Here is a 115,343-nt window from a genome sequence, read left to right on the forward strand (position 1 = left end):
CGACTTGCATGTATTAGGCCTGCCGCTAGCGTTCATCCTGAGCCAGGATCAAACTCTCCATTGTAAAGAAGTTGATACCTGACTAATTTCTCTCGAAATCAATCGGATATTTAATTATGTTTAGCTTAAACATTACCTGTGTTTATTTGAATCAAACTATCACTAATTTGATTCGTGCTGTTGTTTCCAATCTTTCAAAGAACTTCGGTTATTTCTAACCTTTCGTAAATGTAAGAGATCCGATCTCAGTGCCCTACTGGCGTACATTTGAAGTATTATGTTGCAAGAACTTTTGTTTTCCGTTTCGCGTCGTTTGCGTTGGGAGTGCAAAGGTAAGCAACTTTTTATTTCCACCAAATTTTTCTTGAAAAAATTTTCAAATTTTATTTTTTGTTTCTCTCCTCTCAAACCCAACGCTATCAAGTGATAGCAAAGATACCTATCGAGAAGAAAAAGGTGAAAATGTGATGTCGTAAAGAACTTTGTTGTTGTGCTTTCTATCAAAGCGGGACGCAAAGGTAAGCGGATTTTTGATTCCACCAACTTTTTATTGAAACTATTTTTGACAGAAATACTGAAACGCCCATCAGTAAAGCGTTTCAGCATAGAAAAAATGTTATCTCCCGAAAGCAAAAGGTGTCAATAATCCCTCCGGATAACGCACTTTCATCAAAAACAACCCATGTCCAGGCACTGCAAAATCTGCATTTGTGCAATCCTTACTCTCTATCGCCGCTCTGAATTCATCCATCGTCAGCTTTCCTCTACCCACCCGTAACATAGTACCAACAAGGCCTCGCACCATTCCACGCAGAAAACGGTTGGCAGTAACGTTATAGACTACACGCTCTCCATCTACTTTCCAATACGACTCCTCTATTCTACATATAAATGTCCTCACCTGCGTATTACGCTTCGAGAAGGTGGTGAAATCCTCATACTCCTTTATAATGGTAGCAGCTTCCTGCAAGGCATCTATATTCAACTTATATGGGAAAAAATACCCCCGATCCTGCATAAACGGATCTTTGTGGGTATATAAAGTATACTCATAGGATCTACCCAATGCATCAAACCTACTATGCGCATCCATCGGCACTTCATAAATCTGTCTTAATACTACGTCTTCCGGCAGAATAGCATTGATCTTATATAAGAACTGCGGATGCAGCGGCAAAGCGGTATCAAAATGTAGAAAGTTCTGCATAGCATTTACACCCGCATCTGTTCTGCTACTTCCGGTACTGGTAATCGTATCCCGGAATAATATACTCAAAGCCCTGTCTACTTCTGCTTGTACGGTATGCGCATTTTCCTGAACCTGGAACCCGCTGAAGCGTGCCCCCTTATATGCTACTTCTATAAAGTATCTCTTCATATGGCGCGAAGGTAATACGAAAAAAATAAGGGGAGACAATCTCCCCTTATTCTACATATGTTCCACCTAGTTGGTATTGTATTATTTATGCAACATGGCCTTGAAACGGCCTTTGTAATAATTATCTGTCAGCACTGATTCCAGCGTACCGTACTTCTCTGTATCGTACGTTTTGCTGTAAGCCATGTCTAGCAAGCGATAGCGCGCGTCTTCCCCTACTACCAACTGTGCCAACGTTTTGATCTGGGATGTTTCCATACAGTAATTCCGGCTTTGCTTACGGAAGATATCCAACATTCCTTCGTCGCTACTGGAGGCTACAAACTTGCGTAACATCTTACGGAAAGTGCCATCATCCATTATATTACCACAATCACTGTTTACCAGGCGTTTGCTGGTGGCTGTATTAGAATTAGTTGGTTCAGTGGCATTATCAGCGGCCACCACTTCTTCATCGTTCTTATGCTTTTTCTTCCGCGGAGTAGCCTCTACTGGTACACTCGCTTCAGGAACAGCCGCAGGAACGGATGCTGCAGCAACATCTACATCAGCGTCTGCTGCTCTTTTCTTTTTCTTTCTGGAAGATGCCGGCTCATCGTAAATGGCCACACCATAACCACTAGTATCAGTAACGATCTCGCCTGTACGAACTTCATTATGCTCTTTCCGTTTCTTTTTTGAAGGAGCTGGCTGTTCATCTGTATTCACAGGAGTTTCTACCGGCGCCACTGCTACAGGTGCAGTAGTAGCGTTTGATTTATCATCCTGAAATTCTATGAAATCGGGATTGTTCTCTCTTTTCTTTGCGTGCTTAGACTTCTTAGGAGCTTCTTCTCCATCCGCCTGATTCGCAGCTTTGGCTACATCTGCTGCCGCGGCTTCACTGGCTGCTGTCTTACTTTCATCAGCCATCACAGATGCTAGCAATGTTTTTTCATCATCGGTTAGCGTACCTCTGTCTTTTCCAGCTTTCCCTTGAGCAACTTCAGATGACGCTGCTGCTGCCGCGGTTTTCTTCCCGGACGTAGGTTTCGTAGTCGGAGCTGGTTTTACCTCTTCCACGTCATCTTCCCGGTCGTCTCCACTGACTACTACCTTATCCAATGCAGAAGCAAAAGTATTACCTTGGTTCTTTGGCGCAGGCGATTTTTTAATCTGTCCGCCTGTAATGGTGGCTGAATTCCCCAAAGCATTATTTAAGTCTTCTTTCATTTTACCCAACATTTCCTTTGCACTATCCGGCGCTGCTGCTGGTTGCTCCTCTTCTTTTACTTCTTTTACGGCTGTGGCTTTCTCTTCACCCGCTGATGCCAGCAGGTTATCAGACTTCAACTCCCCAAAAGACTGCAGGTTGTATAATGTGTACGCATTGGCACTGGCCTTCTTTAATAGAAAGCCCTGGTCTTTCGCAGCAACTTTCAAATCAAAGTGCTGCTCTGGCGCTTGATTGCCAGGGAAACCAATGATAATCGGAACAGTTCCGTTACCTAGTTTCGGAATAATGATATAGCCCCTTTCTGTGGAACTAAGTACGTCCCCATTGTGCTTTACATAGAAGGGTTGCCCCTTTTCACTCTGGATATAAACGTAATAATGCTGCTTCTGTTGACCCTGTACTTTAACAAAAGCACTGAGTAACAGGAACAAACATATAGAAATTACTGTCCTGTAATTAAAATGCATACTTAATTGATGGTATAAAATCTCTCCTGAACAAATATTATTCCAGTACGATGAGCACTTCCCCTTTTTCTACTGCTGTACGCTCTGCGACCTTAACTTCTTTTACGATGGCATCTGATACTGCCTTGAAAACATTCTCCATTTTCATGGCTTCCAGAATTAATACCGGATCACCTTTACTAATAGCCTGCCCTGGGGTTACCAGCACTTTCAGTACAAGTCCTGGCATGGGCGCTTTGATATCATTCACCTTGCGAGCCATGGCATCTTTGATACCCATAGCAGCCAGCAGTTGATCAATTGGTTCTTCTATGGTTACTTCGTACTGCTGTTGATTTATTTGCAATAATACGGTTTTTGCTTCTCTATCTACCTTTAAAACCTGGGCCTGGTAGCTGTGGCCATCCATCAAAACGCTGTAATCGCCACTTGGGAGCTGTACAGCAGACCAATCTACTGGCTGGTCATTACTTGTTACCTGCTGTTCCTTATTTACGGTAAAAGAAGCTTTACCATTCACTATTGCTTTAATCATATTTCTGTTTTAAGGCCTTACGCTAACAAAAATAGCATTTTTAACCACTTACCTCATTTTTGGTCCATTTGTTTAAATTTGGAATTCTTTACTCATTGTAAAGCTGATATTTATTTTAAATTAATCATATGAACGAACACCTGAAGCTGTCCTTATTCGGGCTGCTGCTAAGCGGAGCTGCCTGTCTGGGCACCGTAAACCCGACCTTTGCCCAGTCCACCACCTTAACCCCGCAAGATTCTGCCCTAAAAATCTATCGCGCCGCTGCCACCAAAATCAACGACCTGGTACATACCAAACTGGATGTACACTTTGATTACGGGAAACGTTACCTCTATGGTAAAGCATGGATTACCCTGAAACCACATTTCTACCACACCGACTCCCTGACCCTCGATGCCAAAGGCATGGATATTAAGGAAGTGGCGATCGAAGTAAACGGCAAGAATGTTCCCCTGAAATACCGGTACGACAACATGCAGTTGTTTATCGAACTAAATAAAACTTATACCCCCAACGATAAATACACTGTCTTTATCAGCTATACCGCCAAACCGAATGAGGTGAAAGTAAAAGGCAGTGCAGCGATTTCTGATGCAAAAGGCTTGTACTTCATCAATCCAGATGGTACAGAACCGAATAAGCCTACGCAGATCTGGACACAAGGAGAAACAGAAAGCTCCTCTGTATGGTTCCCTACTATCGATAAAACCAACCAGAAAACTACCGAGGAAATCAGCATGACGGTAGAGAAAAAATATGTGACCCTCTCTAATGGTAAACTCGTTAGCCAGAAACACAATGCGGATGGCACCCGTACAGATACCTGGAAAATGGATCTCCCGCACGCACCTTATCTGTTTATGATGGCTGTAGGCGACTACGCTATCGTGAAAGATTCCTGGAAAGGTAAGGAGGTGAATTACTACCTGGAGAAACCATATGAAAAATATGCGAAAGCCATTTTCGGTAATACTCCGGAAATGCTCACTTTCTATTCCAATATCCTGGGTTATGAATATCCATGGGTGAAATATTCCCAGATCACTGCCCGTGACTATGTTTCCGGTGCCATGGAAAACACGACCGCTACCTTGCACGGTGAGTTCATGCAGAAAACAGACCGGGAGCTACTTGATAACAATAACAAAAACGAAACCGTTATCGCCCACGAACTCTTTCACCATTGGTTCGGCGATCTCGCTACCGCTAAATCCTGGAGTAACCTGACTGTAAATGAATCATTCGCAGATTACAGTGAATATCTCTGGCTGGAACACAAATACGGTAAAGATGCGGCTGATGAGCACTTACTGGACAACGCCAATCAATATATGCAAATGGCGCAGTACAGCGGTGATAAAGATCTCGTAAGATTCCATTATGCCGATAAAGAAGATATGTTCGACCAGATTACTTACCAAAAAGGCGGCTGCATTCTCCATATGCTTCGCAATGCAGTAGGTGATTCTGCCTTCTTCAAATCGCTCAATCATTACCTGAAAACAAATGCTTTCAAAGCTACGGAAGCACATCAGTTGCGCCTGGCCTTTGAAGAAGTAACGGGAAGAGATATGAACTGGTTCTTCAACCAATGGTATTTCGGTCAGGGTATACCACAACTGGACATCAGCTATAAATATGCTCCTGGAAAAGTAACTGTATTGCTGCAACAGATTCAAAAAGGTGATAAAACCTGGCAGTTACCAATGGCGATTGATGTTTATGTCAATGGCAATAAAACACGTCACAACGTGTTCATGCAGAACAAAATTGATTCATTCACCTTCCAAGTGGCCGCTAAACCAGATCTCGTAAACGTAGATGCGGAAAAAGTAATACTTGCGAAGAAAGATGATCACAGAGACTTCAGTACCTATGCTTATCAATATGCCCATGCTCCTTTGTACATGGACAGACGCTATGCTATTGAAGCAGCACTGGACGCACAAACCACCAATCCGGATGCGTTGAAAGTCCTGCAAGCAGCCCTGAATGATAAGTTTGCTGGCCTTCGTCAACTGACTGCTGATAGGCTGAAAGTAGGCAATGAATCCGTAAGAAACGCTACCATTGCGGGCCTGGTAAAAATGGCCAAAGAAGATAAAAACGCGCTCGCCAAAGCCGCTGCCATCAGAAAACTGGGTACACTGAAAGACAAACAGTATATCCCTATTTTTGAAGCTGCCACTAAAGACCTGTCTTATGGCGTAGAAGGCGCAGCTCTGGAAGCGTTGGCCGAGTTGGATATCGACAAAGCTTATACGATCGCCAAATCGCTTCAGCAGGATGCTAAAGGCGGGCTGGTGAATAGTATCACCCAGATTTATGCGAAAAAAGGAAATGAAGCTGATTTGAATTTCGTTGCCAATAAATTCGACGAAACAACTGGGCAGGATAAACTGAATGCCGCATTTGAATATCTCGGATTCCTGGCCAATATCAACAATACGCCTGCTGTTATTAAAGGTGTAGACCAGATTCAAGCCATGACGGTTGTGTTTAAAAATGCCATGGTAAACAGATATATCTCCAACTGGATGGAGCAGATTGCTACTAACAAGAATGAAGCCGGAAAGAAAGCTTCTGGAACGCAGCAGCAAGACCTCCTCAAACAGGCCGAGTACCTAAACCAGAAGGCTAAAGAGATCAAGAATGGTGCAACCACTGACTAATTCTTGTTTGCTATACAAGTAAAAGGCTATATCAAAAAATAAGAAAGGGAAATGACGTCTGCGATGTCATTTCCCTTTCTTATTTTTTCCTTTGAGCAAATTTAATCGATCGCTACTAACCGCTGTAATGTCTTGCTCCAACGCCATGGACTGGTTTTGAGACGAACGCCCCCTATCCAGCGATGTTCCATGGATGCGTAATCCAGGTAATTTTCTTCATTGGCCAATATCTCTGAGCCGAGGGAAGTAATACGTAGCATTTGATCCTCTTGTTCCAGCACGCCTGCTTTAATCATTCGATTCACCATAATATCTAGCTGGAAATCTCCGAAACCATAGATGGGCATAGAATCCCAGAATAATTTATACAGATCATACCAACGGTAGTTACCCAATTCCAGCCGTTGTAGGAAGAATTCCTGGATAATACTCAACCCGTTGTTAATATCTGGGAATCTGGGAAGTTGTGCTGCGATAGCGGTATTGAGATGGGTGAGACGACCGGTATTGAATTTGGCAAATAACTCCAATGCTTGAGGCGTGTCCAGGCAATAAGCGTCCCAGGCGTCGTCAGCGATTTCGAGGTCGCCGGGAGTGAGTTGGACACGGGAATCCAGCAGTTGATTGAAGGTATTGGCTTCAGTATGTTTAGGAAGATCTACTAGAGAAATGAGGGGCAGGTCTTTAAACCGTTGCCGGATGAGGTGAATGATGAAGATGAGGTTAAATTGGCAGAATACATCATAGTCGAACCAGAGGATGATTTCAGCAGGAAAGGAACTGGAGGGTTTTAATTTCTCCAGTTCCTTCACTACTTGTGTATAATAAGATTTTTGATCTATTCCGTAATGGAATTCGAGGTGTTTGGCCCTGCTTGTAAAGAACAGTTCAGGGTCTTTGGTATTTTTGGCTTTGCCTTCGCAGATGAATTCCCTGCATACAACAGGTTCGCCGGGCACTTCACTTTGCCTGAAAGCGGTAAGGGAAGCATCTCCATTCAGCACATGCAGGTATGACATAAATAATTCTGATTTTTTTAAGTAGACTACCAGCTTCCGCTTGCACCACCGCCACCGCCGGAACCGCCTCCGAATCCGCCGAAGCCACCGCCTCCGCCACCACCGGACCAACCTCCGCCGCCACCGCCGCCGAAGCCGCCCATACCACCGATCACAGGCCATATCCAGCCTCCTCTGCGATTATAGGTTGTTCCAGAGCCGCCACCGCCGCCACCTCCACCTCTGGTGAAGAGAGAGATAACGATAACGATCATAATGATGATGATAAACAGTACACCGGGGCTGATTCCTGGTTGACTTTTCCTAGGATCGGCTTTGTATTCCCCCGCCATAGCTTTGATAACGCTGGAAGTAGCATCGTCTAAGCCCTGATAGTAATGGCCTTCCCGGAATGCCGGTTGGATATCATTCCTGATAATCTGGTTTGCTAATGCATCAGGAAGAGGGCCTTCTGCTCCATATCCAGTTTCTATCCTGATCTTTCTGTCATTAACAGCAACAAGAATCAGGACTCCATTGTTCTTTCCTTTTGACCCAATTCCCCAGTCTCTCAGTATTTTCAGGGAAACCTGGCTGATATCATAATCGCCTACTGATTTGATGATAACGACAGCGATTTGAGTGGAGGTACTGTCGTTATAAGCGACGAGTTTACGTTCCAATGCTTCGTCTTCATCTTTCAGCAATACGCCAGCAAAGTCATTTACCAGTGTGGGAGGATTAGGCCTTGGCGGGATATTCTGTGCCTTTGCCAGCAATCCCGTCAGTAGAAACAGTATCGGTAAAAACCAACGTAATATCCTCATTGTATACAGCTAAAAACGTTTTATAAAGTGTGGCCTATCTATCTGCCGAAGACGATATCATCCGGTAGTTCGTTAGTATCGTCAGCTTCATGAGGGAAATGTGTACGGAGGGATTCTCCAATTTCGCGGATACATTCTTCAATGCCTTCGATGACATGTGCATCACGGAAATGTTTGAGGAGGAGATGTGCTTCCTTTACCCAGAAATCGTCTCCTACTTTATCATGAATGCCTTGATCTCCCAGGATGGCAAACTGCTTGTCTTTGATGGCCACATATACCAAAACGCCATTGCGTTGTTTTGTTTTCTCCATGCCGAGCGAGAGGAAAGCCTCTCTGGCTCTGTCCATGGGGTCTACATATTTGCAATGACTTTCAACAAATAATCTGATTTCTCCGGAGGTAAGTCTTTCTGCCCCACGGATCGCCTGCACAAGTCTATTCTTCTCCGACTCAGAAAAAATTTCTTTTCGTTTAAATGGGAAAATCCGCATTGATGAAGGATTTAAATCGGAGAGATCATCCCCGCCGATTAAGCGGGGATTGCCTCAATAAAAAGGTGAGCTAGTATTAGAATTTCACTTTAGGAGCTTCTTGAGCGGCTGCATCAGCAGTAAAGTACCCTTTGGCTTTGAATCCGGTAAATCCGGCAACAATGTTATTCGGGAAAGTACGGATAGTACTGTTGTAGCCATTTACCGCATCGTTAAAGTCGTTACGAGCTACGTTGATTCTGTTTTCAGTACCTTCTAATTGTACTTGCAGATCGCGGAAGTTCTGATTGGCTTTCAGGTCTGGATATGCTTCAGATACTGCCAGCAGACGGCCGAGGGCCTGGGATAACTGACCTTGTGCAGCCTGATACTGTTGTATTTTTTCAGGAGACAGATCGTTGACATCCACTTTAATCTGTGTAGCACTGGCGCGTGCTTCCATTACCTGGGTGAGGGTGGTTTTTTCGAAGTTGGCAGCACCTTGTACTGTGGAAACCAAGTTAGGAATGAGGTCGGCGCGGCGCTGATAAGCACTTTGAACAGCACCCCATTTGTTTTTCACACTTTCATCAACTTTCACCATGCCGTTGTATTTGTTACAACCGAACATAAATAAAAGCGCTACCACAATTAATGCAATAATACCTGTTCTCATCTGAGTTTGAATTTAAATGTTTAGGTTCCGAAATATGTACAAAACTTGTTCCTGTTTTGCCTGAGTCCGGTGTAAGCAGTTGTTATCTCCGGTAAAAGCAATTAAAAAATCGGCAAAACACCTGATTGAGCTTCTACCCCGATGAAGGTAAAGAAAGTTCCTAAAAGACTCATGCAAACGGAAACGATAAATTTTAAAAAAAGTTCATCCATTGGTTGAAAAATTCGCTCTAATACATTATGTTTATACGTACCTTTACACTGCGGTGTACTCGTATTTTAGCTGTTAAACCGCCAATGGTTGAATGGGGCAGAATAGATTACTAAATCGTTTTTTAAGTTTCATTGTTTCTAACTCATTTATTATTAATAACTTTCGTAAGTCTTCTTAAATGAGTGCGCAACACATTCACATACTCTATATTGATGATGAGGTTCATAATTTGAATGCTTTCAAAGCTTCTTTCAGGAGGCTGTATAATGTATTCACTGCTGCCTCTGCTGAAGAAGCAGAAAAGCTGCTGCAAGAACATGAATTCCATATCATCATTTCAGACCAGCGAATGCCCAAAATGACTGGTATTGAATTCTTTGAGTCAATACTAGAACGTTACCCCGAGCCAATTCGCATGCTACTGACTGGCTACGCCGATATTAATGCGGTGGTAGATGCTATCAATAAAGGTCAGGTATACAAGTACTTCTCCAAACCTTGGAATGAAGAAGAGCTCAAACACAACATTGATAAAGCATTTGAGGTCTATTCTCTCCGAAAGGAAAACAAGGAATTAACCGCCAAACTCCTGGATGTCAACGAAAAACTGGAGTTCCTGGTAAGACAGAAATTGATTTCCTAAAATCTGGCCTTTGTCGGTCATGTAGCCAAAATCCTTAACTTGCAGCCTTTGTGAAACTTAATTTCCTCCATCATGCAAGTTTGGAAAGACTACCAGGCACAGAACAAAGATCGTTTCCTGGATGAATTGCTGGCACTGTTGCGCATTCCTTCCGTGAGTGCTGATTCCCGCTATAATAACGATACCCAGCGTTGTGCTGAAGAAGTGAAACAACGCCTTATCGAAGCTGGTGCTGATAATGTAGAAGTATGCCCGACCGCAGGACATCCTATCGTATATGGTGAAAAAATCATAGATCCTTCTCTTCCTACCGTTCTTGTTTACGGCCACTACGACGTACAACCTGCTGATCCACTGGAACTGTGGCACAGCGGTCCGTTCGAACCAGTTATTAAAGACGGTAATATCTATGCCCGTGGTAGCGCTGACGATAAAGGTCAGTTCTATATGCACGTGAAGGCATTTGAAACCATGAATAAAACCAATTCTATCCCTTGCAATATCAAGTTTATGATTGAAGGGGAAGAAGAAGTGGGATCCTCTAACCTGGGCATCTTCCTGAAAGAAAACAAAGAACGCCTGAAAGCGGATGTGGTACTGATCTCCGATACTTCTATGATCAGCCTCGAAGAGCCTTCTATTGATACCGGCCTTCGCGGACTGGCATACATGGAAGTAGAAGTAACCGGCCCTAATCGCGACCTGCACAGTGGCGTATATGGTGGCGCAGTTGCCAACCCGGCTACTATCCTGGCGAAAATGATCGCTAGTCTTCATGATGAAAATAACCACATCACTATCCCTGGCTTCTACGATCGCGTACAGGAACTCACCTCCGAAGAAAGAACGGCCCTCAACGCGGCTCCTTTCAGCGAGGAAGAGTACAAGAAAGATCTGGGTATCAATGACGTTTGGGGTGAAAAAGGCTATACCACTATCGAAAGAACTGGTATTCGTCCTACCCTGGAAGTAAATGGTATGTGGAGCGGATATACCGGCGAAGGCGCCAAAACGGTGTTGCCTTCTAAAGCATTTGCGAAAATCTCTATGCGCCTGGTGCCTGATCAGGATTGGCACGAGATCTCTGATCTGTTTACCAAACATTTTGAAGCGATTGCTCCTAAATCCGTAACCGTAAAGGTTAACAAACATCATGGTGGTAGCGCATACGTTACGCCTACTGACTCCGTAGCTTTCAAGGCAGCACAACAAGCTATCAACGCTACTTTCGGCAAAGAACCTATTCCTGTTCGCGGTGGCGGTAGTATTCCTATCGTAGCGCTGTTCGAATCTGTTCTGGGGCTGAAAACAGTATTGATGGGCTTTGGTCTGGACAGTGATAACCTGCACTCTCCTAACGAGAAGTACGGCCTGGCGAACTACTACAAAGGGATCGAAACAATTCCTTACTTCCACAAATACTTTGCGGAATTAAGCAAATAAGCGCCTCCAGAGGCAATTAGATGATATTGGTCCGATCCGCCTCCTGGCAGATCGGACCAACTTTTTTAAATTCACACTATGAGTACAAATGAAAAAATACGGGTAGATAAATACCTGTGGGCCATCAGAGTGTTTAAAACCCGCAGCCAGGCGTCAGATGCCTGCGATGGCGGCAAAGTAAAATTAAACGGCAATACCGTAAAGGCAGCCAAACCAGTTGCCATCGGCGATAAATTTGAAGTAAAAACAGAAGCGCGCAAATGGGTGATTGAGGTAGTAGGCCTGATTGCCAATCGTGTGGCATATACCGAGGCGGTGAAATACTATGTGGATAACACCCCAGATGAGGATAAACTGGCACCTGCCTTTATTCCTAGCGTATTCCAGACGGGTAAGCGCCAGACTAAAATCGGACGTCCGACGAAGAAGGACCGCCGTAGCCTGGATGACTTCATGGGACCAGAGGAATAAGCCCTGGATATCCCTTTCTGCCCTTATCCTGGCAGTATTGCTGAGAAAAATATAATTTCTCGCTTTTGCGTAGTAATTTTGCCAACTAATTAATAAATCTAAGGATCAAATGTCTAAACAAAGTGACGTTCTTGCCACCGATTTCCTGGTGAAAATTGCAGAAGAATTTGGTACTCCGGTATACATCTACCATGCGGAAAAAATCAAAACGCAATATGAGAAGCTGCAGAAGGCTTTCCATAAGTCTGACACCCGTTTCTTCTACGCTTGCAAGGCACTGACCAATATCAATATCCTGAAGTATATCAACTCCCTGGGGTGCGGTCTGGATACTGTTTCTATTCAGGAAGTACAACTTGGACTGAAAGCTGGCTTCGATCCGAAGAACATCATCTTTACCCCTAACTGCGTTGACCTACAAGAAATCATTGCAGCCAAAGACCTGGGCGTAATTATCAATATCGATAATATCTCCATCCTGGAGCAATTCGGTAATCAATTCGGCGATAGCTACCCTATCAGCATCCGCCTGAATCCACATATCATGGCTGGCGGTAACTTCAAAATCTCTACCGGCCACGTAGATAGCAAATTCGGTATCTCCATCCACCAGATGCGTCATATCGAACGTATTGTAAAATCTACTAAACTGAAAGTAACCGGTCTTCATATGCATACCGGCTCTGAAATCAAGGACGTAGATGTTTTCCTCCGTGGTGTGGAAATCATGTTCGAAATGGCAGCCAACTTCCCTGACCTGCAGTCCATCGATCTGGGCAGCGGTTTTAAAGTGGCCTACCAACTTGGAGATCCAGAAACTGACATCGATTTACTCGGCAAGAAATTGACCGAAGCGTTCAATAAATTCTGCACCAAAAACGAACGTCCACTGCAACTCTGGTTCGAACCAGGAAAATTCCTGGTAAGCCAATGCGGTTACTTCGTGGTGAAAGCAAATGTGATTAAACAGACTACTGCTACCGTTTTCGTAGGGGTGAACTCCGGTTTCAACCACCTGATCCGCCCTATGTTCTACGATGCCTTCCACCTGATACGGAATATCTCCAATCCTAAAGGCACCGAAAGAATCTATACCGTAGTAGGTAATATCTGCGAAACCGATACCTTCGGATGGGACAGAAAGATCAACGAGGTAAGAGAAGGCGACTTCCTGGTATTCTATAACGCCGGCGCCTATGGTTTTGAAATGTCTTCTAACTTCAACTCCCGCTTGAAACCAGCGGAAGTACTGGTGAAAGATGGTAAACCCCAACTGATCCGCAGAAGAGATGTGCTGGAAGATCTCCTCAAAAACCAAATTGAATTAGCTTAAAATATCGTCGCAGGCAGAAAATATTTTCTGCCTGCGCTATTTTTATACAATATTCCCCTACCCTGTTCGTCTTCATTATTGTCCCCTGCTATAACCTTCACTGTTTTCAACTGTTATTTTACTAGCTTTAGTATGATTGAATCATGATATGATTCATAATTTGAATATGTATGGAAGTTTTAACTGCACACCAGGATCTTTTTACTGACGAAAACATCATTCAGTCAAATATATCGTTTGCCCCTTTCCTTCGTTTTCTGAAAGAGAAAGTGGACCGTGAGCAAGATGGCCGCACCATTTTCTACCAGTATATCCTGGATAAATTTGCGGCAAAGCCGGAATTACTACAGCCCCTCCCGGAAGGTGTTAGTCTGGACCCGTACCGCGATTACCTGGATCTGCTGATAGCTGCTATTTTCCCCGTTACAGTAGATAACAAAAAAGATATTTACGGCATCAGCGTGCCTTTCAAGTTCTCTATCTTCTATTATTCAGACATGTTCCGCCATATTTTTGCGGCGGATAATGGTCAACTGTCGACGGTTCCACAGGGTATCAGTCTGTCCCAAGTGAAGAAAGACAAGAGAGTATGGTTATATAAACTCATCCTGGACCGACATTATCATTTCCCTATCGGTTACCAGAATGACATTATCCACACCATACATACTCCGGACGGCGTAAAAAGACAAGTGAAAGTGAATGTGGACGCCCGTTTCGTAGATGTGCGGGTGAAAGGGGACCTACCAGCGCTGGACTATAACCATTTTTGCACTCGTCAAATGCCACTGGAGGCACTGGAATCCCTCCTGCCATTGGACAATTTCGCGCTGGAAGGGTTTGCCATCTGGACCATCGAAGACGTAACACAAGGTGAAGCTGTCAACACCATCAAGAGCCTGGTCATGAATATGAACAACGCTAATGAAATTGATAGCTACCGTACTGTGGAAAGAATGATCCCAGCGATTCTCGGCATCTTTGATATTACTGCTCACATCGTACCTTTTCCAAAGGTGAACAACAAGCATGTACTGGAGGAGCAATTCACGCCCGTAGATCCAGTGCTGGGAATAGGCAATAAAAAACAGGAACAACTGCTGTTCTCTCAGATGGTGGAATTTATGTACGACCACCCGGAGCCACTAATTATTCCTGAGGTAACAGAAGATAGTGTCTCCCGATATCCTTTTCTGAAATATCTAGTAATTAAGAAAATCAGAAGCTTCGTACTCTTTCCTATCAGGTATAAAAACGAAGTACTGGGCGTACTGGAACTGGCATCTTCACGACCAAACGCCCTCTCAGAAAGACCTCTCTGGCAACTGCAAAGCATATATCCACTATTGGTACTCATGCTGAACCGCAGTATCAGTATACTGGAGAGTCGCATTAATGCGGTCATCAAAGAACAATTCACGGCGTTACAACCTTCAGTAGAATGGAAATTCATTGATGCGGCCTGGAAATACCTGCTGACACCAGAAGCAGAACGGAAAGATATCAGCAATATTAGCTTTGAAGAAGTGTATCCGCTCTATGGCGCGGTGGATATACGAAATTCCTCCGTGGAACAAGGCAATGCCATTCGCGAAGACTTGCAAGAACAACTGCAACTCGTGGATGAAACCTTAACCGTTATTTCGAAGGAGATTAAACTGAACCTCCTGGAAGAATTACAGTTCAAAACCAGAGACATCCTCGAAAACCTCCACCATAGCCTCACGGCAGGCGAAGATGCCAAAATAAATGAGTTCATCGATCAGGAAGTACAACCAGTACTTGAACACCTCTGCAATAACAACGAGGAATTAAGACCAGTGTTAGAAAGCTACTATTCCCGCGTGGATGAAAAAGAAGGACATGTTTATCATCACCGGAGAGAATACGAGGAAAGTTTGGCGCAGGTGAATACTGCTATCAATCATTACTTGGAAAAAGAAAGGACTTATATCCAGGAATCGTTCCCTTGCTATTTCGAAAAATACCGCACTGACGGTGTGGAATACACGATTTATATAGGGCAGTCCATTGCGCAGGAAAAGAAATTCGATCAGCTATACCTCCGTAATCTCCGACTGTGGCAGCTTTCATCAATGGCTAACATTGCCAGGCTTACGCATAAAATGCAGCCTAAAATGAAAATTCCGCTGCAAACAACGCAAATGATCTTGATGCATACTTCTCCCATCACTATCAGTTTCCGTAATGATGAACGAAGATTTGATGTAGAAGGGGCCTATAATATCCGTTATGAGATCATCAAAAAACGGATCGATAAAGTACATGTAAAAGATACCGGGGAAAGACTGACCCAACCAGGAATGATTGCGATTGTATATTCCAACCTGCGGGAGATGGAAGAATACAAGAAATATATATCCTTCCTGCAAAGCAAAAATATTCTGATGCCAGAGCTGGAAATGCTGGACCTAGAAGAGCTTCAAGGCGTTAGCGGCCTCAAAGCTCTTCGTGTGAAAGTAAATTTAGAGGAACTGCCGTCAGAATTTAAAGCCTAATGAGAAGTACGGCAGGGTACCTTCATTGGAATGCCCCAAGACCGCTGTCACAATGAGGGCATTTACTGGCGATAAGTAAAAACCGCCGCCATAGCCATCATGCCATACATGCGACTTTTCACCGGAAGCCCATACACGGCCAACATCATTGAATAACAACATACCAACGCTGGCAGGCAGGAGATACGTCTTAACATCGAAGAGTTTCAAACGCACTTCCGTATTATTATATACTCCTGCCTCGCCTGCAAAACGGTAATTCCTGTATCCACGCAGGTTCTGAATACCTCCTACTGTATATGCCTGGAAGTAATCAAAGTTACCCCATACCTTTCCTCCACCAAATCGACTCACCAATACAAAACGATCCGGATTATTAAAACTGAGATAGATACTCATATCCGTTTGCAAAGTGGCGATGTTGTTGCTGTAGTTATTTAATCCACCGTAACCTGTGAAAGTGGTTGTCCACAGTACGCCTCTAGTGGCAATCAGTTTATTATTTCTTGTATCCAGTTGGGCTACGATCTTTCCACCTGCATAGCCTTTGTTATGGGTAATGCTGGCTGAGTCGAGGCCATTCTTGGTGAAGTCTGTGATAAAGCGGCCACCATTCTCATTTTTCTCAAAGGAATAGAATGAAGCAGCCGGACCATAAGCCAACGTGAACTTATTACCCAGATTGGATTTCAGGAGCAAGTCGGCACTGTATAATGCAAACCGGGCCCTGTAATAGCTGATTTTGCCTGGTTTGGATTTATCATAAATGCTTTCGTTACCGTAGCCAAAGAAGTTGATGGTATTGTTTGGTGCTTTGGCAGTAACATGTGTTTCGATATCAGTTTTCCCGATCACATCTGTAAACTCTCCAATATACCTGAAGTTCCATGCCCGAGTGGCCAGCGAATGTGTAGCAGCAAAGATCTGCCGAGAAGCAAAAGGTTCTTTTCTCCAGCCTTGTTTAAGGTATTGCGCACCCAAGCCCAGCAGGATACCATCATCTTTGTTGAAACCTACTGCCAGCATAGGCATGAACTTATCGTATTTATAATAGTTGCGTTTGTAAGCGATGTTTTCTGGGTCGTCAGATAGTTTGAGAGACGCGTGTCCCTTTACGTTGAAGGTATCATTGCCGCTTCGTTGATCGTATATCCGTATACGTTTGCCTCCAGATGCAGTAGAGCTATCCGTGTAGGTATCAGCATCCGGGCCACCAATCAAGCGAATACGTATAGGTGTGGAATAATTGCCATTAATTACCCATTGGTCCTTTCCTCCCAGTCCGTAGACATTTAGTTCCTTCGTCACTCTAGGATCAAAGGTTCTGCTGAAGATATTTTGTCGTACGTCTCCTTTCTTACTAATCTTATAGATATTCAGCGCCACCGCTCCGTTTTCCTGTTTATCCAACTGGATCAGCTCATTTTTTGCGGTAGCCGGAACATATACCACTTTAGACAAGAAGCGATAATATTTCAACATCACATCTTCCATGACTGCTCTGCGGGCTTTCAGCGTGTTCAACATGTATGGATTCACCAGATGACGAATCGTATCGGGTAAAGCATTCACAGATGCTTCGAGCACGCTGTCTGTCATGCGGGCAACAAACTTCTTCGTTTGTTTTCTCCATTCTGCTTCGTCTGGTTCAATGAGGAAAGTGCGATCGAAGTAACGGGTAGAGAAGTTCCAGCCATTACGCCATGGCCCTGTAGGACGGAAGCCATAGAACTGTGGCATAAAGGAAGGCATCGCTACAAGGCGCGGCAAAAATCCTTCATTCACGAAGAAAGCCTGATCACGGTCGCGAGGCACAGGATAGTAATATTCTACTCCTTTATGCTTTTCGCGATACCATCTCCACTGGTCGTCATGACGATCATAATCGGTGATGTAAGTATCCAGAATTCTCGCGCGCAGCACTGCTTTCTGGTCTACTACATAGTCATTATCGCCTTGCGTTTTGTCCAGTACTTTCAGGGTATTATAGGATTTATCTTTATCGCCGGTTTCTGGCTCTCTTTCCTCAAACAAGTATACATCTCCACCGAAGTCATTAGCGTATATGCCCAACATGGTGTCTTTAGGCAGATAGACGAATGTGGGGTGCGTATGTGGCACTTTTGCAGCTTCCGCTAGTACAGCTACAGACAGTGTTGCATAGGGATTGGAAGCCGAAATTTGGTCTTGTACTACTTCGCGGGCAATCGTTTCTCTGAGTAAAGGAGGAATGGCCGCCAATGGGTATTTCTTCAGGGAGCGCATGGTATACTCCGTACCAGAGCTATCGGCCACGCGGAGGGAGCGTGTCTGCATACCACCACCTCTCTGCAAAATGGTTAATCCTCCATTGGCAGTACGTAAGTCTATCACCGGGAAATTCAATGGCGTAGCCCATACCTGGCGGTAGTTATTCCCCAGCAGCCAACGATGAAACTTCCCTACATTATTATATTGTGGATCCGGCGCAAAACTGATTGTCTTAGGTAGGGTGTCTGGTTGTTGGAAGGTCAGGCCTTTCTCTTTGAATTCAGAAAAGCGTAATAAGTTATCTGTAAAGGCAGGCGTATTCAGATTATCGGCCAGGAAATATTGCACCCGCACTGTACTATCTGCCATCAGTTCCAATACGCTGAAACCGTTCTCGCTGGTAGCAAAACTGGATTTACTTCCCTCTTTCACCCGGTTATTTTTAGCCCCACTACCACTCACAATGTAGCTGTTACCAGCGTCTTTAATCAATTGAAGGGTATGATCATGACCAGATACGAAGATCACCGGACCATGCTGTTTGGTAGCGGCTTCCACTCCTTTCACCATATCTTTGTACAGTGGATTAGGGAGGTCTTCAGGTGTGCCGAAAACCCCTCTGGTCAAAGGATAGATGGAACCAATAATCGGTAATGGTACATACATCCATGGTTTCATATCTGTCAGTGGGAAGATATGCTGCTTGATCGTATAATACCCTCCATGGATACCATAGCTGCGGAAAGGATGGTGAGTAGCGAAGATGATGAGTTTATTACGATTTTTGGCTACTATCTCTGAGATCTTCACCAGTACTTCATCTTTTGTTTTGCACTCACAGTCGGATTCTATGCCCGGCTTCTCGTAGGGAAACAGCCACCATTCACTGTCCATGATAATGAGAGTAACATCTTGGGAGAGCTTCACTTCTTCCGGACCCGGACAGCCGTCCTTTGGAAAAAAGGTAACATTAGCTAGGTGCAAGGAATCCACATACTGTTGTTGATTGCGGATAGTTTCCCAACCGTCTGGTTTACTTTTTTCCCAGTCGTGGTTACCTGGAATGATGAATCCACGGGCATTGGTACCGCGTACCAGGTTGATCTGATAGTCCAGGATTTGTTTGGCGGCTGGATATCTTTTAGACAGAGAGTCGGGTAACCCTAGCGGATATACGTTATCTCCCAGGAAGAGAACGGTATTCCGTTTATCCTGCATATCGAATTTCGCGCGTACGGCATCGATGACAGGATTACGGCCATTCTCATGTAGCTCTCCTGCATCGCCGATGAGGATGATGCGTTGTTTTACCTCTCCTGATTGTGCCAGCAGTGTAAATGGTAGTAACAATAATATGGTCAACAGATATCTTGTGCTCATTTTTTCTTATAGGTAAATTTGAGAATATTGGCTACGCCATCGTAACCACCTTCATTGGAAATATACATATCACCATTGGCGGCAAATGAAATGCCTTCTGGTTGACGAAATAATCGGTGCTTTAAATTATGCGCTTCCTGTACATGACCGTCTAGGTCTGTGATGACTAACAGTTGGTTGACAGAAGCCACGATATACAATCTTTTCTCCAACGGGTGAATCGCGGCAGCACTAGGCTTGAAAAAACGCATGTCATTTCCTGCCAGGGCAGCGATTTCTGTGGCACTGAACTTAAAAACAGGCGTATAGTCGAAAGCCATACTATCCAGGCTAAACCGATAGGCACTCGTGACGCCTGCCTTTTTATCATCCTCACAATTCTTACAAATGATGATAATGCTATGCCTGTTCTTGTCGAAGTAAGCGGTTTCAAATTCGGTTTTCCCTTCTTTCTCGAACTTATAGTGCGTGGCTTTGACAGAATCCGTATCGAGGGATGGTACGTGATACAGACTCCCACTGCTTTTCAACACAAACCAACCGCTGTCCGAATGGCAGATGTCTTCATAATCCCCATTCTTGGCAAATTTCCAATTGGGGTAAGGCTTGGTAGCATTGACATCTATCTCATAAATCTTTCCTTCTTCATCGTTGATGGCCATGATACGGTGTTCATCGGGAAATAGGGCAATACCGGAAATTTCCTGCATGGATTCACGCACCCGATACCGAACGGGCGAACTCAGGTCGTAGCCTTCCGGGGAAGAATAGGTCTTCTGTGTTCTGTCGGGGAAATAATTGCAGGATATTAAAAAAAACAGGAAAAACATCCCGATACGTACATCCATAGCGATACTTTATACCTTAAATTTAACTCAAAAATACAGTAACTTCAGATTGGATTTAATCATCTTCGAATATGCAAAATTCAGCCCTCATAGATGCAGCCAGGGATTATGTGCTAGCCAAGTACAGGGAAATTCCGCAACCGGCACTTGTTTACCATAATTTAACCCATACGCAAAGCGTAGTAGATGCCGCTGGCCAAATTGCCGCCCATTACCGGTTACAGGATGATGAGCTGACGGCTGTATATGTGGCTGCCTGGTTCCATGACGAAGGCTATCTGTTGGGAGAAGGGAAGGTACACGAAGAAACCGGCGCCGCTGCTGCGGTTAGTTTCCTACAAGAACAAGGGGCTCCCGAAACATTGCAGCAAATGGTAAAAGGTTGTATCCTCGCTACCAAGATGCCACAATCTCCCAAAACGCTTATTGAACAAATAGTTTGCGATGCCGATCTGTTTCACCTTGGCACAAAAGAATATGCGGATAGAAGCAAATTGCTGCGCCAGGAAATAGAAATGGTGACCCAGAAAGAGATAGACAGAATAGCATGGTTACAGAGCAATATCCGTTTTCTCACGGAACATCACTACTGGACCGACTATGCACAAACTAGACTCAAACAACAGAAGGAAGAGAACATCCTACAAATGCAGAAAAAGCTGGATAAAAGGCTCACCGCTCAGACAGAAAATAACGAAAGCACTGTAGCGCCAACTGCCCCCACCGATGGTGTGCATCTGTTGGCCACTGGCAAAAAGAAAGATAAAGGGAAGAAAGCCAATAAGCCAGAAAGAGGTGTGGAGACGATGTTCCGCATTACTTCTACGAACCATATCCGCCTCAGTTCTATGGCCGATAGCAAGGCACATATTATGATTTCAGTGAATTCCATTATTTTGTCTATTATGTTGTCCGTGCTGCTAGGCCGATTGGAAGATTATCCCAATTTCATTATTCCTTCGCTGATGTTCATCTTTACCTCGGTGACTACTGTGATCTTCGCAGTACTGGCTACCAGGCCCAATGTCACCAGCGGTACTTTTACCAAAGAGGATATTGCCCGCAAAGACGCGAATCTCTTGTTCTTTGGGAATTTTTACAGAATGAAACTAGACGAATATGAATGGGGAATGAAGCAGATGATGAATGACGCTGATTTCCTATATGGCAGCATGACCAAGGATGTATATTCCCTGGGCGTGGTGCTGGGCCAAAAATACCGGCTGCTCCGCATCTCCTATAATGTGTTTATGTTCGGACTGATTGCATCCGTACTAGCATTCATAGTGGCTGCTATCTTCTTCCCAGTAAAAGCATAAGCACACATGACCATTCCTTTGTTTAACAGGGATCTGAGCTGGCTGTCGTTCAACTATCGGGTACTGACTATGGCACAAGACCAACAGGTACCCCTATACGAAAGAATCAAATTTCTATCTATATACTCTTCCAATCTGGATGAGTTTTTCAGGGTGAGAATGCCAGCTATCCTGGCTGTCAATAAACTGCTGGGCAAAGAGCCTTTTGCTGGTGGCGATGAAACGGTGAGTCCGGATACGTTACGCCAAGTACTGACGGAAGTTAACCGTCAGCAACAGCACTATGGCCAGATACTCGCGAAGGAAATACTACCAGCCCTACGAGAACAGGGTATCCATCTATGTTACAATGAGCCCTTTACTGCGGCCCAGCATAGTCTTACCCGTGAGTACTTGCTCTCTACGGTGCTCACCTGGATGCAACCCGTATGGCTAAAGGATTTCGACAAACCTTACTTTCCAGAGAACAACGCCCTTTACCTGGCCGTTTCCCTTTCATCGAGGGAGCAGCCAGATAACCAGGAGTATGTGTTATTGAATATTCCTGCTTCCCTACCTCGCTTCCGACAGTTGCCAGCCGAAAACGGCCTGGCACAAATCGTAGTCTTAGACGATATTATCCGGTATCACCTGGATTACATCTTCCCAGGATATACTATCAACGGCAGCTACAGTTTCAAACTGACCCGCAATGCCGAAATGGATATGGATGAATTCAAAGGGGATATCCTCGAAGAAGTAGAAACAGGGATCCGCAAACGGGAACTAGGCGTTCCTACCAGGTTCCTCTATGATGCGGCTATGCCAATGGCATTACGCTACCTGCTGGCCACCCGTTTTCATCTCAGTGAAGAGGAAATGGTAGCCGGAGGCAGATATCATAACCTGAAAGATCTGGCAGACCTTCCCATGCCAGTGGCCATACCAAACGCACTTTATCCGGGGTATACGCCAGTACCCATTGCAGATGCCGCCGCCACAGACCATATCCTGGATCTGATCCAACAAAAAGATCTGGTGGTGCATATCCCCTATCAACGATATGAATACATCCTGCGCTTCTTTAATGAAGCTGCGATAGACAAGGATGTACAGGAGATATACATCACCCTGTACCGCATTGCGTCCGGCTCGCAGATAGCGCAGGCGCTTATCACGGCCGCCAAAAATGGAAAACAGGTGACGGTGTTCGTAGAGCTGAAAGCCCGCTTCGATGAAGCTAATAACATCCGTTGGGCCAAACGCATGAAGGAAGCAGGAGTAAAAATCGTATATAGTATCCCAGGGATGAAAGTACATGCTAAAACGGCGCTGGTGAAGCGTAAGCGGGGATATTACCATGATTATTCCGGGCTTATTGCCACTGGGAATTTTAATGAATCCACCGCGCGGTTCTATGGGGACCATGTACTCTTTACCTCCCATTCTGGTATCACCAGGGAAATGGAATTGCTATTTTTATACCTGCAAAGCCGGGAACAGCCAGTGAACTACGACTTCTTGCAGTTCCAACACTTGCTGATAGCGCAATTCAATATGATGGACCGTTTCCTGGCATTGATAGACCGGGAAATCCAAAATGCCCAAGCCGGCAAACCAGCCAAGATCACCATCAAACTGAATAACCTACAAGAGAAAACCATGATCGCCAAACTGTATGAAGCCAGCGAAGCCGGTATTCAGATATACCTGATCGTGAGAAGTATTTGTTGCCTCGTGCCGAACGATAATATCCGTGTGGTAAGAATCGTGGATAGGTACCTGGAACACGCCAGGGTATTCATTTTCCATAATGAAGGCAAGGAAGAGGTATACATGGGCTCCGCAGACTGGATGAACAGGAATCTCCACAGACGTATAGAAGTTTGTGTGCCGATATATGACCCTGTTATTCAGCAACAGTTGAAAGATATCGTCGGACTCCAATTGGCTGATCCTACCAATGCTCAGGCAGCCATCACCCAGTATATTCAGAAAATACAGTAAATTACAAGATAGATATATTTTTTATGATGAAGTATGTATGGACGCTGATTTTAAGTCTGGGATTCGTTATTCCCGCCGCCAACGCTCAAACGCTGGATTTGCAACACATCTACAATCCTGACGCCAACGCCAAAAAAGACATTACCACCGCTATTGCCACTGCTGCCAAAGAGAAAAAGCACGTGCTGTTGCAAATTGGTGGTAACTGGTGCATCTGGTGCCGCCGCTTTTATAAATTCGTGGAAGAGGATACAGAACTGAAAACCACTATGGACAAGAACTATGTGGTATATCACCTCAACTACAGCAAGGAAAATAAAAATCTTCCTGTGTTAAAAGAACTGGGTTATCCACAAAGATTTGGTTTCCCAGTATTCGTTATCCTGGATGAAAAAGGGAATCGTATCCACACCCAGAACTCTGGTTTGTTGGAAGCAGCAGATTCCTACGATAAAAAGAAAGTCCTGGATATGCTGAAACAATGGAGTCCTGCCGCTCTTCAGCCATCCAATTACATTAATGAATAGTAAGCCCATGGAAAACGGCACTACTTATTTTAAAACGGATGCTGTGCAATCTTTTATAAGATTTGCACAGCATCCGTTTAAGTTTTCAGCATTCATGCTCTGGAAGTTGCCCGCTGCCTGGCTGGCTGGGGTCCGATTGGTATCTGTATCAGAAGAAAAATGCGTTACCCATGTTCCTTATCGCTGGCTATCGCAGAACCCTTTCCGCTCCACCTACTTCGCCTGCCTGGCAATGGCCGGTGAACTGAGTACCGGACTTCCTGCAATGATGTATGCACGTAGTGCTTCCCGTAATATATCCATGCTCGTTACTGGTATGCAAGCGACCTTTGTGAAGAAAGCCACCGGTATGACTTATTTTACCTGTTCGGACATCCCTGCTATGAAAGCAGCCATGACAAAGGCTATGCAGGAGAATGACCCGACCACCATCACCATGCGCTCAGAAGGTAGAAATAAAGAGGGCATAGTAATTGCCTCCTTCGATATTACCTGGTCTTTTAAAGCCAGGTGAGCTTAATTCTTACTAAAATACCCTTAATTATGAAGATTGCATTTCATGGTGCTGCCCGCACAGTAACGGGATCTAAGCACCTGATCACTTTGAAGAATGGCAAGAAAATCCTGCTCGATTGTGGAATGTTCCAGGGTATGGGAAAAGACACAGATGCCCTCAATAGGGACTTTGGCTTTGAACCGAAAGATGTTACCTACATGGTGCTCTCTCATGCACACATTGATCACACCGGACTGATTCCCCGCCTTATCAAAATGGGCTACCAAGGCCCGATTTATTGCACTCCGGCTACTCGCGATATGGCCGAAATCCTCCTGCTGGACTCCGCAGAAATCCAGGAAGATGATATCAAATTCTCCAATAAGAAAAGAGCACAAGAAGGGCAGCCTTACCTGCAACCCCTCTACACGATCGAAGATGCAAAAAATGCGATCCGATATCTGAAGCCTATAGGTTATAATACCTGGACTTCCATCGATCCGGATATCCAAATCATGTTCACGGATGCTGGACATATAGTAGGCGCCGCCTCTATGCACCTCCGCATCACAGAGAATGGCAAAACCGAACAGGTTACCTTCAGTGGTGATATTGGTCGTTATAATGATGCTATTCTGAAATCACCGGCCACCTTCCCTCAAGCGGATTACATCCTGATGGAATCCACTTACGGTAGCACGCTCCATGCAGACGCAAAACCTGCCGATGATGAACTGCTCCGATACATTATCCACACCTGCGTGGAGAAAAGAGGTAAACTCATTATCCCTGCTTTTAGCGTTGGCCGTACACAGGAATTACTCTACTCTCTGAATAATATGCAACTGGATGGGAAACTGCCAAAGGTGGATATCTTCGTGGACAGTCCACTGTCTACCGAGGCTACCCAGGTAACCAAAGCTCACCCAGAAGTCTTTAACCGCGCCGTTTCTGATCTATTAAAAAGAGACAGCGATCCATTTGATTTTCCAGGATTACGCTACGTTAAATCTGTAGACGAATCTAAAAATCTGAACTTTCGCCAGGAGCCATGCGTGATCATCTCCGCATCTGGTATGGCGGAAGCAGGAAGGGTGAAACACCATATTGCAAATAACATCGATGAATCAAGGAATACCATCCTGATCGTGGGCTATTGCGAACCTGAATCACTGGGCGGACGCTTGATGAACGGCGCTAAAGAAGTATCCATCTATGGAACCCGCTTTCAGGTAAATGCAGAAGTAGGCGTGATTCGTTCTATGAGTGCTCACGGCGATTACGAAGATCTTAGCCAATGGCTGTCTTGCCAGAATCCTAAGGATATCAAGAAACTCTTCTTGGTGCATGGCGAATATGAAGTGCAAAAAATCTTCAAACAGTGGCTGTTCAAAAAAGGCTTCCTGGATATTGAAATCCCAGAAAGACATTATGAAATAGGCTTATCGTAGTATTTCTCGCAAAGGCGCAAAGGAAATAAAGGATTTTGCTTTGTTGTTTTAAGGCCGCAAAGGTTTTTTACAGTACTTCCACTCATTCAATATAGGGGTTGTAAAAGTATAGTATAATAGTTGCCAAATCTTTGCGGCCTTCTACAACAAAAAACCATCAGCCAATGTGGGCCTTTGCTTCTTAGCGCCTTTGCGAGAAAAATTGTTATTCCAATTCCTGCGGAAACCACAGGGTGACGCGCGTTCCCAAGGGACTACCATCTTCCTGATATAAATCTTCTATTTCAAATCCCGCCTCTACATGAAAGCGGCTATTATAAATCGACAATCTATCGCGGGTAATCTGTAAGCCCCTGGAATGGTGTCTCTCTGCCTGCATTTGCTTAATAGCAGCGGATTTCTCCCTACCTACCCCATTATCTTCTACGGTACATAAAATCCTTCCTGGCGCTTCCCAGAAGCGAATAGTTAGTCGACCTTTTTCTTTCTTATGCACCAATCCATGCCAGATAGCATTTTCCACGAAAGGTTGTACCACCATTGTAGGTATTTCTACCAAATCAGCCTCCAACTGCCGATCTACGATGATCCTATATTCAAACTGATCGGTGAAACGGAGTTTCTCCAGCTCCATATAATTCTCCAACATACTCACCTCTTTCACCACAGAAATGTGATTCAACTGGGAATTATCCAACACATTCCGGATGAGTTTTGCGAAGCGACTCAGATAAGCTTGTGCTGATTCTGTTTCATTTTTCATCATGAATATCTGGATAGAGTTCAGTGCATTGAAGATAAAATGCGGGTTCATTTGCGCCCGTAATGCTTTCATCTCCAACTGTGCCATCTCTTGCTGGATGCTGGCCCGCTGACGCGCGTCTCTCCTAACAATAGCTATTCGTAATCGTATATAAAAGTAAATCAATGCTACCGCCAAAGCCAATGCCAGTAAGCGGAACCAGCCTGTCTGCCAGAAAGCAGGGCGGATATTGATCTGTAGCGTAGTAATATCATCTGAGAATGTACCAGTCGCATTAGCAGCCTTCACTCGGAAAATATAATGCCCTGGAGGCAGGTTCGTGTATTTCGCTATCAGTGAGGCATCGGCACTAACCCACTTCTCATCTACACCTTCCAACTGATAATAATATTTGATCTTCTCCTGGTGATATTGCAAACTTTTGAATTCTATGGAGATGAAATTCTGTCTGTGATGCAGCTCCACCGGCTTATTTTCGGCTATAGCAGCGCCTATCAGCACACTGCTGTCCATCACTCGTAAGTTGAGGATAGTAACATCCGGCGGAGGCGGCGCTTTCTTCAGATCTCGCGGATCCAGGCTTAGCACGTAATCGGAGGCCCCTATCAGCAGTTGCCCATTTTGCAATTGCAGTATCTGTCGGCGCACCTTACGGTTATTATCGATAATGTCATCTCCCTGTACAAAAGTTTCCAGCACCTGGTTACTCATCGATAACTTGTAAAATCCGTACTGCGTGGTCAACCAGATATCTCCCGTTTTATCTTTTTCCATTCCTAATACCCACTCATTGAAAAGCTGATTGTGATTGAGTATTGGATGAGATTGCCGGGTATGAAGATTAAAAACCCACAGCCCCTGATCGGTGCCCGCCAGCAACAGGGAATCATTGTAAGGCAACAGACAGGTTACATTCCCGGATTTACGATTCCTCCATTTGAAAGTGTAGCGTTCCGGTAGTTGATTATTTCGTGGATTGAATAACAATAATCCGGAAGTACTGGTAGCTAGCCATAACAACGAATCCTGATAGGGTACAATATCCATTACAGAGGTAGGCCGTTGGAGGCTGTCCAGCAAAGCATGGTATTGTGCAAAGCGATTGGTAACAGGATTCCAGCTAGCCAATCCTTTTTTATACAATCCAATCCAAACGGTCGTATCATGTTCTGGCAACAACACCAACGGTGTTTGTAGATGTAAAGCCGGATGCTGAAGATGCTTTTTAAACTGGCGTGTAACAGGATCGAATAGCGAGAGATTGCCATTCTCCTGGCCAATCACGATCGTTCCATCGTGGAGCTCTGCAAATGTCCATACGAGGCTGCGTTCCTCCGGAATACTGGAGGCGCGCGATCTAGAATTATTGGTAAATGTTCCCAACAAGTCCATATTGGGCGACAAAAAAGCGAACCCTTTGCCCCAGTAGCCAATATATACGTCACCGTTAGATCCCTGGAAAATCCCTGTCACCTCAGCAGAAGGGAGTCGGGTTTTCGTTTGTGAAAACCTTGTGCGCTGATCCAACACACGAAACGACTGGCTGTGTAAACTTAAAATATTCACTCCTTGATCCGTACCGACCCATAAGTGCCCTTCGCGGTCACTCATCATACAGTTGGCTTCATAATCGTAATGTAGAGCCTGTGGGTCAGCATTATCCGCTTGGATATGGAGATCAAATCTTTGTTGCTGCGGATTAAAACGAAATATTCCTTCCGTTTCTGTGGCTACCCATACGCGTCCTTCTTGGTCTGCACGGATATCGAATACGGCTACACGATTTTTGGTTCCTTTGTTGGTAAAGTAAAAGGAGTCGAGGCGCGTAGTGGTTGGATTATAGCGATAAGCATAGCCGCCACGTGCTGCCAGCCATACATTGTGAGAGGAGTCAATAAAAAATTGTTTAAAGGAGCGCCGGATATTCAACACAGGTAAATGTTCGGGGTTATTCCCTTGATGGAATAACTGTTTGCGATCGCTACTCAGGATGAAAAGACCATCTTTCCCACTCAACCAGATATTTCCTTTTTCATCCTCCATCATGGCGTCCTGTACCTGAATACGATAAGCTGCTGGAATCTGTGAGGCTTTCAGGAAAACCTGTTGGGCAGAATCATATCTCAGGAGGCCGTCGTTGGTGGAAGCCCAGATAACGCCCTGATGATCTTCAAGGATATTGCTGCAAGACAAACCATCATGGCTGGTACCGCTATTGGGTACTTTGACCACCCGAACACGAGTTGTAACAGGATCGTATATACGAATATTGTCTGGGGTTCCCATCCAAATCCTTCCTTTCTTGTCTTCACACAGACAGATATCGTCGTAATAGATAGAGCCGGGTATTCTATCGAAATTCGCTACTGTAATCAAATTGGAACCATCATATCGTTGTAGGGCTGTGCTGGCTATCCAGATAAACCCTTTACGATCTTGCAAGATGGCGGAAACGTGATTGCTAGCTAACCCATTGTTGATATCCAGATGAGTGAATTTATGCGCAAATGGCGCCTGTGCTGCAACATTGCTGCAGTACAGCATACCATGTAAAATGGCCAGGGTAGCTGCGAAAAAGCGGATTCGAAATAAGTCAGTGAATAGTCGGTTCATGGGATTCTTCAGGGTTCTGACTGTAGGAATATCCTGGTTTGGTACCCTAAAGATAGCAAGGTGAAGGCAATAAAGGAAAAGCAGGTTAAATAAAGATATATTGTTATTTTTGGGTATATCGTATCAACCAGTCGAAATAACCAGCCCCTAGTTTAATTTTTTCTCAAACTATAAGACCCCAAAAATGAACACGAAAACCTTTAAGCTGAAAGCTATCGACTTTTTCAGGGAACTACTTTCCTGTCTCTGGCTCTTTTTCCCCGGTGTGGTCACCATCATCGGGTCTTTTTTCCTGTTTACAAAACTGTCTATCGGGCAGGATATCATCATCCAGGTATCAGAATATGCAGGACCTCGATTTTTCTCGTTTATAGCCATTTGCTTCTGGGCTTATGTGATTTGGTACAGCGCCCGGATAGTTAGCTATAAAAAGGGGAAAGACGCCACTAATAGCCTTAAAAAGGCCTTCCTGACACATTTCCCAAGACTCATGGCATTCAATGCATTTGTCAGCATAGAAACCGCGATATTGGGATTACCAGGATTACAAAAATTAATTGGCGTAAGCCTTGGAACAACTGGGTATGTTTGCGAATTGGTACTGTTTATTGTAGCCCAGAATTGCATCTACCTGTTGATTAACCTGGTATTCGGTCCTGGGTATTTCCACAAGCAACGTAACAAAACATTGTTGATAATCCTGATTGCTGCTATTTTAGGCTGGTGGGCCTTATTGCTGTTGAAGGGACTTGAATCTGACAAGAGCGGTGAGCCAGGATATCCAGCCTATCTGAGTTTCTACGCCATTTTCCTCTTTCTTTTGCAGCTACTGTTTACTTGGGCTTTTATCATGCGGGAACATTATATCCGCAAAAACCATAAGACACACTCCAGGAAGATCCAGGAACTCAATCTAAAGCTGACCAACGGCACACATGGCGTCAATGAAGCCAGGTATTTCATTTGGTTTAATATCTTATCGTTTATCGGTATCGTCATATATTTTGCAAGCATCCTAAGTATCTCGTTCGCTAACAAAATGGGACCATTGGCCGTAGTGTTGACCGCTTTCGGGTTTCTAATCGGCATGGCGAGCATTATCAGTTATTTATCCATTCGCTATCGTATCAATTTCTTTTTCATTTTGCTGGCTATTCTGTTCATCAGTGGGATTAAATTTGATCCGTATAAAGTCCGAACACTGAATCAAAAGCCAGCTATTGCTTATAACGAACGGAATAAAGTATGTACATATTTCTACCGATGGTTGAACCATCCAGACAGAAAGGCGCTCATCGATGCCGCTAGTCCGGAACATCCATTTGATATATACCTGGTGATGTCCGATGGTGGTGCTTCTCGCTCTGGTTACTGGGTATCTTCTGTGTTATCTGCCATGGAGGATTGTACGCGTAAAGATCCTACTAGGCGTTTTTCCAACCACTTGTTTTGTATGTCTAGTGCCTCCGGCGGATCAGTTGGAAACACTACGTTCTATAGTATCATTCATCATAATGGCGCAGCGGAGTATACGCCTGCTGTACAGAATTTTCTGAGAACGGATTTTCTCAGTTTCCTGATGGCCAGGTATTTCGGTCCTGATACGTGGGGACATTTATTCGGCGTATTTGACGACCGCGCCGCTGCCCTGGAACGCGTGATGGAAGGGGCTGCCGACAGCATGTATACCAATGCATACAAATATCCCTTTGATCATTTTATGGATACTACAGGGAGACTGCCAGTTCTCTTTATCAATACCACTGAAGTGCAGCATGGGATGCCGAGTGTTGTAAGCACCGCGCAACTTGATTTCAGCAAGCGTTATGATGTAGTGCAGATAGCCGACACTTCTTCCACCAATCCCTATAATAATTTACGCATGAGCACAGCGGCAGTATTGAGTTCCAGGTTTCCATACATCTCTCCTGCTGGAGAATTAGGAGGGTATTACTTTGTAGACGGCGGCTATTTCGATAACTCCGGCGCTGGCGTAGTACATGAAATGATGTTGCGATTGGATTCCTTGATGACCGCAGGTAAGGGAGAAGATTCCATGTTGTATAGTAAGTTGCGTTTCCGGTTGATTCATATTACCAATGGGTCCGACAGTTCCAAGCCTAAAGGGCAGATTAATGCATTTGTGAACACGCTGGCGGCGCCGATAGTGGCGGTGTTGGGCACCTATGGTTCACAAACAGATGTGAATAACGATCGTCTTAATCAATATTTCAGAAGCAAGAATTCCCCCAACTATGTGGTAGATAAAGAAATCAATTTGTATCGCCCACATGAAACAGAAGAATATCCCATGAACTGGGTGATTTCAAATTATAATCTGCGAAGAATGAATAGCAGGTTAGAAGAAGTGATACAAACGTTTAAAACCACAGGGAGATACGGTTTATTGGCAACGGATAGTTTCCACGTGTATGACCTGCATAAAGATTAAACAGACATGATATAAAATAAAAAAAGCTGCAGAATCTGCAGCTTTTTCTTTGTACCACGTACGGGAATCGAACCCGTGATTCCTCCGTGAAAGGGAGGCGTCTTAACCCCTTGACCAACGCGGCGTTTCCGTTTTGGGATTGCAAAGATAGGAAAACATTCATATCCGCCAAATTTATTTTCAACTTTTTTGAAAAATCTTTTTAAAGCGCTGTTTTACTATCAAAGAACCGGGGTGCAAATATCGTAATTAATTTGAATTAACCCGCACTTCTTGTGGATTCTCTTGTAATGCGATGAAAGATTCTTCTCTTTTGTTGATCAATCGAAGTGAATAACCACCTACTATCAATGTGAAGATTCCTTCCATCAGCACCGTATCCGGTGTTCCGATGTATTGGGAAATAGCGCCTACGAGGAGTCCGCCCAATGGTTGTAATCCAAAGAACACCATCGCATACAAACTGATTACGCGTCCTCTTACAGCCGGATCAACAGTAGTTTGAATGATGGTATTCGAAATAGTTATTTGAGACATCATCCCAAAGCCGCACAGTGTGGCAAAGAATAATGCAATCGGATACCAGGTAGTGTGGGAGAATAGCACCAGCCCTACTCCGAAAACAAGGGTATTTATCGCCAATACTTTACGTAGGTTACGGCCTGGTTTCAGAGAAGCCAAGTATAAAGCGCCCAATAGTGCGCCCAGTCCTATAGCGCTGTCAATAACCCCGAAGGTGGTTGCAGAGCCTTTAAAAATATCTTTCGCATAAACGGGAATCAACGTCGTAAAAGGCAGCACGAACAAACTCATCATCCCCAGAATGCTTAATATCTGGGAAATATTCGGCGTATTGCGTACATAGGCCAATCCTTCTTTCAGTTCGCGCAGTACATCTTTATGCTTGTTAGATGGCTGATAGGCAGGTAATTTCATCATCAGTAAAGACACGATTACCGCTACAAAGCTGAAGGTATTCAGGGCAAAGCAGATGTCGTCTCCCAATTTCTCCAAAGCAATACCTGCAATGCCGGGGCCTATCAATCGGGATAAATTCACCATAGAAGAATTCAGTGCCAATGCATTTGGTAAGTCGGCTTTGTTATCCACCATCTCATACACAAGCGATTGACGGGCGGGCACATCAAAGGCATTTATCACGCCCAATACAGCGCTTAGTCCGATGATATGCCAAACAGAATAATGTTTGAAATACACCAGCAATGTGAGCGCCAAGGCTTGCAGCATGGACGCGAATTGCGTTAGCAGCAGCAACTTATAGCGGTTGTACCTATCGGACGCGATGCCTCCAAGAAACGAAAGTATAAACGAAGGAAACATGCTGGCGAAGAGGGTTAATCCCAGCATGAATTTCGAATGCGTATGTGCATATACTACCCAACTGACGGCCGTCTTCTGCATCCATGTACCGATGAGGGAAACAGACTGCCCGCTGAAATACAACCGATAATTCCGGCTCTTAAATGCGCTGAATGTACTAATCTTCATAACTCCACTCCGATTGCTTTACAAAAATAGTAAAGTAACTTTATAAATTTACTTTGCTAACTTAAAGTATTATTAAAAAATCAGGCCCAGGAAAACACATATCCGAAACATTATATGGCATCTTCCTGTAATCTCTATGCGCTGGCTTCATCAAAATGGACAATTTAAAGCCGTTTTACGGGCCAAAACCTTTTTCGACAAAACCTGTTAAGCCTAAAACATTTCTTATGAAAACAAGGCTTTATATGCTGATTTTCGCAACAGCGGTCTGTTGGCTGCTGACAGCCTGCGGCAGTAAGGGCAATGCGGGCCTACAGGCCAAGGTGGATTCCCTAGAAGCAGAATTAAAACAATATCGGGCGGAGAAAGCCCTGACAGCCCAGCGGCTTCAGCGTTTCGACACCCTGGATTTCGACTTTTACTCCGGTCAGCAATGGGATTCGCTGGCTATCAGCCACGATGCGAACATAAAGGTGTATTATCCTGACGGTTCTGTAACCACCGGACTGTTTCCCCAGCATATAGATATGTTGAAACCGATGTTTGTATTTGCGCCGGATACCAAAATCAAAACGCACCCGGTTCGGTTTGGAGAAGGTGATTGGACGGCAGTCATTGGGGAGATGGCCGGTACATTTACCCAACCGATGCCCATTGGGGGTGGTAAAACAATTCCGCCCACGGGAAAGCCCTTTAAGCTGAGTATGGTCACTATCGGCCACTGGAAAGATGGAAAAATGATAGAAGAATACCTGTTCTGGGATAACCAGTCCTTTATGAAGCAGATCGGGCTAGCAAAATAGTTCGGAAGTATATGGCAATAAAAAAAGCTGCAGAATCTGCAGCTTTTTCTTTGTACCACGTACGGGAATCGAACCCGTGATTCCTCCGTGAAAGGGAGGCGTCTTAACCCCTTGACCAACGCGGCGTATCGTTTTGGGATTGCAAAAGTAGGACCTTTTTCTATATTTCCAAAAAAAATTTTGATAACCTAAAAATCTATTGAATATTACGGGTATAGCTTGTAAATTCGCCTTCGATTTTTTCATATTCAAATCACGATGTAAAATGGGAACTACTCTCAAAATTGGTATTAATGGGTTCGGCCGTATCGGTCGTTTGGTATACCGCCAGATTTACAAAATGCCCGGTATTGATGTTGTTGCAATCAATGACCTCACCAGTCCTAAGCAACTGGCGCATTTGCTGAAATACGATTCAGCTCAGGGTAGGTTTGATGCAGAGGTTAAAAATTCTGACGATGCAATTAACGTAAATGGTGAAGATATCAAGATTTACGCGCAGAAAGATCCTTCTCAAATTCCATGGAAACAGCATGAAATTGATGTGGTAATCGAGTGTACTGGTTTCTTCGCTGATAAAGATAAAGCTGCTGCTCACCTCACTGCTGGTGCTAAGAGAGTTGTAATCTCTGCTCCTGCTACTGGTGATCTGAAAACGATCGTATTCAACGTAAACCACGATATCCTGGACGGTTCTGAAACAGTTATCTCTTGCGCTTCTTGCACGACTAACTGTCTCGCTCCAATGGCAAAAGTACTGCAGGATACTTACGGTATCGTTGCAGGTCTGATGACTACCGTTCACGCTTACACGAACGACCAGAACACCCTGGATGCTCCACATCCAAAAGGTGACCTGCGCCGTGCTCGCGCTGCTGCTGCGAACATCGTTCCTAACAGCACTGGTGCTGCTAAAGCAATCGGTCTGGTACTGCCAGCACTGAAAGGTAAACTGGATGGCGGCGCGCAACGCGTTCCAACCATCACTGGTTCCCTCACTGAACTGACTACCATCCTGGGTAAAAAAGTAACTGCAGAAGAAGTAAATGCAGCTATGAAAGCAGCTTCCAACGAATCTTTCGGTTATACCGAAGATGAAATTGTAAGCTCTGATATCATCGGTATCCACTACGGTTCCCTGTTCGACGCTACACAGACTAAAGTAATCACTGTTGGCGATCAACAAATGGTGAAAACCGTTTCCTGGTACGATAACGAAATGAGCTACGTATCTCAGTTGGTTCGTACTGTGAAGTACTTCGCCGGCCTGATCAGCAAATAATTACACCCATCACAAAGCCCTCAGACGAGGGCTTTGTTCTAAATTCCGCGCAACTACACCATAACAGCAGCCAACCGATCACCACGGATGTAAATGCTTTGTGCTGTTGGTTCCGCGGTTTTTTTATTGAAGTACCCTAATGTTATTCTAAACTGATATCAGATGAGCAAGTTCTCCGAACATAACTTCAATGGCCAGAAAGCCTTGATCCGTGTAGATTTCAACGTGCCGTTGAACGATAATTTCCAAATCACGGACGATACCCGCATGCGCGCGGCTGTACCTACCATCAAAAAAATTCTGAAAGATGGCGGTGCTGTTATCCTCATGTCTCACCTCGGTCGCCCGAAAGATGGCCCTACCGATAAATACTCTTTAAAACATCTTGTATATCATCTGATCACACTGTTGGGTGGCGTTACTGTGAAATTTGCAAGCGACTGCGTAGGTCCTGTTGCAGAAAAAGAAGCAGCTAAGCTCCAAATGGGCGAAGTTCTCCTCCTGGAAAACCTGCGCTTCCACAAAGCAGAAGAAAAAGGTGATCCTAGTTTCGCTGAACAACTGGCCAAACTCGGTAACGTATACGTAAACGACGCTTTCGGTACCGCTCACCGCGCACACGCTTCTACCGCCGTTATCGCGCAATACTTCGCTCCTGAAAACAGAATGTTCGGTTACCTGATGGAAGCAGAAGTAAGCAACGCAGAGAAAGTACTGAACAACGCAGAACGCCCGTTCACAGCCATTCTCGGCGGTGCGAAAGTATCTGATAAAATTCTCATCATCGAAACCCTGATGGAACGTGCCAACAACATCATCATCGGTGGTGGTATGGCTTACACTTTCCTGAAAGCACAAGGCAAGGAAATTGGTAACTCCCTCGTGGAAAATGATAAACTGGATCTGGCAAATGAACTGCTGGAGAAAGCAAAAATCAATAACGTAAAACTCTTGCTGCCACTGGATTCCGTTGCTGCTGACAAATTCGCTGCTGATGCAGCTACTCAGTTGGTTTCCAACGATAATATCCCTGCTGGCTGGATGGGTCTGGACATTGGTCCTAAATCTGTAGAACTCTTCGCTCAAACTATTCAGGCTTCTAAAACCATTCTCTGGAACGGTCCTATGGGCGTGTTTGAAATGGAAGCATTCCAAGGTGGTACCAAAGGTGTAGCGGAAGCAATCGTGGAATCTACTGCTAAAGGCGCTTTCTCCCTCGTAGGTGGTGGTGATAGCGTTGCCGCTGTAAATCAGTTCGGCTTTGCTGATAAAGTAAGCTATGTTTCTACTGGTGGTGGTGCTATGCTGGAATTCTTCGAAGGAAAAGTATTACCTGGTATTGCAGCGATCCAATAACTTTCTCCCTTTATTTCAACTGTCGTCCCTGCCAGCAGGCAAGGACGACAGTTGAAATATAATATTTAGGCTACGTGTTCACGTATCTTGATAAACATCTTCAAACAAAACAGGTTCTTTCTGAATTCATTCCTGCGCTTCATGGCCAGGAAATAGGATTTATACTTAAAGAACAATACCATCCTGTTCCAACTGTCTCTAAAGCCTGTACTAGCATAGCTTTCATAGAGAGAAGTTAGCACTGCCGCTTCTTTCTTATGCTCACTGTCGCAGTGATCAGCAAATATCTTCAATCGCTCCCTCGCCTCTCGAATCTTTACTTCCTGACTCTTCTTATGTTGTGTTACATTATAACTATGCTGACGCCATTTGACCATGGCTTTATCATAATAAACAATGGTACCAAAGAAGGTGGCTTTAAAAGCTAACCAGAGATCATAGGGCATTTCTACCGGAAACGGGATACTCGCCATTACTACTTCTCTTTTCGCGATGAGCGCATGCCCACCCACACAGTTGTCTGTCGCAAAATAAAGTGGATTATCCAGTGATTGCAGACGTTTTAAGCTATTATGGGTAATACCCAGGCTATTTAACCCGTCATCCACCATTGCAGAATCGTGGTAGATCATAGGATTATCCCCAATGTGATCCATGGAAAGCTGGATTTTATCCAGGTCCCAGACATCATCTTGGTCTGAATAGGATATATAATCTCCCTTCGCCAGTTGACTCACCTTTTCAAAGTTCTTGATATATCCCAAGTTAGATTCGTTCTTGTATATTTTCAGTTGTGGATAACGAGCGGCATATTCTTCCAGTATAGACCAGGTACCATCTTTGCTACAGTCATCCAGTACAATAATTTCAAGGTTAGGGTAAGTTTGGTTCACCAGTGAATCCAGTTGAGGTCGTAGAAACCTTTCTCCGTTGTAAGTTGCAGCAACAATTGATACGAGTGGCTTATTTCCGTCGGCAGTAACCATATCAGGTTTATATGTATATTAATTGATTTTTGCATAGCAAATGTAGCAAAAGGATTTTCTATCTTTCAGTTTGATCTTAACAACTCGATTATGAATAAACGCCTCATTTGGTATCCAGTGATCCTTGGTGTCTTTGGAGCCTTGATTGCTTTTGTACTGAGTAAAGGGCAGGCGCTGCCGGTAAAACAGGCTGTAAATTCCACTGTAAACCCCGCAGTATTGCTCACCTCCAGCGACTCCTGGCTTAGATACCTGGATAACTTCAAGCATCCGCTGAGTTTGCTGTTATTACAAATTGTTGTCATCATGCTGGCTGCCCGTCTGTTTGGTAAGCTGGCCAATATGATACGTCAACCGTCTGTAGTAGGCGAAATCATTGCCGGGGTATTATTAGGACCTTCTCTCCTAGGTTGGATAACTCCATCTTTTTCTGCTTTCCTCTTCCCTGCCGAATCCTTGAAAAGCCTCCAATTCCTCAGCCAGATAGGACTTGCGTTCTTCATGTTTATCGTAGGTATGGAACTGGATCTGAATAAAATCAAGAATAAAGCGCATGATGCGGTCATGATCAGTCATGCCAGCATTGTAGTGCCTTTCTTCTTGGGCGTAGGACTCGCCTATTTCATTTTTGAATCCTTCGCTCCTGCCAATGTAAGTTTCATCGCATTTGCACTGTTTATGGGTATTGCCATGAGTATTACGGCATTCCCAGTGCTGGCAAGGATTGTACAGGAAAGAAAACTGACAGGTACCCCGCTCGGTATCCTCGCTATCACCTGTGCGGCTGCGGATGATATTACGGCATGGTGTATCCTGGCGGTGGTAGTAGCCATTGCTAAAGCCTCTGGTTTAGCCACTGCCGCTATTACTATCGCGCTGGCCATCGTATTCGTTACTGTAATGATTATGTTAGTGAGACCCTGGCTCAAGAGGGCAATTCAGTCACAATTAGATAAGGGTCATGAAAAAGGTGCAGCAGGTTTTGTTTTCTTCACATTGCTCCTTTCTGCATGGATGGCGGAAGTAATTGGTATCCACGCACTATTCGGCGCATTCCTTGCCGGCGCTATCATGCCTGCACAAGAAACAATTCGTAAAATCTTCACTGATAAACTGGAAGATGTTTCTGTATTGATTCTCCTGCCAATCTTCTTTGCATTTACTGGTTTGCGTACCCATATAGGTCTGCTCTCCCAAGGCCATCTCTGGGCTGCTTTTGGTATGATTATGTTGGTGGCTGTAGGTGGCAAATTTGGTGGTAGTGCGGTAACTGCCCGATTAATGGGTCAAACCTGGCGCCAGTCGGTTGCTGTTGGTGCATTGATGAATACACGTGGACTGATGGAACTGGTGGTATTGAATATTGGTTATGATTTGGGCATCCTTTCTCCAGAAATCTTTGCGATGTTGGTTTTGATGGCCCTGGCCACTACCTTCATGACAGGTCCGCTGTTAGATCTGGTAGAGATGTCTGAAAGGAGACATCATAAAGCAGTTGCTGCATAGGTTACTTTAGAAGTTGTTTATCTAATGTTCCAGCCTTGCGGGCTAGAACATTAGAAATGAAAAGGGAGAAGCCGGTGATGGTCACCGGCTTCTCCCTTTTCATTTCTTACGGTATTGGCTTTAAAGGAATCAGTTTAGCTGCTGGCAATTTTATTTCAGCCTCGCAGACTGGAATAATAGAAATGAAAAAGAAACCCGTCTAGCTAATGGCAATTTATTTCAGCCTCGCAGACTGGAACAATAGAAATGAAATAGGAATCAGTTTGGCTACTGACAGTTCTGTTCCAGCCCTGTGGGCTGGAACAGAAGATATAAAAACGAAGAAGCCGACGATTATCGCCGGCTTCTTCATTTTATATCTTACACTTAAACAGATTAGTGTTTTTTGTGTGATTTCTTTTTACCGTTAGATTTTTTAGCGCCGTAGTGATGTTTCTTTTTGCTGCTATGTGATGCCTTTTTAGCTACAGGTGCTTTAGATGGAGCAGCTTTAGTTTCTGGCATTTTAGCAGGAGTAGGAAATTTGGATTTATCCACACCTACTGCTTTATCATCGAGAGACATTTGTACAGACTCTTTCAGGATTTCTTCCTTATCTGCCATGAACTGCTTCATTTTATCTTTTGGAATGCGCAGGTCATAAGCATTTGCTGGAGAAGCCATTGCTTTGGCAAATCCAGGATTCAGGCGATCCAGGGAAGGAACATCTATATCCAGGGTTTTAGCGATTGCTTCCAGTCGGTATTTACCGGTAACGTTGATTTCAACAGTATTATAGATCTCTTCTTCTGTGAGTGGGCCTCTTGCAACACCAATAATAGAAGGAGTATTATCTGCAGTGTTATTTACTGATACAGCTTTGTTATCATCCATGCTTACACCGAAGAAGTTGTTGAATCGGTCGAGGATGTAACCGGTAGCGATGAATTTATATACGTGGTTACGGGATTCAGCAGGCAGGAAATACTGCATGCCCCAGAAGTCTTCACGACCGCTGGCTTTCATAGCACGTTGTACACCACCAGCGCCGCAGTTATAAGCAGCTACTACCAGCAGCCAGTCGCCGAACTGATCATACAGTTGGTTCAGGTATTGAGCTGCTGCGAGGGTGGATTTATAGAAGTCTTTTCTTTCGTCTACTTTTTTACCTACGCTCAGACCGAAAATGCGGGCGGTACCGGCCATAAACTGCCATGCACCTACGGCACCTACTCTGGAGCGGGCGTTGGTATTAAAGCTAGATTCAATTACCGCGAGGTATTTCATTTCCTCAGGGATACCGTGTTCACGGAAGATTTTCTCCACCATGGCGAAGTAGGGTTGACCTCTTTCGATCATGACTTGGAGATGCTGACTATACCGGGTGGCGTAGTTATTCACATAACCAGCAACCAGGTTGTTGTTAATTTGTTCATACACTTTCGCATTGCGAATAGTGTTTGGCAAGCTTTGAGCTGCCTTCTTTACCGCAATAGAAGTAGGAGTAGCGTGATCGGCCGTATCTTTAGGCAACTTCACTTTAACCTTGGCATGCGCCAATACACCAGTGTCGGCCACCGCGACTACTGCGATGCCGTTCTCTTTAGGTATGCCGTTGCTACCTGCTCTCACTTTCCCCAAACTCAATGCTGGCAACAGCGTAAGTAAAAAGATTTTTTTCATACAATTTATTTTAAACAGTCGCTACCTGTTTGCTATCCATCAACTGATGGGCAATATTTAACAGGTTCGCCTCGTCAAACTTCTTTGTAATGATCTGCACACCAAATGGCATCCCGTTCGAATGCCTACCTATGGGGACGGATATTGCCGGAACCCCTACCAAATTCGCTAATACCGTATAAATATCGGCTAGGTACATAGCTATAGGGTCATCTGATTTTTCCCCTAATTTAAATGCCGTTGAAGGCACAGTTGGCATTAGTATGGCGTCGTACTGATCTAATATCTGGTTCAATTTATCAGCAACCAAACGTCTAACTTGTTGAGCTTTAGTATAGTAGGCGTCATAATAGCCTGAACTTAGTACAAAAGTCCCGAGTAAGATACGTCTTTTTACCTCTTTACCAAAACCCTCAGATCTACTTTTTTTGTAGAAATCGGTCAGTTCGAGGTTTTCTTGCTGCGTTCTGTGGCCAAATTTCACACCGTCATAACGCGACAGGTTACTGGATGCTTCGGCCGTTGTCAGGACATAATACGCTGGTACAATGTAATCGATCAAATCAAATCCACTGCCCGAAACGGTATGGCCTTTATCTACCAATGATTCAAAGAAATCTATATAAGCAGTCCTCATTTCCGGGTCCAATCCATCATGGTATTGTGCATCTCTTAAATACGCAAAATTCCAGGATTTATTGTTTACCGGACTGATTTGATAATCAGGAACTTCCTTTTGGGAGGCTGTACTATCGAACTCATCCGGACCCGCTATTGTCTGTAGAACTGCCGCCACATCGGCAATATCCTTGCCAAAAATCCCTATTTGGTCAAAAGATGACGCGTAGGCGATTAAACCATATCGGGAGATTCTACCGTAGGTTGGTTTAAGTCCTACAATCCCACAGAAATCGGCTGGTTGGCGAACGGAACCTCCGGTATCGGAGCCGAGACTCACCAGGCAAAGATCTGCTTGTACTGCCACTGCGGAACCTCCAGAGGAACCACCTGGTACACGGGAAGTATCCAGTGCATTCAGCGTGGGACCGAAAGCCGAGTTTTCATTGGTAGAACCCATAGCAAACTCATCGCAGTTCAGATTACCGATAATAATTGCATCTGCCGCTAACAGTCGTTCTACTGCTGTGGCAGAGTATAATGATGTAAACCCTTCCAGTATCCTGGAAGCGGCACTTACATTATGGCCTTTGTAGCAAATAACATCTTTAATACCTATCACCACTCCTGCTAGAGGCCCTACTTCCTGACCGTTTTTGATACGTTCATCCAGTTGACGGGCTGTCTCCAGCGCTTCCTCTTCATAAACCTCCAGAAAGGCATTCAAGTGTTTTAGCCCCTGTATGCGTTGAAGATACTGACGTACCGTTCCCGCACAGGTTATGCTGCCGGCGTATAATGCTTCATGGAAAGACTTTATACTGCTGAATTCAGACAATGCTAAACCAGTTAAATTATATTATGATTGATAAGCTTGTACGTGTACAACCTCGGCCATTAAGCCTTTACGTTCGTATCGGTTGTAGAGGATTGAGTTGGAGCGGCAGGCTTTTCTCTCATGCCCTCCTCAATTTCCTGGCGTACGTTGTTTTTGGCGTCATTAAACTCACGGATACCTTTACCCAGGCCACGCATGAGTTCAGGGATTTTCTTACCACCAAACAGCAGCAATACAACGATAGCAATCAGCAGCAATTCAGAGCCACCAACGTCAGAAAGGAATAAAAAGGTAGATTTCGCGAATACAGCAGTCATCTTCGAGTATTTAATTTTAAGTCTACAAAGATAATCGATAAAATCCGCTTTTTCACCCCTGGGTTTGCTCTCTAGGGATATTTAAGAGCATTTTAATGAAATGCAAAAAAAGCGGGACCGGTAAGGCCCCGCTTATTACTAATTTCCCTGTATTTTATACTAAACCCTTTTTTCTTTAATACGGGCAGCTTTACCAGCACGCTCGCGCAGGTAGTACAATTTCGCTCTTCTAACTTTACCCACCTTGTTTAACACGATAGAATCGATGTTAGGAGAGTAGAGTGGAAACAACCTTTCCACACCAATACCGTCAGAAATTTTTCTAACAGTGAAGGAAGCGGTAAAACCTGTACCCTGGATTTTAACCACATCACCTTTAAAGGACTGAATCCTTTCTTTATTACCTTCCACGATTTTATAATTGACAGTGACGTTGTCGCCTGCTTTAAACTTCGGGTACTGTTTTTTTGCTGTCAGTTGCTCGTGAACAAACGAAATTGCGTTCATCTTTCAAATATTTATGGGAGTGCAAAAGTAAGTCAAGAAATAGCATTTACCAAATTAATACTGAATAATTTCGGCAAAATCATCAAAATACCTTCTGACTAATATCTAATCAATTAATTTACAACAAATCAGGGCGTCTGGCCTTGGTTCTATCCAATGCCTCTTGATGACGCCATTCATCAATTTTGCGGTGGTCACCGCTCAATAATACATCCGGAACTTTCCATCCGCGGAACTCCACCGGGCGTGTATACACCGGAGGCGCCAACAGATTGTCCTGGAAAGAGTCAAATAAAGCGCTGGTTTCATCATTCAGTACCCCCGGCAGTAATCGCCCGATGGCATCCACCAGTACGGCCGCACCCAGCTCACCGCCAGAAAGCACGTAATCCCCGATGGAAATCTCCTTCGTAATGAAATGATCCCGGATGCGCTGGTCTATGCCTTTGTAATGCCCGCAGAGGATCATCAGATTCCCTTTCATGGAAAGCTGGTTCGCCATTCGCTGGTTCAGTGTCTCCCCATCTGGTGTCATATAAATTATTTCATCATACGTCACCTTTGCCTGTAGGGATTCAATACAATTGACAATAGGTTCCAGCATCATGACCATGCCTGCTCCACCACCAAACTGGTAATCATCCACCTGCTGATGTTTTAGGGAAGAATATTCCCTCAATGGATGCAGATGCACCTCCAGCAGTTCTTTGGCCTGTGCGCGCTTCATAATACTGTGGGAAAGCGGACTTTCCAGCAGCTCAGGAAGCACAGTTATAATATCAATTCGCATAATGCCGGTTTTGTGCCCTTTATCCAGTTGCACCCTGGTTTATTCTCAGCCAGTATACAGCTCCACCAAACCTTCTGGCAGGTCTACGTATACCACCTGGTTTTTCTTGTCCATTTTCACGAGTGATTGCTCGTTGATAGGCAGCAGGGCTTCTTTTCCGCTAATCTGCACTTTAACCAATACCTGCATAGGCATTTCAATCACTTCTTCAATCTGGCCCAAAGTGCCATGGTGGGCATCCTCTACCGTGTATCCCAGCAGGGCCAACGGAGCAGAAGAGGCCGTTTGTTCCTTAAAATCTGCCTCCTGGAGATATATTTGTCCTGGAAGCAGTTTCTGTGCCGCCTCCTTGGTATCTATACCATCCAGTTTCAGGTAGAGATGATCGATGTTCTTGACCTTCACCTCTTTAATAAAGTAAGGAATAAAGCTGTTTTTACGCTCTTCCAGGAACACCGCTTCTACCCCTTTCAGCGCAGAACGTTTACCCAGACTGTGTTTCACAAGGATTTCCCCCTGCAGGCCGTGAGCGGACAACAGTTTACCTATACTGAAGTAATTACTCATAATTGGAAATTAAAAAAGGAAATATTTGCAGTGCAAATATTTCCTTTTCAGGTATTTGTTAAAACGTTGCCGTTTTATGCTTCTGTACCTTCACCTTCTGCAGTTGGAGCAGCAGGAGTATCTTCTACTTTTCTAACGATAGGTGCAGCAAGTTTAGACTTTCTGTGACCTTCGCGGCGGGCAGAAACTTTCTGTTCGTGTTCAGCTTGCCATTGAGCGAATTTTTGGTACGCTGTAGGCTCGTCGAACAGTCCCAGGGTAACACCTCTTAAAAGATGTTTCAAATACAATACACCTTTGAAAGAGAGGATTCTTCTAACAGTGTCGGTAGGCTGAGCACCTTTCTGTAACCAACGCAATGCTTTTTCAGTATCGATGTTGATTGAAGCAGGTACAGTCAGTGGATTGTAAGTACCGATTTTCTGGATGAATTTACCATCTCTTGGAGCGCGAGCGTCAGCTACTACGATAAAGTAGAAAGGTCTCTTCTTCGCGCCATGTCTTTGCAGTCTGATTTTTACTGGCATAAATAAGTCGAGTTATTTTTTGCGAGTTAGGAAATATTGTTTAATTAGGGATGCAAATGTAAACTTCTAATTGATATTTACAAAATTATTTTATATAACTCCAAATTATCGTTTCATCATTCCTTTCAAACCTCTACCACCAGCGCCGAATTTGTTCATCATTTTCATCATTTGGCGCATTTGTTCGAACTGTTTCATGAACTGATTCACGTCTTGGATATTTTTACCGCTACCGGCTGCAATACGCTTACGGCGGCTACCATCGATCAAATCTGGATCCCCTCTTTCGGCTGGGGTCATGGAGTTGATCATGGCTTCAATGCCTTTGAAGGCATCATCGCTGATATCGATATCCTTGATAGCCTTACCAACCCCAGGAATCATGCCCATCAGGTCTTTCAGGTTACCCATTTTCTTGATTTGCTGGAGCTGTTCGCGGAAATCGTCGAAATCGAACTGATTTTGGCGGATTTTCTTCTCCAGTTTTTTGGCTTGTTCCTCATCGAACTGTGCCTGTGCACGTTCTACCAGGGTGGTGATATCACCCATTCCGAGGATACGTTGCGCCATACGTTCAGGGTAGAAAACATCGAGGGTATCGAGTTTTTCACCCATAGAGACGAACTTAATCGGTTTTTCAACGGTGTACTTGATCGTCAGGGCGGCACCACCACGGGTATCACCGTCCAGTTTGGTCAGTACCACACCGCTAAAGTCCAGGCGCTCATTGAACGCTTTGGCTGTGTTTACCGCATCCTGACCGGTCATGGAATCCACTACAAAGAGGATTTCATGCGGTTTAACGGCAGCTTTTACGTTGGCTACTTCGGTCATCATCACTTCATCCACGGCCAGACGACCGGCAGTATCGATGATGATGATATTGTTTCCTTGTGCTTTTGCGTGTTTAACAGCGTTTTCAGCGATCTGAACAGCATTTTTGTTTTCAGGCTCACTGTAAACTTCCACCTCAATCTGTTCTCCCAGCACTTTCAGTTGGTCGATCGCTGCTGGACGGTAAATATCCGCTGCTACCAGCAGGGGCTTTTTACCTTTCTTGGTTTTCAGGTAGTTAGCCAGTTTTCCGGAGAAAGTGGTTTTACCAGAACCTTGCAAACCTGCGATCAGAACGATAGTAGGATTATTTTTAATATCAAATTCAGCTTCGGTGCCGCCCATGAGGTCGGCGAGTTCGTCTTTAACGATTTTCACCATGAGCTGACCAGGAGAGATAGCTGTAATAACTTTTTCTCCCAGGGCTTTATCTTTTACTCTATCGGTAAATTCCTTTGCGATCTTGAAGTTCACATCCGCATCCACCAGTGCACGGCGGATTTCCTTAACCGTGGATGCCACATTTATTTCCGAGATACGGCCTTCACCCTTAAGTTGTTTAAACGCGGAGTCGAGCCGCTCTGAAAGTGATTCAAACATTGTCGGTATTTTAAACGGATGGCAAATGTAGTGATTTTTGCTTGTAGTTTCTCGCAAAGGCGCAAAGGAAGGCGCAAAGGCGCGATTTCAGCGGTTGAATCTGTAAAACACACGGTAAATGGCTTATTTGCGGCTTTGCTCCTTCGCGCACTTTGCGAGAAAAAAAGACCCGTCTGGCTCCTGCCGGACGGGTCTGTAGGAAAAAAGTTTATGTAGATCAGCTTCCCAGGTAGTTGCGGAGCAGTTTACTGCGGGAAGTGGTTCTAAGTTTAGTGATGGCTTTATCCTTGATCTGGCGAACGCGTTCGCGGGTCAGGCCAAATTTTTCTCCGATATCTTCCAGTGACATAGGATGTTCTACGGCGATACCGAAATACAGCATAATCACATCTTTTTGTCTGTCTGTCAGTGTAGAGAGGGAGCGTTCAATTTCCCGACGGAGGGAGTCGTGGTGATCCAGCTCTTCATCTGCGCTCACCGCATTTGGATTTTCCAGTACATCGAGAAGGGAGTTATCTTCCCCATCGATGAAAGGTGCATCCATGGATACGTGACGGGCAGCAACGCCGAGGGTGGCTTCTACTTCGTCTGTATTAATTTCCAGGATGGTGGCAAGTTCGTCGGGAGAAGGCTCTCTTTCGAATTCTTGTTCCAACTGTGAATACGCTTTACTGATTTTGTTGCTCAGGCCCACTTTATTGAGGGGCAGACGCACGATTCTGGACTGTTCAGCCAAAGCCTGCAGGATGGACTGACGAATCCACCACACTGCATAGGAGATGAATTTAAAACCGCGCGTTTCATCAAAACGTTGAGCAGCCTTAATTAACCCCAGGTTGCCCTCATTGATAAGATCACTGAGAGACAGGCCCTGATTCTGATACTGTTTAGCAACGGACACCACAAAACGCAGGTTTGCTTTGGTAAGCTTCTCCAACGCTCTCTGATCGCCCTGCTTGATGCGGATAGCAAGATTAACCTCTTCCTCCGGCGTGATTAAATCCACTTTCCCAATCTCCTGCAGATACTTTTCCAGGGATTGTGATTCCCTGTTGGTAATGGATTTAGTGATTTTGAGTTGGCGCATTGACATAGAGTCGGAACAGTTACAGGTTAAGAAAAAGTTAAGATTTGATGAATGCCTGACAAAAATAAGTTTTTTTAGATACTACCCAAAAAAATATTGTCGTTTTTAAATCATTTCCAAACAAAATCGATTGATGATTAAGTGCTTGCAAAATTTCGAAAAATTTCACATGGTACAGCTCCTTGTGATTTCACATCCATATATCAAAAAGTTATATTGTTATAATTAGTAATAAATAGAATTTATTTAACGCGTACAAATTTTTCTGGACATAGTTAAAAAAAAACCGTAAATTATTTTGACAGAATAAATAATTTTCTATAATTGCAACCTGATGATATTGATTTACTAATAATTTGAGAGATGTCAAAGAAAGTGCTATACGAGCTGGAATTCCCGGTTAGATGCTCACCCGGTATATTATACGAATTTCTATCTACGCCGGCTGGCTTACAGGAATGGTTTGCAGATAAAGTTGACTTCCGTGATAACGTTTTCTCCTTCTCCTGGAATGGCACTGAAGAAGAAGCTGAAGTGCTGGAACAAGAAGAAGATGAATATATCCGCCTTCACTGGAAACACGCTCCGAAAGAAGAATATTTTGAGTTCCGTATCCAGATTTCAGAAGTAACCAATGAAACTATACTTGTGGTAAAAGATTTCGCGGAGAAGAAAGAAATCAAGGACCAGAGTCAATTGTGGGGATATCAAGTAAAAGATCTCTTCCACAGAATCGGGAACTAATCAGCCTTTGTTGTCAAGTAATGCAAGCAGGGCTGCATAAGCCGCCACTACTTCGTTTTTTACTTCACCCCATTGCGCCAGCGAAAACGGCTTCGCTATCTTAAGGAAATCATGACGATCTGTAACCAACCTCCAGTCTGCTAAACTTATATTCCCTATGGGTTTATAATTCCCTCCTTCAAAATCATGTTCCCAGGGATCATCTCCCAGGTAAACCTGAAAACCATTGGCGGCCAGTACTGACTGGTTATCTGCAATCGTATCCAGAAACCGTTCCTTTACCTTTCCCGCCAAATGAAGGGTACTACTAAAGTAATGCCCCCACCAGAACATGGTTCGGAAAGCAAATACATCCTTGCCCGAAAAATACCTCGGGAAATCCAGCATCACCCATGGTAATTGCCGGTATTGTTCTCCTTTTGATATTTTTGCTGATTGCTGCAACCACGCTGGTTCGAACGCAAAAGCATGATGTGCCTGTGTCTCCTCTAATCCCCGGTGAATGGCTCCCATCATATCCACGACCTTCCCCATCACCCGATTTTTTAGTAATAGTAAGTCGGCACTCATCGCCACCTCCGCCTCGGCTGCGGTTAATTCAAAATTTTCCATATAATTTAACGCGATTTTCAGGTGCAATTGGTGCTCCTTTGTGAATTCGTACTAACTTTACGGTTTAATATAGCATTATCAGTGAAAAAACTCGACAAACTCATTATAAAAACATTTCTGGGACCTTTCGTTGCCACTTTCTTTGTGACGTTGTTTGTTCTGATTATGCAATTTCTCTGGAAGTACATCGATGACCTGGTTGGGAAAGGGCTCGATACTACCGTTATTATTCAGTTGATTGCCTATACCAGTGCCACGCTCGTTACGTTGGCGCTCCCATTAGCCGTATTGCTCTCCTCCATTATGACCTTCGGAAACCTGGGTGAAAGCTTTGAGCTGGTGGCATTAAAATCTTCCGGGATCTCTCTCCTACGCTTCATGCGCCCGCTGCTGATAATTGCTATCTTGATCGCTTACGGAGCGTTTCTTTTTGCTAACTATGTTATTCCCGTAGCCAATCTACAGGCAAAATCCCTCCTTTGGGACATTACCAATGCCAAACCCGCCTTCAACATCAAAGCTGGCGTTTTCTATACAGATATTCCTGGATACACGATTAAAGTAGCCCAGAAAGACAAGGATAACCAAACCATCCATCAGGTACTGATTTTCGACCACTCTACCGGTGGTAGCGGGGATAAAATTATCGCTGCCGAAAAAGGCCAAATGGTACTGACTGCGGATAAACGCTATCTTTATTTCATCCTGGAAAACGGTTGGAGATATGAAGAACGAGGTAACCGCGGATTTACCGTTCCCCAGGATATGATCCGGTTGGGATTTCATAAATACAGTAAAGCCTTTGACCTGAAAGCATTTGCGTTCAGCCGACTGAATATGGATCTGTTCGCTTCTAACCAGCAAATGCTGAATATTCGTCAACTGGATTACGCGATCGACTCCATCAAAAAATTGGAAGATGGCTATGGTAAGGCGATTCACTCTTATGTGAGCAGTCGATATACCTTTTTTAAATGGAAGGATTCTGCCTGGGCAGCCACCGCACCTCCATTGAAAGTGAATGATTTTGAAGATACTATTCCGATGGATCAACGTCGGAATATACTGGAAAGAGCAGAACAGACGACCCGGGATGCCCTTAGTTCATTGGAAACACCGGCGAAAGACTACGAGGATAAACATGGCTCCGTACTAATGTTCAAAGTGGAATGGCAACGTAAATTCACGTTGGCAGCCGCTTGTATAGTAATGTTCTTAATAGGTGCGCCATTGGGGTCAATTATTCGTAAAGGCGGATTGGGTACTCCATTGGTATTTGCGGTTATTTTCTTTGTAATTTTCAATGTATTCTTTATGATTGGGGAGAAAATGGCCAGAAGCGGGGTAATGGAAACCTGGTCTGGTATGTGGCTCTCTAATATTGTTTTGTTGCCAATCGCGGCCTTTTTAATTTATAAAGCCATGAATGATTCGCAGCTTTTCAATAAAGAATTCTATTTTCGCATTATTCAGAAAGTGAAAAAGTTCTTGCAGAGATTTAAGAAGCAACCTACAAATTAAAACCTACAGAATTGAAAACGCTGTTAACACTGTTCAGAAAGAATATCTACTTCTTTCTGCCATTCGTACTATGGGTTGTCATAGGCGGAATTTTACTCGCCAGCTACAGCCAACGTGAATTGTTCCTTAGTATTAACGGGGTACATTCCAACTGGGCGGATGTGCTGGTAACAGGGCTTACCTACCTCGGTGATGGGATCATGTTTAGTGTGATTCTAGTACTGATGTTGGTAATGCAAAGATTCAGACTCTTTTTTATGGGTCTGGGATCTTTCTTGCTGGCTGTACTCATTGTACAGGTAGCAAAACATTATTTTAACGCGCCGCGCCCCATCCTCTATTTTGGTGATGAGGCGAGCACACTTGTTCACACAGTGAAATGGGTAACTGTGCATAGTAGCAACAGTTTCCCATCCGGTCATTCTGCCGGCGCATTTGGAATGTTCTGTTTCCTTGCACTCATTTCTCCGGAAAAGAGGTGGGGTCTCGGTTTCATTCTCCTTGCCCTGGTAGCCGGATATTCAAGAATCTACCTCGCGCAACATTTCTTTGCAGATGTTTACGTGGGTAGTATAGTTGGTACACTCAGTAGTGTTACCGTTTACAGTCTTTTCCGGTTAAGAAACAATACAGTAGCACCGGAACTCTGTCCGGAAGCGGTTCTGAATGCCAACGCACCCGCATAGAAAAATATAGATTTTTATAATGAAATACCTGTTGATTGCCCTATTTGCGGCTTTGTTGTTTATTCCTTTCCTGGGCGCGGTTCACCTGTTTGACTGGGACGAAATAAACTTCGCGGAGGCTGCCCGGGAGATGATTGTCACGCATAATTACAGCCAAGTACAGATTGATTTTCGTCCCTTCTGGGAAAAGCCACCACTGTTTATCTGGATGCAGGTAGGTAGTATGATGATTTTTGGCGTAAATGATTTCGCAGCCCGTTTTCCGAATGCAATCGTAGGTGTTGTTACCTTGTTATCTCTCTATGCCATCGGCAAAAAACATGGCGATTCCAAACTAGGTCTCTGGTGGGTACTCGTTTATGCTGGTTCCTGGTTGCCACACTTTTACTTTAAGTCTGGTATCATTGATCCTACTTTCAACCTGTTTATATTCCTGGCTATCTACTTTGCTTACCGAATTACCCATACAGATAAACCTTTCCGTATGGCTGCTATCAGCGGCTTTATGCTCGGACTGGCTGTACTGACAAAAGGACCTGTTGCCATTCTGGTGGCTATGCTCTGTCTGATAGTATATTGGCTGGTGAATAAAGGACGGATCGCAATCAAATTCTCTCAACTAGGAATGATTGCCTTACTGGCTTGCTTTACTACACTGTTGTGGTTTGGGTATGAAATCCTGGCCCATGGCTGGTGGTTTGTCAATGAATTTGTTAAATACCAGATCAGACTGTTGACTACGGAAGATGCCGGTCACGGTGGACCGTTTTTCTACCACTGGATAGTATTGCTGGTGGGCTGTTTCCCGGCAAGCGTATTCCTCTTTACCTACTTCCAGAAAGGAAAGAAGTCTTCCATCTATAGCAGCGCTCCAGTAGCTCCGGAACTGAAGGATTTCAAGAAATGGATGTGGGTATTATTCTGGGTGGTATTGATTCTTTTCTCGATTGTAAAAACCAAGATAGTTCACTATTCGTCTCTCTGTTATTTCCCACTTACCTTCCTAGCAGCGGTGCAGGTGTACAAACTTGCGGAAGGCAAAATCCGCTTCCGTGGTTGGAACCTGGCGATACTGCTAGTCATCGGTATTGTGTTGGGTATTGCCATCGGTGCGTTGCCACTGGTAGGGATTTATAAAGATCAATTGATTCCTTATATCGGAGATAAATTTGCAGTAGCCAATCTACAAGCAGATGTTCCATGGTCATTGGCAGAATGTGCTTACGGTATCGGCTATATGATAATGGTGATTATCAGCGGTATTTTGCTGGGAAGAAAGAAAATGCAGGAAGGACTAATTACTTTGTTCGTCAGCACGATCATCGCTATACAGGTGACAGTTGTACATTTCGTTCCGAAAGTAGAAGCCTATTCTCAGCGAGCAGCTATCGAATTTTTCGAATCATTCCAAGGCAAGGATGTTTATGTAAAAGCGTTGAGCTATCACAGTTATGCACAGCATTACTACAGTCGTGAAATGCCACATAGTAATCCAAACTATTACAATACAGAGTGGCTGCTGAATGGGAATATCGATAAGCCTGCTTATTTTATTTGTAGGATAACAGATGCGGAACCTTATCTGCAGCATCCTCACTTAGAGAAGATCGGCGAGAAAAATGGCTTTGTCTTTTTCAAAAGAAAATAAAGGATAAAAAATAAAAAGAGTATCAAAAAACCCGGAAGTAACCTCACAGTGAGGTTACTTCCGGGTTTTTATCTTTTACGTTGTCCCTGCCCTGCGGGCAGGGACAACAGGAAGGAAGGTTTTACCTTCATTTTATATCTAAGCTGTGGAACTAAGCCATAGCAGCATGGAATCTTTTCTCCACTTCATTCCAGTTAATCACATTCCAGAAGGCATTGATATAATCTGGACGTTTGTTCTGGTATTTCAGGTAGTAAGCGTGTTCCCATACATCCAAGGCCAGGATGGGCGCACCTACTTCTTTCACGAGGTTCGTCATCAGTGGATTATCCTGGTTAGGTGTATTGAGGATCGCCAGTTTTTTACCTGGTGTAACAATTAGCCACGCCCAACCTGAACCGAATACTGTTTTCGCAGCATCATTGAATTTCTGTTGGAAGGCATCCCAAGAACCGAAATTAGCTGTGATGGCTGCTTTCAATTTCTCTGAAGGAGTTGTTTTGGTAGGGCTGAGCAGGGTCCAGAAGAGAGAGTGATTATAATGGCCTCCAGCATTATTACGTATAGCCTTTTCAGTGGGAGCAGCGGTTACTTTTTTCAGTATCTGCTCCAGGGTCAGGGACGCAAATGGTGTATTGGGGAGGGCATCGTTCAAATTCTTCACATAAGCACCATGGTGCTTGTCGTGATGGATTTCCATGGTCATTTTGTCGATATTAGGCTCCAGTGCATCATAGCCGAAAGGCAGAGGAGGTAATACAAAAGGTGCTTTGGGATCGGCAAAATTGGTTTTCACGGTAGCTGACGATGCAGCCAGGCTTGCAAGCGGTCCACTTAAAACAGCGGCCCCGGCAAGGCCGGTAAGCTTGATAAATTCTCTTTTGTTCATATGAAAAGATTGAATTTGTTTGTGACTGAGCAGATACAAATCTACTTGATAGCAGGTTAAATATTTTATCAAATTTTACACCAGATCATTACAATTTTAAAATCGTTAAAATATTTAAGCGGTCCTATCCTATTGAGAACCAGGGCTCCAGGTGAAATAACCCCTCGCTTTCGGGAAAAATACGGGTTGACTTTATGGATAATTCTGGAAATAATACTATTTTACCATTACCTTCATGTGAAGATGATTTTTTTTAATTTTTTTCAAATAATGATACTATTTATCCCAGGTGCTGCTAACTGCGGAGATAGAAATGTCACCCTTGCTACTATGGCCAACGAAAAAATTATTAAGCATACCCAATGCTTGGATTTGTACCGTTGTTAGTAAGACCGTATCAAAGTTGAAAACAGAAATATGAAAACTATTCCGGTATCGTTCATTTAGCAGTAGAACTAATCCGGCTTTTTCGGGTTATAATAAATAATAAAGCATCCCAGATCAATGCTTAAGGTTAGAGTATTCAAGGCGATAGAGTATCCTGAAGAGTGCCTGCAGTACATTGCAGGGCACAGGAAGGTGCTGGAAGCATATGGTGTAACCAAGGTGACTTCTGCGAACGTTGACTGGATGTACGAGCCTTTTACTTACATTATAACCGTTAGTAATGATGACTATACGAAAATGTATGGTGGGTGCAGAATTCAGTTGGCTGGAGGAAGCGTTCCACTCCCGATTGAATCCGCCATCAATACGATGGATCCAAGAATATTTGATATTGTAAAAAATTTAGCAGCCAGTGGAGGCACCGGTGAGTTCTGTGGGTTATGGAACTCTAGAGAGGTGGCCGGCTGGGGAATTGGTAGTATTGTGCTTTTTCGTGTAGTGAATGCCGTATTAAATCAGTTGCCAGTAACTACGTTTCTTGGTTTCTGTGCACAAACTACTTTCCGCAACAGTATCCGTACCGGATACCAGATTATGACTAATATCGGCAACCAGGGCACCTTCTATTACCCCAAAGAAGACCTCATCGCCACCGCTCTCATTCTGCATGACCCACTGGAACTGAAAAGTGCACATCCAGAAGATCGGGAAAGAATGATGAGTTTGCGTAATAACCCTGTACAGACAATGATCGAGAAAGGCCCCAAAGGCGAAATGCAGGTGGACTACGATTTGCGAATCATGTCTGCAGCCACCAGCGATTTGCCGATGGTAAAACAGTAATAAAATCATGAGCACAACTTTAGCACAGGCTTTAACAGCAGGCTGCCGGAGACGAAACGACAGACAGGTAGAATTTTTTCGCTTACAAGACCCCAACCAGTCGGCCGGACTGGCATCTCTCTTAAAACAACATCCTGAAATACAGGTATTTGATGAATTACCGGCGCAACTTGCCGAACTGATCAAACTTCGACATCCAACAGAACGATTGACAGATGCAGACATCCAAACTAAAGTAACGGACCATTTGGGAAATACTCCTTCCGAAAATTATGGGGTATGGGTATATTATCCTTGGGCTGCCAGATTAGTACATATTTTGGATGAGGTTGAGTTCATTGAATTACGCACTAGCCGTAACCTACAGAAGATTACTCTTGCTGAACGGGAATTACTCCGTCAGAAAAAAATAGGCGTAATTGGGTTGTCTGTAGGGCAGTCGGTGGCACTAACCTTAGCGATTGAACGACTTTGTGGGGAATTGCGCATAGCGGATTTCGACAGATTGGATCTAAGTAATATGAACCGCATCCGGACAGGCGTCCACAATGTGGGGATTTTGAAAACCGTTATTGTAGCGCGGGAAATTGCGGAAATTGATCCATTTTTGCGTGTAATCTGCTTCGATGAGGGCATCACCGATGATAATATAGACCAATTCTTGACGGAAGGTGGAAAACTGGACATACTGGTAGAGGAATGCGATGGCCTGGATATCAAGATACTGGCTCGTCAGCACGCACGAGCACTCCAGATACCGGTATTAATGGACACCAGCGACAGAGGTATGGTAGATGTAGAAAGATTTGATCTACATCCCGATTTACCTATCTTGCATGGAAGAGTACCAGTAACGCTTACCCCTGCAGATGTGAGAACCATGCAGGGACCAGCAAGAATGGCACTTGTAGATAGTATTGTCAATTTCAGCGCGTTATCGGCCAAAATGCAACTTTCCCTCCAGGAAATAGGTAAGACTATTACTACCTGGCCTCAGCTCGCATCTGCGGTTATGCTGGGAGGTGCGGCGATTGGACATGTGTGTCGGGAATTATGTTTGGGTGGCCATATTGAATCAGGCAGATACTACGTAGACCTGGAACAAATTTTCAAACCAACAAAGTGACCTCTATTTAAACAATGCAACACCTGATCCAACCGGTACATAAGAAAATCGTATATCTGTTACTGTTAGTAACATTTTTTCATTTACCAGCTTGGGCAGATACTATCACTATTTCAAATCATTCTCCCATGCAACTGGCCGAATACGGCCAGTTGGAATATTTTCTGGACCCCACTGGTAAGGCCGACTTCAAAGAAATCCTTCACCAGGGCAACTTCCAGAAACTGCAAAAACAGATTCCTAACTTCGGCCTTACAAAAGATGCCATCTGGCTTCGATTTACCGTCGCCAATAAAACCGGGGAAAATGGGCTGCTCTTTAATGTCACCTACCCTATCCTCGACCTGATTGATCTTTATTACCCTGATGAAAAAGGATATTTCCAGATGATTCCAGGCGGAGAGCTACGCCCATGGGAAAAAAGACCTGTCTCGCATCAAAACTTCGTTTACAACATCAGGATACCTAACGGGACCGCACAAACGTTCTATTTCCGGATTCAGAGCAGGGAAGCGATATTAGTACCTATTTACATTGGAACACCCCGCGAAATTTATAACAAACTGTACAATGATGATCTGCTGCTTTCTATTTACATCGGCATCATCCTAGTCATGATCTTCTATAATACCTTCATCTTCTTCTCAGTAAAGGACTGGAGTTACTTCTATTATATCATATACATCGCATTTGTAGGATTGGCGCAGATATGTCTCCATGGCTTCGGCTATCGTTTCTTCTGGCACGATAACATGTTCATTACAGAACAGAGCGTCTTATGGGCAGGGGCATTGTCTGGCATTTCGGTATTGGTGTTTGTGCAAAACTTCCTCCACGTAAAGGAGAAAGCGCCTTGGGCGTATCGGATATTTACCTTGTTTATCGTGGTATATTCCAGCACCTTAGTACTCAGCCTGCTGGGCTATTTCTCCATAGCTTATGCATTGATAGATTTTCTGGCGATTACCGGAGTAAGCTTCATCTTACTGTTTGCCGTATCACAAGCATTCCGACATTCCAAGCCAGCCAGAATTTTTGTACTGGCATGGACGATTTTCATCATAGCTGTTATCGTCTTTGTATTGAAAGATGTAGGCATCATCCCGTATAATATCTTTACCAGCCATATTCTGGTAATCGGATCGGGTATGGAAGTCGTACTGCTGTCCTTTGCGCTGGCAGATAAGATCAATACCTTCAAGGCCGAAAAAGAAGCCTCTCAGGCATTGGCGCTGCAGATATCCAAAGAGAACGAGCAACTGGTAAGGGAACAGAATATTATCTTGGAAGCCAAAGTGCAGGAAAGAACAGAAGAATTACAGAACAGTAACAAGGATCTGAATATAGCGTTGACCGATCTGAAAGATGCACAGACCCGCCTGGTGGAAAAGGAGAAAATGGCTTCTTTGGGTCAACTGACAGCGGGTATTGCACATGAAATCAACAACCCGATCAACTTTGTTACTTCCAATATCAAGCCCTTAAAGCTGGATATAGCAGACCTTCGAACCGTGCTCAATAAATATGAAGCCCTGGCGGAAGCGCCAGATATGAAAGGGGAACTGGCTAATATTGAACAATTCAAGCAGGAAATTGATATAGATTATATACACGAAGAAATTTCTTCCCTCATCAAAGGCATTGAAGATGGCGCCGCCAGAACTGCTGAAATTGTGAAAGGGTTACGCACATTCAGTCGCCTGGATGAGAGCGATGTGAAATCGATCGATATCCATGAAGGATTGGATTCTACATTGGTGCTGTTGAGAAATGGTATACCACCTAACGTGAATATTATCAAGCATTATTCAGAGTTGCCGAAAATTGAATGCTATGCAGGCAAGGTCAACCAGGTATTTATGAATATCCTGAGCAATTCTCTGAATGCGATCAAGAGCAAGAAGGAACAACATAATGAATCAATTACCATTTCAACCAGAAGAGAAGATCCATACGTTGTAATTACTATCCATGATACCGGCATCGGAATGACTGCCGAAGTAAAAGAAAAAATATTTGACCCGTTTTTTACTACAAAGGATGTGGGAGAAGGTACCGGTCTGGGACTTTCAATAGTCTTCAGCATCATTGAAAAACATCGGGGTAAAATTATTGTTAATTCAGCACCGGGAGAGGGTGCAGAATTTATTATATATTTACCTCTGGACCTTTCCAGTCACCTGTAGTATTTAACCATAACTACCATTGATGAAAGAGAACCGCATAAGAATACTTTACATTGATGATGAAATCCATAACTTGAATGCCTTTAAGGCGAGTTTCAGAAGGAGTTATGAGATTTACACCGCCACCTCTGCACAGGAAGGAAAGCAGCTCCTGAAGGAAATAATGGTGCATATCATTATTGCAGACCAAAAGATGCCCGTTTCCACCGGGGTAGAATTCTTCAATGAAATCAAGGATGTGCTCCCTGATCCGATTCGTATTCTCCTGACTGGTTATACTGATGTGGATGATATCATTGATGCCATCAACAAAGGCCATATCTTTTCTTACATTAAGAAACCTTGGGATGAGCATGAGCTGCATAGAACCATCAATAACGCCTACGAAATATATTCCACTCGCCGTCAGTTGAAAGAGAAGATTGCTGAACTGGAAAAAACCAATGATGAACTAAATAGGTTCATTTATTCCACGTCTCACGACCTTCGTTCTCCGTTAATGTCTGTGTTGGGCATTATCAACCTCTCTCGGCTGGATAACAGTGTAGTAGATCCTAACGGCTATATGAACATGGTGGAAAGCTGTGTGCTGAAGCTAGATGGGTTTATTCAAAAGATCATTGAATACTACCGAAATTCCAGACTGGAGATTGAATATGAAAAGATAGATTTCAACAACCTGTTGAACGATTGCATTACCGTATTCCAGCCACAGAACACGGATATTCGTTTCCAGACGCTGGTAGACCAGGAATTGGAGTTCCGGGGAGATACTTTCCGTATCAGTGTTATCCTGAACAATCTGATTTCCAATGCTGTTAAATATCAAAAACCGGACGAAAGCAATCCTATGGTACATTTGTCCGTGAAAGTAGAGCCCCATAAAGCGACTATTTGTATACGTGACAACGGTATCGGCATATTAAGCGAGCATTTGAATAATATCTTCAAGATGTTCTTCCGTTCGAAGAATAATAATAAACCAGGAAGCGGTATTGGCCTTTATATTGTAAAGGAAGCACTGAATAAAATCGGCGGCACAATCAACGTCGAATCCAAATATGGTGAAGGCACTCAATTTGAAATAACTATTCCTAACAGAAATGAATTCGATACCTGATCTGAGAGTCATATTAATCGATGATAATGAAATAGACCTGATGCTGCATGAAAAATTAATCACCTTTCAGCAGATCAGCAGGACTGTATTGTCATTTCTGAATCCCAACAAGGCGCTGGAATTCCTTTCCAGTAATATTTCCCTGCCACGTATCCCTCCGACTGTCATACTGCTTGATATCCAGATGCCAGAGATGGACGGCTTTGAATTTCTGCAGGCATTTGATAGCTATCCGCAGAAGATTAAATCACAGTGTCATATCATCATGGTATCGTCTACACTGGATTATGGGGATATTACGCGTACAAATGCCAATCCACTAGTAGTAAAATTACTCCGTAAACCTTTACTGCTAAAGGAATTGAGAGAAACCGTAGAGGGAATTTTTAAAGATTTTGTCTAAAATGTTTGGATTTCCAGGAAAAAATATATTTTTGCATCCCGCAAGGGAATAAAGATTTCCTGCAATGGGGGATTAGCTCATCTGGTAGAGCGCAAGCATGGCATGTTTGAGGTGAGCGGTTCGAGCCCGCTATCCTCCACCCAATAAGAGGTCCGGACAATCCGGACCTTTTTTATTTTACCCACTTTTACCTTCCATCATCTCCCTGATTACTTTCCAGCAGTAATTTCTAAAAGAAAGATTTTTTATCCCCATAGATGAGTTTAAAAGTTCCATAGTAACTTTAGGATTAAATGTTGAACTATGGAACCCACGTTCTTCTCTACAGCCAAGGAATTCCGCAAATGGCTGGAAAAGAATCACGAAAAAGAAAAGGAACTGTTGGTAGGTTTCTATAAGGTTGGTAGTGGTAAACCCAGCATGACCTGGTCCGAATCTGTTGACCAGGCTATCTGTTTTGGCTGGATTGATGCCGTTAGAAAATCACGGGATGAACACAGTTATACCATTCGTTTTACACATCGTAAAGTAGGAAGTATCTGGAGTGCTATTAATATTAAGAAAGTCGAAACCCTCCAGGAACAGGGACTAATGCATCCCGCAGGCCTGGCCATCTTCCAAAAACGTCAGGAACATAAATCCAAAGTTTACTCCTTCGAACAGGATAAGGCCAATATTAAATTAGATCCTGCCAGTGAAAAGCTGTTCAAAGCCAATAAAGTTGCATGGAAATTTTTTAGTAATCTCGCCCCCTCCTATCAGCGCGTTACCATCTGGCATATCATCAGTGCCAAACAAGAGGTTACCCGCCAGAAGCGGCTACAGGAGGCCATCGCCTTCAGCGAGAAAGGAATTAAATTGGATTATTTCAGCAAGAAAAAAGCCTGACGATTGTCAGGCTCATTATTTTAATATAGGCATTACCGTTATTTCTGCATTGGCTTATCCACATTAATCATCCAGTTGAAACCATACTTGTCTGTCAACATACCAAAACGTTTTGCCCAGAAAGTTTCACCTAATGGCATGGTTACTTTTCCACCATCAGCGAGTCCGTTAAAGTATTTTTCTGCTTCATCAACATCAGTGGAACTGAGTGTCAAGCTAACATTGGAGCCAGTGACAACGGGAGCCCCGTTCATCACATCACTAGACATCAGTCTCAGATCACCATTCTGCAACATAGCGTGCATTACCTGGTTATGAAACTCTTCCGGCATCTGGTCCTTCATAGGAGAGTCTTTCACAGACATAATATGAAGTTCGCCACCCATGATGCCCTTATAGAAATTCATGGCTTCGGCACAATTGCCGTTAAATGTGAGATACGCATTAAGAACTGACATAACAATTAAATTTAGGATTACAGGATGGAAACTAAAGTTACCGAAAAACCCAATCCGTTCATGTTAACTTATCAAGACTTTATTACGCACTAACAAGCAAGCACCAATGATTCCAGCTCGTTCTCCGAGGCGGGAAATCTTCAGCCTGGTATCGTTGTTGACCAAACTCAGAGAATATTTATTAATCGCACTTTTAATCGGCAACCGGATGTAATCCTCTGTAGCAGCGAGACTACCACCCAGGATCACCAATTCAGGGTTGAAGATGTTGATGAGCAAGGCTATCCCACGGCCCAGGTTTTCACCAATCTTAGCTATCAGTTCAATGGCCAATACATCATCATGATTGGCCGCATGAATGATATCTTGCAGACCTATTTCTGAAGGCTGCATATTTCGGCGACTAAGCAATGAAGAGGATCCTTCGTCCAGTTTCTGTCGGAACATACGTACCAATGCCCATCCGGAAGCCTCTGTTTCCAGGCAGCCTTTTTTCCCGCAATGACAGATGATTTCATTATCAAACAAAGGTATGTGACCAAACTCCCCAGAATAACCAGATTTACCGTAATAGAGCTTGCCATCAATCAATACGCCCATACCTATGCCATGATCCAGATTTAGGAATAATACATTCTTCTCGCCATGAACAGAATCGGAACAAAACTCCCCATACGCCATCGATCGCGAATCATTCTCCAGGAACACGCGAATACCCACTTTCGATTCAATGATCTTGCTCAACGGCTCCTCATCAAAGTGGAAGAAACTATAGCTGTAACCTGTGGCATAATTGATACGGCCGCTCAGGTTAATCCCTATCCCCAATATCTTTTCTCTCGGTACCGGTAAATCAGTGATGAACTGATTTATATGCTGACAGAGTTGTTCTAGTGATTCCTTGTTGTTATCCAGCTTATAAGGCAGATTTTCAACAGTACTAATAAGGTTTTTCTGTAGATCGGATAGCCCTAGGTTCAGGTGGTTCTGTTTAATATCTACGCCAATAAAAAAAGCAGAATCCGGCACCAGACCATATAGATTAGGTTTTCTTCCACCTGTTGATTCCACTTTTCCATAATCTTTTACCAGTCCGTCCTGAATAAGATCGTTCAGCAGGGTGGTTACTTTGGGGGCGCTGAGGTTAAGCTCCTTGCACATATCAGCAATAGTAGCATTGCCGATATTGGCAAAATAGGCCAGGGCAGCCTTTTTTAGGTTGATGTTCTTGTACGCTACTCCGGTGACATTTTCACTGTTTAGCTCTTCAAAGAATGTTTTAGACATAACCGGTTGATTGCTTTTGCGAATTTTATGATCCAATTTAAGCCCCTGAATTTTAATTTTTATTAAAAAATATACGGCAAAAATCTAATAATTAATGAAAATTTCATCTTTTTGAAAATTATTTTCACAATTACCGTTAATAAAAAAATTATATTAAGTAGTTTCTATAGTTTTTAAATTTATTTATTTACTTTAGTTCTACTATGAAACATTTATCAACCTTAATCCACGGAACACTGCTATCACTATGCCTTTGCGGTACCACGGCCTATGCACAGCAATCACAAACTGATATCCTGATCATAGGAGGCGGCGCATCCGGCACCACCGCCGGCATCCAGGCTGCCCGCATGGGCGTTAAAACCACCATTCTGGAAGAAAGTACCTGGCTAGGCGGTATGCTCACCGGCGCCGGAGTATCTGCCATTGATGGCAATAATAACCTTCCCTCCGGCCTCTGGGGCGAATTCAGAAACAGGCTCAGTCAACACTATGGCAGTCTCGGTGCACTATCTACTGGTTGGGTAAGCTATACTTTATTTGAACCTTCTGTAGGCGATAGTATCCTGAAAAGTATGGCCGCTGCCGAAAAATCACTTTCCATCCAATACGATGCCCACTGGACAAACGTCAAAAGAGAAAATAATAAATGGATTGTTACCTATACTAAAGGAAAACGCTCTCAATCCATTATCGCCAACATTCTGATTGACGCCACCGAACTCGGTGATATCATGGCAACAACTGGCACTGCCTACAGAACAGGCATGGATAGTCGTACCGAAACAAAGGAAGACGTAGCTCCACTGGAGGCCAATCATTATATCCAAGCATTGACCTACGTGGTGACACTCAAAGATTATGGCACCGGTGCCGATAAAACTATTCCTAAACCAGCGGGATACGATCCAACGCCTTTCCTCTGCTGCTGCAGCGCCTCTAACCCTTATGGCAATAGCAACAATGGTAAAATCGACTGCGATAAAATGATGGAGTATGGCAAACTTCCCAATCATAAATATATGATAAACTGGCCGGGATGTGGTAACGACTATCCATTGAATGTGATAGAAATGACGAGGGAACAAAGAACGGAAGCTTTGAAGAAGGCAAAACTGCATACTCTCCAGTACCTCTATTATTTACAGACAGCACTAGGTTATAAACATCTCGGTATTGCAGATGACGAGTATCCCACTCCGGATAAACTTCCATTTATTCCTTACTACCGCGAAGCCCGTAGGCTGAAAGGCATTACCACACTGACTATTAACCATATCTCCAAACCATTCGACCAACAAGAAGCATTTTATCGTACAGGCATTGCCGTTGGTGACTATCCTATCGATCATCACCAAAGCAAAGACCCTGCTGTGCCGAAAATTGATTTCGGTAAAGCGAAAGTGCCTTCTTACAATATTCCACTGGGATCACTCATTCCTCAGCAAACTTCTTCTTTCATCGTTGCGGAAAAAAGTATCAGCGTTACTAATATCGTGAATGGCGCTACCAGACTGCAACCCGTGGTATTGCAACTAGGACAAGCTGCTGGCGCATTGGCTGCTATCTGCATACATCATAATATACAACCAAAAGATGTACAGGTGAGAGAAGTACAGGATACGCTCCTCCATGCAGGCGTTTACCTGATGCCATACATGGATGTGAAGCCGGAAGATAAAAGCTTTGCAGCGATTCAACGTATAGGCGCTACCGGTATCATGCGCGGTACAGGCATTGCTTACACATGGGCTAATCAAACCTGGTTCTACCCTAAAAGAGCGATCAGTGAATATGAATATGCGGAAGGCCTGAAAACCTACTACCCTACTGTAAGAAAATTAGATCCAACTGGCGAAGACCTCACTCCTGAATTCATGGTACAGGCTTTAAAAGCGGCTGGATTGAAAGATATTTCCATTAACAACCTGGCGGAAAACTGGAACAAATTACAAACAGGCGCCACTTTCAAAGCGAACATGGCTCTGAACAGGGAATTAGCAGCGGTTATCACCGACTACTTCCTCCATCCTTTTGACCAACAGGTAGATTTTAATGGTCATCTCCTGAAATAACACCTATGAAAATACACCTTTCACTCATGGCCTGTGGCATTGTCTTTTCCACGTTATGCAATGCCCAGGTCCATGATACCGCGAAAGCGGCATTCGATTCCACGTATCACAATTACCTGTATGACTCCAGGTTGGCCTATTTCAAAGGATTGCCGGATACAAAAGATGAAATCATTTTCCTAGGAAACAGTATCACTCATTGGGGCGATTGGGCGGAGCTGACAGGAAATTCACATGTGCGTAACCGTGGTATTGCCGGTGATATCAGTTATGGTATCCTGGCTAGAATGGATGAGGTGCTATCTTCCAAACCAGCAAAAATATTCCTGATGATTGGCGTCAATGATATAGGGCGCAAAATCCCACTGGAATTGACTTTGCAAAACTATCGGCGCATACTGGCCATGGTGAAATCAGTATCGCCACACACCCGGCTTTATATTCAGAGTGTGTTGCCCATCAATGAATCGATTATCAACCGAGATTATTATACAGGTACTAATGCAGAAATAAGAACAATGAATGCAGCAGTGAAGGCACTGGCTGTTGAGCAACAGATAACATTTATCAACCTATATGATCTGCTTGCTGATAAAGACGGCCAGATGCCCGCTGCATATACTTATGACGGTATACACCTGACCGCTGCTGCATACATCCGCTGGACCAACTATCTGCGCCAGCAACGTTATCTCTGATGCTAACCAATAAAATTACAACCATGAAAATAACAGGTACATTCCTCGATGAAATAAGTCATGATATCCCCCATCAAAACTGGGGTCGCGCAGAATGGGATGCTGATTTCTCCCACATGAAAGCAATTGGCATCGATACGGTATTCCTTATCCGCAGCGGTTTTCAGCGCTGGCTCACCTACCCTTCCAAGGTATTGATGAAAGAAGAATCCTGCTATGAGCCTCCGGTAGACCTCGTGAAAATGTTCCTGGAACTGGCAGACAAACACCATATGAAATTTTACTTCGGTCTGTATGATAGCGGCAAATACTGGTGGAAAGGGGATTTCCAAAAAGAGGTAGACATCAACCTGAAAGTAATTGATGAGGTGTGGAAAACATATGGTCATCATAAATCTTTCCAAGGCTGGTACCTGACGCAGGAAGTGAGTCGCAGAACTGGAAAAGTAATTGACCTGTATGCCAAACTGGGAAAGCATTGTAAAGATATTTCGGGGGGACTGCCAACCCTCATTTCTCCATGGATCGATGGAAAAAAGGCCGTGATGGCCGCTTCTGGTTCGTTATCTAAAGAAGATGCTGTGTCTCTTAAACAGCATGAAGCAGAATGGAGCGAAATATTCGACGGTATCAAAGGTGTAGTGGATGCATGCGCATTCCAGGATGGTCATATTGAATTTTATGAGTTGCCCGACTTCTTTGCTGTCAACAAAATGATCGCAGATAAATACGGTATCCAATGCTGGACCAATGCCGAATCCTTTGACCGCGATATGCCGATCAAATTCTTTCCAATCAAATTTGAGAAACTGCGCATGAAGCTAGAAGCCGCTCGCAAAGCGGGTTACGATAAAGCTATTACATTTGAATTTTCACATTTCATGAGCCCACAATCTGCCTATCTCCAGGCAGGACACCTCTATAACCGCTATAAAGAATACATTAAAACCCTCTGAGAACAATGACTGCTGGATTTAAGGAATACGCTGATTTATATCGGAAGAATTTATTGGAAGACGTCGTACCCTTCTGGATGAAACATTCCCCGGACAATGAGCATGGTGGCTATTTCACTTGCCTAGACCGCGCCGGAAACGCCTTCGATACGGATAAATTCATCTGGCTACAATGCCGGGAAGTATGGTGTTTTAGTATGCTGTACAATAAGGTGGAGAAAAAACAGGAATGGCTGGACATGGCCATACAAGGCGCTGAATTTCTCCGCAAACACGGTCGGGATAAAGAGGGCAACTGGTATTTCTCTTTGACCCGTTCCGGAGCCCCTATCATCGAGGCTTACAACATTTTCTCGGACTGCTTTGCTGCCATGGCTTTCGGGCAACTGTACCAAGCCACTGGCAACCAAGATTATAGCAAGATTGCATCGGATACTTTCTTCAATATCCTGAAAAGACAAGGCAATCCTAAAGGTCGATTTAATAAGGCTTTCCCCGGAACCAGACCTTTGCAAAACTTTGCACTACCGATGATCCTATGTAACCTCGTACTAGAAATAGAACCGCTACTAGATAAACAATTAGTTGCAGATACTATCCAGCATGGTGTGCATACGGTAATGGATATATTTTATCAGCATGACACCGGACTGATCCTGGAAAACACCACGCCAGAAGGCCACTTCTCCGACTCTTTCGACGGTCGTCTCATCAATCCTGGTCATGGCCTGGAAGCCATGTGGTTTATCATGGACCTGGCTACTCGCACCAACGACCAGGCTCTAATGCATAAAGCGAAGGACATTACACTGAATATCCTGGAATACGGATGGGATGAGGAATACGGCGGTATCTTCTATTTCCTGGACATCAAAGGCGCGCCCCCTCAGCAACTGGAATGGGACCAAAAACTTTGGTGGGTACACATCGAAACAATTATCAGTTTGCTCAAAGGATACCTGCATACCGGCGATCCTAAATGCATGGAATGGTTCAAAAAAGTACATGATTATACCTGGGCCAGATTCCCGGACCCTAAATATGGCGAATGGTTTGGTTATCTTAACAGGCAAGGACAACCACTGTTACCATTAAAAGGTGGTAAATGGAAAGGTTGTTTCCACGTTCCGCGGGGATTGTACCAATGTTGGCAAACGTTGGAAGCCATCGCGGCCAAATATGAAGTTTTATCACCACAATCGTAATTGCTATGCCAATCATCTCCAACAGTCTGCAAGACCAGCCTGTCGCAGACACGCGACAGTCCTACACGCCGGCATTAATTTCACTGGCCGTATTGTATTTCATGATGGGATTTATCACCTGTCTAAATGATACGCTGGTACCGTTTTTCAAGAAAGGATTCACACTAACATATTCACAATCCAGCCTGGTACAGTTTTACTTTTTCCTCACCTATGGCGTGATGTCTATACCTGCAGGAAGAATTGTCATGCAGACGGGATATAAAAAGGGTATGGTATTGGGGTTTGGCATTGCTGCTATCGGTGGACTTCTGTTCTATCCTGCCTCTGTTTTTCATGAGTATGCATTATTCCTTGCAGCCTTGTTTGTGGTAGCTATAGGCATTGTATTGCTGCAAGTAGCTGCCAATCCATATATCACTGTTTTAGGGCCTTCCCGTACTGCTTCTGCGCGACTAGCACTCATTCAGGGAATAGGTTCCTTGGGAACTACCGCTGCGCCTTTGTTTGGAGCACATTTTATTTTATCCAAACTAGAAGATTCCAGTACTTCCAGTGAGGCGGTACGTTATCCGTATCTGGGAATTGCTGTATTACTGATGTTGATCGCATTTATTGTATCTCGTTTATCCCTTCCCGTTATACCGGTTTCTGCTGGGGAGAAAGAAAATAGTCGCGGGCTCTTTTCTTACAGGCAGTTGAACTTCGGCATTATCGGCATTTTCATGTATGTAGGGGCAGAAGTAGCAGTGGGAACCTTTCTCACCAATTACATTGTAGACCTTTTGCATATTCCTGAGAAAGAAGCGAATAACTATGTAGCGTTATATTGGGGATGTATGCTCGTAGGACGATTGCTGGGAGCGGGTTTATTGCGGATGTTGCGTCCGGGGATGCTATTATCTGTTTGTGCAGTGGCGGCAGCCGCTTTGATATTGATCTCTATCAACAGCACTGGCATGTTGGCAGTACGTTGTATGATAGCGGTAGGGCTTTGTAATGCTATCATGTTTGCCACCATCTTTTCCTTAGCTGTGAATGGCGTGGGTAAGCATACCACCGCTGCTTCGGGGTTATTGTCCACTGCAATTTGCGGGGGCGCCATCATCTCTTATTTGCAGGGTTTTGTGAAGGATCATTACGACTGGCATACTGCGTTCATGATACCATTGATCTGCTATTTGTACATATTATTTTACGGCCTGAACGGGCATAAACCTAAAGCCATATGAAACGTAGGGCATTCCTGAAACAGGGCGGATTGGCAGCAGGTATTTTGTTGTTGCCATCATTTGTCAAGGCTGCGGTAATAGGTGCCCGGAGAAGAGTCATCTTTGTGCACTTGCAGGGAGGTAATGATGGATTGAATACGGTGATACCGTATGGAGACAGCCGGTACAGCGAATTACGTCCTACCCTTGCCATTCCGAAGGGGCAACTGTTACGTATAAACGAAAAGTGGGCCTTTCATCCAGCATTACAATCACTGGTACCACTATACGAAAAACAGCAGATGCGCGTGATGCAGCAAGTTGGGTTTTCCGTTACGGAAAACTCTCATTATCATGCCGCACGCATCTGGCAAACGGGATGTCTGGAAGGGCAAGATTGTAATCACTGGCTTTCAAAAGATGTTATGGTGCAGGATTACAGCACATTGGATTACCGCGAAGCCTTGCAACGAACCGCCAAGGATATTCACGATGGTACATCTGCCCGTGTATTTCATACTGCCCTTGATGGTTTCGATACCCATCAATTTCAGCGGGTCCATCATGACAGGTTGCTGGCCGAGTTCAGTGAAGGAATTTCCGGGCTGGTAAGCGCACTCAAAGCCAGTGGGCAGTTTCCCGATACGATGATTGTGGCTTGGTCGGAATTTGGCCGTAGTGTGAAGGAGAATATACGGAAAGGAACCGATCATGGAGGGGCTGGACAGTTGTATATATTTGGCGCAAACCTGCAACAGGCAGGCATTGAAGATATAAAAGATAGTTTTTGGCAGGAGGATTCGGAGGTCCAGCGTGATTTCCGAGGAGTTTATGCCGGAATAGCAGGTTGGTTGGGTATAAGCAGCCGTCTGGCACAAGTGGGTGGGCTGGAAACAGCACGCCTGGTTTAGAAAAAATGTAAGTCCCTGTTATGCCCGCATCGTATAGCAGGGATTTCATTTATAATAGATTTTGTTAATTGCTAAAAAAGAATACCTTTGCAGTCCTTTGTTTACCGCCAGTAAGCTGAAAAGCTTATGCAGCGTACATCACCCGCGGATGTGGTGAAATTGGTAGACACGCCAGACTTAGGATCTGGTGCCGCGAGGCATGGGGGTTCGAGTCCCTTCATCCGCACTACAAGAACAGCCAGCTATATGCTGGCTGTTTTTATTTAGTTCCCGGATCAAATCCTAAAATGGCCTAATCCCCTGGCTTTGATGGTCCCAGGCATGGTTAAAGTGTATTTCGTCTCCCTATAGTCCTACTTATAAAATATATTTTTAAACTGATCCTTACAGGGTAAAATTTTAGCGTTGAATTGCCGGCAATCTTCGATAAACATACTATCTTCGCGCTCTGTTATATTGGGGTAAATTTCATAAATTCGTGAAATTCAATATTTTAAGCCGAAGGAAAGAAGACCATCAGGACAGGAAGCAAATGAAAATCTGGCTGGCATCAAGAAAAGAAGAATAGCATAGTGCCAATATGGCAACCTTATCCTGCTATAAGTCCCCTTTCTTTCTCAGTTTGGGTGTTCGGGTAAAGATTCAATCTCCACTTACCTTTCGGGGCATTCCGGGTAGAAAGTCCGGTTGATGACTGAATGACTTCATGGCAGAAAAATAAAACAGGAATTATTATTGCGTCTTAAAGAACATTTTATACAATTCAATTATGGCAACCGTTACCAGAGAAAACATTGGTTTATTGAACGATAAGATCACTGTGAAAGTGAGCAAGGAAGATTACCTTCCTAATTTTGACAAAGCAGTAAAGCAATTCAGCAAGAATGCAAATATCCCAGGCTTCCGTAAAGGTATGGTGCCTGCAGGAATGGTTAAGAAAATGCACGGTGCCGCAATTTTCAGCGACGAAGTGTTGAAAACTGTGGAAAAAGAACTGATGGGTTATATCCAGACTGAGAAACTGGAACTGTTTGGCCAGCCACTGTCTCTGGAAAAAGAGGCTAAAAACCTGGATCCTAACCAACCAGCAGATTACTCTTTCGATTTCGAAGTAGGTGTTAAACCAGCTTTCGATGTAACTCCACTGGAGAACAACAAAACTACTCTGACCAAATATAAAGTAACTGTTACCGACGAAATGGTACAGGAAGAAATCGAGCGTTTACAACTGAAAGGCGGTAAAATGACCGAACCAGAAACAATTGATTCTGAAGATAACGTTATAAACGTTAAATTCGAAGAATCAGATGCTGCTGGTAACGTGGTAGCAGGTGGTATCGAAAAAGAAAATGCATTGCTGGTTAAATACTTCACTCCTGCTATTCAGGAACAACTGAAAGGCAAGAAAGCAGAAGACAGCATTGTATTCCAACTGGCAACTTCCTTCGACGAACAGCGTCTGGGCTGGATCCTGAAAGATCTGGGCTTCGCTGCTGACGATAAAGAAGCTGCTAAGAAACACTTCAAACTGACCATCACTAAAGTAGGTCTGATTGAAAAAAGAGAACTGAATGAAGAATTCTTCAAAGAAGTTTACCCTGCAGAAACCATCGCTACAGAAGCTGATTTCCGCGCTAAACTGAAAGAAGAAATCGAAAAGTACTGGAATTCCGAAGCGAAAAACCACATGCACAACGATCTGTTTGAAGTGCTGGTTCACGAAACGCCAATTGAATTACCAAAAGATTTCCTGAAACGCTGGCTGCAAGTAGGTGGTGAAAAACCTAAATCTGCAGAAGAAGCGGAAAAAGAATACCCTGGCTTTGACCATCAACTGCGCTGGACTCTGATCAGTGATAAACTGATTCGCGATAATAAACTGGAAGTTTCTTTCGAAGAACTGAAAGAAAATGCAAAACAAAAAGTGTTGGGCTACTACGGTGGTGCTGCTGTTGACGGTGCTGAGTGGCTGGATAGCTACCTGGATCGTCTGTTACAAGATGAGAAATTCGTAGACCAGACTTACCGCGAGATGATTACCCAGAAACTGTTCGACTGGGCTGAAGCAAAGGTGACTATTAAAGAAGAGGAAATCAAAGCAGAAGATTTTGTTAATTTACCTCATAAACATCACCATCATGAACATTAATAACGAATTCAGAAAATATGCGATCAAGCATCATGGGATCAGCAGCCTGGTAGTGGATAGCTATGCAAAAAGCCACCAGATCAACAGTCTGACTCCGTACATTCTCGAGGAACGCCAGATGAACATGACTCAAATGGACGTTTTCTCCCGATTGATGGCTGACCGTATTATTTTCCTGGGTGATCCTGTAAACGACTACGTGGCAAACGTTATTACCGCGCAGTTGTTGTTCCTGGAATCATCCGATCGCAACCGTGATATTCAGATGTATATCAATAGCCCTGGTGGTTCCGTTTATGCCGGCCTGGGTATTTATGATACCATGCAGATTATTTCTCCTGAAGTAGCTACTATCTGCACCGGTATGGCCGCCTCTTTCGGCGCTGTACTGCTGGTAGCTGGTACTAAAGGAAAACGTACTGCACTGAAACACGCTCGCGTAATGATTCACCAGCCTCACGGCGGCGCTGAGGGCCAGACTTCAGATATCGAAATCACTGCACGTGAGTTCGTAAAACTGAAGAAAGAACTCAACGAAATCATTGCCGGACACTGCGGTCAACCAGTGAAAAAAGTGGAAAAAGATTCCGATCGTGATTATTGGATGACTGCTGACGAAGCAAAAGAATACGGCATCATTGATGACGTACTTCAGAAAAATCCGAAAAAACAGCTGGATACTCCACAGTAAAATTTAATATCATATCAGGGTTTCCTTGATTTAGATTATTTTAACAGTCCCGCTACCCGCGGGACTGTTTTTATTTGATCAGGGCCCGGATTTTTAGTGTAAATTTGTAAGTCCTGTATTAATATCGCAGGTCTAGCCCGGATTCGTCGAAAAATAATTTATTCCGAAATGAAAGAATCGAAAATTCGTTGTTCCTTCTGCAACCGCTCCAAAGAAGAAGTTCAAATACTCATTGCCGGCGCCGAAGGACACATCTGTGAAAACTGTGTGGCCAATGCACAGGAAATTATTGACCAGGAGCTATTCGCTCCCGGCAAGAAACCCGTTGCATCCCCAGTTTCTCACTTCGCTCCAAAAGTTTCCAAACCAATGGAAATTAAGAAGTTCCTGGATGACTACGTAATCGGTCAGGACGACGCTAAGAAAATCCTCGCCGTTGCTGTATATAACCACTATAAACGCCTGAATCAGCAGATCGATGAAGATGAAGTGGAAATCGAAAAATCCAATATCATCATGGTAGGTGAAACCGGTACCGGTAAAACCCTCCTCGCTAAATCCATCGCTAAACTGCTCAACGTTCCTTTCACCATCGTAGATGCAACTGTTTTCACAGAAGCAGGTTACGTAGGTGAAGACGTGGAAAGTATCCTCAGCCGCCTGCTCCAGGTTTGTAATTACGACGTGGAAGCGGCTGAACGCGGTATCGTATACATCGATGAAATTGATAAAATTGCCCGTAAGAACGATAACCCTTCCATCACCCGTGATGTAAGTGGCGAAGGCGTTCAACAAGGTCTCCTCAAACTGTTGGAAGGTACGGAAGTACTGGTTCCTCCTCAAGGCGGCCGTAAACATCCGGAGCAAAAACTGATCAAACTCAATACGCAGAATATTCTCTTTATCTGCGGCGGCGCATTCGACGGCGTAGAAAGAATTATCAGCAAAAGAGTGCAAACACACTCTATCGGTTTCAACGTTAACAAAGAAAGAGAAGAAGAAAGCAGAAAACAGATCCTTCGCTACATCAACTCCCAGGACCTCAAATCATTCGGTCTTATCCCCGAATTACTAGGTCGTCTGCCAGTAGTGACCTATCTGAATTCACTGGATCGCGATACACTCAGAGCTATTCTCACCACTCCTAAAAATGCACTCGTTAAACAGTACAAAAAACTGTTTAAAGTGGAAAACATTGACCTGGTAGTGGAAGAAGAAGCAATCGACTATATCGTTGATAAAGCAATGGAATACAAACTTGGTGCTCGTGGCCTTCGCTCTATCTGCGAAGTAGTACTCAGCGATGCCATGTTTGAACTGCCTTCTGCCAATGAAACTACTTTCACATTAACGAAAGAATACGCAGAGAATAAACTGGAAAAGTCTACCCTGGTCAAACTGAAGGTAGCCTAATAATAATCTACGAAACTTTAAAACCCATCAATTATGCAGGAACTTATTCAGCAATTACAGGAAAAAGCAGGTCTCACTGCTGAACAGGCAGCTCAGTCGATCGATGTAATCAAAGAATATGTGAAAGGGAAACTGCCTCCATTTATCGCTGGTACTGTTGACAACTGGTTTGCAGGTATGTCTGGTAAAACGGAAGAAAAAGGCGAAAGTTTAATGGATAAAGCAGGTGACTTCCTGGATAATGCAAAAGATACCGCTGAAGATTGGGCCGAAGCCGCTAAAAACAAGGTGACGGACTTCTTCAACAAAGAAAAAGACAAACACTAAAAAAACATACAACGTCCCGCAATTGCGGGACGTTTCGTTTTAATACCTTTCCTGCCCCATATAAATGCCCTTAAATCCCTCCAAAACGGAATCATGACCGTTAAGGCATACACGAACCCAAATCGCCTTAAATGAGCTTTATTTCCTCTTCCAGAACACGTATCTCCCGAAATCATACCTATAGGCACAAAAAAAAGAAACATTTGGTGATGCAAATGTTTCTTTTCTTAGGAATGCTACTTATTCCAGTAATCAGGTAACGTGGAAATTACAGGTCTTAATGTCTTATTAATCTACATGCTAGCTTTGAATTAACTTTCAAAAAAAGCACCCTGTTAAAGGGTGCTTTTGTAAGCGTAAAAGTGTTTCAAATCTAAGTTTGATTTTGTGTTAAGGTTGATAAACGGTAAAGAGTGATGAATTAACCCAAATTTAACGTTCCTTTTGCAATAAACTATAACACAAAAGGGGTAATGTTTCATTTATTTGTCAAAAAAGATGAACGGTTTGTAGTTAAGATTTTTTTACATTAAAAAAATTTCGCACTCTTAAATCCAATCAAAACCAACACGGTTACCTCATATACTTATCTTAAAGCCTCTCTTGCTATCACGATTTTCTGTATCTCGGAGGTCCCCTCTCCTATAGTGCATAATTTTGCGTCACGATAAAATTTCTCCACCGGAAAGTCTTTCGTATAGCCATAACCGCCAAAAATCTGTACGGCGTCATTAGCTACTCTTACGGCTACCTCAGAGGCATAATACTTGGCCATAGCCGCCTGCTGGGTCATTTTCACCTTCCTGTTTTTCATATCTGCAGCCTGGAGCGTTAGTAACTCTGCAGCTTCTATTTCAGTAGCCATATCTGCCAGCTTAAAGGATACGCCCTGGAAACTGGAAATAGGCTGATCAAATTGATGTCTTTCTTTTGAATACTTAATCGCTGCATCCCTGGCCCCTTTGGCGATGCCCAAGGATAAAGCGGCAATGGAGATACGACCACCATCCAATACTTTCATAGACTGAATAAAGCCGTCTCCTACTTGGCCTAGCACATTGGCAGCCGGAACGCGACAGTTATTAAAAATCATTTCTGCGGTTTCGGAGGCACGCATTCCCAGCTTGTTCTCCTTCTTACCACCGCTGAAGCCTGGTGTTCCCTTTTCCACTACAAAGGCAGTCATACCATGACTATCCCTCACATCGCCGGTGCGGGCTATCACTACGGCTATATCACAGCTTTTACCATGGGTAATCCAGCATTTGGTACCGTCAATAATCCAGTCGTCCCCATCTTTTTTGGCAACACATTTCATGTTCATGGCATCGGAACCAGTATTGGGCTCTGTAAGGCCCCAAGCGCCGATCCATTCTGCTGTAGCCAGTTTAGGCAGCCAGCGTTGTTTTTGTTCTTCATTTCCGAATTGCAGGATATGACCAGTGCACAAGGAGTTATGTGCGGCTACGCTCAATCCGATGGCGCCGCAAAAACGTGCAATTTCACTGACAACAGTTACATATTCTAGGTATCCAAGTCCGCTACCGCCATATTGTTCTGGCACTAATACTCCCATCAGGCCCAGTTTTCCCAGCTCTTTGAATAAGGACACCGGGAATTCCTGGCTTTCATCCCATTCCATAACATGGGGAAGAATCGCCTTTTTACCAAAATCCCGGATAGTTTGTGCGATCTGTTGTTGTTCTTCAGTGGGCTCAAAATTCATAACGGGTGTGTGTTTAAGGATGTATCTTTATTGAATGTGATTCACAGCTTGATGTAATGTTCAATTTTACGATAAATAATCTCATCCACCAACGGCAGGCTATGCAATTCACTCACCTCCTTGAAACCCGCATGGGCACTACGATACGCAACAATCATATGGGCCAGTTTATAACGTATGTATGGATGGGATGCCAAAGTTTTTTCATCTGTGAGATTTAGGTCAATAATTTTTAGAGAACTATCACCGATCTTCAGAAAAGCTTTGATTTTATTGAATACTGTGTCGGGAAGTCCATATGTTTCGGCCACCTGCTCTACACAGTAAAAACCGCCCAATTTCTCTCGAAAGCCACAAATCCGACGCGCATAGCCAGGTCCTATACCCGGAAGCCCCTGCCATTGTAGGGTGTCGGCGGTGTTGATGTCCAGTTGGCGCAACTGCTTCTCCGATCGACGTATATTCGTATGAGTTAGTTTCGATTTATCAGGAATCCTTACAAATGGAATCAATCGCTCTAGTAACGCAGGCGGTACGGCATAGATCTTCCTGATATCCTCTGGGGATCGGAATTTACCGCCTTTCTCCACATACTTTATGACCCCTGCGGCGGCCCTGGCAGGCAATCCTAACTGCTGCCATTTTTCCACGGTCATCCGGTTGGGATCAAAGTAAAAGCATTCCGACGGTAGTGCTATTGCAGCCTTCGCAGTCCGATCGGTGGTGATCTCCTCTCGGAAAGAGGCCTCAAACGCCATTACGGCCCGCCGAAAGGCTGCAGTATCTACCTTATCGCCAGGGTAGAACCGCAACGCCAAACGGGGACTTAGTGTATATAGCAATGCTAGTATAGTAAGTGCTGTGATACCAATACGCTCTTTCCTTGAGAACTCCGCAAACTGCCGGATTAGGAACTTCCACATGGGTTAACAAATTTTTGGAAGGTCAAAATTAGCCTGTCCAATTGGGGCATTCCTTTATTAGATGTTAACAACAATAAAAAAACCGGCGTTTGCCGGTTTTAAATTTCTAGTGTGAGTCCATCGTAGGCGAGCGCCATTCCATCCGGCAACTCCCGCGATACTTCCTCATGTAACCCAAGCTGGTGACTAATATGCGTAAAGTAAACCTGTGGAATATCCAGTTCCTTACCTAGTGCAATCGCCTCTTCCAAGGTGAAATGGGAAATATGCTTTTCCTTACGAAGTGCATTCACAACTAATATCTTCGATCCCCTGATTTTGTCTTTTTCTTCAGGGGCAATAAAATTTGCGTCGGTGATATAGGTGAAATCATGTATCCGGAAACCAGTTACCGGCATTTTATAGTGCATTACCTGTATAGGCGTAATCGTTAGGCCATTGACGCCGAAAGGCAGATCATCAATGGCTTTCAGATTAATCTCCGGGATACCGGGATATTTATAATCTGCAAAAGCATAAGCAAATTCACGCATGATTACATTCTGGCTGAAATCGGTCGCATAAATATCGATCGAACTTTGCTGGAAGTAATTAAAAGCGCGGATATCATCCATTCCGGCGATGTGGTCTTTATGGGAATGGGTAATCAGTACTGCTTCCAGGTGTTTTACCTTTTCCCTAAGCATCTGGTAGCGGAAATCAGGAGTGGTATCCACTACGATATTACCTGCCGTGGAGGAAATTAAGATGCTGCTACGCAGACGCGTGTCTTTCGGGTCTGCAGAGGTACATACTTCGCAGCCGCAGGCAATTACAGGCACTCCTTGAGATGTTCCGGTTCCGAGAAAAGTTACTTTCATGCCGTTTTTTATTTATTCTGCTTCTTCTGTTCCTGTTGAAATCTCCCCTTCTTCGGCATCCGGCACAGGTTTGCTGTTGATGATCTGTTTATAAAGTTTGTGGGATTCAGCGGTGAGTAGGTCTTCATCCAGGGGCAGGGTGGTCAGGATATCCACCAGTGTATTAATTCTGCCTTCCAGGTTCAGAAACTTGTTGATAACCACTACCTTTTTATGTTCCAGTATACAGTAACCTGAGGTGAAGGTGCCTTTTTCGAAGCGCAGCACATATTTTGCGTCTTCGAAAATTTTTTCCAGCTTGTTCAGGTTGTTAGGTGTGACTTTAAGATTCATACTACAAAAATAATTAAAACCCGCCTATTTCGTGACCATGCGCACTACAGGCACAATCATTTCCTCCAGGGAAATACCGCCGTGTTGGAAGGTATTCCGATAATAGTTCACAAAGTAGTTGTAATTATTAGGGTAGCAGAGATAGCCGTCTTCCTTAGCAAAAATATACGAGGAATTCACGTTCGGCCTAGGCAGACCGGCTTCCTTAGGATCTCGGAATGCCAGTACTTCCTTGGGATCATAGTTCAGGTTGCGGCCATGTTTATAGCGCAAATTGGTAGTAGTTTGTTTATCCCCGATTACTTTCACAGGTGTTTTCACACGCACGCTTCCGTGATCAGTGGCTATTATCAGGTTAATTTTTTTATCGCTCAAACGCTTCAGGGCCTGGTGTAGCGGAGAATGTTCAAACCAACTGGCAGTGATAGAACGATAGGAAGTTTCATCTCCCGCCAGTTCTTTCAGCACTTCCATTTCCGTACGGGCATGGCTGAGCATATCCACGAAGTTGTACACAATAATACTCAGCGGGTAATCCATGAGATTATGAATATTACTCAGCATTTGCTGGGCATCGGCATGATTGACCACTTTCGTATAGGAAAAGCGGGGATCCATGCGGAGGCGCTGCAATTGAGCGGCAAAGAACTTTTCCTCATAGAGGTTTTTCCCGCCTTCTTCATCATCGTTTTTCCATTCTTCTGGAAATTTATGTTCAATATCGATGGGCAGCATGCCGGCAAAAATGGCATTCCTGCTGTATTGCGTGCTGGTAGGCAGAATGCTGAAAAAAGTATCCTCTTCCAAGAGGCGGAATGATTCTTGGAAAATGGGCAAAATCGCTTTCCATTGGTCGTAGCGGAGATTGTCGATTAGTAGGAAAACGTTAGGGAGATGCGGGTCTAGCATGGGCACCACTTTATCTTTGAAAAGCGTGTGGGACATGATAGGGGCATCTTGGGCCTTTGGATGCAGCCAGCTACTGTAATTCCGACTGATATACTTAGAGAATTCTGTATTTGCTTCCGCCTTCTGGGTATTAAAAACTTCCAGCATTTCCGGGCTGTCGGTTTTAGACATTTCCATTTCCCAGTAAACGAGTTTTTTATAGATATCCATCCACTCGTTATGATCTGGGTTGGAGTTTAGCGCCATAAATAGGCTACGGAATTCTTGCTGGTAGGCGCTTGTGGTTTTTTCCGCCACAAGACGTTTGTTATCAATTATTTTTTTGAGAGACAAGAGTACCTGGTTCGGATTGACCGGCTTGATAAGATAGTCCGTGATCTGGGCGCCAATGGCGTCATCCATCACATTTTCCGCTTCATTTTTGGTAATCATGACCACTGGAATCTGTTGGTCAATTTCTTTGATTTTTCCCAGGGTTTCCAGGCCAGTAATACCGGGCATGGACTCATCGAGGAGCACCACGTCTACCACTTGTTCCTTTAGGAATTCCAGGGCGTCGTAGCCGTTGGTCAGTGCGGAAACCTTATAACCTTTACTTTCAAGAAAGATTATCTGGGATTTCAGCGAATCAATTTCGTCATCTACCCAAAGTATATTTATCTGGCTCATAGTTAGTATTAAATCGTCTTAAAAACAGAAAATTAACCCATTTTTTCGTCAAAAATCATTCTCCTGGAGGCCTACTTTTGAAATTATATGTTAAAAACTTAACGGAAAGTTTAAATGAATTGGCTAAAAATAGGGGCGGTGCGTAAAGTTATTTACCTTCGCAAATACAAATTTAGTAGGGGTATTTTCCCATAAATACGTCATAATAAGTAAAAAAATTACATATAATTAATTCCTGGTGTAGTTTTGTAATTACCATGGATGAATGGGTGTGACAACATCGTTTGGATAGAATATGAATAAATAACTGCAATGACCGAAAGCAAGCGAAAAATTGTTAATGATCCGGTGTATGGCTTTATTACCATAGATCACCCGCTGATTCTTAACCTCATTTCCCATCCATACTATCAGCGACTGCGTAGGATTCATCAGATGGCGTTAGCGCATTTGGTTTATCCCGGAGCCGTACACACGCGATTTCACCATTCCCTGGGCGCTTATCATTTGATGTCTGGCGCATTACAGGAATTGAAAAGCAAGGGGATAGAAATTACCCCGGAGGAGGAAGTAGCCTCCAAAATGGCGATCCTGTTGCACGATATTGGCCATGGCCCTTATTCCCATGCCCTTGAAAACGGTATTATTGAAGGCGTATCCCATGAAGCCATTTCCCAATGGCTGATGGAAGCCCTCAATAAGGAAATGGACGGTCAGCTTTCCCTTACCCTGGATATTTTCAATGGCAGATATCATAAAAAATTCCTGCACCAATTGGTTTCCAGTCAGTTGGATGTAGATAGGATGGATTACCTTAACCGAGACAGCTTTTTTACAGGCGTTTCTGAAGGGGTCATTGGTTACGACCGGATTATCAAGATGTTAACCGTTCACCACGGGGAACTGATGGTAGAGGAGAAAGGAATTTATTCCATAGAGAAATTCATCATAGCACGCCGCCTGATGTATTGGCAGGTTTACCTGCATAAAACGGTGCTCAGTGCGGAAAATATGCTGGTAAAGATCCTGGTACGGGCGAAAAGACTGGCTCAGGCTGGAGAACAATTGTTCTGTAGCCCTGCCCTGGAGTATTTCCTGTACAATGCCATTACCAAGGACAATTTTGAACAAGATCCGGAATGCCTGAAGCGATTTTGCATGCTGGATGATTATGATATCCTGGGCGCCATAAAAGTATGGAGTACGCATAAAGACCCGGTGTTATCGTTATTATGTACTTGGTTGACTAACCGCCAGTTATTCAAGGTGGTACTCAGCCATGAACCATTTGACGAAAGTGCGCTCGATTTACTCCGCAAGCAGGTAGCTGCGAAGTGGAATATTTCTGGCCCTGATCTTGATTACTTTGTATTCTCAGACGCTGCCACGTTGCGGGCATATAATATAAACGACGAAAAAATCAATATCCTGTTTAAAGACGGAACTGTAAAAGACATTTCCTCGATCGACAATGCACTGATTAGCCATACCCTGGCTATACCGGTAAAAAAATTCTACATTTGTCATCCAAAAATTCAGGCTAACGGGGTCATATAAGGCACTAAAACATATAAAAATCTGTTTATATAAGCTGAAGTGGCCTGAAAAACTATACAATTTTAAACTATGCAGTTTAGCGCATTACAATTAGCTACCATGTTGGATGGGAAGCTGGAGGGGAATCCGGATGTGAAAGTGAGCAACATCGCCAAAATAGAAGAAGCAGGTGATGGCATGCTTAGCTTCATAGCGAACCCAAAGTATGAAGAATTCCTCTATACTACCCAAGCCTCTATTATACTGGTAAATGAAAGCCTGGTGATAGAACGCCCGGTGAAGCCTACCCTGATCCGGGTAAAAGATGCTTACAGTAGCATGGCGCTGCTGCTGGAAAAATACCGCTACATGACCGGTAACAAAACCGGCATTCAGCAACCGTCCTATATACCTAAGTCCGTAAAGCTCGGTGAAAATGTGTACGTGGGTGCTTTCGCCTATTTGGGTGAAAATGTGGTGTTGGGCAATAACGTAAAAATATATCCAGGCGTTTACCTGGGCGATAATGTTATTGTAAATGATGATTCTGTTCTCTATCCAGGTGTAAAAGTATACGACAACTGTGTAGTAGGTAGCAGAGTAATGCTTCACGCTGGTTGCGTTATCGGTGGCGACGGCTTCGGCTTCGCTCCTCAACCAGATGGCGCCTATAAAAAAGTACCTCAGATCGGTAACGTAGTCATCCATGACGATGTGGAAATCGGTGCAAATACCACCATCGACCGCGCTACCATGGGCTCTACCATTATCCAGAAAGGGGTTAAACTGGACAACCTGATCCAGATCGCGCATAATGTGGATATCGGAAAAAATACTGTTATCGCGGCACAGACCGGCGTTTCCGGTAGTACAAAAATTGGACAGAACTGCATTATCGGCGGACAGGTAGGCATCGTTGGCCACATCCACCTGGCAGATGGTACTAAAATCAACGCCCAGAGCGGATTGTCAAAATCTATCACCATCCCTAATAGCTCTCTGACAGGTTCTCCAGCTTATGACTATAAAAGTTCGCTGAAAAGTCAGGCAATTTTTAGAAATTTGCCGGACCTTGAAAAAAGAGTGAAAGAATTGGAGGAAATGGTAAAACAACTGCTGCAAGAAAAAGCAGGAGTTTAATTATTGAATTGAAGGAGAAACAGTTATACATTAGATAATTATGATGGAAAATCAACAGTTGGAGAATCAACATACACTGAAAGGCGAAATCAGCATTTCAGGTGTTGGTTTACACACTGGAGCCAGTGTGAATATCACCCTTAAGCCGGCGTCACCAGGCTTTGGGATCAAATTTCAACGTGTAGACCTGCCAAACCAGCCCGTTGTGAAAGCAGATGTGGACTATGTAGTCGATACTGCAAGAGGCACAACCCTGGAACATAACGGCGCACGGGTTAGTACGATAGAACACCTCCTGGCTGCCCTCGTTGGTACCGGTGTGGACAACGTACTGATTGAACTGGATGGACCCGAAATTCCTATTATGGACGGTAGTTCCATGCCATTTATTGAAGCCATCGAAAAAACTGGTATTCAGGATCAGGATGCTAAAAAAATCTACTATTCCATTGATACGAACATCACTTACTATGATGAACAGAAGAAAGTGGAAATGGTAGCGCTCCCTGCTATCAATTACAGCATTACCTGTCTGATCGATTTCAACAGCCCAGTGCTGGGTACACAGCATGCGAAAATGAAAGGACTGGAGCAATTCCGCGATGATATCGCATCTTCCCGTACTTTCTGCTTCCTGCACGAGCTGGAATACCTCCTCAACAACAACCTGATCAAAGGTGGTGATATCAATAACGCTATCGTTGTGGTAGACCGTGCGGTAAATGAAGACGACATGGCCCGTCTGGCCAAAGCCTTCAACCGTGAAACCATGTCTGTTCAGCGTGAAGGTATCCTCAATAATATCGAGCTGCGTTTCCCTAACGAACCAGCCCGCCACAAACTCCTTGACGTAGTAGGCGATCTGGCCCTGATTGGTTATCCTATCAAGGCGCATATCATCGCTAACCGCCCAGGACACGCTTCTAACGTGGAATTTGCACGTAAGATCAAAGCGTACATTAAAAAGAACAAACATAACCAGGGTGTTCCTGTTTATGATCCAATGCAGCCCCCTATCTTTGATATACTGCGCATCGAAAGAACACTGCCTCACAGGTATCCTTTCCTGCTGGTAGATAAAATCATTGAACTGGGTGAAGAACAAGTAGTAGGTATCAAAAACGTTACCTTCAACGAACACTTCTTCCAGGGCCACTTCCCGGGCAACCCTGTAATGCCAGGCGTTCTCCAACTGGAAGCCCTCGCCCAGGTAGGCGGTATCCTCGCGCTTAACCGCGTGCCGGATCCACAAAACTACGATACCTACTTCCTGAAAATTGACAATTGTAAGTTCAAACAGAAAGTAGTTCCCGGAGATACCATGATCCTGAAAATGGAATTGCTGAGTCCCATCAGAAGAGGTTTAGTCGAAATGCGCGGAACAGTATTCATCGGCAATAAGGTTGCTACCGAAGCTGATATGATAGCACAAATTATTAAAACAAGAGAGAGCAAATAACAGCAATGATCCACCCGCTTACATACATACATCCGGATGCTAAAGTAGCTCCTAATGTAAAAATTGATCCGTTTACTGTAATTCACAAAAACGTTGAGATAGGTGAAGGTACCTGGATAGGCTCCAACGTTACTATCATGGAAGGGGCTCGTATCGGCAACAACTGTCGTATATTCCCTGGCGCCGTTATTTCTGCCATCCCACAGGATTTAAAATATGCGGGTGAAGAAACTACCGTGGAAATCGGTAATAACACCACTATTCGCGAATTTGTTACCATCAACCGTGGTACCAGAGACAAATGGAAAACCGTTATTGGTAACAACTGCCTGATCATGGCCTACAGCCATATCGCGCACGATTGCGAAGTAGGTAACTATTGCGTCTTCTCCAACAACACCACCCTCGCAGGTCATATCACCGTGGGCGACCACGTGGTACTCGCCGGTATGGTGGCTGTACAACAGTTCTGTAAAATCGGTGACCACGCCTTCGTTACAGGCGGCTCCCTCGTACGTAAGGATGTTCCTCCTTTCGTGAAAGCAGCCCGCGAACCACTGTCATACGTTGGTGTAAACTCCGTAGGACTGAAAAGAAGAGGCTTCTCTCTTGATAAAATCAATCATATCCTGGATATCTACAGGGTTATCTTCGTAAAGGGCTTCAAACTGTCCAAGGCTATCAGCATCATTGAAGCAGAATTCCCTGCTACAGATGAAAGAGACGAAATTCTCTCCTTCATCCGTGAATCTGGCCGTGGTATTATGAGAGGTTATACTTCCCGCTCCAATGACGATATCTCTTAGTCAAACCGGAAAGCGCTTTAACTACGACTGGATTTTCCGTCGGGTTGATCTCACCTTTCTGGATGGAGAAAGATATGCCATACTTGGTCCTAACGGATCTGGTAAATCCACTCTATTACAGGTTATCAGCGGTGCTATTCAACAAAATGAAGGCACTGTTTCATACAGCACACCGGAAGGATCCATCGACATCGATGAGTTCTTCCGGTACTGTGCTATTGCCGCCCCATACCTGGAACTCATCGAAGAGCTCACCCTCGCCGAAACCATGGAGTTCCACCTACAATTCAAAAACTTCCTGCCAGGTATTACGGCTAAGAAAGCAATGGAATTAGTAGGACTGGAAAAGGCAGCCAACAAACAAATACGCCACTTCTCCTCTGGTATGAAACAACGTACCAAACTAGCCCTGGCCATCTTCTCAGACGTTCCTGTGCTCTTCCTCGATGAGCCCTGCACCAACCTGGATGCTGCGGGAACAGCCCTTTATCAGCAGTTGATCACTGATTTTGGCGGTAATCGCCTCATCATCGTTAGCTCTAATGATGAAAGGGAATATTTCATGTGTCCAAATCATATCCGTATCAGCGATTACAAATAACACTTTCGGGCACTGCACGCATTCAGCATTTATTATATCTTCGTTTCTTACAAAAGCTGAATACTAGCATGCAAACTGCCAATAAAAAAGTGATTAATGGCTGGGCCATGTACGACTGGGCCAACTCTGTGTACAACCTCGTTATCACTACTACCTTCTTCCCTATCTACTTTCTTGCTGTGACAAAAGAAAAAGTTTCCTTCCTGGGAATGAATTTTGTCAATTCTGCACTCTACAATTACACCATGGCGGCGGCTTTCCTTCTGGTGGCAATCGCGTCTCCCATCTTATCCTCTATAGCAGATACCAGGGGGAACAAAAAGAATTTCCTGGTATTCTTTACCCTCCTGGGTTCCATCTCCTGCAGCGCTTTGTATTTCTTCAACGATACAAATCTTGCCTGGGGCGTTGTGTTCTTTATGCTAGCCACCATGGGCTATTGCGGAGGACTTGTATTCTATAATTCCTATCTCCCGGAAATAGCTGCGCCAGAAGACCAGGACAGCGTAAGCGCCAAAGGTTTTGCAATGGGCTATATCGGTAGCGTAATCCTTCAACTGATCGGGTTTGCACTGGTTATCCTCAAACCATTCGGATTGGAAGGCGCAAAACCAGTACAGATCACGTTTCTGATGGTAGGTATCTGGTGGCTCGGATTTGCACAGATTACCTTCCGCACCCTTCCCGTTTCAAAAGGAGCAGCAAAACATACTGGAAACGCATTGACAGAAGGCTTTACGGAACTGAAAAAAGTATACGCACAGGTAAAATTAATGCCGATACTGAAACGCTTCCTGAGAGGATTTTTCTTCTATAGCATGGGCGTACAAACCGTAATGTTAGCGGCCACCATCTTCGGTAGCAAAGTATTGAAACTGCCTGATTCCAACCTGATTGCGACAGTGGTTATTATCCAGGTGGTGGCAATTCTAGGCGCATGGGGCATGGCCAAACTATCAGGCATATACGGAAATTTGCGTGTAATCATTTCCGTTATTGTGGTATGGATTATGATTTGTGTTGCAGGATATATGATGCAAACTGCAATGCACTTCTATTTACTGGCTACAGCAGTAGGTCTGGTAATGGGTGGTATACAATCGCTCAGTCGCTCTACTTATGCCAAGCTCATGCCCGAAACGAAAGATACAGCCTCCTTCTTCAGCTATTACGACGTAACAGAGAAGCTCTCCATTGTGATTGGAATGTTTTCTTTTGCTTATATAGACGACATTACCAATAACCTCCGTAATTCCGTATTGGCGCTGGTGGTATTCTTTGTGATCGGCCTGATCTGGGTGGTGTCTGCTTTACTGAAACAGAATCAATTAGAACAGGAAACACTAACTTCGGTAAAAGCTTAGCGATGAAATTATACACCATTGAAACAGGTTTTTTTAAGCTGGATGGCGGTGCCATGTTTGGCGTAGTACCTAAAACCATTTGGAATAAACTCAACCCTGCAGATGAAAATAATCTCTGCTCCTGGGCCATGAGATGCCTCCTGATCGAAGACGGCAAACGCCTCATCCTCGTAGATAACGGTATTGGCGATAAACAAGATCCTAAATTCTTCAGTCACTATTACCTACATGGTACAGATACACTCGATAAATCCTTGGCAGTGCACGGCTTTCACCGGGATGATATCACCGATGTATTCCTCACCCACCTTCATTTTGATCACTGCGGTGGCAGTATCATAAAAGAAGGAGACAAACTAGTTCCTGCATTTAAGAATGCTATTTACTGGAGTAATGAGGATCACTGGAAATGGGCAACACAGCCTAATGACAGAGAAAAAGCCTCTTTCCTGAAAGAGAATATTCTCCCCATCCAGGAAAGCGGTCAACTGAAATTTGTATCCCATCAGGAAGGAGTAGCCTTTACAGACCATATGAAGATCCGTTTTGTAAATGGACATACAGATGCCATGATGTTGCCGCAGTTGCAATACAAGGGTCATAACATTGTGTATATGGCCGATCTATTGCCTTCTATGGGCCATATTCCGCTGCCTTATGTAATGGCCTATGATATGTTCCCACTCACGACATTAAACGAGAAAAAGAGCTTTTTAAAAGAAGCTATTGACAATCAATATATCCTGTTCTTTGAACATGATCCGGTAACAGAATGCTGTACGTTGGTGCAAACAGAGAAGGGAATAAGACCAGGTGAAACTTTCAAACTGAGCAGCCTGTAAAGTCTGTCAGTGATAACATAATAAAAAAAGCAGGCCTTCCCGCCTGCTTTTTTTATTGCCCGCGAGCCAAAACATCCCACCGGAGGCGCACTTTTGAAACCATCTCTTTTTTGTTATCTTTAAGAAAATCCAACACCATGTCCAATAAAGATGCATTTTTCGATAGCATTAAGAAAGGATATACCTTCAAAGGTGAGCATTTCAAACTAGGCTGTGCAATGCTGGATGGTGAAGTAGTGACTGGAGCAGATGTATTCCTTCCTTTAAAAACCATGAACCGCCATGGTCTTATCGCCGGTGCCACAGGTACTGGTAAAACCAAAACCTTGCAGGTCATTGCCGAAGGACTCAGCGATGCCAGTGTGCCCGTTCTGCTGATGGATATAAAAGGAGATCTCAGTGGGATAGCTGCTGCGGGTACAGATAATCCCAAAATCCAGGAAAGGTACCAGAAAATTGGCGGTACCTGGAGTCCTGCTGCATACCCCGCGGAACTGCTCTCTCTCAGCCAGGAAAAAGGCGTTCGCCTGCGAGCTACTACCAGCGAATTTGGTCCTATCCTGCTGTCTAAAATTCTGGAACTAAACGATACACAAGCGGGCGTTGTAGCCATGCTTTTCAAATATTGTGACGATAATAAACTGCCTTTACTGGACCTGAAAGACTTTAAGAAAGTTCTCCAATACGCCAGTGATGAAGGGAAAGCAGATATAGAGAAAGAATACGGGAAGATTTCCACTACCACCACCGGTACCATTCTTCGCAAAGTCATAGAACTGGAACAACAAGGGGCCGCGCTCTTCTTCGGTGAAAAATCCTTCGAAGTGGACGACTTGATGCGCATCAGCGATGATGGTCGTGGTATGATATCTATACTTCGTGTAAACGATATCCAAGACAGGCCCAAACTGTTCTCTACCTTCATGCTTAGCCTGCTGGCGGAACTCTATTCCACCATGCCGGAAGAAGGAGATCTAGACAAACCCAAACTGGTCATGTTCATAGATGAGGCGCACCTTATCTTCAATGAAGCCAGTGATGCGCTGCTGAAGCAAATCGATACCATCATTAAATTGATTCGTTCTAAAGGAGTAGGTATTTTCTTTTGTACCCAAAACCCGATGGATGTTCCAGCCTCTGTTCTGGGGCAACTGGGATTGAAGGTACAGCATGCGCTACGCGCGTTCACAGCGAATGACCGCAAAGCCATCAAACAAACTGCTGAAAACTACCCTACTTCCGAATTCTATAAAACAGATGAACTGCTGACGCAAATCGGCATCGGTGAGGCATTGATCACTTGCCTGGATGAAAAGGGGATCCCAACTCCCCTGGCGGCTACCATGCTGGTAACGCCACGTTCCCGCATGGATGTATTGACAGATACCGAAATCGATGCACTGGTCAACAATTCCAAGCTGGTTAAAAAATACGCCGAAACCATCGATAACGAAAGTGCCTACGAAATCCTGACTGCCAAGCTACAGGAAGCAGCAGATAAAACCGCTGCACAAACCACTACTTCAGGAGGCAATAAACCGAAAGAGGAGAAATCAGTGCTGGACCAGGTGTTAGAGAGTCCTGTGGCCAAACAGGCCGTTCGCACAGCTACCAATACTGCCACTAATATCATCACCAGGAGCATACTCGGTATACTCGGTCTCGGTGGCAAAAGCAATAAGAAAGGCTGGTTCTAATTATTCTATCGACAATTGACATAAACAGTTATAGCGAACTATGAGCAAAGTTATTAAGACAGGCATTTGTTCCTTTGGCATGTCCGGACAGATCTTCCATGCACCGTTCATTCATGTACATCCAAACTTCGAATTCACTGCTGTAGTGGAAAGAAGCAAACACCTAGCGGCAGCAAAATATCCAGGCGTTAAAGTTTACGCCAGTGTAGACGATATGGTTAAAGATCCTTCATTAGATCTGATTGTGGTGAATACGCCCAATTATACCCACTACGACTATGCTAAAACAGCCCTTGATGCTGGTAAACATGTGATTGTTGAAAAACCTTTCACTGTACATAACCAAGAAGCACAGGAACTGATTGAACTAGCCGCCTCCAAAGGATTACTATTAAGCGTTTACCATAACCGTCGCTTTGATAGTGATTATAAAGTGGTGAAAAAAGTGATTGAATCTGGCGTATTGGGCGATGTACTTGAATTTGAAGTGCATTACGATCGCTTTAAAGAGGAACTGAGCTACAAGAAACATAAGGAAGGAAACCTACCTGGAACTGGCGCACTGTACGATCTTGGCTCCCATTTGATAGATCAGGCACTGACTATATTTGGTATGCCGAGAAAGTTATGGGCAGACATACGTATTATTCGCAAGGATTCTCTTGTAGATGACTATTTTGAACTGGTGCTGTATTACGATTTTCTGCGGGTAAGGCTGAAGTCAAGCTACCTGGTAAGAGAAGCGCTGCCTGCCTATCAAGTACATGGCCGTATCGGCTCCTTTATCAAATCGAAATCTGATATCCAGGAAGCACAGTTGCAACGCGGCCTAATGCCGAATAGTCCGGATTGGGGAGCAGAAGCGCCACACGAATGGGGTTTACTCCATACTACCATCAATGATAAAACAGTGAAAGAGTTTGTACCAGGCGGAAATGGGAATTACATGGATTACTACAACGGCATCTATGAAGCCCTGGCCAATGGCGCTCCAAACCCAGTTGCACCACAGGATGGCGCCAATGTAGTTAAGATTATTGAAGCTGCTTTTGAAAGTAGCAATTCCGGTAAAGTAGTTCCAGTAATATAACATACTAAAATAACTACATCTTCTTATTTTTTTGTTGCCCCTGCCCGCTGGGCAGGGGCAACAGACATTTGGTACACCCTTTTATTTTATGATTTTATCAGTCGTCCTGACTCATCTCTCTTTATCAATCCTTCGCCTTCTAGGAATTTCAATACCTCCATAATATGCTGCCGGCTCACATCTCCTAGTTGTGTTTCCACTGCTGCAACCGTTACCGGCTGTGACAAAAGGGATATAACGTGATCGGATATACGTTTAAAAGCAGCAGTATCCAGGGCCGCAGATTTCTTCTTCAAGCAGGTATCACAAACGCCGCATGGCGGGGTATTTGATTCTCCGAAATAGGCGGTCAACTGTTGCGTTCGGCAGGACTCACTGTTATGCACATATGAAAATACAGCTTCCAGTCGGTCAGTATATACCTTCCGTCTTACTTCTACTCTGGCCATATTGATGCGCAGGTTTGCTGCAGACACACGCTCTTGCAAGAAGCAGAGCTGTGGCTCATCTCTGCGAGGGGCATATTTGATGATCCCGAATTGGTGAAGCTGTTGCATCATCGACTGAATCTCGTCTTCCTCTATCAACAACATACGACTGATCTGCTTTTCATACACAGGTACGGGGGTATCAAAGATTCCTTCATATGTCCGTAATAGGGTCTGAATCAGCTCTGCTAGTGCGGGATAGGCATCTTCAAACTCATACAAGGTCGCTTTATTCGTAACGAACTCCGCTCTGGATGGCAACAGTACACTTTCACTCACCTGCAAGATTCCTTCCTGTTCCATCAATCGGATGGCACTGTAGGCAATCGTTAGATTCAATTGAAAGACACGTGCAAAATCATTGATATCGAAATCAAAGTACATCCCTTCCGCAGCGCCCACTGGCACTTGCAGGTAGTTAACGATGCATTGATATACTTCCTTGATCTGCTCCAAAGTAGGAAATTGCAACGCAATACGCTCCCTCATTTCCACCAGTTCATCCTCATTATACAGCAGTACTGCATAAGCTTTTTCCTCGTCCCTGCCTGCTCTTCCGGCCTCTTGATAGTAGGCTTCCAAACTGTCTGGCAGGTCATAATGCACCACGATTCGTACATCTGGCTTATCGATACCCATGCCAAATGCATTGGTACATACCATGACACGGGTGTCGTTATTGATCCAAGCTTCCTGTCGTAATCCACGTTCCGTCTGTGGCAAACCAGCATGGTAGTAGCTGGCCGGTATTCCTTGGGCTTGCAGCAGTGTGGCTATTTCCCGGGTACGTTTACGGTTACGGCAATATACAATGCCGCAGCCCGGAACACGCTCCAGGATATGTTTTACTTTATCAACTTTAGTCGTTTCTTCCAGTACACTGTAAGAGAGATTTGCGCGGGCAAAGCTTTTACGGAAGACGCGGGCCTCCTTCATCAGGAGCTTATCGCAGATGTCTGTCTGTACTTTGGGAGTAGCAGAGGCGGTAAGTGCCAACACTGGTGCATCTGGGAAATAACTGCGTATATCCGCAATCTGAAGATAAGCAGGACGGAAATCATACCCCCATTGAGAGATACAATGCGCCTCATCTACTGCAATCAGATTGACTTGTAGGCCATCGCAGTAAGTCTGGAAAAGTTTGCTTTGGAGTCTTTCAGGGGAAACATAAAGGAATTTGCATCCCCCTCGGCGAGCCGCTTCCATGGCGCGTTCTACATCCTTGTAGTGCATGCCGGAGTAAATGCAGTAAGCACTGATACCACGGCGTTTCAGGTTCGCTACCTGATCCTTCATCAATGCAATGAGTGGCGTGATAACCAAGCACAGACCAGGCAACATCATAGCAGGAACTTGGAAACAGATAGATTTACCGCCGCCAGTAGGCAGCAATGCCAGTGTATCCTGCTTTGCCAGTACAGCCTTTACAATGTCTTCTTGTAATGGCCGGAACTGATCATATCCCCAATATTGCTTAAGTATCTCTACAGGCTCCAAATTGTTCTGATGTTAACCAGCGCAATTTACCATTAATTGGCGACTCTTTTGTAGCGCAGTCGTACGGAGTTAACGGCCAGTACAACATCTGAAATGCCCATCACGCCAGCACCTACGATAGGATTCAGGAATCCTAGGGCTGCCACCGGAATGGCCACTACATTGTAGATAAAGGCCCAGAAGAGGTTTTGTTTGATGGTGAGATAAGTATGCTTACCCAGGCCCAGCGCCAATGGCAAGGCGCCTAAGTGATTGTTCAACAGTACTACATTGGCACTTTGCATGGCCACTTGAGTGGCATCGCTGAGAGAGATACCAATAGTGGCTTTAGACAGTGCTGGCGCATCGTTGATACCATCTCCTACCATCGCTGTAGGAGCGGTGGACATAAGGTCTGATATCTTCCGCAATTTCTGCTCCGGACTCTGTTCTGCATAAATTTCTGTAATACCTACTTGGGCGGCCAGTTCCTCACATTTCCGCTGCGTATCGCCACTGAGCAAAATTGGCTTGATACCCATTTTCACCAATGCCGCTATCACAGTAGGCGCTTCAGGACGAATTTCATCTATGAAATCAATCCAGCCCAGCAGTTGCCCATTTTTCAGGAGATAGAGATTATGAGTATCGTCTTTAGCGGCATCTCCTGCCATGCGGAAAGAACCCAATTGCCATTCATTGCCAGCTTTATCTGCCGCACGCATGCCTAATCCTTTATGCTCGCGAACCTGTGTCAGCGTTACTTCTCCGGCTGATTTCCATGCACCTGCAATAGAACGTGCAATAGGGTGAGATGAATACTTTTCCAGGCTGTACACGATCTGGCGGAATTCCTGGTCGGTCATCTGTTCAAAATGATATTTACCGATGCTGAGTTTACCAGTGGTCAGGGTTCCTGTTTTATCGAATACAATCTGGCGGATATCCTTGAACAGTTCTAATGTATGTCCACCTTTAATGAGAATACCATTTTTGGCGGCACGGCCCAAGCCAACCATCACCGCAGCCGGTGTGGCCAATCCCATGGCACAAGGGCAGGAAATCACCATCACCGCAATACTTCGCATCATAGCAGTTGCCAGGGAAGTATGGCCGATAAAATACCAGCCGAGGAAAGTAAGTATAGCGATAGTTAGGACTGTTGGTACGAAGATGGCACTGATACGGTCTGCCAGTCGCTGCATAGGCGGCTTATCATTCTGGGCCTGTTTTACGAGGTCGATAATGTAAGACAACACGGTATCTTTACCAGTAGCCGTAATAAATATTTTGATGCTGCCTTCTTCCAGGATGGTACCACCGATAACTTTATCCTTTTCGCTTTTGGAAACTGGTGCACTTTCTCCTGTTATCATGGATTCGTTTACGTGACCGGAACCCCAGTAAACAGTACCATCCATCGGGATTTTATCGCCGGTGTTTACCAGTACACAGTCGCCTGTTTTCAGGGTACGGTTATCCACTTCGTGGATGTGTTCATGGCCGTTTTTCTCCAGATGTATGAGTCGCGCAGTGGTAATTTGCATTTTAGCCAGGTCTGCTATAGCCGAGGTGGTTTGCTTCACTGATTTTTCTTCCATGAGATTGCCCAGGAAGACGAGGGTCAAAATGGCTGCGGAGGTTTCATAAAACAAATAGTTATGATCCCCGTAAACGATAGTACCTACGAGGCTATAAACAAAGGCAGCCGTGGCTCCTAATACTACCAGTACATCCATATTGGCCACTCCATTGAGTAGAGAGCGGACAGCACTTCTGCCGAAATGCCACATACCTACGGCATATACAGGTAGCGCAAGACTAAACTGTACCCATGGATTATGCAGCCATGGCCAATTTACCCACATATGTAATAACAGTGGGGAGGTAAATATCAGGCAGAAAAAGAATTTAAAAGTAAGGGTATTGTAAGGGGATACCGGGGCTGGAGCTTCATCGGGTAATACCACACGAAAGCCCATCTGGTTAATACCTTCCAGTATGTCAGCAGAATTTGCGCCTGTAGGAAGTTGAAAGCTCACTTCCTCTGTAGCAAAGCTGACATTTACCTCCTGCATTCCTTTTTTCTCCAGGTACTTAGAAACGCTTAATGCACAATTTGTGCAGTGCATTCCTTCTACCTTGCAACTAATTGGTGTCATTGTATTCGAATTAATACAAAGGTACCTAGCAAACTTTTCCGGGAAGAAAATATTAATGCAACTCCGCATCAAAATAATTCTATCTAATTAAATATCAAATATTTAAAAATAAATATTTTCAATATTCAAGAGTATTCTGAGAATCGTATCAAATCCCCGAAAATGCGATAAATTTGTTGATGCAATGGACATTTTCACTGGAAGAATTACCGGAAATAGCGAAGGATTTCTGGAAGCAGTATGGCAGTAAGAAGGTATTTACCCTAGAAGGCCCGATGGGCGCAGGAAAAACAACACTTGTAAAAGCGTTATGTGCCGCTGCTGGCGTGGAAGACACTACAGCGAGTCCTACATTTTCCATTATAAATGAATACAATTACCGGGATCAAGAGGGGAAAATACGACGTATATACCACCTCGACTTATACCGCTTACGGGATGAGGAGGAGGCGATTACTGCCGGTGTGGAAGACACCATCTACCAGGATGCCATCAGCTTTGTGGAATGGCCCCAAGTAATAGCAGCAATACTGCCAGACGATACCATCCATCTGGAGTTATCCGTCTTACCCGACCAAAAAAGGCAATTGGCCGAGGCGGGCACACGAAACAAATAATGTATCTTTGATAGTACCTTTAAACACAGAATAATACTGACCGTATGGAGCAAAGGCAAAAACCTGTCGTGAGTGCTGGCTTTACCTATTCACCACTGGAAGAAACGCTGGATATACCTACAAAAAACTCCCGTTTATTCATCGGTATCCCTAAAGAATCTTCTTTCCAGGAGAACCGTATTGCCCTCACCCCAGACGCAGTAAGCATTCTGGCCGCCCACGGACATCATATCGTGGTAGAGCACAAAGCAGGAGATGCTTCTCACTACTACGACACTGATTACTCCGAGGCAGGTGCCGAAATCGTATACGACCGTAAGGAAGTATTTAAGGCAGAAATTATTCTCAAATCAGCTCCCCTCACCGATGAGGAAATTGAGCTACTGCACCCTCACCAGATCATCATCTCCCCTATCCATCTGGCCGCTCTGAAAGCTTACCAGGTGCAAAAAATGATGGATAAACGTATCACCTTGCTCTCATTTGAAAACCTCAAAGACGACGCAGGCACTTATCCAATTGTACGTGCTATGAGTGAAATTGCCGGCGGCGCAGTCATGCTGATTGCCGCGCAATATCTCAGCAACGACAACAAAGGAAAAGGGATTCTACTGGGTGGTATTACTGGTATCCCTCCTACCAAAGTAGTGATCATAGGCGCTGGTATTGTTGGGGAATTTGCTGCCAGAACAGCGCTGGCACTGGGTGCATCGGTAAAAGTATTCGATAATAACATCTATAAACTGAAACGCCTCCAGAATAATATCGGAGTACGTGTATTCACTTCCGTTATCCAGCCTAAAGTACTGGCAGAGCAACTGCGCAACGCCGATGTGGCTGTGGGCGCCCTCTCCAGTCAAAGTGGCCGTACACCTATTGTGGTAACAGAGTCTATGGTTAGCAATATGAAAGCCGGTTCTGTTATAGTAGATGTAAGTATAGACCGAGGCGGATGCTTCGAAACATCAGAGATTACTACCCACGAAAGTCCGGTGTTCAAAAAATATGATGTGGTGCATTACTGCGTACCTAATATTCCATCCGGGTTTGCACGCACTGCTTCTGAAGCTATTTCCAATGTATTGATGCCACTGTTGATAGAAGCGGCCGATGATGGCGGGTTCGAAAACCTGGTGTGGATAAAACGTGGTGTGAGAAATGGTATCTACCTCTATAAAGGAGCCCTGACCAATTACCACCTGAGTGAGAAATTTAAACTGAAATATACAGACCTGGAACTGCTGTTGGCGGTGAAAGGATAACTAATATTATAAAAAAATCCCCGGTCGCAACGACCGGGGATTTTTTTATATCTCTAATTTGTATCCCATCAACAGGGCTACAATGATTATCAACCCTACTACTATTCTGTAATAGCCCCAGATCTTGAAGCCGTGTTTCTTCAATGAATCGATAAAGAACTTAATAGCCAGCATAGCCACTACGAATGCTACTATATTCCCTACCAACAGCAGTTTCAAGTTCTCAGGATGTGCCATCAGCAATTCTCTTCCTTTCAGCAGTTTATAACCAGTAGCAGCCGCCATAGTAGGTACTGCTAGGAAGAAGGAGAATTCAGCAGCAACGTTCCTAGTCAGCTTCTGCTGCATACCACCAATAATGGAGGCCGCGCTACGGCTAACACCTGGAATCATTGCAAGACATTGGTAAAAACCGATGCGCAATGCCTTAAATATGTTAATCTTTTCGTCTGAATCAATGGTTGGATTTTGGAACCATTTATCCACAAACAAGAGGATAATACCTCCAAGGAAGAGCGTAATACCAACCGTCATTGGGCTTTCCAGCAGCATATCAATTTTATCTGCGAACAGGTAACCGAGAATCAGTGCAGGAATCACCGCTACGATCAGTTTCAGGTAGAAATTCATCCTGTTCTTGTCGAACACAAAGAATTTTTTCCAATACAGCACTACTACCGCGAGGATGGCGCCGAGCTGGATAACCACCTCAAACAGTTTGGTAAACTCGTCCTTGCTGATACCCAGCAAGGAGCTTACGATAATCATGTGACCGGTGGAAGAAACAGGCAGAAATTCCGTCAAACCTTCTACTATCGCGATAATAATCGCTTGAAAAAAAGTCATGGAGAAACTATATGGTTAAAAGTGAAAAAAATAGCGATGAGTATTGGTCATCGCTATGGGGAATAATAATATTATCGAATCTTACGCCTGTTGTTTAGGACGGCGCATGATGGCATATACTTCGATCAGCAGACCACCCACGATCACAATAGGCGCCAGGGTGATACGGCGAAAGCTGTAAACTTCACTTGCATTGAAGGTATTAGGGTCAGTGCTTTTGCCACCCAGCATCAGCAGGAAGCCAACAATTATCACGATAATACCTATCAGCATGATGCGATAGTTTTCTTTAGGGAAAATCTGAAAGTCCTTCACCTCTTCTTGAGCAGGTTTGGATGCTGTAGGTTTTACGCTTGGATTAGCCATTGTATGAAATTAATATCTGAAATTAAGATTAATAAAGATCATCCAGTTTGAGACGCAGGTACTTCATAACGGAGCGGTGCGTACTGAAAAGGGAAATAGCGATCCCCATTACAATCATTCCTAGGAACAGCGCACCGATCATCAGGTTATCTCTCATACCATTCAGCTCAGGCAGTACTTTGTCTGCAAAAGACATCATAGCAAACAGACCGGCAATAGCAATTACGGCACTGAGCGCCCCATTGATGATACTGCGCAGATCGAATGGTTTGGCAATAAACCAACGGGTAGCTCCCACCATCTGCATGGTTTTAATGAGGAACCTGTTGCTGAACATCGCCAGTCGGATAGTATTATCGATCAGGAATACTACTGCTAGGCACAGCACACCGCTAATAATCAGAACGATCATACCAATACGCTGTACGTTCTCATTCAGTTTGTTTACCAGGATACGCTGGTAGGAAATCTCCCGAACAATACTTTGCTGGGTGAGATTATTCTCGATTACCTTCAAACTATCGGCATTTACATAGTTGGCGTTGGCCTTAATGTTAATGCTGGCGTACAAAGGATTATATTCAAGTAGGTTAATGAAATCCTCCCCGAACTCTTTTTTGAATCTTTCGGCAGCCATTTCCTTTGAAACGTATTCAATGGATTTGACATATGGCTTTGCTGCAATGGAATCGCGCAGGGCAGTGGCCTGGTTCTCCTTCACATTATCTCTCAGAATAACCTGAACTTCAATACTTTCCTTGAAGTACTTACTCAGCTTATTCGCATGTATCACCACCAATCCGAGGGTTCCCAGCAGGAATAGTACCAGGGCCACTCCGATAATGGAGTACAGGTAAGATGGTTTCGACTTCTTTGCTGATGATCTTCCTGGTTGCGCCATTAATCTGTAGTTTATCGGCGAAAATAATAAAAATTAGTAGTTATGTGTTTAATTTTGCCAGCCAAATCATTCTGGCATTTCCGGCGGCAATATAAAAAGTTGTAAGGGTTCAACATTGTTGTATTAATGAATTTAACATTATTTTGCTAAACTGGCTCTTCTGCCGGCATAACATATAATAATATTTTGATAACGTGGTTAGGGCTGGATGTATTGTATATCCGCTTGTTAACCACTCAGCTGCAACCATATATGGAGTACAATTTCAGGGCAATTGAAAAGAAATGGCAGGAACAATGGGTAAATTCCCATGCCTACCGCGTAAAAAACGACAGCACTAAGCCCAAATGTTATGTGCTGGACATGTTCCCTTATCCTTCCGGGGCGGGCCTACACGTAGGTCATCCGCTGGGATACATCTCTACGGATATATATGCACGTTATAAAAGACTAAAAGGCTATAACGTTCTTCATACCATGGGATACGATGCTTTTGGCCTTCCTGCGGAACAATATGCCCTGGAAACAGGTCAACATCCCGCTGTGACCACTGCCCATAACATCAAAACATTCCGTGAACAACTGGATAATATCGGCTTCTGCTACGATTGGTCCAGGGAAATCAACACTAGCGATCCAGCTTATTACAAATGGACGCAATGGATTTTCCTGCAATTGTTCGATAGCTGGTATAACCGCCGTACCGAAAAAGCGGAGGCTATCAGCGAACTGGTGAAAATCTTCGAAAAAGAAGGTAATAGCCAGCATCCTTGTCCAGGCGACCGTCAGATCCAGTTCACCGCAGCACAATGGAAAGGCTATACGGAAGCAGAACAGCGTGATATCCTCATGCAATACCGCCTGGCTTTCCTGGCTTATGCAGAGGTAAACTGGTGCGCTGCCCTCGGTACCGTACTCGCCAATGACGAGGTAATTAACGGTGTCAGCGAACGCGGCGGATACCCTGTTGTGAAAAAGAAAATGCGCCAATGGTTCCTCCGTATCACTGAATATGCTAACCGCCTCCTGGAAGGACTGGAAACAGTAGAATTCAGCGATGCTATGAAGGAGATGCAACGTAACTGGATAGGTAAGAGCCAGGGCGCAGAAATCAAATTCAACATCAAGAACTCCGACGAGCAAATCGAAGTATATACCACCCGCCCGGATACCATTTTCGGTGTGGACTTCATGGTAATCGCCCCTGAACATGAGCTGGTAAAGAAAATCACCACTCCTGAACAGCAGGCTGCCATTGACGCCTACCTGGAGTATGTACAGAGTCGCTCTGAAAGAGAGCGTATGTCGGAGGTAAAACAAATTACCGGTTGCTTTACTGGCGCTTATGCTATTAATCCGCTGGATGGTCGCGAAGTACCCGTTTGGATTGCTGAATATGTACTGGCTGGTTATGGCACAGGTGCTATCATGGCGGTTCCATGTGGCGATCAACGCGATTTCAACTTTGCACGCCACTTTAACCTGCCTATCACCAATATCATCGGAGATGCTTTCACTGGTGAAGAAGCCAATCCTACCAAGGATGCTATTCTCCAGAACAGCAATTTCCTGGATGGCATTGATATGCGCAAAGGTGCTGATATGGTGATCAGCAAACTGGAAGAAATGGGCATCGGCCGCCGCCAGATCAACTATAAAATGCGTGATGCAGGGTTTAGCCGTCAGCGTTATTGGGGTGAACCATTCCCTATTATCTATAAGGATGGTATCCCTTACGCAGTAGAGGAGAAAGACCTCCCGGTAGAACTCCCACATATAGAAAACTATAAACCAGGGCCTGAAGGGGAAGGTCCGCTGGCCAATATTACCGACTGGGTAAATATTGCTCCAGGCGTAAAACGCGAAACTAACACCATGCCTGGTTATGCTGGCAGTAGCTGGTATTTCCTCCGCTATATGGACCCGCACAATACACAAACCTTCGCCGACCGCCAGATCTCTGATTACTGGAACCAGGTGGATGTATATGTGGGTGGTACCGAACATGCCGTAGGTCACTTGCTTTATTCCCGTATGTGGACAAAAGTGCTCTATGATCTGGGCCATATCGGTTTCCATGAACCTTTCAGAAAGCTGATCAACCAAGGTATGATTCAGGGTTCTTCCCGCTTCGTTTACCGCGTGCGAGGCACAAATGAATTCGTGTCCTATGGCCTGAAAGACCAATATGAAACAGATGCCCTGCATGTGGATGTGAACATTGTGGATGGTGTAGTACTGGATGTGGAGAAATTCAAGGCATGGAGAAATGAATACGCAGATGCTACTTTCATCCTGGAAAATGACCAGTATATCTGTGGCCAGGAAGTAGAGAAAATGAGTAAACGTCTCTTCAATACCGTGAACCCGAACGATCTCGTAAGCAGATACGGTGCTGATACTTTCCGCATGTACGAAATGTTCCTTGGTCCGGTGGAACAGTCAAAACCATGGGATACCAAAGGTATTGAAGGGGTACACCGCTTCCTGAAAAAGCTCTGGCGCCTATTTGCCGATGAGCAGAAAGGGCTGGTCGTGACGAGCGATAATCCTACTCCTGAAGAGCTGAAGGTATTGCACACAGCTATCAACAAAATTGATAATGCTACTAATAGCTTCTCTTTCAATACAGCGGTGAGTGCCTTCATGATCTGTGTGAACGACCTCACTACGCTGCATTGCCATAAACGCAATATCCTGGAATCTGTGCTGATCCTGCTGACGCCTTATGCGCCTCATATTGCGGAAGAGCTGTGGCAGTTGATCGGTTTCAATGAAAGCATCCTCAATGCGCCTTATCCGGTGTACAAGGAGGAATATACCAAAGAAAGCGACTTCACTTATCCAATCGCGATCAATGGTAAAACCAAAACAGAAATGAGCCTCCCGCTGGATATGGACGAAGCTGGCCTCCAGGCCGCTGTTCTGGCCAACGAGCAGGTACAGAAATATCTGGATGGCAAACCACTGCGTAAAGTCATTATCGTTAAAGGAAGAATGATTAACCTGGTAGTTTAATAGTCATAACAAAACTGTCGTCCCTGCCCGCTGGGCAGGGACGACGAAAAAGTTAAAAAGGGGAAGTGACTGCAACGTCACTTCCCCTTTTTGATGCAACCACTTTTCTTTTGCATGCAATAAAAGCAGTATATTTAATAGCCCATCATGGGCGTCCCTACTATGCTGCAGGATATTTTACGCAAATACCAGGATACCTTTCAACCGGTTATCCAACTCCTGGACCCCGCAGAACCACTGCTGGCCATGGATTTTACTCGAAATAACGCTACCCTCACTCCTGCTATTCTCCAGGATATAGACCTTTTCTGCCGATATATTGACCATACGTTGGCAGATAATGGTTACAGGTTAGGCATAGGCGGATACGGTGAACACCGTACCATTTATGCGGTGAGCTCACATTTTGACGCCGGTGAGGAACCCCGGCGTCTACACCTTGGCATTGATGTATGGGGCATCTCCGGTACGCCTGTTTTTGCGCCCTTAAATGGCCATGTACATAGTTTCCGCTTCAATGACCACTTCGGCGACTATGGCGCTACCATTATCCTGCAACATCAACTGGATGGTTATACCTTTTACACCTTATACGGCCACCTCAGTATTTCCAACCTTAAAGGCCTATACGAAAATATGCCTGTCACCGCCGGCCAACAATTGGCCTGGTTCGGACAACCCGCTGAAAACGGCGGATGGCCTCCACACCTGCATTTCCAGATTATTGAAGACATCCAAGCATTTCGGGGAGATTTTCCTGGTGTATGCCGTTTCAGCGAAAAGGAAAAATATCTCCGTAACTGCCCCGACCCAGATCTTATTATGCAATTGAACCAGCATATACGTTAAGTACATGTAAAGTCTTACACCAACGGTGTTTCCATACCAGTTCTATTTATTATTTTGGGGGCAGCTAAATCGATTAACTAATGAAAAAAGCCGTTACCCTCTTCCTGTTGTTACTAGCAGGCGTGACTACATTTGCGCAGGCGCCTTTACATGTAATGACCTTTAACATCAGGATGAATACCCCAAACGACAGCCTGAATGCATGGCCACTCAGAAAAGATAAATTGGCCTCCACTGTGCAATTCTACAATATTAACATACTGGGTGTACAAGAAGCCCTGGACGATCAAATGCAGGATCTTCGCCAGTTATTACCAGGATACAAATCTATTGGTGTGGGTCGTGATGATGGAAAAACAAAAGGAGAATATTCCGCTATTTTCTATGATCCATCCCGACTCCAATTACTTGATCAGCAAACATTCTGGCTGTCTGAAACGCCGGCTGTGCCTGGTAGTAAAGGTTGGGATGCCGCCATTACGCGTATTGTTACCTGGGGAAAATTCAAGGATAAACAAACCGGTAAAGTGTTCTATCATTTCAATACTCACTTCGATCATATGGGTAAAATCGCAAGAAGAGAAAGTGCAAAGTTATTACTGCAAAAAGTACATGATATCGCAGGAAAAATACCCGCTATCGTTACCGGAGATTTCAATGCCACTCCTGATGATGAACCAATTCGTGTAGTCACTGACGTTAATAACACCTTACATCTGACAGATAGCAAGGCTATTTGTAAAACGCCACACTTCGGTCCTGTAGGCACTTTCAACGGATGGGAAGCTGGAGAAACAGAACCTGCTCCGATTGATTACATTTTCTTGAAAGGGAATTTCGAAGTACTGAAACATGCCACCATTTCAGAGACATGGGGCGGTAGATATGCTTCAGATCACTTTTCTGTATTTTCTGTAATTAATATCAAATAAAATAATGGAGGTTGTTTCAAAGGACATTCATCATTGTCGTACCAATGAAACAACCTCCTTGCATTATGAATTATTAGTCGTGCGTATGTTCAACTGACATACTGCTTTCAACAGCTCCGGCAAGCTTGTCGTGTAAGTTGGAATTCATATCTATATTGATCACCAGTTTTCCGGAATCGAAGGAACCGGTGAAATCTCCGATCTGCAGTTTGCTCAACGCCAAGTCCATATTCACCTGGAGTTTCCCTTTCCATATTACGCTGCTGTCACTTACAACAACGTCTTTACCTTGGGCTTTCAGTTCAATCACTCCTGACAACTGGATATCCATAGGGATCGTTTTTCCATCCCAAGTCAAGCGACCTTTTAAAATAACAGCAGGATCTTTTTTATCTCCTTTTACTTGAGCAAATACTTTTACTTGTTGATAAGTACCCACTGGCACTTTGATAGCGCCCAATGCACCTGGTACTTTCAGCAGATCGATATATCTGTCTGTAGTGAGTTTGAAGGATACTTGATCTTTTCCTCTTTTCGCTTCAAAGCGAATTTCTTTCAATCTGGCAGCAGCGGTATCCCAGGTAATGTCGAAGCGGCCTGAGCTGGCTTTAGCCATGGACGCATCTCCTGTAACAGCGGCCAGTCTGCCCGTTGCGTCGGCGGAAAGAGCGGTAGTACTACTAACATTTTCGAATTCGTAGTTAACACTCGCCGCATTTTTTTCATCCAGTTTTGGTTGATCGGATTGTGTCATGTCTTTGCTGCAAGCGGCGAACATCGTCGTGAAAAGGCCTGCTACAGCTAGCAAATAAAGATGTCTGGTTCTCATTTGATATGGTTTTAATAAAATCTTAAGTGGTTAACAGCAGTAAAAATAAAGAAGAAATTCGGAAAAAAAATAGCAACATAATTAATTTAAAAAGAAATATCCGATAACGTTAGACGTTATCGGATATTCATATGAAACGCAGTCTACTCCTGAGTTTGCTTAATTCGTGTAGGCGTATCCGTGCCATTCACAATACTCACGGAACTGGTCGCGATCGCTTGAATAATGGCGGTAATATTAGACATATCCAGTGTACTTACTTCATCTCCTACGGTATGATAGTACTTATCTTTATCAATCTGCGTAGTAGAAATAGTATGAGCAGGCACTCCCAAACGAGCCAGGGTAGCGTTATCTGAGCGATAGAATAAATTTTGCTCCGGATAAGGATCAGGATAAAATTTAAACGTAGAACCGTTCAAGTTATTCTGCAGAATTTTTCCAAAATCAGATTTTTCATACCCTGTAATGAATGCACTGTTTCTTCCGAATTTGGATTCCTTACCAATCATTTCGATATTAAACATCGCTACAACCTTGTTGGGATCTAACTTGCGGGAGAAATACTGGGAACCATGTCCACCACTTTCTTCACCAGTGAATGCAACGAAGATGATAGATCGTGTTGGTTTCTTTCCATTGAAATAATTGGCTAATTCAATAACTGCGGTGGTTCCGGAAGCATCATCATCCGCACCATTTGCAATAGAGTCTTTTGCGTTAGCGCTAGGTATTACACCCAGGTGATCATAGTGCGCGCTGAATACTACATACTCATTAGGTTTTGTAGTACCGCGAATCATCCCTACAATATTTACAAAAGGAGTTTCCTTGATAATTCTTTGTGCTTTTATCTCCCAATTATCTGTTGCTGCTACTGGTTCATTCTCCAGTATTACCGCCATACTGTACGGTGTTTCCAGCGGTTCCACATTATCAATATCAGCAGGGTCATTATAGAACTTTTCTGACACGCCCATTTTTACATACGACTGATATTTGCTGAGTGATGAATCCAGCCACAATACAGTGTTCTGTTTCAGTTTACCAACACTCCGCATCATGCCGAATAATTGGGATGGGGTCTTAACATGCATCTCCCGAATAGTAGCAGTATCTTTTTTCCAGTCGATATTTCTGCCTTTACCAACGATAATCACTTCCAAATTTTTTGGGGTGCCGTTGATGGTAATAGAAGAGCTGTTTTCGATAAGCTGATATTTTTTAAATTCTTGTCGGTAAGTCGTGTTACCTTCCAGTGGCAGGAGTTTCGCTTTCCCAAACTCATCTTCAATAAATTTAGCGGCTTTTAATGCGCCTGGGGTTCCGGGTTGACGGCCCATCATGTCGTCATCGGCGAGGGTAGAAACGATGCGTTTCACTTCTTTTTCTTTGATAACCTGTGCATAGGCGCTATAACCGGATAAAGCACAAGTAAGCAGGAGTAAGATTGATTTTTTCATGCGTAGAGCGTGTTTTCTTTGTTGGCTGAGGTTTTGCAGCAAGTGAAATTACCACTTTCCAATTGATTCCAGTAACCCATAATTTTCCAAGCGCTTTTCAGTACTTTTGGGTTCATCGAAGATATGTCCAATCAACATTTAAGACCAGACGAGAACAGGCTCAGTGCCGCTGAGAAAGAGTTCGAAAATAGTATTCGTCCGCGGGAGATCATTGATTTCTCGGGGCAGGATCAGATTATCGAAAACCTGAAGGTCTTCATCAAGGCAGCAAAAATGCGTGGTGAAGCCCTGGACCATGTACTATTTCACGGCCCTCCCGGCCTGGGAAAAACGACCCTTTCCCGCATCGTTGCGAATGAAATGGGTGTAAACATCAAGGAAACTTCCGGACCAGTGATTGAAAAACCTGGGGACTTGGCGGGATTGCTCACCAACTTGGAAGAGCGGGATGTGCTTTTTATTGATGAGATACACCGACTCAGCACCGTAGTGGAAGAGTATTTATATTCCGCTATGGAGGATTACCGTATCGATATTATGATTGATTCGGGGCCTAGTGCCAGGTCTATTCAATTGAACCTGATGCCGTTTACGCTGATAGGCGCCACTACTCGTTCTGGGCTGTTAACCGCTCCTTTATTATCTCGTTTTGGTATTAAATCCAGGCTAGAATACTATACAGCAGGCACTTTACAGAAAATCATCTGGAGAGCAGCCGGATTATTGAATACGAAAATTACTTCTGACGCTGCCGGGGAGATAGCCAGGCGTTCCAGGGGAACGCCTCGTATTGCAAATGGATTGCTGCGCAGGGTAAGGGATTTTGCCCAAGTAATGGGAAATGGTACTATTGATCTAGAAATTGCGCAATTCAGTCTGAAAGCCCTGAATGTAGATGAATACGGCCTGGATGAAATGGATAATCGCATTCTGCAAGTGATCATAGAGAACTTCAAAGGTGGTCCGGTAGGTATTACCACTATTGCTACGGCTGTAGGGGAAGAAGCGGGTACGCTGGAAGAAGTATATGAGCCATTCCTTATACAAGAGGGCTTTATCAAACGTACTCCCCGAGGAAGGGAAGTAACCGAGAAAGCATATACGCATTTAGGGAAGACACCATTCCGTACTGGTGGCAATTTACTTTTCTGAGTATAACAACAAGAGACTATATAAAACAAAAGAAGTGACGTCTGCGACGTCACTTCTTTTGTTTTATCTTTTTCGACAGGCAGGAGAGTCCTACTCTTTCACTACCAGGCGGAAGCCATTTCCGTGAATATTGACAATTTCAATATTAGAATCGTCTTTCAGGTATTTGCGCAATTTGGCGATATATACGTCCATACTGCGACCATTGAAGTAAGTATCGCTGCCCCAGATCTTCTTCAGCGCTAGCTCTCTTGGGAGCAGGTCATTCTTATGTTCACAGAGCATATGCAGCAATTCATTTTCCTTCGGTGATAAAGTATGAGAATCGCCATTGCGCGTCAAAGTACGCAGCCTGGAATTGAATTCATAAGAGCCAATTTTAAACTCATGTTGTTCTTCTTCCTTGCTATGTAGTTCCTGGTTGCGTTTGAGGATAGCTTTGATCTTCAGCAGCAACAGTTCACTATCGAATGGTTTGGAGATATAATCGTCGGCGCCCAGTTTATAACCTTGGATGATATCTTCCTTCATGGTTTTAGCGGAGAGGAAGAACAGGGGGATATCCGGATCTACATCACGGATTTCTTCGGCCAGTTTGAAACCATCCATATTGGGCATCATGATGTCCAGCAGGCAGATGTCAAATTTTTCACGACGGAAGGCCGCCAGCGCCAGGATGCCGTCCCTGCAGAGCTCCACATCATAATCGTTCAGCTCCAGGTAGTTTTTCAATACCATACCCAGGTTGGTATCATCCTCTGCCAGTAATATTTTCGGTTTACGTTCTTCCATAATCATAAAGGGTTGATTATAACAAATATAAAGTTTTTCTGCGGAGCGAAAGGTCGTAAAAATCCTGACGCGGAGTCCGAAAAAAATTGTTAAAACTGCGCTCAGCGCGCTGTTATAACGCAGATATATACACGAAAGTTCTGTTAGCGCTCTTTGATAAGGGAAGTAAGCGGATGGCGCAGATTGCCGTAGTTTATCATGTCTACCACTACGCTACCAACAGAAATAGGGCTTTCTATACGCAAAGGGATCTTATTGCCATCGTCGCTCACCCAAACAGTCATTTTCTCACCACCTTCAAATACATTCCCCTTGATCAGCAAGGGTTTGAACTTAATGGCCCGGAAAGTACCGAATTTGGTCTTGATGTTTTCTTTCCCCAGATATCTCACGTAGATATTGTACACTTGGTCATCTAGGAACATCGCAAAGGGGATTTTATCGCCTTCATTGTATTTGGAGAAATCGATATTCCTAGCGTAATAGATGGAACTGATAACATCCTGTACACATGGAGGAACCGTAAAAGTACCGTTAGTACTGATGGCTTGGTGAGCGGCCTGGTTGAAAACAACGTTATTGTAGATTTTATACCCGCCTTCATTCACATTGCGAAGGAACTTCAGCGGCTGTAATGTAGCCGTGTCTATAAAAGTTTCATAACGATCCCGCACTTTAAAGAACCAGTCATAAGCCTTATAGGTTTTACCTTCCCCTACGATATGGAAAACATCGCGGTTGGCAAATCTCTCCAGGCTACAGTTAAAGGTAGCTTCGCCGGCACCAATGAACATTTTTCCGAGGGCATAGAATACTTTCAGGGTGATCGTTTCACCGGCTTTAAAACTGCTATTGCGGATAGAGCAGAAGTCGGTCTGCGCTTGAGTGGGGCGTATACAGGTTAAGCTAATGATGATGAGTAACAAATACCGCATTGCAAGAGTCTATTTTTCCTTAATTATTTTAACTCCCAGCAGGAGCACTGTTCCAGCGATAGCAGGGAGAAAGAGGTTGATTAACCAAATTCCGCCTGTGGCTGCAAGGATAGCTACTTCGTTGGAACTGAGCAAACCGAGGAAGAAGATACTTACTTTTCCGCGAACTCCAAGTTCAGCAATGGCAATAGTCGGAACAACAGCCATTACAAGGTAAATCACACTGTTGAGCAGGAAGGCCTGCCACCACAAAAACTCCACACCTAATGCGTCCAGCAAAATCAAATACTGTGCCGAGAAGACCAGGTAACGGAAGGCTGAAAGCAGCAACAGATAACGCAATTGGCTAGGGGAATATCCCACAATAATCTGAACAAAAATGCTGAGTTTGCGCAACCATCTCACTTTCTTAAATACAGCCAGAATTAACCTTAGCCGAAAATATAACAATATCGTCAGGGCACAAATAATTACCAACACCCCCAGCACAAAATCCCCCCAAAAATCGGGGTTCAGATACCTGGAACCATCTCTGGGAGCGAGGTTATGAATATAGTAAAACAAGCCAATTAACCCAAAGATAACAGTTACTATCAACTGGCTGAAACTCCCCACAATGGTGGCGGCTATGGCTTTTAACTTGTTATGGTTCTGGAGATAAAGTACCCTTCCACCGTATTCGCCTATACGATTAGGCGTATTGATAGAGATGGAAACGCCTGAAAGAATGGCGCTGAAAGCCTTGATAAAAGAGATTTTTTCCAAGGGGCGCACCAACATCTGCCACTTACGGGCCTCAAATCCCCAGTTAAAAAACATCAATACTACTACTAGAAAAATACCCGTCCAGCCTTTCTGGTGCAGGGATTCGCGCATCTGCCGGAATGATTCGTCCAAGTTATCCCGGTGGGTTACCTGTGCATAAATAGAATAGCCTAACCAGATGAAAAGGGTTATACCTAATGCGTAATTGAGAATTATTTTGGTATTTTTGTTCAGATTAATAAGTTTTGGCAAAAATAACCTGTGGTTGGCAAACAAATCGAAAATAATTCTGGGCATTGACCCTGGAACCCTTGTAATGGGCTATGGCCTTATCTTGGCTGAAGGGAAAAAAGTCAGTCTTATTGAGATGGATGTGCTAAAATTGTCAAAGCATAAAGATCACTATGAGCGCTTACAATTGATACATGCTAGTGTTGGAGACCTCATTAAAGCCCATAAACCAGATTGTTTTGCAATTGAAGCTCCGTTTTTCGGGAAGAACGTTCAGAGTATGTTGAAGCTGGGTCGAGCCCAGGGAGTAGCCATCGCTACAGCCATGCACGCAGGACTTCCCGTTACAGAGTATTCCCCCAAAAAAGTTAAACAATCCGTTACGGGTAATGGTAATGCTGATAAAGAACAGGTTTGGCTAATGTTACAACGTATCCTGAAAATCACCAGCCGTCCTGATTACTTTGATGCAACAGATGCCCTAGCAGTCGCAGTATGTCATTTCTATCAGGAAAGCAATCCACTGGCAGGCCTCACGAAGTCAAAAGGTTGGGAACAATTTCTACAGCAACACCCCGAAAGAATCGTTCGTTAGAAAAGCATATTTCATAAATTCCAAAATTGTAGTTACTTTGTTGCAAATCGGTCATTGCTAAAAACATCGCCACTTAGCCATGATCCCAGCCTTATCAGGTTGTCTATGAAAAAGTACTATCCGCTGTTACGCTTCGGCTGTGCAGCTGCAATTGTTATAATAATCAGCATCTAGGAGATATGAAAGCGAGAATCTTATTAGTGGAAGACGATCAGTACATCGGCGCAGCAACTAAGAAAAGATTGGAGGAGGCAGGGTATGATGTTGTGCACAGTATTGACGGCCAGGCCGCCTGGGAACAGTTCCAGTCCCGCACATTCGATATCTGCCTGCTGGATGTTGTAATGCCCAAGAAAGACGGGCTTGCACTTGCTGAACAGATTAGGAGAGTAAACGACCATGTCCCTATTTTGTTTCTGACCTCCAAAAACGAGAAAGAAGACAGAATTAAGGGCCTTCGCACTGGTGCAGATGACTACATCAGCAAACCATTCAGCATGCAGGAATTGATCCTGCGCATTGAAGTATTCCTGAAAAGAACCAGGAATCAAACTGTCGAAAAATCAAATACTTTCCACATTGGCAAACTGACATTCGATTACGAAGACCTCAGATTGTACACCGCGGAAGGTGACATTTCTATTTCTCTAACACAAAAAGAAGCGGAATTACTCCTCTATCTCTGCAATAATCCCAATAAGACCTTAAAGAGAGAGGATATTCTGGCCAATGTGTGGGGAAAGGACGACTATTTCCTGGGTCGTAGCATGGACGTGTTCATCACAAAACTCAGGAAACACTTTAAGTCCGACCCTCACATCAGACTCGAAACCCTGCACGGTGTAGGCTTCCGCTTCAATGTACCCACGTCTAAATAAAATTACAGTCGAGCCGTAATCGCCTGCTGTATCTCTTCAAATTCCGCAGGTGATAGCTTCAGTTTACTCCTGGAAAAATTCATATCATCTGCAGAATTGATAGGTATCAGATGCATATGCGCATGCGGTACTTCCAAACCTACCACACTCACCCCTATACGATTACAAGGAATCACTGATTCAATGGCATGTGCAATCGGCTTGGCAAATAACAGCCACTCCTGCAACAAGTCGTCCGATACATCGAAAAACTTGTCCGTCTCCACTTTAGGGATCACCAACGTATGCCCCTTTACCAACGGAAATATATCCAGAAAGGCGTAAAAATGATCATTCTCTGCAATCTTATAGCTGGGTATCTCCCCACGGATTATTTTGGAAAAGATGGTCATATGGTTTCGTTATTAGCCAATAAAAAAGGGTCTTGCTATCGCAAGACCCCGTAAATATCGTTAAAAACCGCCATGCTTATGCGGAGATATCTTCAATTTTGAATTTTATTTGACCATTAGGCGCCTGTACCTCTGCAATGTCTCCAACCTGTTTGCCCAGCAGACCTTTCCCAATTGGGGAAGTAACGGAAATTTTTCCGGCCTTCAGGTCTGCTTCAGTCTCTGAAACCAGTTGATATGTAACGGTTTTTTTGTTAGCTACATTTGTGATTGTCACTTTACACAAAATTGAGACTTTGGAAGTGTCAATAGAATCGGCCTCCACAATGCGTGCTGTCGCAATCGCATTCTCCAACACAGCAATCTTAGCTTCGTGTAACCCCTGTGCTTCCTTGGCGGCATCATATTCGGCATTCTCCTTCAAGTCACCCTTTTCCCTTGCTTCCGCAATGGCCTTTGCGATCTCTGAACGTCCTTTGGTTTTAAGTACGTTCAGCTCGTTTCTCATCTGATCAAGAGTTTCTTTAGTAACGTAATTTACGCCAGACATAACCTGCTGTATTTTATTGGTTATAAGAAAAAAAAATCAACGCCTCCACTTGCATGGAAGCGTTGTTTTTCTGGTTTACAGCAAATATACTGAAAATTCTTTAAGAAAAATAATTTACCTTTTCGATACAAATATATTGAAAATCAACTATTTATATCAAATTACCACAACCGTTGCAGTTGCTTACAAAATGTTCAGCTTTTCCAATACTACCCGTGGCATACGAATACTCGCTTCATGCGAATAACCCGCTATATGAGGCGTTACTACCACATTCGGCGCAGCCAGGAAAAATGCTAACTGCTCCTTCTCTTCTGCTGTATAGGTATCCAGCTTTTCATTCTCTAATACATCCAAACATGCTCCCTGCACCCGGCCATCCTGTAAGGCGGCCATCAGATCAGCATTATTCACCAACTTCCCACGCGCCGTATTCATAAACCATATCGGACGCGCAAATGAACGAAAGAAGGCACTGTTAGCAATATGACGCGTTTCATCTGTCAGCGGTAAATGCAAACTCACAATATCCGCATCACGGAAGATCTCTTCCAGACTCACTTCTTTTACTGCCGCAGTACCAAAACCTTTATGGTACTTGTCATATGCAATAATATTCACACCAAAACCTGCCAGCTTTTTCGCGAAGGTACTTCCAGTATGCCCATAACCAATAATAGCTACGGTCTTACCTCCTAGCTCCCAGGCGCGGTTTCCATCCCGCTCCCAGATGCCCTTACGCAGCTCCAGGTTACTTTTTAATATATTATGCATTAATGCCAACAACATCCCTACTGCCTGCTCTCCTACCGGATCACGGTTACCTTCCGGACTGCTGACACAATGAATCCCTTTGCTTTCTGCATAGGCAACATCGATCAGTTCCATACCGGAGCCTAACCGACCTATCCACTGCAAATTGCGGGCATGATCAATTATTTGTTTGTCGACACGGATTCTCGTGGTTACAATAAGACCTACACAGGCTGGAATCTCGGCATGGACTTCTTCATATGTAATTGCCGGCAGATATACAGGCTCAAATCCTTTGGCCTCCAGTTGATCAATCAGGTAGGGATGAACTTTCGCGGTAATTAATACTTTCCTGCTCATATCATCTTATGTGATAAGGCTGCAAAATCCGCTACAGTAAGCTCTTCTGCGCGCTTACTGAATATAGGGTCTTGCAGTGTTTCTTTGGTAAATAGCGGTTTAAGCGGATTCCTCAACTGCTTCCGACGCTGCCCAAATGCGGTTTTTACCAACACCCGGAATTTACGCTCTGAAGCCACATCCGCTGGTTGCTCCAGGCGAGTGAGACGGATAACGGCCGACTTCACCTTCGGCGGCGGATTGAAGCAGTTTTCATGCACTTCAAACAAGTATTCAATCTTGTAATAAGCCTGCAACAATACACTGAGGATACCATAATCCTTATTCCCATGAGACGCTGCCAATCGGAGGGCAACCTCTTTCTGGAACATACCCACAATTACATCTACATGCTGGCGCCAATCCAACACTTTGAACATAATCTGGGAGGAAATATTATAAGGGAAATTACCTATCAAGCGGAAAGGTCCTTCAAAAGGCAACTCTGCATCCAAGATGCTCACATTGATCAACTTCCCCTTAATGTCTGGGTAAGTCTTCTCTAAATACTGCACCTTCTCAGTGTCCAGCTCAATAGCTTTAAAGTGTATGCCGGGAATCTGTAGCAGATACTTGGTAATGGCTCCCCCACCGGGGCCCACTTCCAGCACCTGCTGGCCTTCTATTACAGGTAAGGACTCAACTATTTTCCTGCAGATGTTCTCGTCAGTCAGGAAATGCTGACCCAATGATTTCTTTAGTGTATACATGACTGAACCTCAAAGATAGCTAAAAGCTCGTTATCAGGGTTCATAAAACCTGATGACTGAAAGCTTACGGGTTTCTCTTATCTTTGTCCATTATTGACGCTTAACAGCATGAGTACTCCCAACATGAACAAACCGGTAATTGGCATCACTGTAGGTGATATAAACAGTATTGGCGCAGAAATCATTATCAAAACCTTTCTGGACAACAGAATGATGGAATTCTGTACGCCAGTTATCTTCGCGTCCAATAAAACCATCAACTTCTACCGAAAGCTGATGAATGAAAACAATTTCAATTACCAGTCTATTAAAGACTTTACCCGCCTGAACCATAAACAGGTAAACGTCTATAACTGCTGGGAAGAAGAAGTACAGATTACTCCTGGTGTGCTAAATGAAGTCGGTGGCAAATACGCTGCCCGCGCCCTCGAAGTAGCGATCCAATGCCTGAAAGATGGTTACATCGCCGGACTGGTAACAGCTCCTATCCATAAGAATAATATCCAAAGCGAAAAATTCAACTATACTGGCCATACACCATACCTCCGCGATGCCTTTGGCGCGAAGGATGTACTGATGTTTATGACTGCCGATAACATGCGTGTTGGTCTATTGACAGAACATGTGCCTATCGCGGAAGTACCAAAATATATAACCAAAGAAAATATCCTGGCCAAGCTAGCAATGATGAAAGACAGCCTGATCAAGGATTTTGGTATCGACAAACCTAGAATCGCGGTACTAGGATTAAACCCTCACGCCGGCGACGATGGCCTGATCGGCATGGAGGAAATCAATGTAATCGCTCCTGCTATCAAACAGGCGAACAACAGCGGTATCCTGGCTTTCGGCCCATATAGCGCTGATGCTTTCTTTGCGCGTGAAATGTATGCGCAGTTTGATGGCGTACTCGCTATGTATCACGATCAGGGTCTCATTCCATTCAAATCCCTCGCCAGTGGCGAAGGTATCAACTATACTGCGGGTCTTTCTATTGTTAGGACTTCTCCAGATCATGGCACCGCCTTCGATATCGCCGGTAAGAATATTGCTGATCCAGGCTCCTTCAGACAGGCCATCTTCACCTGCCTGGACATCCTGGAACAACGCGAACGCTATGCCGACAACACGAGAAATCCACTGAAGAAAATGGAACTCGCGTCTGAATAAATCATTTATGCACTTACATAACAAATCCCGTCCAACATACGCTGGACGGGATTTTTTTATTATCAACCTTAAAACAAATAGTTATTTACCCTGCGCTTTTTCTAACAGTGAGCGGGTATAAGCCTCTCCCCATTTAGGATCCAGCGTACCTGCAGGTTTGAAAGCAGCGAATTTCTGTAATGCCAGTTCAAAGGTAGTTTTAGCTTTTTCTTTGCTACCACCAAACTGTTCTGGAGTAAAGAGCAAAGATTGTCCTTGCAGTAAGTATACACGCGGATTCTCAGGGTTAAATGATTTTGCTTCTTCTAATGCTGCTGCGGCTATTGGTCCGTATTGCTGGCCACGTGTCATAGGGTCCACTTTCAGTCTTGCTGTTGCTACCAGTGATTTGATACAAGCGATTTCAGAGTTCTTAGGACTCATCTGTTCTGCTTTGGTAAGATCAGCTTCCGCTTGATCTGCCAGTCCATCCACTTTGTTTCTGTCCATGGTCATCAGGGCATTCATCACATTGCAATAAGCGGCGTAATAGTAAGGTTGCCACTGTGTCTTTTCTGCATCCGCAATACGTTCAAACAGGGCAGCTTTCTCTGTCATCGCTGCTGGGGTGAAGGCTGCACTGGTTTCCAGTTCAGCAATATTTTTGCTCATTACTTGCTCATATTGTGCACTTTGAGCCATA

99 protein-coding genes, 4 tRNA genes and 1 rRNA gene (1 of these 104 running past the window's edge) are annotated in these 115,343 nt (G+C 44.2%); 56 read left to right on the forward strand and 48 right to left on the reverse strand.

What is annotated here, in order from left to right; all coding sequences use genetic code 11:
* The 4 genes from JO154_RS16055 to JO154_RS16070 all read right to left on the reverse strand — a co-directional run.
* A 16S ribosomal RNA gene (locus JO154_RS16055) occupies window positions 1-64 on the reverse strand; the annotation flags it as partial.
* Between the two features lie 552 nt (window positions 65-616).
* Window positions 617-1,378 carry a tRNA pseudouridine(38-40) synthase TruA gene (gene truA / locus JO154_RS16060; protein WP_291947329.1) on the reverse strand — a complete coding sequence of 254 codons (762 nt, stop codon included), beginning with the start codon at window positions 1,376-1,378 and terminating at the stop codon, window positions 617-619.
* 81 nt (window positions 1,379-1,459) lie between these two features.
* The gene (locus JO154_RS16065; RefSeq protein ID WP_291947331.1) at window positions 1,460-3,025 is read right to left on the reverse strand and encodes a DUF4476 domain-containing protein; all 1,566 of its coding nucleotides are present in this window, start codon (window positions 3,023-3,025) and stop codon (window positions 1,460-1,462) included.
* 73 nt (window positions 3,026-3,098) lie between these two features.
* Window positions 3,099-3,596: a biotin/lipoyl-containing protein gene (locus tag JO154_RS16070; protein WP_291947333.1), complete on the reverse strand. Its 498-nt coding sequence runs from the start codon at window positions 3,594-3,596 to the stop codon at window positions 3,099-3,101.
* A gap of 128 nt (window positions 3,597-3,724) precedes the next feature.
* Between JO154_RS16070 and JO154_RS16075 the strand changes: the two genes are divergently transcribed.
* On the forward strand, window positions 3,725-6,271 hold the full coding sequence (locus JO154_RS16075) for a M1 family metallopeptidase (RefSeq protein ID WP_291947335.1): 2,547 nt from the start codon (window positions 3,725-3,727) through the stop codon (window positions 6,269-6,271).
* 101 nt (window positions 6,272-6,372) lie between these two features.
* Here the strand turns inward: JO154_RS16075 and JO154_RS16080 are convergent, their stop codons facing one another.
* From JO154_RS16080 to JO154_RS16095, 4 genes are all read right to left on the reverse strand, one after another.
* Window positions 6,373-7,290, reverse strand: a complete 918-nt coding sequence (locus JO154_RS16080; protein ID WP_291947337.1) for a hypothetical protein — start codon at window positions 7,288-7,290, stop codon at window positions 6,373-6,375.
* A gap of 26 nt (window positions 7,291-7,316) precedes the next feature.
* The gene (locus JO154_RS16085; RefSeq protein WP_291947339.1) at window positions 7,317-8,096 is read right to left on the reverse strand and encodes a TPM domain-containing protein; all 780 of its coding nucleotides are present in this window, start codon (window positions 8,094-8,096) and stop codon (window positions 7,317-7,319) included.
* Window positions 8,097-8,134: 38 nt separating this feature from the next.
* The gene (locus JO154_RS16090; RefSeq protein ID WP_291947341.1) at window positions 8,135-8,590 is read right to left on the reverse strand and encodes a TPM domain-containing protein; all 456 of its coding nucleotides are present in this window, start codon (window positions 8,588-8,590) and stop codon (window positions 8,135-8,137) included.
* Between the two features lie 76 nt (window positions 8,591-8,666).
* The gene (locus JO154_RS16095; protein WP_366935595.1) at window positions 8,667-9,200 is read right to left on the reverse strand and encodes a LemA family protein; all 534 of its coding nucleotides are present in this window, start codon (window positions 9,198-9,200) and stop codon (window positions 8,667-8,669) included.
* Between the two features lie 436 nt (window positions 9,201-9,636).
* Between JO154_RS16095 and JO154_RS16100 the strand changes: the two genes are divergently transcribed.
* From JO154_RS16100 to JO154_RS16120, 5 genes are all read left to right on the forward strand, one after another.
* Window positions 9,637-10,101: a response regulator gene (locus tag JO154_RS16100; protein ID WP_291947345.1), complete on the forward strand. Its 465-nt coding sequence runs from the start codon at window positions 9,637-9,639 to the stop codon at window positions 10,099-10,101.
* Window positions 10,102-10,173: 72 nt separating this feature from the next.
* On the forward strand, window positions 10,174-11,544 hold the full coding sequence (locus JO154_RS16105) for a dipeptidase (protein WP_291947347.1): 1,371 nt from the start codon (window positions 10,174-10,176) through the stop codon (window positions 11,542-11,544).
* A 78-nt stretch (window positions 11,545-11,622) separates the two neighbouring features.
* On the forward strand, window positions 11,623-12,015 hold the full coding sequence (locus tag JO154_RS16110; protein ID WP_291947349.1) for an RNA-binding S4 domain-containing protein: 393 nt from the start codon (window positions 11,623-11,625) through the stop codon (window positions 12,013-12,015).
* A gap of 109 nt (window positions 12,016-12,124) precedes the next feature.
* Window positions 12,125-13,348, forward strand: coding sequence for a diaminopimelate decarboxylase (lysA, locus tag JO154_RS16115; RefSeq protein WP_291947351.1), 1,224 nt, complete (start codon window positions 12,125-12,127; stop codon window positions 13,346-13,348).
* A 170-nt stretch (window positions 13,349-13,518) separates the two neighbouring features.
* Window positions 13,519-15,867 (forward strand): GAF domain-containing protein, encoded by a 2,349-nt coding sequence (locus JO154_RS16120; protein WP_291947353.1) that lies wholly within the window; start codon window positions 13,519-13,521, stop codon window positions 15,865-15,867.
* Here JO154_RS16120 and JO154_RS16125 read toward each other — a convergent pair.
* Together JO154_RS16125 and JO154_RS16130 are read right to left on the reverse strand one after the other, a co-directional pair.
* Complete coding sequence (locus tag JO154_RS16125) at window positions 15,850-19,497, reverse strand: BamA/TamA family outer membrane protein (RefSeq protein ID WP_291947355.1); 3,648 nt, start codon at window positions 19,495-19,497, stop codon at window positions 15,850-15,852. The genes JO154_RS16120 and JO154_RS16125 overlap by 18 nt on opposite strands.
* A complete protein-coding gene (locus JO154_RS16130; RefSeq protein ID WP_291947357.1) occupies window positions 19,494-20,345 on the reverse strand; it encodes an SdiA-regulated domain-containing protein in 852 nt (283 codons plus the stop codon). Before JO154_RS16130 ends, JO154_RS16125 begins: the two co-directional genes overlap by 4 nt.
* Window positions 20,346-20,416: 71 nt before the next feature.
* Between JO154_RS16130 and JO154_RS16135 the strand changes: the two genes are divergently transcribed.
* From JO154_RS16135 to JO154_RS16155, 5 genes are read left to right on the forward strand one after another with little or no spacing between them, the layout of a single operon-like run.
* Window positions 20,417-21,664, forward strand: a complete 1,248-nt coding sequence (locus tag JO154_RS16135; RefSeq protein ID WP_291947359.1) for a Pycsar system effector family protein — start codon at window positions 20,417-20,419, stop codon at window positions 21,662-21,664.
* Window positions 21,665-21,670: 6 nt separating this feature from the next.
* Window positions 21,671-23,650 carry a polyphosphate kinase 1 gene (ppk1, locus tag JO154_RS16140; RefSeq protein ID WP_291947361.1) on the forward strand — a complete coding sequence of 660 codons (1,980 nt, stop codon included), beginning with the start codon at window positions 21,671-21,673 and terminating at the stop codon, window positions 23,648-23,650.
* Between the two features lie 23 nt (window positions 23,651-23,673).
* Window positions 23,674-24,177 (forward strand): thioredoxin family protein, encoded by a 504-nt coding sequence (locus JO154_RS16145; protein WP_291947363.1) that lies wholly within the window; start codon window positions 23,674-23,676, stop codon window positions 24,175-24,177.
* The gene (locus tag JO154_RS16150) at window positions 24,170-24,691 is read left to right on the forward strand and encodes a DUF4442 domain-containing protein (RefSeq protein WP_291947365.1); all 522 of its coding nucleotides are present in this window, start codon (window positions 24,170-24,172) and stop codon (window positions 24,689-24,691) included. The genes JO154_RS16145 and JO154_RS16150 overlap by 8 nt, the downstream gene beginning before the upstream one ends.
* 29 nt (window positions 24,692-24,720) lie before the next feature.
* The gene (locus JO154_RS16155; RefSeq protein WP_291947367.1) at window positions 24,721-26,124 is read left to right on the forward strand and encodes an MBL fold metallo-hydrolase; all 1,404 of its coding nucleotides are present in this window, start codon (window positions 24,721-24,723) and stop codon (window positions 26,122-26,124) included.
* Between the two features lie 205 nt (window positions 26,125-26,329).
* Here the strand turns inward: JO154_RS16155 and JO154_RS16160 are convergent, their stop codons facing one another.
* Entirely contained in the window at window positions 26,330-29,500 is a 3,171-nt protein-coding gene (locus tag JO154_RS16160) for a two-component regulator propeller domain-containing protein (RefSeq protein ID WP_291947369.1), read from the reverse strand.
* 184 nt (window positions 29,501-29,684) lie between these two features.
* On the opposite strand from JO154_RS16160, the gene JO154_RS16165 reads away from it, so the two are divergent.
* On the forward strand, window positions 29,685-31,952 hold the full coding sequence (locus tag JO154_RS16165; RefSeq protein WP_291947371.1) for a patatin-like phospholipase family protein: 2,268 nt from the start codon (window positions 29,685-29,687) through the stop codon (window positions 31,950-31,952).
* 52 nt (window positions 31,953-32,004) lie between these two features.
* Here JO154_RS16165 and JO154_RS16170 read toward each other — a convergent pair.
* A tRNA-Glu gene (locus JO154_RS16170) sits at window positions 32,005-32,076 on the reverse strand.
* A 125-nt stretch (window positions 32,077-32,201) separates the two neighbouring features.
* Window positions 32,202-33,461: an MFS transporter gene (locus JO154_RS16175; protein ID WP_291947373.1), complete on the reverse strand. Its 1,260-nt coding sequence runs from the start codon at window positions 33,459-33,461 to the stop codon at window positions 32,202-32,204.
* 227 nt (window positions 33,462-33,688) lie between these two features.
* Between JO154_RS16175 and JO154_RS16180 the strand changes: the two genes are divergently transcribed.
* Window positions 33,689-34,264, forward strand: a complete 576-nt coding sequence (locus tag JO154_RS16180; RefSeq protein ID WP_291947375.1) for an ester cyclase — start codon at window positions 33,689-33,691, stop codon at window positions 34,262-34,264.
* A 53-nt stretch (window positions 34,265-34,317) separates the two neighbouring features.
* Here JO154_RS16180 and JO154_RS16185 read toward each other — a convergent pair.
* Window positions 34,318-34,389: transfer RNA gene (locus JO154_RS16185), tRNA-Glu, on the reverse strand.
* Between the two features lie 140 nt (window positions 34,390-34,529).
* Here JO154_RS16185 and gap point away from each other — a divergent pair.
* Both gap and JO154_RS16195 read left to right on the forward strand, forming a co-directional pair.
* On the forward strand, window positions 34,530-35,546 hold the full coding sequence (gap, locus tag JO154_RS16190; RefSeq protein ID WP_291947377.1) for a type I glyceraldehyde-3-phosphate dehydrogenase: 1,017 nt from the start codon (window positions 34,530-34,532) through the stop codon (window positions 35,544-35,546).
* Between the two features lie 162 nt (window positions 35,547-35,708).
* Window positions 35,709-36,902 (forward strand): phosphoglycerate kinase, encoded by a 1,194-nt coding sequence (locus JO154_RS16195; RefSeq protein ID WP_291947379.1) that lies wholly within the window; start codon window positions 35,709-35,711, stop codon window positions 36,900-36,902.
* Window positions 36,903-36,967: 65 nt separating this feature from the next.
* Here the strand turns inward: JO154_RS16195 and JO154_RS16200 are convergent, their stop codons facing one another.
* A complete protein-coding gene (locus tag JO154_RS16200) occupies window positions 36,968-37,888 on the reverse strand; it encodes a glycosyltransferase (protein ID WP_291947381.1) in 921 nt (306 codons plus the stop codon).
* Between the two features lie 90 nt (window positions 37,889-37,978).
* Between JO154_RS16200 and JO154_RS16205 the strand changes: the two genes are divergently transcribed.
* On the forward strand, window positions 37,979-39,394 hold the full coding sequence (locus JO154_RS16205; RefSeq protein WP_291947383.1) for a cation:proton antiporter: 1,416 nt from the start codon (window positions 37,979-37,981) through the stop codon (window positions 39,392-39,394).
* Window positions 39,395-39,769: 375 nt separating this feature from the next.
* Here the strand turns inward: JO154_RS16205 and JO154_RS16210 are convergent, their stop codons facing one another.
* From JO154_RS16210 to JO154_RS16250, 9 genes are all read right to left on the reverse strand, one after another.
* Window positions 39,770-41,056 carry a lytic transglycosylase domain-containing protein gene (locus tag JO154_RS16210; RefSeq protein WP_291947385.1) on the reverse strand — a complete coding sequence of 429 codons (1,287 nt, stop codon included), beginning with the start codon at window positions 41,054-41,056 and terminating at the stop codon, window positions 39,770-39,772.
* A 10-nt stretch (window positions 41,057-41,066) separates the two neighbouring features.
* Window positions 41,067-42,512 carry an Asp-tRNA(Asn)/Glu-tRNA(Gln) amidotransferase subunit GatA gene (gatA, locus tag JO154_RS16215; RefSeq protein WP_291947387.1) on the reverse strand — a complete coding sequence of 482 codons (1,446 nt, stop codon included), beginning with the start codon at window positions 42,510-42,512 and terminating at the stop codon, window positions 41,067-41,069.
* A 59-nt stretch (window positions 42,513-42,571) separates the two neighbouring features.
* Window positions 42,572-42,829: a twin-arginine translocase TatA/TatE family subunit gene (gene tatA / locus JO154_RS16220; protein WP_291947389.1), complete on the reverse strand. Its 258-nt coding sequence runs from the start codon at window positions 42,827-42,829 to the stop codon at window positions 42,572-42,574.
* 159 nt (window positions 42,830-42,988) lie between these two features.
* The gene (gene rplS / locus JO154_RS16225; protein ID WP_199075188.1) at window positions 42,989-43,336 is read right to left on the reverse strand and encodes a 50S ribosomal protein L19; all 348 of its coding nucleotides are present in this window, start codon (window positions 43,334-43,336) and stop codon (window positions 42,989-42,991) included.
* Window positions 43,337-43,454: 118 nt separating this feature from the next.
* Window positions 43,455-44,126, reverse strand: a complete 672-nt coding sequence (gene trmD / locus JO154_RS16230) for a tRNA (guanosine(37)-N1)-methyltransferase TrmD (protein ID WP_291947393.1) — start codon at window positions 44,124-44,126, stop codon at window positions 43,455-43,457.
* A gap of 45 nt (window positions 44,127-44,171) precedes the next feature.
* Complete coding sequence (gene rimM / locus JO154_RS16235; protein ID WP_291947395.1) at window positions 44,172-44,693, reverse strand: ribosome maturation factor RimM; 522 nt, start codon at window positions 44,691-44,693, stop codon at window positions 44,172-44,174.
* A gap of 74 nt (window positions 44,694-44,767) precedes the next feature.
* Window positions 44,768-45,220 (reverse strand): 30S ribosomal protein S16, encoded by a 453-nt coding sequence (rpsP, locus tag JO154_RS26530; RefSeq protein ID WP_366935591.1) that lies wholly within the window; start codon window positions 45,218-45,220, stop codon window positions 44,768-44,770.
* A 105-nt stretch (window positions 45,221-45,325) separates the two neighbouring features.
* The gene (gene ffh / locus JO154_RS16245) at window positions 45,326-46,654 is read right to left on the reverse strand and encodes a signal recognition particle protein (protein WP_291947397.1); all 1,329 of its coding nucleotides are present in this window, start codon (window positions 46,652-46,654) and stop codon (window positions 45,326-45,328) included.
* A 217-nt stretch (window positions 46,655-46,871) separates the two neighbouring features.
* Window positions 46,872-47,741, reverse strand: a complete 870-nt coding sequence (locus tag JO154_RS16250) for an RNA polymerase sigma factor RpoD/SigA (protein ID WP_073083942.1) — start codon at window positions 47,739-47,741, stop codon at window positions 46,872-46,874.
* A 363-nt stretch (window positions 47,742-48,104) separates the two neighbouring features.
* On the opposite strand from JO154_RS16250, the gene JO154_RS16255 reads away from it, so the two are divergent.
* Window positions 48,105-48,485, forward strand: coding sequence for an START-like domain-containing protein (locus tag JO154_RS16255; RefSeq protein WP_291947398.1), 381 nt, complete (start codon window positions 48,105-48,107; stop codon window positions 48,483-48,485).
* On the opposite strand, the gene JO154_RS16260 is transcribed toward JO154_RS16255, so the two are convergent.
* On the reverse strand, window positions 48,486-49,097 hold the full coding sequence (locus tag JO154_RS16260; protein WP_291947400.1) for a hypothetical protein: 612 nt from the start codon (window positions 49,095-49,097) through the stop codon (window positions 48,486-48,488). It lies immediately after the preceding gene.
* Window positions 49,098-49,178: 81 nt separating this feature from the next.
* On the opposite strand from JO154_RS16260, the gene JO154_RS16265 reads away from it, so the two are divergent.
* From JO154_RS16265 to JO154_RS16275, 3 genes are read left to right on the forward strand one after another with little or no spacing between them, the layout of a single operon-like run.
* Window positions 49,179-50,618, forward strand: coding sequence for an LptF/LptG family permease (locus JO154_RS16265; RefSeq protein ID WP_291947402.1), 1,440 nt, complete (start codon window positions 49,179-49,181; stop codon window positions 50,616-50,618).
* Window positions 50,619-50,629: 11 nt separating this feature from the next.
* On the forward strand, window positions 50,630-51,304 hold the full coding sequence (locus JO154_RS16270; RefSeq protein ID WP_291947404.1) for a phosphatase PAP2 family protein: 675 nt from the start codon (window positions 50,630-50,632) through the stop codon (window positions 51,302-51,304).
* A gap of 19 nt (window positions 51,305-51,323) precedes the next feature.
* Window positions 51,324-52,952: a glycosyltransferase family 39 protein gene (locus JO154_RS16275; RefSeq protein ID WP_291947406.1), complete on the forward strand. Its 1,629-nt coding sequence runs from the start codon at window positions 51,324-51,326 to the stop codon at window positions 52,950-52,952.
* A 151-nt stretch (window positions 52,953-53,103) separates the two neighbouring features.
* On the opposite strand, the gene JO154_RS16280 is transcribed toward JO154_RS16275, so the two are convergent.
* Window positions 53,104-53,841: a superoxide dismutase gene (locus JO154_RS16280; protein WP_291947408.1), complete on the reverse strand. Its 738-nt coding sequence runs from the start codon at window positions 53,839-53,841 to the stop codon at window positions 53,104-53,106.
* A 504-nt stretch (window positions 53,842-54,345) separates the two neighbouring features.
* On the opposite strand from JO154_RS16280, the gene JO154_RS16285 reads away from it, so the two are divergent.
* From JO154_RS16285 to JO154_RS16315, 7 genes are all read left to right on the forward strand, one after another.
* A complete protein-coding gene (locus JO154_RS16285; protein ID WP_291947410.1) occupies window positions 54,346-55,071 on the forward strand; it encodes a hypothetical protein in 726 nt (241 codons plus the stop codon).
* 7 nt (window positions 55,072-55,078) lie between these two features.
* Window positions 55,079-56,197, forward strand: a complete 1,119-nt coding sequence (locus JO154_RS16290; protein ID WP_291947412.1) for a ThiF family adenylyltransferase — start codon at window positions 55,079-55,081, stop codon at window positions 56,195-56,197.
* Between the two features lie 14 nt (window positions 56,198-56,211).
* Entirely contained in the window at window positions 56,212-58,383 is a 2,172-nt protein-coding gene (locus tag JO154_RS16295) for a 7TM diverse intracellular signaling domain-containing protein (RefSeq protein WP_291947414.1), read from the forward strand.
* A gap of 22 nt (window positions 58,384-58,405) precedes the next feature.
* A complete protein-coding gene (locus JO154_RS16300; RefSeq protein WP_291947416.1) occupies window positions 58,406-59,503 on the forward strand; it encodes a hybrid sensor histidine kinase/response regulator in 1,098 nt (365 codons plus the stop codon).
* The gene (locus JO154_RS16305) at window positions 59,487-59,906 is read left to right on the forward strand and encodes a response regulator (RefSeq protein WP_291947418.1); all 420 of its coding nucleotides are present in this window, start codon (window positions 59,487-59,489) and stop codon (window positions 59,904-59,906) included. The genes JO154_RS16300 and JO154_RS16305 overlap by 17 nt, the downstream gene beginning before the upstream one ends.
* A gap of 66 nt (window positions 59,907-59,972) precedes the next feature.
* A tRNA-Ala gene (locus JO154_RS16310) sits at window positions 59,973-60,045 on the forward strand.
* A gap of 164 nt (window positions 60,046-60,209) precedes the next feature.
* Window positions 60,210-60,794, forward strand: coding sequence for a YdeI family protein (locus tag JO154_RS16315; protein ID WP_291947420.1), 585 nt, complete (start codon window positions 60,210-60,212; stop codon window positions 60,792-60,794).
* Between the two features lie 38 nt (window positions 60,795-60,832).
* Here the strand turns inward: JO154_RS16315 and JO154_RS16320 are convergent, their stop codons facing one another.
* Both JO154_RS16320 and JO154_RS16325 read right to left on the reverse strand, forming a co-directional pair.
* A complete protein-coding gene (locus tag JO154_RS16320; protein ID WP_291947422.1) occupies window positions 60,833-61,252 on the reverse strand; it encodes a VOC family protein in 420 nt (139 codons plus the stop codon).
* Window positions 61,253-61,315: 63 nt separating this feature from the next.
* Window positions 61,316-62,539, reverse strand: coding sequence for an ROK family protein (locus tag JO154_RS16325; protein ID WP_291947425.1), 1,224 nt, complete (start codon window positions 62,537-62,539; stop codon window positions 61,316-61,318).
* Window positions 62,540-62,742: 203 nt separating this feature from the next.
* On the opposite strand from JO154_RS16325, the gene JO154_RS16330 reads away from it, so the two are divergent.
* The 11 genes from JO154_RS16330 (at window position 62,743) to JO154_RS16380 (ending at window position 74,175) form a co-directional block, all read left to right on the forward strand.
* Window positions 62,743-64,614, forward strand: a complete 1,872-nt coding sequence (locus JO154_RS16330) for an FAD-dependent oxidoreductase (RefSeq protein WP_291947427.1) — start codon at window positions 62,743-62,745, stop codon at window positions 64,612-64,614.
* A 5-nt stretch (window positions 64,615-64,619) separates the two neighbouring features.
* Window positions 64,620-65,312, forward strand: coding sequence for a GDSL-type esterase/lipase family protein (locus JO154_RS16335; RefSeq protein WP_291947429.1), 693 nt, complete (start codon window positions 64,620-64,622; stop codon window positions 65,310-65,312).
* 23 nt (window positions 65,313-65,335) lie between these two features.
* On the forward strand, window positions 65,336-66,268 hold the full coding sequence (locus JO154_RS16340) for a DUF4434 domain-containing protein (protein WP_291947431.1): 933 nt from the start codon (window positions 65,336-65,338) through the stop codon (window positions 66,266-66,268).
* Between the two features lie 5 nt (window positions 66,269-66,273).
* Entirely contained in the window at window positions 66,274-67,473 is a 1,200-nt protein-coding gene (locus tag JO154_RS16345) for an AGE family epimerase/isomerase (protein ID WP_291947433.1), read from the forward strand.
* Between the two features lie 5 nt (window positions 67,474-67,478).
* Window positions 67,479-68,705: a sugar MFS transporter gene (locus JO154_RS16350; RefSeq protein ID WP_291947435.1), complete on the forward strand. Its 1,227-nt coding sequence runs from the start codon at window positions 67,479-67,481 to the stop codon at window positions 68,703-68,705.
* Window positions 68,702-69,595 carry a DUF1501 domain-containing protein gene (locus tag JO154_RS16355; RefSeq protein WP_291947436.1) on the forward strand — a complete coding sequence of 298 codons (894 nt, stop codon included), beginning with the start codon at window positions 68,702-68,704 and terminating at the stop codon, window positions 69,593-69,595. Before JO154_RS16350 ends, JO154_RS16355 begins: the two co-directional genes overlap by 4 nt.
* A 144-nt stretch (window positions 69,596-69,739) precedes the next feature.
* A tRNA-Leu gene (locus JO154_RS16360) sits at window positions 69,740-69,821 on the forward strand.
* Between the two features lie 543 nt (window positions 69,822-70,364).
* A complete protein-coding gene (gene tig / locus JO154_RS16365) occupies window positions 70,365-71,744 on the forward strand; it encodes a trigger factor (RefSeq protein WP_291947439.1) in 1,380 nt (459 codons plus the stop codon).
* On the forward strand, window positions 71,734-72,435 hold the full coding sequence (clpP, locus tag JO154_RS16370; protein WP_111591612.1) for an ATP-dependent Clp endopeptidase proteolytic subunit ClpP: 702 nt from the start codon (window positions 71,734-71,736) through the stop codon (window positions 72,433-72,435). Before tig ends, clpP begins: the two co-directional genes overlap by 11 nt.
* A gap of 168 nt (window positions 72,436-72,603) precedes the next feature.
* On the forward strand, window positions 72,604-73,848 hold the full coding sequence (gene clpX, locus JO154_RS16375) for an ATP-dependent Clp protease ATP-binding subunit ClpX (RefSeq protein WP_291947443.1): 1,245 nt from the start codon (window positions 72,604-72,606) through the stop codon (window positions 73,846-73,848).
* A gap of 33 nt (window positions 73,849-73,881) precedes the next feature.
* On the forward strand, window positions 73,882-74,175 hold the full coding sequence (locus JO154_RS16380; RefSeq protein WP_291947445.1) for a hypothetical protein: 294 nt from the start codon (window positions 73,882-73,884) through the stop codon (window positions 74,173-74,175).
* 586 nt (window positions 74,176-74,761) lie between these two features.
* Here the strand turns inward: JO154_RS16380 and JO154_RS16385 are convergent.
* From JO154_RS16385 to JO154_RS16405, 5 genes are all read right to left on the reverse strand, one after another.
* Window positions 74,762-75,901 (reverse strand): acyl-CoA dehydrogenase family protein, encoded by a 1,140-nt coding sequence (locus JO154_RS16385; RefSeq protein ID WP_291947447.1) that lies wholly within the window; start codon window positions 75,899-75,901, stop codon window positions 74,762-74,764.
* Window positions 75,902-75,942: 41 nt separating this feature from the next.
* Window positions 75,943-76,824, reverse strand: a complete 882-nt coding sequence (locus JO154_RS16390; RefSeq protein WP_291947449.1) for a helix-hairpin-helix domain-containing protein — start codon at window positions 76,822-76,824, stop codon at window positions 75,943-75,945.
* 98 nt (window positions 76,825-76,922) lie between these two features.
* The gene (locus tag JO154_RS16395; protein WP_291947450.1) at window positions 76,923-77,684 is read right to left on the reverse strand and encodes an MBL fold metallo-hydrolase; all 762 of its coding nucleotides are present in this window, start codon (window positions 77,682-77,684) and stop codon (window positions 76,923-76,925) included.
* Between the two features lie 12 nt (window positions 77,685-77,696).
* Entirely contained in the window at window positions 77,697-78,017 is a 321-nt protein-coding gene (locus tag JO154_RS16400; RefSeq protein ID WP_291947452.1) for a hypothetical protein, read from the reverse strand.
* 24 nt (window positions 78,018-78,041) lie between these two features.
* Window positions 78,042-79,595, reverse strand: coding sequence for a response regulator (locus tag JO154_RS16405; RefSeq protein ID WP_291947455.1), 1,554 nt, complete (start codon window positions 79,593-79,595; stop codon window positions 78,042-78,044).
* Between the two features lie 312 nt (window positions 79,596-79,907).
* Between JO154_RS16405 and JO154_RS16410 the strand changes: the two genes are divergently transcribed.
* The 9 genes from JO154_RS16410 (at window position 79,908) to JO154_RS16450 (ending at window position 90,130) form a co-directional block, all read left to right on the forward strand.
* Complete coding sequence (locus tag JO154_RS16410) at window positions 79,908-81,152, forward strand: HD domain-containing protein (protein ID WP_291947457.1); 1,245 nt, start codon at window positions 79,908-79,910, stop codon at window positions 81,150-81,152.
* A 69-nt stretch (window positions 81,153-81,221) separates the two neighbouring features.
* Entirely contained in the window at window positions 81,222-82,271 is a 1,050-nt protein-coding gene (gene lpxD / locus JO154_RS16415) for a UDP-3-O-(3-hydroxymyristoyl)glucosamine N-acyltransferase (RefSeq protein WP_291947460.1), read from the forward strand.
* Between the two features lie 40 nt (window positions 82,272-82,311).
* Window positions 82,312-83,730: a bifunctional UDP-3-O-[3-hydroxymyristoyl] N-acetylglucosamine deacetylase/3-hydroxyacyl-ACP dehydratase gene (locus JO154_RS16420; protein ID WP_291947462.1), complete on the forward strand. Its 1,419-nt coding sequence runs from the start codon at window positions 82,312-82,314 to the stop codon at window positions 83,728-83,730.
* A 5-nt stretch (window positions 83,731-83,735) separates the two neighbouring features.
* Entirely contained in the window at window positions 83,736-84,536 is an 801-nt protein-coding gene (gene lpxA / locus JO154_RS16425) for an acyl-ACP--UDP-N-acetylglucosamine O-acyltransferase (RefSeq protein WP_111591602.1), read from the forward strand.
* Window positions 84,520-85,137, forward strand: coding sequence for an ABC transporter ATP-binding protein (locus JO154_RS16430; RefSeq protein WP_291947466.1), 618 nt, complete (start codon window positions 84,520-84,522; stop codon window positions 85,135-85,137). The genes lpxA and JO154_RS16430 overlap by 17 nt, the downstream gene beginning before the upstream one ends.
* A 68-nt stretch (window positions 85,138-85,205) precedes the next feature.
* Complete coding sequence (locus JO154_RS16435; RefSeq protein ID WP_291947467.1) at window positions 85,206-86,501, forward strand: MFS transporter; 1,296 nt, start codon at window positions 85,206-85,208, stop codon at window positions 86,499-86,501.
* A 2-nt stretch (window positions 86,502-86,503) separates the two neighbouring features.
* The gene (locus JO154_RS16440; protein ID WP_291947469.1) at window positions 86,504-87,343 is read left to right on the forward strand and encodes an MBL fold metallo-hydrolase; all 840 of its coding nucleotides are present in this window, start codon (window positions 86,504-86,506) and stop codon (window positions 87,341-87,343) included.
* Window positions 87,344-87,480: 137 nt separating this feature from the next.
* Window positions 87,481-89,040 (forward strand): helicase HerA-like domain-containing protein, encoded by a 1,560-nt coding sequence (locus JO154_RS16445; RefSeq protein ID WP_291947471.1) that lies wholly within the window; start codon window positions 87,481-87,483, stop codon window positions 89,038-89,040.
* 40 nt (window positions 89,041-89,080) lie between these two features.
* Window positions 89,081-90,130 carry a Gfo/Idh/MocA family oxidoreductase gene (locus tag JO154_RS16450; RefSeq protein WP_291947473.1) on the forward strand — a complete coding sequence of 350 codons (1,050 nt, stop codon included), beginning with the start codon at window positions 89,081-89,083 and terminating at the stop codon, window positions 90,128-90,130.
* A gap of 86 nt (window positions 90,131-90,216) precedes the next feature.
* Here JO154_RS16450 and JO154_RS16455 read toward each other — a convergent pair whose 3' ends face one another.
* A complete protein-coding gene (locus JO154_RS16455; protein WP_291947475.1) occupies window positions 90,217-92,115 on the reverse strand; it encodes an ATP-dependent DNA helicase RecQ in 1,899 nt (632 codons plus the stop codon).
* Between the two features lie 32 nt (window positions 92,116-92,147).
* Entirely contained in the window at window positions 92,148-94,256 is a 2,109-nt protein-coding gene (locus JO154_RS16460) for a cation-translocating P-type ATPase (protein ID WP_291947477.1), read from the reverse strand.
* Between the two features lie 179 nt (window positions 94,257-94,435).
* Between JO154_RS16460 and tsaE the strand changes: the two genes are divergently transcribed.
* Window positions 94,436-94,873, forward strand: a complete 438-nt coding sequence (gene tsaE / locus JO154_RS16465) for a tRNA (adenosine(37)-N6)-threonylcarbamoyltransferase complex ATPase subunit type 1 TsaE (RefSeq protein ID WP_291947479.1) — start codon at window positions 94,436-94,438, stop codon at window positions 94,871-94,873.
* A gap of 44 nt (window positions 94,874-94,917) precedes the next feature.
* Window positions 94,918-96,135 carry an alanine dehydrogenase gene (locus JO154_RS16470; protein WP_291947481.1) on the forward strand — a complete coding sequence of 406 codons (1,218 nt, stop codon included), beginning with the start codon at window positions 94,918-94,920 and terminating at the stop codon, window positions 96,133-96,135.
* Window positions 96,136-96,180: 45 nt separating this feature from the next.
* On the opposite strand, the gene JO154_RS16475 is transcribed toward JO154_RS16470, so the two are convergent.
* From JO154_RS16475 to JO154_RS16485, 3 genes are all read right to left on the reverse strand, one after another.
* Window positions 96,181-96,981, reverse strand: coding sequence for an undecaprenyl-diphosphate phosphatase (locus JO154_RS16475; protein ID WP_291947482.1), 801 nt, complete (start codon window positions 96,979-96,981; stop codon window positions 96,181-96,183).
* A gap of 81 nt (window positions 96,982-97,062) precedes the next feature.
* Window positions 97,063-97,347 carry a DUF3098 domain-containing protein gene (locus JO154_RS16480; protein WP_291947484.1) on the reverse strand — a complete coding sequence of 95 codons (285 nt, stop codon included), beginning with the start codon at window positions 97,345-97,347 and terminating at the stop codon, window positions 97,063-97,065.
* 28 nt (window positions 97,348-97,375) lie between these two features.
* Window positions 97,376-98,248, reverse strand: coding sequence for an ABC transporter permease (locus tag JO154_RS16485; RefSeq protein ID WP_291947486.1), 873 nt, complete (start codon window positions 98,246-98,248; stop codon window positions 97,376-97,378).
* Window positions 98,249-98,500: 252 nt separating this feature from the next.
* Here JO154_RS16485 and leuS point away from each other — a divergent pair, with 252 nt between their 5' ends.
* The 3 genes from leuS to JO154_RS16500 all read left to right on the forward strand — a co-directional run bounded on the left by leuS (window position 98,501) and on the right by JO154_RS16500 (window position 103,047).
* Window positions 98,501-101,266, forward strand: coding sequence for a leucine--tRNA ligase (gene leuS / locus JO154_RS16490; RefSeq protein WP_291947488.1), 2,766 nt, complete (start codon window positions 98,501-98,503; stop codon window positions 101,264-101,266).
* Window positions 101,267-101,413: 147 nt separating this feature from the next.
* Window positions 101,414-102,115: a peptidoglycan DD-metalloendopeptidase family protein gene (locus tag JO154_RS16495; RefSeq protein ID WP_291947490.1), complete on the forward strand. Its 702-nt coding sequence runs from the start codon at window positions 101,414-101,416 to the stop codon at window positions 102,113-102,115.
* 80 nt (window positions 102,116-102,195) lie between these two features.
* Window positions 102,196-103,047 carry an endonuclease/exonuclease/phosphatase family protein gene (locus JO154_RS16500; protein WP_291947492.1) on the forward strand — a complete coding sequence of 284 codons (852 nt, stop codon included), beginning with the start codon at window positions 102,196-102,198 and terminating at the stop codon, window positions 103,045-103,047.
* Window positions 103,048-103,120: 73 nt separating this feature from the next.
* On the opposite strand, the gene JO154_RS16505 is transcribed toward JO154_RS16500, so the two are convergent.
* Window positions 103,121-103,876 (reverse strand): hypothetical protein, encoded by a 756-nt coding sequence (locus JO154_RS16505; protein ID WP_291947495.1) that lies wholly within the window; start codon window positions 103,874-103,876, stop codon window positions 103,121-103,123.
* Between the two features lie 143 nt (window positions 103,877-104,019).
* Window positions 104,020-105,339, reverse strand: coding sequence for a M28 family peptidase (locus JO154_RS16510; protein WP_291947497.1), 1,320 nt, complete (start codon window positions 105,337-105,339; stop codon window positions 104,020-104,022).
* A gap of 123 nt (window positions 105,340-105,462) precedes the next feature.
* On the opposite strand from JO154_RS16510, the gene ruvB reads away from it, so the two are divergent.
* Window positions 105,463-106,491: a Holliday junction branch migration DNA helicase RuvB gene (ruvB, locus tag JO154_RS16515; RefSeq protein ID WP_291947498.1), complete on the forward strand. Its 1,029-nt coding sequence runs from the start codon at window positions 105,463-105,465 to the stop codon at window positions 106,489-106,491.
* A gap of 90 nt (window positions 106,492-106,581) precedes the next feature.
* Here ruvB and JO154_RS16520 read toward each other — a convergent pair whose 3' ends face one another.
* The 3 genes from JO154_RS16520 to JO154_RS16530 all read right to left on the reverse strand — a co-directional run bounded on the left by JO154_RS16520 (window position 106,582) and on the right by JO154_RS16530 (window position 109,235).
* Window positions 106,582-107,283, reverse strand: coding sequence for a response regulator transcription factor (locus tag JO154_RS16520; RefSeq protein ID WP_111591708.1), 702 nt, complete (start codon window positions 107,281-107,283; stop codon window positions 106,582-106,584).
* A 143-nt stretch (window positions 107,284-107,426) separates the two neighbouring features.
* Complete coding sequence (locus tag JO154_RS16525) at window positions 107,427-108,218, reverse strand: DUF3108 domain-containing protein (RefSeq protein ID WP_291947499.1); 792 nt, start codon at window positions 108,216-108,218, stop codon at window positions 107,427-107,429.
* Between the two features lie 9 nt (window positions 108,219-108,227).
* Window positions 108,228-109,235, reverse strand: a complete 1,008-nt coding sequence (locus JO154_RS16530) for a lysylphosphatidylglycerol synthase transmembrane domain-containing protein (protein WP_291947500.1) — start codon at window positions 109,233-109,235, stop codon at window positions 108,228-108,230.
* Between the two features lie 13 nt (window positions 109,236-109,248).
* On the opposite strand from JO154_RS16530, the gene ruvC reads away from it, so the two are divergent.
* On the forward strand, window positions 109,249-109,809 hold the full coding sequence (ruvC, locus tag JO154_RS16535) for a crossover junction endodeoxyribonuclease RuvC (protein WP_291947501.1): 561 nt from the start codon (window positions 109,249-109,251) through the stop codon (window positions 109,807-109,809).
* Window positions 109,810-109,988: 179 nt separating this feature from the next.
* Window positions 109,989-110,687, forward strand: coding sequence for a response regulator transcription factor (locus JO154_RS16540; protein WP_291947502.1), 699 nt, complete (start codon window positions 109,989-109,991; stop codon window positions 110,685-110,687).
* Window positions 110,688-110,689: 2 nt separating this feature from the next.
* On the opposite strand, the gene JO154_RS16545 is transcribed toward JO154_RS16540, so the two are convergent.
* The 4 genes from JO154_RS16545 to rsmA all read right to left on the reverse strand — a co-directional run bounded on the left by JO154_RS16545 (window position 110,690) and on the right by rsmA (window position 113,491).
* Window positions 110,690-111,079, reverse strand: a complete 390-nt coding sequence (locus JO154_RS16545) for an HIT family protein (protein ID WP_291947503.1) — start codon at window positions 111,077-111,079, stop codon at window positions 110,690-110,692.
* Between the two features lie 76 nt (window positions 111,080-111,155).
* The gene (gene greA / locus JO154_RS16550; protein ID WP_291947504.1) at window positions 111,156-111,629 is read right to left on the reverse strand and encodes a transcription elongation factor GreA; all 474 of its coding nucleotides are present in this window, start codon (window positions 111,627-111,629) and stop codon (window positions 111,156-111,158) included.
* Between the two features lie 183 nt (window positions 111,630-111,812).
* The gene (locus tag JO154_RS16555; protein ID WP_291947505.1) at window positions 111,813-112,742 is read right to left on the reverse strand and encodes an NAD(P)-dependent oxidoreductase; all 930 of its coding nucleotides are present in this window, start codon (window positions 112,740-112,742) and stop codon (window positions 111,813-111,815) included.
* Window positions 112,739-113,491, reverse strand: a complete 753-nt coding sequence (gene rsmA, locus JO154_RS16560) for a 16S rRNA (adenine(1518)-N(6)/adenine(1519)-N(6))-dimethyltransferase RsmA (RefSeq protein ID WP_291947507.1) — start codon at window positions 113,489-113,491, stop codon at window positions 112,739-112,741. The genes JO154_RS16555 and rsmA overlap by 4 nt, the downstream gene beginning before the upstream one ends.
* A gap of 108 nt (window positions 113,492-113,599) precedes the next feature.
* Between rsmA and pdxA the strand changes: the two genes are divergently transcribed.
* Window positions 113,600-114,661 carry a 4-hydroxythreonine-4-phosphate dehydrogenase PdxA gene (gene pdxA / locus JO154_RS16565; RefSeq protein WP_291947509.1) on the forward strand — a complete coding sequence of 354 codons (1,062 nt, stop codon included), beginning with the start codon at window positions 113,600-113,602 and terminating at the stop codon, window positions 114,659-114,661.
* An 81-nt stretch (window positions 114,662-114,742) separates the two neighbouring features.
* On the opposite strand, the gene JO154_RS16570 is transcribed toward pdxA, so the two are convergent.
* Window positions 114,743-115,343, reverse strand: partial view of a hypothetical protein gene (locus JO154_RS16570; protein ID WP_291947511.1) — the 3' portion only. 53 nt of this gene lie beyond the right edge of the window; 601 of the gene's 654 nt are visible here — the last part of the coding sequence; its start codon lies off the right edge, out of view; its stop codon occupies window positions 114,743-114,745.

It is taken from the genome of Chitinophaga sp. (genome assembly GCF_019236475.1).
Classification (GTDB): Bacteria; Bacteroidota; Bacteroidia; order Chitinophagales; family Chitinophagaceae; genus Chitinophaga.

Bases quoted from the DNA above. Each gene is read 5' to 3' on its own strand.
- truA (WP_291947329.1), bottom strand. From the start codon at position 1,378: ATGAAGAGATACTTTATAGAAGTAGCATATAAGGGGGCACGCTTCAGC.
- JO154_RS16070 (WP_291947333.1), bottom strand. From the start codon at position 3,596: ATGATTAAAGCAATAGTGAATGGTAAAGCTTCTTTTACCGTAAATAAG.
- JO154_RS16075 (WP_291947335.1), top strand. From the start codon at position 3,725: ATGAACGAACACCTGAAGCTGTCCTTATTCGGGCTGCTGCTAAGCGGA.
- JO154_RS16080 (WP_291947337.1), bottom strand. From the start codon at position 7,290: ATGTCATACCTGCATGTGCTGAATGGAGATGCTTCCCTTACCGCTTTC.
- JO154_RS16085 (WP_291947339.1), bottom strand. From the start codon at position 8,096: ATGAGGATATTACGTTGGTTTTTACCGATACTGTTTCTACTGACGGGA.
- JO154_RS16090 (WP_291947341.1), bottom strand. From the start codon at position 8,590: ATGCGGATTTTCCCATTTAAACGAAAAGAAATTTTTTCTGAGTCGGAG.
- JO154_RS16095 (WP_366935595.1), bottom strand. From the start codon at position 9,200: ATGTTCGGTTGTAACAAATACAACGGCATGGTGAAAGTTGATGAAAGT.
- JO154_RS16100 (WP_291947345.1), top strand. From the start codon at position 9,637: ATGAGTGCGCAACACATTCACATACTCTATATTGATGATGAGGTTCAT.
- JO154_RS16105 (WP_291947347.1), top strand. From the start codon at position 10,174: ATGCAAGTTTGGAAAGACTACCAGGCACAGAACAAAGATCGTTTCCTG.
- JO154_RS16110 (WP_291947349.1), top strand. From the start codon at position 11,623: ATGAGTACAAATGAAAAAATACGGGTAGATAAATACCTGTGGGCCATC.
- lysA (WP_291947351.1), top strand. From the start codon at position 12,125: ATGTCTAAACAAAGTGACGTTCTTGCCACCGATTTCCTGGTGAAAATT.
- JO154_RS16120 (WP_291947353.1), top strand. From the start codon at position 13,519: ATGGAAGTTTTAACTGCACACCAGGATCTTTTTACTGACGAAAACATC.
- JO154_RS16125 (WP_291947355.1), bottom strand. From the start codon at position 19,497: ATGAGCACAAGATATCTGTTGACCATATTATTGTTACTACCATTTACA.
- JO154_RS16130 (WP_291947357.1), bottom strand. From the start codon at position 20,345: ATGGATGTACGTATCGGGATGTTTTTCCTGTTTTTTTTAATATCCTGC.
- JO154_RS16135 (WP_291947359.1), top strand. From the start codon at position 20,417: ATGCAAAATTCAGCCCTCATAGATGCAGCCAGGGATTATGTGCTAGCC.
- ppk1 (WP_291947361.1), top strand. From the start codon at position 21,671: ATGACCATTCCTTTGTTTAACAGGGATCTGAGCTGGCTGTCGTTCAAC.
- JO154_RS16145 (WP_291947363.1), top strand. From the start codon at position 23,674: ATGATGAAGTATGTATGGACGCTGATTTTAAGTCTGGGATTCGTTATT.
- JO154_RS16150 (WP_291947365.1), top strand. From the start codon at position 24,170: ATGAATAGTAAGCCCATGGAAAACGGCACTACTTATTTTAAAACGGAT.
- JO154_RS16155 (WP_291947367.1), top strand. From the start codon at position 24,721: ATGAAGATTGCATTTCATGGTGCTGCCCGCACAGTAACGGGATCTAAG.
- JO154_RS16160 (WP_291947369.1), bottom strand. From the start codon at position 29,500: ATGAACCGACTATTCACTGACTTATTTCGAATCCGCTTTTTCGCAGCT.
- JO154_RS16165 (WP_291947371.1), top strand. From the start codon at position 29,685: ATGAACACGAAAACCTTTAAGCTGAAAGCTATCGACTTTTTCAGGGAA.
- JO154_RS16175 (WP_291947373.1), bottom strand. From the start codon at position 33,461: ATGAAGATTAGTACATTCAGCGCATTTAAGAGCCGGAATTATCGGTTG.
- JO154_RS16180 (WP_291947375.1), top strand. From the start codon at position 33,689: ATGAAAACAAGGCTTTATATGCTGATTTTCGCAACAGCGGTCTGTTGG.
- gap (WP_291947377.1), top strand. From the start codon at position 34,530: ATGGGAACTACTCTCAAAATTGGTATTAATGGGTTCGGCCGTATCGGT.
- JO154_RS16195 (WP_291947379.1), top strand. From the start codon at position 35,709: ATGAGCAAGTTCTCCGAACATAACTTCAATGGCCAGAAAGCCTTGATC.
- JO154_RS16200 (WP_291947381.1), bottom strand. From the start codon at position 37,888: ATGGTTACTGCCGACGGAAATAAGCCACTCGTATCAATTGTTGCTGCA.
- JO154_RS16205 (WP_291947383.1), top strand. From the start codon at position 37,979: ATGAATAAACGCCTCATTTGGTATCCAGTGATCCTTGGTGTCTTTGGA.
- JO154_RS16210 (WP_291947385.1), bottom strand. From the start codon at position 41,056: ATGAAAAAAATCTTTTTACTTACGCTGTTGCCAGCATTGAGTTTGGGG.
- tatA (WP_291947389.1), bottom strand. From the start codon at position 42,829: ATGACTGCTGTATTCGCGAAATCTACCTTTTTATTCCTTTCTGACGTT.
- rplS (WP_199075188.1), bottom strand. From the start codon at position 43,336: ATGAACGCAATTTCGTTTGTTCACGAGCAACTGACAGCAAAAAAACAG.
- trmD (WP_291947393.1), bottom strand. From the start codon at position 44,126: ATGCGAATTGATATTATAACTGTGCTTCCTGAGCTGCTGGAAAGTCCG.
- rimM (WP_291947395.1), bottom strand. From the start codon at position 44,693: ATGAGTAATTACTTCAGTATAGGTAAACTGTTGTCCGCTCACGGCCTG.
- rpsP (WP_366935591.1), bottom strand. From the start codon at position 45,220: ATGCCAGTAAAAATCAGACTGCAAAGACATGGCGCGAAGAAGAGACCT.
- ffh (WP_291947397.1), bottom strand. From the start codon at position 46,654: ATGTTTGAATCACTTTCAGAGCGGCTCGACTCCGCGTTTAAACAACTT.
- JO154_RS16250 (WP_073083942.1), bottom strand. From the start codon at position 47,741: ATGCGCCAACTCAAAATCACTAAATCCATTACCAACAGGGAATCACAA.
- JO154_RS16255 (WP_291947398.1), top strand. From the start codon at position 48,105: ATGTCAAAGAAAGTGCTATACGAGCTGGAATTCCCGGTTAGATGCTCA.
- JO154_RS16260 (WP_291947400.1), bottom strand. From the start codon at position 49,097: ATGGAAAATTTTGAATTAACCGCAGCCGAGGCGGAGGTGGCGATGAGT.
- JO154_RS16275 (WP_291947406.1), top strand. From the start codon at position 51,324: ATGAAATACCTGTTGATTGCCCTATTTGCGGCTTTGTTGTTTATTCCT.
- JO154_RS16280 (WP_291947408.1), bottom strand. From the start codon at position 53,841: ATGAACAAAAGAGAATTTATCAAGCTTACCGGCCTTGCCGGGGCCGCT.
- JO154_RS16285 (WP_291947410.1), top strand. From the start codon at position 54,346: ATGCTTAAGGTTAGAGTATTCAAGGCGATAGAGTATCCTGAAGAGTGC.
- JO154_RS16290 (WP_291947412.1), top strand. From the start codon at position 55,079: ATGAGCACAACTTTAGCACAGGCTTTAACAGCAGGCTGCCGGAGACGA.
- JO154_RS16295 (WP_291947414.1), top strand. From the start codon at position 56,212: ATGCAACACCTGATCCAACCGGTACATAAGAAAATCGTATATCTGTTA.
- JO154_RS16300 (WP_291947416.1), top strand. From the start codon at position 58,406: ATGAAAGAGAACCGCATAAGAATACTTTACATTGATGATGAAATCCAT.
- JO154_RS16305 (WP_291947418.1), top strand. From the start codon at position 59,487: ATGAATTCGATACCTGATCTGAGAGTCATATTAATCGATGATAATGAA.
- JO154_RS16315 (WP_291947420.1), top strand. From the start codon at position 60,210: ATGGAACCCACGTTCTTCTCTACAGCCAAGGAATTCCGCAAATGGCTG.
- JO154_RS16320 (WP_291947422.1), bottom strand. From the start codon at position 61,252: ATGTCAGTTCTTAATGCGTATCTCACATTTAACGGCAATTGTGCCGAA.
- JO154_RS16325 (WP_291947425.1), bottom strand. From the start codon at position 62,539: ATGTCTAAAACATTCTTTGAAGAGCTAAACAGTGAAAATGTCACCGGA.
- JO154_RS16330 (WP_291947427.1), top strand. From the start codon at position 62,743: ATGAAACATTTATCAACCTTAATCCACGGAACACTGCTATCACTATGC.
- JO154_RS16335 (WP_291947429.1), top strand. From the start codon at position 64,620: ATGAAAATACACCTTTCACTCATGGCCTGTGGCATTGTCTTTTCCACG.
- JO154_RS16340 (WP_291947431.1), top strand. From the start codon at position 65,336: ATGAAAATAACAGGTACATTCCTCGATGAAATAAGTCATGATATCCCC.
- JO154_RS16345 (WP_291947433.1), top strand. From the start codon at position 66,274: ATGACTGCTGGATTTAAGGAATACGCTGATTTATATCGGAAGAATTTA.
- JO154_RS16350 (WP_291947435.1), top strand. From the start codon at position 67,479: ATGCCAATCATCTCCAACAGTCTGCAAGACCAGCCTGTCGCAGACACG.
- JO154_RS16355 (WP_291947436.1), top strand. From the start codon at position 68,702: ATGAAACGTAGGGCATTCCTGAAACAGGGCGGATTGGCAGCAGGTATT.
- tig (WP_291947439.1), top strand. From the start codon at position 70,365: ATGGCAACCGTTACCAGAGAAAACATTGGTTTATTGAACGATAAGATC.
- clpP (WP_111591612.1), top strand. From the start codon at position 71,734: ATGAACATTAATAACGAATTCAGAAAATATGCGATCAAGCATCATGGG.
- clpX (WP_291947443.1), top strand. From the start codon at position 72,604: ATGAAAGAATCGAAAATTCGTTGTTCCTTCTGCAACCGCTCCAAAGAA.
- JO154_RS16380 (WP_291947445.1), top strand. From the start codon at position 73,882: ATGCAGGAACTTATTCAGCAATTACAGGAAAAAGCAGGTCTCACTGCT.
- JO154_RS16385 (WP_291947447.1), bottom strand. From the start codon at position 75,901: ATGAATTTTGAGCCCACTGAAGAACAACAACAGATCGCACAAACTATC.
- JO154_RS16390 (WP_291947449.1), bottom strand. From the start codon at position 76,824: ATGTGGAAGTTCCTAATCCGGCAGTTTGCGGAGTTCTCAAGGAAAGAG.
- JO154_RS16395 (WP_291947450.1), bottom strand. From the start codon at position 77,684: ATGAAAGTAACTTTTCTCGGAACCGGAACATCTCAAGGAGTGCCTGTA.
- JO154_RS16400 (WP_291947452.1), bottom strand. From the start codon at position 78,017: ATGAATCTTAAAGTCACACCTAACAACCTGAACAAGCTGGAAAAAATT.
- JO154_RS16405 (WP_291947455.1), bottom strand. From the start codon at position 79,595: ATGAGCCAGATAAATATACTTTGGGTAGATGACGAAATTGATTCGCTG.
- JO154_RS16410 (WP_291947457.1), top strand. From the start codon at position 79,908: ATGACCGAAAGCAAGCGAAAAATTGTTAATGATCCGGTGTATGGCTTT.
- lpxD (WP_291947460.1), top strand. From the start codon at position 81,222: ATGCAGTTTAGCGCATTACAATTAGCTACCATGTTGGATGGGAAGCTG.
- JO154_RS16420 (WP_291947462.1), top strand. From the start codon at position 82,312: ATGATGGAAAATCAACAGTTGGAGAATCAACATACACTGAAAGGCGAA.
- lpxA (WP_111591602.1), top strand. From the start codon at position 83,736: ATGATCCACCCGCTTACATACATACATCCGGATGCTAAAGTAGCTCCT.
- JO154_RS16430 (WP_291947466.1), top strand. From the start codon at position 84,520: ATGACGATATCTCTTAGTCAAACCGGAAAGCGCTTTAACTACGACTGG.
- JO154_RS16435 (WP_291947467.1), top strand. From the start codon at position 85,206: ATGCAAACTGCCAATAAAAAAGTGATTAATGGCTGGGCCATGTACGAC.
- JO154_RS16440 (WP_291947469.1), top strand. From the start codon at position 86,504: ATGAAATTATACACCATTGAAACAGGTTTTTTTAAGCTGGATGGCGGT.
- JO154_RS16445 (WP_291947471.1), top strand. From the start codon at position 87,481: ATGTCCAATAAAGATGCATTTTTCGATAGCATTAAGAAAGGATATACC.
- JO154_RS16450 (WP_291947473.1), top strand. From the start codon at position 89,081: ATGAGCAAAGTTATTAAGACAGGCATTTGTTCCTTTGGCATGTCCGGA.
- JO154_RS16460 (WP_291947477.1), bottom strand. From the start codon at position 94,256: ATGACACCAATTAGTTGCAAGGTAGAAGGAATGCACTGCACAAATTGT.
- tsaE (WP_291947479.1), top strand. From the start codon at position 94,436: ATGCAATGGACATTTTCACTGGAAGAATTACCGGAAATAGCGAAGGAT.
- JO154_RS16470 (WP_291947481.1), top strand. From the start codon at position 94,918: ATGGAGCAAAGGCAAAAACCTGTCGTGAGTGCTGGCTTTACCTATTCA.
- JO154_RS16475 (WP_291947482.1), bottom strand. From the start codon at position 96,981: ATGACTTTTTTTCAAGCGATTATTATCGCGATAGTAGAAGGTTTGACG.
- JO154_RS16480 (WP_291947484.1), bottom strand. From the start codon at position 97,347: ATGGCTAATCCAAGCGTAAAACCTACAGCATCCAAACCTGCTCAAGAA.
- JO154_RS16485 (WP_291947486.1), bottom strand. From the start codon at position 98,248: ATGGCGCAACCAGGAAGATCATCAGCAAAGAAGTCGAAACCATCTTAC.
- leuS (WP_291947488.1), top strand. From the start codon at position 98,501: ATGGAGTACAATTTCAGGGCAATTGAAAAGAAATGGCAGGAACAATGG.
- JO154_RS16495 (WP_291947490.1), top strand. From the start codon at position 101,414: ATGGGCGTCCCTACTATGCTGCAGGATATTTTACGCAAATACCAGGAT.
- JO154_RS16500 (WP_291947492.1), top strand. From the start codon at position 102,196: ATGAAAAAAGCCGTTACCCTCTTCCTGTTGTTACTAGCAGGCGTGACT.
- JO154_RS16505 (WP_291947495.1), bottom strand. From the start codon at position 103,876: ATGAGAACCAGACATCTTTATTTGCTAGCTGTAGCAGGCCTTTTCACG.
- JO154_RS16510 (WP_291947497.1), bottom strand. From the start codon at position 105,339: ATGAAAAAATCAATCTTACTCCTGCTTACTTGTGCTTTATCCGGTTAT.
- ruvB (WP_291947498.1), top strand. From the start codon at position 105,463: ATGTCCAATCAACATTTAAGACCAGACGAGAACAGGCTCAGTGCCGCT.
- JO154_RS16520 (WP_111591708.1), bottom strand. From the start codon at position 107,283: ATGGAAGAACGTAAACCGAAAATATTACTGGCAGAGGATGATACCAAC.
- JO154_RS16525 (WP_291947499.1), bottom strand. From the start codon at position 108,218: ATGCGGTATTTGTTACTCATCATCATTAGCTTAACCTGTATACGCCCC.
- JO154_RS16540 (WP_291947502.1), top strand. From the start codon at position 109,989: ATGAAAGCGAGAATCTTATTAGTGGAAGACGATCAGTACATCGGCGCA.
- JO154_RS16545 (WP_291947503.1), bottom strand. From the start codon at position 111,079: ATGACCATCTTTTCCAAAATAATCCGTGGGGAGATACCCAGCTATAAG.
- greA (WP_291947504.1), bottom strand. From the start codon at position 111,629: ATGTCTGGCGTAAATTACGTTACTAAAGAAACTCTTGATCAGATGAGA.
- JO154_RS16555 (WP_291947505.1), bottom strand. From the start codon at position 112,742: ATGAGCAGGAAAGTATTAATTACCGCGAAAGTTCATCCCTACCTGATT.
- rsmA (WP_291947507.1), bottom strand. From the start codon at position 113,491: ATGTATACACTAAAGAAATCATTGGGTCAGCATTTCCTGACTGACGAG.
- pdxA (WP_291947509.1), top strand. From the start codon at position 113,600: ATGAGTACTCCCAACATGAACAAACCGGTAATTGGCATCACTGTAGGT.